Origin of the sequence: Niastella soli (genome assembly GCF_017742245.1) — a bacterium.
GTDB classification, from domain to species: domain Bacteria; phylum Bacteroidota; class Bacteroidia; order Chitinophagales; family Chitinophagaceae; genus Niastella; species Niastella soli.
The window spans coordinates 2769920-2885262 of record NZ_JAGHKO010000001.1 but is presented as its reverse complement, the minus strand read 5'-3'; the positions used below and the strand labels follow the sequence as shown (position 1 = coordinate 2885262).

Here is a 115343-nt window from a genome sequence, read left to right as displayed (position 1 = left end):
GGCATCCATGTAAAATCCATTTACATGCACTGCATGTTGGGGATATTCATCTGGCCTGCCTTCTTTATCGGACGCCCCCATTTGATAGTCCCCGGCAGGTATCTTAACCATACCGGTATAAGAACTCTTTCCACTGGCAACAATAGTGTCCGTTGAAGCCGCTGCAGCAAAACGCGCTGGCAGATTTGACGTGCACGACATGATAGTATCCCCTGCCGGCAAACTGTCTTGCCTGGCGGCCATTTTACCACTGCCTGCCTGTTTACATCCTGCGATGGCTGCCACCATTGTTACGGCACAAATTCCCAACCCTCTTTTTATATTTTTACCTGTTACTATCATTCTACATTAGCTGATTTTGTAAGCAAAGGAAAATCCGGGCTCTCCCGGTGTTGTTGTTCCATAATTTTTTGGATCTTCTGCACCACATCGGGATGCTTGTCTGCCACATTGTTCTTTTCACCCACATCTGTTTGCAGGTCGTATAATTCTATTGGACCGTTTGGCTGGCTGGTCACATTTAATTTCACGCCCTTCCAGTTTCCCATACGCACGGCTTGTTTCCCTCCCTGTTCATGAAACTCCCAATACAGCCAGGGATGCATGGGTGCATTCCGCTGCCCCAGTAATGCCGGTACTATAGAAATCCCATCGATATTTTTGGGTTGCGGGGCTTTTGCCAGATCGGCGAAAGTGGGTAAAAAATCCCAAAAGGCCCCTACATAATCAGAAGTATTGCCTGCCTTTATTTTACCTGGCCACCAGGCGATCATTGGTTCACGCATGCCGCCCTCATACAGGTCTCTTTTTATGCCACGCAATGGTCCATTGCTGTTGAAATTATCAGGATCGTTCCCGCCTTCTCTGTGTGGACCATTATCGCTCGAAAAGATCACCAGGGTATTTTTATCAATGCCATCTTCTTTTAATTTTTGCAATACCTGCCCAACATACACATCCAACCGGCTTACCATAGCAGCGTAAGCAGCACGTGGATAAGCTTGTGGCGCATAGTTCTTACCATTCCATTTTGTTACTGGCACAGGTTGTTCATTTAACAATTTTTTGTATTTCTCAAACAGGCTGTCATCGGGCACCTGCAAGCCTGCATGGGGCAACGTATAAGAGAGAAATAAAAAGAAAGGGTTCCCTTTTTGCTTATCAATAAACTGTAGTGCTTTCTGGTGAATTAGGTCTGCTGAATAGTCTGTAGGGTGTTCAGGCGTGTTGGCGGCAAAATCAACCCGGGTTTCGTTGTCCCATAAATGATCAGGATAATAATCATGGGCCAGTGACTGACAATTATAACCATAGAAGGAATCAAATCCCTGTTTAAGGGGATCGCCGGAAGAAGCTACCGGCCCCAACCCCCATTTTCCAAAATCACCGGTTGCATAACCAGCCTTCTTCAATACTTCAGCAATAGTAACAGCTGAGTCAGGTATGGGCCATTGTCCTTCAGGCTGCACACCTTTGTTACCGCGAATAGGCGTATGCCCCGTATGTTGACCGGTAAGAAATGAGGAACGGGACGGTGCACAAACGGCTGTACCAGCATAAAACTGTGTAAATCGCATTCCTTGTTTGGCCATGGCATCAAGATGCGGTGTTTGTATCAACCTTTGTCCGTAACAACCTAAATCGCCATACCCCAGGTCATCGGCAAGAATAAAAATAATGTTTGGCCTGCCTGCTTTTGTTTGCTGGGCAACGCTTTGCTGGTATTGGAACAATATACACAAACCGGTAAGGGCAATCGTAATAAAGGATTTGTTCATCTTTACTGGCATTTATTGAGCTGTTATACGGCTTATTACTCCACTAAATTAATAGATTTATCAATACAGATCATATTCTGAAAAAGAATACACTGTTGAATAAAAATATCCAAATGCTTCTAAATAACCATTGGATTACTTTATTTTGAAAAAAAAATAACGGGATGGACCATATCGTTGAAAAAATTGCAGAAACGACCCAGTTTTTAAAGGAGAAAGGATTCACCGGTGCTTCCACCGCTATTGTTTTGGGAACCGGGTTGGGGTCTTTTATCGACCGGGTTGAAGTTATTCAGCAAATTTCGTACAATGAGATCCCGCATTTCCCCACCTCTACTGTTGAATCGCACAAAGGCAAACTCATATTAGCCACCCTGGCCAATAAAAAAATATTGGTCATGCAGGGACGCTTTCATTATTATGAAGGTTATAGCATGCAACAGATCACTTTTCCTGTAAGGGTATTTAAAGCATTGGGCGTAGCCAATCTGTTGCTGAGCAATGCATCGGGCGGTATGAACCCTGAGTACAAAAAAGGCGATCTTGTATTGCTTACCGATCATATAAACCTGCAACCAGAAAATCCATTACGCGGAGTGAACGAAGCTGGCCTGGGCCCCCGGTTCCCTGATATGAGCCAGCCTTATGATATCCGCTTAAATAAAGTATTTATAAAAACTGCGCTTGACCTATCGGTTCCGCTTAAACAGGGCATTTATGTGGCTGTACCAGGTCCTAACCTGGAAACAAGGGCTGAATACCGGTTTCTTCGGGTAATAGGCGCTGATATGGTTGGTATGAGTACAGTGCCGGAAGTAATTGTAGCTAATCAAATAGGGCTCTCCTGTGCGGCAGTGAGCGTGATCACCGATGAATGTGACCCCGATAACCTGCAACCGGTAAATATTGACGAAATAATTGCCGTTGCCGCCAAAGCCGACCAAAAGCTGAGCTCCGTATTTAAAAGTGTTGTTGAACAATTATAGCACCTGCTCGTTGTTATGGACCAACGATTGCAAAAAGCTGCAAAGCTCTGAGAACCTGGAAGGCTTGGTAACAAATAATACGGCGCCTAACTCTTTTGTTTTGGCAATATCACCCGGGTTTGAACTGGTTGAGTAAATGATCACCGGGATGTTTTTCAGGTTATCCATTTGCTTTATTTCCTTCAGAAATTGTACGCCGCCCATCCGGGGCATATTGAGATCAACAAAAATATAGTCGGGTAAAATGGTTGCGGTTGATAGTACTTTCAGGGCCTCGTAACCATTGATAGCCGTTATTAATTCAAGGGCTTCATCAACCTTTACCAAAGCTGATTTAAAGATTTCATGATCATCCAAGTCATCATCGACCAAAAACAGAAGTTGATTTTGAAGCATTGATGTAAGTTTCTGAAAATATTAGTTTCAAGGAATAATTCAAGGTAAGTTTTTTTTATAAAATCATCCCGCTGACAAAAACATTTTCTATTATCTTAGACTCTATAACTTCCGGTTATGACCAATTATCCAAAAATTTTCTTATTGCTTGGTAGCCTGTCCCTGCTTTGTGCCTGCTCAAATCGTATGACATTAAATAAACTTAAAGACCAGATCAGTTCCAGGCTGGAAGAACAACCTGGCAATTTTGCTATAGCATTTAAAGACCTGTCGACAGGAGAAACTTTACAGCTCAATGAACAGGACTTTTTTCATGCAGCCAGCACCATGAAAACGCCCGTGATGATTGAAGTATATAAACAGGCCGCTGCAGGCGTCTTTTCGCTGAATGATTCCTTTGTACTTAAAAATGAATTTAAAAGCATTGTTGACAGCAGTGTTTTTAGCCTGAACGCCAAAGACGACAGCGACACTACAATGTACCAGCATTTGGGTGATAAAATATCGTTGTACAACCTGGTCTACGATATGATCATCAGAAGCAGCAACCTGGCCACTAATATGGTGATAGAGCTGGTAAATGCCCGCAACGTTACCCAAACCATGCGGCAACTGGGCGCTAAAAAAATACAGATACTACGGGGTGTGGAAGATTCAAAAGCGTTCGCCAAAGGCTTTAATAATGTTACCACAGCAAATGACCTGCTGGTGATCTATGAAAAAATGGCCAAGGGTGAAATAGTAGACAGCGCTTCCTCCCAGGCTATGATTAAAATTTTATTGAATCAGGAGTTCAATGAGATCATCCCGGCAAAATTACCAAAGGATGTAAAGGTGGCACATAAAACGGGAAATATCTCTCATGTTCTACACGACTCGGGAATTGTGTTCCTGCCCAATGGGAAAAAATATGTGCTGGTAATATTATCGAAAAACCTGCAAAACGAAGACAACGCAAAAAAGGCAATGGCAGAAGTTTCAGAAATGATCTACAAATATGTAAGCAGTCCAAAAGAATCTTAATGTGAGTGCGGTTGTGTTTGTTGTTCTAACCGTTCATTCTCATTGGGGCAATGAATGGTTTCCGACTCCAGTTCAATGGTACTGTGATGAATGTTATGATGCATCAATTCATGTTTGAGGTGTTGTATCACTTTTAATTTTTCATCAAATGGCAAACTATCATTGATGATCACATGGGCCGTGAGTGCATTTTCGGTAGTGCTTAATGGCCAAATATGAATATGGTGCACATTGACGATATGCTTAACCGATAAAATAACACGGCTTATTTCTTCCAGCTCAATGCCCGCCGGTACCGCATCTACCGACATTTTAAAACTATCAGTAAGCAATGACCAGGTGCTGATAAGAATAATGACCATGATGGCCAGCCCAATGGCAGGATCTAACCAATACCAACCAGTATAGGAAATAATAATACCACCAATTACAACACCTACCGATACCAGGGCATCGGCCAGCAGGTGCCAGTAGGCGCCTTTTACATTCAGATCGGTGTCTTTATGTTTGAAAAAAAGAAAAGCAGAAATACCGTTCACGGCAATCCCCAACGCTGCTACCCAGGCAATGCCCTTACCCTCTACAACCGGTGGCGCCTGAAAGCGCATTACAGATTCATACCCCAACGTACCAATAGCTATAAGCAACAATAAGGCATTAAGAAAAGCCGCTAACACAGTTGTTTTCTTGAATCCATAGGTAAACCGAATGGTGGCCTGCCGGTGGGCGAGTTTAAAAGCAATGTAAGAAAGCAGCAAGCTGGCTACGTCTGCCAGGTTATGCCCGGCATCGCTTAACAGCGACATGGATTTATAGGCCAATCCCGCCACTACCTCCACCACTACAAACAATACATTCAGGCCGATCCCAAACTGAAACGCTTTCAGGCTCGCGGTATTAAATGAAACGGCATGTGAGTGTCCGTGGTGGGCATGTGAGTGATCATGTGCCATTATATAAAGGTACGAGAATCAGTAGACAAGGTACAAGTGCTTAACATTCAAGCGCCTGAACTTTAACGGGCTTCCGAATAGCAAGCCTTGGGGCCTTAAACAAAAGCAGGTGGTAGATACCACCCGCGAGTCACATGAGAAAAATTCTATTACCGCAACTTGTTTTATATGATCCAGGGATGAGTTGCGATAGGCTTTAGAAAGAAATCCCCGGAGTTCGTTCATTCAGTAGTCCCCGACAAGTCGGGATGGCTCAGCAATCGCTGACCTCCTGTGCGAATTCTTGCCGCTTTTTGCTACCGTACTGCTTTTGAATAATGCAACGGACGTTTGTGCAGAATATCCATCAACAGTTCAAACAAATCATTTTCCCGGTAATTGTACCTGAACTCTGTTTCTTTTACGTGCAGGTCAAGGGTACCGCTGTTTAAACCTCGGAATTTTATCAACCGCGATTTCAGCATACCCCAGAACAGATCGACTTCATCGATGTGCGATTTGCCACGGGTAACACCTGTTACCGAATCATTAATACGGTACAGGCGAATGCTGTTAAAATCGGCAATGCCATTGTACATGTGAAGGCGGTACTTTTCAACAATATCGCGCTCGCCTTCCGTTTTTCCTTTTAACCAATCGTACATCCACTCCGAATCAATGTTGGCAATTTTATCGGTGTAAATGGTTTCATCGTTTCTAAAAATGCCATAAAACGATTTCTTTGAAGCATCACCATTGCTGGCAAAATCTCCATTTTCCGACGCATGATAAACGGCCGTTCCATTAGTAAATTGAAATGGATTCCTTTCCTCGCAAAACTTTGCGATGTGTGTACGAATTAGTTTGAAGTACGCATTTACCGTAATACGACTAATTCCAGTGATGTTGGCGATCTGTGTGGCTGTCAGATCTTCTGAGAATAATTTAATAAGTTCCCGAACTTTCCGCTCAGAAAGATGGGCACCTTTCAGATATCTGTTTTTCATGGCTGCTAGGTGGTTTGAAGTACGTAACTCTACGTAAATAAGACAATTTTTAGTATACACCCAGTGTTAAAATATTACAAACGGCAGAAAGTATAGGATGTACGATACAACCTACTTATCTTGTAGAATAAGCGGAGAAGTAAAATTATCTTGACGTGAAGGAATTGCTCGTTTTTACGAGAGTAATAGTTGTTTGATTTTTGCCGCCACCTTGTCACTATTTGGTAACACAGCCTGTTCAAGTTGCATATTCATCGGTATCGCCGGAACATTCAATGCACCTAACACAGTTACAGGTGCATCGAGCCATTGAAAACATGTATATGATATTCTACCTGCAAGTGCTTCTGCAAAGGAATTGTTCTGTTGTTCTTCAGTAAGCACCAAACATTTACCATGTTTTTTTACCCTTTCAAAAATGAGCGCTTCATCAAGTGGGTATAACGTACGCAAATCGATAATATCAACCTGCCCCGGGAAATTTTTCGCGGCAGAACGTGCCCAGTACACTCCCATGCCATAAGTTATAACACAGCACGACTCACCGTTAGTAACGTTTACTTCTTTTGCTTCCAGCACCAGGGCCGCCTTACCTAATGGCAATACATAATCTCTCGAAGGCTCAATAGCTTTAGCCTCTTCTGTACCTGGAACTTTGCTCCAGTATAAACCTTTATGTTCAAGCATTACAACCGGATTGGGATCAAGGAAGGCCGCCTTCATCAACCCTTTCATATCTGCGGCATTGGAAGGATATACCACCTTGATGCCTTTGATCGACAACAATGTTGATTCCACACTGCCACTATGATAAGGGCCGCCACCTCCATAGGCCCCGATAGGTACCCGTATTACTGTTGCAACAGGAAATTTACCACAGGTCAAATAACTCGATTTGGAGATCTCCGTCACCAGCTGGTTGAAACCGGGATAGATGTAATCGGCAAATTGCACTTCAACAATTGGCTTTACGCCCACGGCACTCATGCCCACTGTAGATCCAATTATATATGCTTCCTGAATGGCCGTATTGAAAACGCGGGTATCGCTGAATTTATCAGCCAGCGTGGCGGCTTCCCGAAACACACCACCCAGGCGACGGCCTACATCCTGTCCATATAACAAGGCCTCGGGATGATCTTCCATGATTTCCCTGATGGCGAATAAGGCGGCATCAACCATTATGATCTTTTCATTGCCAGCTGGCTGCCGTTGCCCTTTTTCCTCGGTAACAGGTGTTGGCACAAAAACATGATCTGTTACAGTTGCCGGATCTGGTTCAGGCGCCTCTGCGGCTTTTTGAAACTGCTCTGTAACGGCTGCCAGGGCCTCCTTTTCTATGCTCTGTAAATGCTGTGAATCGATGCCAAATTGCAATAAACGCATCCGCAGCTGTGGCAAGGGATCGCTCACTGCATGCTTTTCCAGGTCTTCCTGCGTGCGATAAAACTCCCTGCGCACCCCACTGGTATGGTGGCCTAATAAGGGTACCCGGGCTTGTACCAGATAAGGTGTTCTATGCTGACGTACGTATTGTACTACCCGATGCATGGCATCAAAACTTTCTTCAAAATTGCTCCCATCTATACGAACGCGGTCAAGACCGGGAAAGCCCGCCGCATAATCATAGGCATCCATTACGCGCACTTCTTCGGCGCTGGCGCTGATGCCCCAGTTGTTGTCTTGTACAAGATAGATGATGGGTAGCTTTTTCAGGATGGCGAACTGGAATGCTTCACTTACCTCTCCTTCTGTTACGCTGGCATCGCCCAATGAGCAGATCACCACGGGTAATTCGCCATTGGGGCCTTTTATTAGTTTATTGGAACTTATATCTTCAAGATATTGTAAACCCTGGGCTACCCCGGTGGTTGGAATGACCTGCATACCGGTGGCGCTGCTCTGATGTATAATGGTGGGTTTATCGGCCCCGCGGTAATTGGGGTGTGAATAGTATTCGCGGCCGCCGGTAAAAATATCGTCGCGTTTGGCCAGCAGCTGCAACATTAACTGGTAGGGAGTAAAGCCCAACCCCAGCAGAATGCTCTCATCCCGGTAATACGGGCTTACATAGTCACAGGGGAGTAATTGAAAGGCCGTAGCCAATTGAATGGCCTCATGGCCACGAGACGTTGAATGAACGTATTTACAAATGGCGCGGTTTGCCTCATAGGTATCGGCCATGGCTTTGGCGGTACACATTAGCCGGTAAGCCTTCAATAATGTATCGGTGTGCATCATAGATAACCGACAAAAGTAGTAATAACAAATGTTAGTTTGGACTGAGATAATGGGATTTTTGACTGGGATAATGGGATTTGGGGGATTTACAGGATTATGGAGGGAATATGGCCCCAATTTTCCGAGCCATCCCCTGCACCCTAATCATCCCAGTTCAGACAATAAAAAAGCCCTCCCCGAAGAATCGGGAAAGGCTATTTCCTTGTAATGATGATCTATTTGTTATTTGATCTCTAAACTTAATAAGCTGTCGTCTTCGATAAAGGCTTCCAGCTCGTCACCAACTACGCATTCGCCTACCCCTGCCGGAGTGCCGGTAAAAACAAGGTCGCCGATGTTCACTGAAAAGTAGTTGGAGATATACGCCACTACTTTATCAAAGTTATTGATCATTAAACCTGAATTTCCCTGCTGCACCAGTTCCTTGTTCTTATATAAACAGAAGTTGATGTCTTTTTTGTTTTTGATATTCGTAAGCGGGATCCATTTGCCAATAACGGCCGAGTTATCCCAGGCTTTCGCTTTCTCCCAGGGCAGCCCTTTTTCCTTCAATTCAGCTTGTATATCACGCGCTGTGAAGTCGATGCCAGCTGTTACGGCATCATAATACTTGCTGGCAAAGCGGTCCTGAATGTATTTACCATTCTTTGAAATACGCAATACCAGTTCACATTCGTAATGTAATTCGTTTGTGAACTCGGGGTAATAAAAAGGGGTATGAGCCTGCAGTAATGCACTCTTAGGTTTCATAAACACTATAGGTTCATCCGGAACCTCGTTACCCAGTTCTTTTGCGTGAGCCACATAATTACGGCCTACACAGAAAATTTTCATACTCAACAAAGGGTTTAATTGAGATAATTGTTTTCAAGTTTCATGCGCCTGGAAAAGCCGGGGGTACGTGGTCATAGAGATATTGGAAATCAGATTATTACTCACCACAAATATTGGCATTGCGAAAATAAAGATTCAAATTAACAAATCATAGTGTAAACTCCAATTTATTCGCTTCATTCATAGTTCGTTCTATGCCAATAGTGATAAAATTTTCTACCACCTCCACACATTTCTCAATCTTTCGTTTTACTAAGGGCGATTCCTCGGGCGTCCAGCGGCTTAAAACAAAATCCGCCTGCCCACCTTTGGGGAAATTGTTACCGACACCAAATCGTAATCGGGGGTATTTATCGGTAAGAAGGGTCTCCTCTATGCTCCGCAATCCATTATGACCGGCACTGCTACCCGAAGATCGAAGCCGTATTCTGGAAAGCGGTAATGCAATATCGTCTACTATTACCAATAATTGTTCCAAAGCGACCGATTCTTTTTCCATCCAATACTTTACCGACTTGCCACTCAGGTTCATATAAGTGGTGGGCTTGATAATTGTCAATTTCTTGCCCTTCCATTTCATCTCACAAACGTGTGCCAGTCTTCCTACCCCAAAAAGGCCACCATGTTTTTGGGCAAAAGCGTCCACTACATCAAAACCTATGTTATGACGCGTATACACATAATCTTCTCCAATATTACCTAATCCTATCAACAGGAACTTCATGTGGCAATGATTGAATAATGGGTGGTGGGGTAAGCTATATGCAGAAAAGGCCAAAAATGATCAAAACGGTCTTATGAGTCAAGGGTCAAATCAGGCAATCCGGCAAAATGGACAAACAGGTCAAATGAGTCGCTGTTCTATCAGGTGGTCTGTTCAAGTAAAAAGGTCAAATCAGTCAATGATCCCTTTTTCTCAGTTCTTCATGTGACTCACCTGACCTCTTTATATTTCGACTTAAAAGCCCCGATTTATCGGGGCTTTTTATACATTGATACTTCTTATTTTTTTGCAGCAGGCGCTTTAGCAGCAGCAGGTGCAGCAGCTTTAGGAGCCGCGGCTTTGGTAGCAGCAGCAGGTGCAGCAGCTTCTTCCTGTTTCAACTGACGCGTCATAACAACTGATGCAATAGGAATACGTGGTGAGTTAAGGATCTCGTAATTGGGCTCATTAACATCTTCAACACGAATGTTTCCGTTCAGTTGCAGTTCTGTGATATCTACCTCGATGTTCTCTTTCAGGTGTTGAGGAAGTGATTTCACTTTTAATGATTTCACCTTTGTAATAAGGCGACCACCATCTTTTACCCCTTGAGATGCACCGGTAAATTTAACAGGAATAGTAGCAATAACCGGTCTGTCCTGAACCAGTTCCAGAAAGTCTACGTGTGACAGTTGATCTGTAACCTTGTCAAATTGCAGATCTTTCATGATACACTTGTAGCTTTTTCCGTCTACTTTAATTTCAGCTAACTGGAAATCAGGAGTATATACGATGGGTTTGAAAGCCAGCACAGGCGCTGCGAAAGCAATTTCCTGTGTACCGCCGTAAATTACACCAGGCACCAGTCCCTGAGAGCGAAGTTGTCGGGTGGCTTTTTTCCCGATTTCGGTCCTCAGTTGTCCTTCGATTGTAATTGATTTCATGTTTATGTTTATTTAAAAATTCCAAGATTTAGCTGTTCCTTCTTTGGCTATGAATAAACAGCCCCGTTATACTTCTGTTCTCGTATGCATTGCGAATGGCTACAGCAAATAATTCGGCAACGCTTAAGATCTTCACTTTTGATATCTTCTGTTTCATCGGTATCGTATCGCATACTACCAGTTCTTCCAACACACTGTTCTCAATATTTGAGTATGCATTTCCGCTTAAAACAGGGTGTGTACATAAGGCGCGAACGCTGCGAGCTCCTTTCTCCTTCAACAAACCGGCTGCTTTTGCCAGTGTACCACCAGTATCACAGATATCGTCTATCAACACTATATCCCGGTCGGTAACGTCGCCAATAACCACCATGCTGGCAATTTCGTTGGCCCGTTTACGGTGCTTATCGCATATCACCATTTCAGCATTAAAATAAGATGCTATTTCGCGAATACGGTTGGCACTTCCTACATCGGGGGCCGCAAAGGTAAGGTTTTCCAACTGAAGTTGTTGGATATAAGGAATAAAAATAGCAGAACTGTCGAGATGGTCAACAGGAATGTCGAAATATCCCTGGATCTGGGGGGCATGAAGGTCCATGGTGATCACCCGGTCGGCACCGGCAGCCACTAACATATTGGCAACCAGTTTAGAACCAATGGCCACGCGGGGCTTATCCTTCCTATCCTGCCGCGCGTAGCCATAATAAGGTATTACAGCCACCACCTTATAGGCCGAAGCCCGCCGGGCGGCGTCGATCATTAATAATAATTCTAGTAAGTTCTCAGCTGGGGCAAAAGTGCTTTGCACTAAAAAAACCATGTCACCCCGGATACTTTCCTGGAATACAGGCTGAATTTCCCCATCACTAAACTTTGAGATGGTTATTTTTCCAAGGGTGGCCCCAAACTTTTGGGCTATTTTCTCGGCCAGGTACTGTGACCCTGTGCCGGAAAAGATCTTGACTGACATTTGCATACCGCAATAAAATGTGCGGCGAAGATAATGCGAAGCGTGGGATTTGCCCGATAACCTATGGACAAATTATTTATTTCTCCTTGATAATTAAATAGCAATTCAATGGTAACTGATTAATCGGTGCATCCCCAAAACGTGCGCTTACTTGGTTACTGTCAGCAAAATATTTGAACTCCCGGGCGTCATGGCCACAGTTTTATGGTTCGATCCCTCCTCTTTTGCGATCTTTTTGGGATAGAATGCATAAAAAATAGCTGAACAAATAAAAATAGAGAAGAAAAGGGCGACAAAATACATGCCTATGCAAAAAAGAAAAGGTTGATAACCTCCAATAGCGGCTAAAGTAGTCTTTCTATTCATGGGGATATAGATTAAGTATTTACAAAAGATTTGGATTTCTTTATGAAATAGTGCACAATACTAGTACATAACGCACTTTTTGTGGTTATAGTATTTGTCCGAAAAGTAATAGAAATTTTTGAACTATGCAAGAAACTAAAATTACAATAAAAGAATGGGCTAAAGACGACCGGCCCCGGGAAAAGCTTCTAGGGAAAAATCCAGCTACTTTGAGCGACTCAGAACTACTGGCCATACTCATCGGGAACGGTAATCGACAAAAGAATGCCGTTGAACTGGCAAAAGAGGTCCTTCGACTGGGCAAGAACAACCTAAATGAACTAGGTAGAATTACCATACAAGAAATGATGAGTATCAAAGGAGTAGGTAAAGTGAAGGCCATTACCATCATGGCCGCCCTGGAATTAGGCCGGCGCCGGCAGGCCTCTTTATCGCTCGAAAAACCGATCGTAAAGGGTAGTCGCGACATAGCCAACTACCTGCAAGCCCTGTTACGCGACCTGCCAAACGAGGTTTTTGCCGTGGCCTATTTGAACCAGGGCAACCGGATAAATCATTTTGAAATAATAAGCAGAGGTGGTATAACGGGAACCGTAGCCGATCCCCGTGTAATATTAAAAAAGGCATTGCTGGAGGAAGCGGTGAGCCTGATCCTTTGCCATAATCACCCTTCGGGCAATTTAGAACCGAGCCGGGCCGATCAGGACCTTACCCGGAAATTAAAAGAGGCAGCCAAATTGTTCGACATTGCCCTCTTTGACCATATTATAGTGAGCGAAAATGGCTATTTCAGCTTTGCGGATGCAGGTTTGCTTTAGTTTACGCCTGGGCTGTAGGGCCACCAAAATTCATAGGGATCTGCACGTCTTCCAGGTCCTGGATCTTTCCGTTGGCAGCTTCAAAACGCTGAATATTCTCCGTTAAGGCCTTCATAAAGCGTTTTGCATGCTGAGGCGTTAAGATGATGCGTGACTTTACCTTGCTTTTAGGCGTACCGGGCATTACATTCACAAAATCTATAACAAACTCGGCGTGGGAATGGGTAATGATGGCAAGATTGGCATACTCCCCTTCTGCTACTTCTTCAGATATTTCGATATTAAGCTGGTTTTGCTGCTGGTTTTGATCTTCCATCATAAAAAAGTTTAAGGCTCAAAAGTAAGAAACCGGGCGTAATGGATTGTACTGAATTTTATTTTTCCTGTTATAGGGTTATTAAAAACAAAACCGTCCCGTCTCGGCTGAGCCGAGACGGGACGGTTTGTATGTTAAACAAGGAATATATTAATTTTTATCCCAGAACAATTTGAAATCCACTTTATCTCCACCCATATGACCGGCAGCGGTGGTATAATTGGTACCATTCAACTGCTGCTCGTTACCGGGGTAAGGGAAGCGGGTTGGGAATTTTGAAACCGCGTTTACCACAGGTGTCAGTTTCGGATAGTCGAGCCTTCTTACTTCGGTCCAACCTTCGAACGGACGATTAAATAAAGCGATCCATTTCTGGAACCCGATCTTTTGTTTCCAGCCACCAGCAGCAGGCGCTGTTGTATAGGCTACATCTGCCTGTCCCAGGTAGGTATTGGCTTGAGCGGCTGTTCCACCCCAATAAACAATGGAATTAGCGATAGCGTTGTTATAATGTTGTTCGGCAGTACCGGCTACAGCATAACCACGTTCTAAAGCTTCAGCCCGTAAAAACTCTAATTCTACATAATCCAGGAAGACATAAGGAGAATCAGCAGCATACACCCTTGGACCAGGATGGCTGAAATCCTCATAAGTATTCGACGCACCTACAATGCCACCGGCATATTTACCAGCATCGTTAGCAGTAAAAAATAATGTTTTGCGGGGATCGTTCAATGAGATCAACGGATCCATCAAATCTTTTGCAGCAACATAATCTGAACGGCCACCAGATACAATGTCTGTATAAATAGGACTTTGGTTAGGGCTGTTCTTTTGATATTTGAATATTGCGCTCTGGCTAAATGAAGAAAAAGCTTTTGCATCAGCGGCTTCCACCAATGCTTTTGCGGTTGCATTATCTACATCAGCCAGCATCATACCCATTTTAAATTGCAGGGTATTACCAAATCTTATCCATGCGTCAACAGAACCACCGTAAAGGATATCATCTGCACTTGCAAAAGCGGTAGAAGTGTTTTTTAACTTGCCGAGGTCGTCTGCCAGTCTTTTCAACAGGTCAGCATATACGGTTTTGGCATCGTCATATACCGGGGTCACGTTTTCACCATCCAAAGCTGCTTTGTAAGGGATATCACCAAAGGAATTGATCAGTACACTGTAAGCATATACCTGAGTGATATCAATAATTGCCAGCTGGTTTTGTTTAATGCCTGGATCTAAATAAGCGTCAGCAGAAATAAGCTTTGCACCTTCCGCCAGGTCTTTTAACACATCGCGATAGAATCTCGTCCACCAGGATTGTGGAATAGCACGGGTAGTAAAATTATACTGTGCTTCATCCTGGTAAGTGGCCATAGCCCAGTGATTTACAGTAAACCGGAATACATTTATGTTTACGCTGGTACCGATCAAGCCATCGGCCATATTCCTGGTTGCATTGGAGAACAGCATTGATCCGGGAACAATGGTGGGCTTTTTTGTATCATTATTAAAACGGGAGATATCTTTTGTACATGCCGCTAAAAACAATACCGGCAATGCTAAATATAGGATCTTTCTCATGATTTGTTTCAGTTTTAGAATTTCAATCTAACGTTCATACCAATAGAGCGGGTTGTTGGATAAGCACCGCTTTGCATACCAATCAGGTTACCTGCTGAAACAGTTTCTTCAGGATCAGCGTATGGTAAGTTTTTATGGATGATCCATAAGTTGCGGCCAAATACAGAAACGTCAATTCCTTTAATGGCTTTAACTTTTCCAAAAATGCTTGATGGTAATGAATAGGTAAGATTAGCTTCTCTTAATTTAACATAGCTGGCATCGTAAGTATAAGCAACCTGAGGTTCCTGCGGAGAGTTAGCATCTACAACAACGCGTTTGTTGTTTACTTTTCCATCTGCAGTTACGCCCTGGAATATTACACCACCGCCATCGGCCAAACTGTTACGAACGGGGTTACCCAGATCATTTAAACCAGCAGTTTCTTTATAGATACCGGTACCCTGTGCATAGAACTGATCAAGTGACCAGATGCTGCCACCTTGTTTCATATCAATCAGGAAGCCCAGTGACAGGTTTTTGTATTTAAAAGTATTGTACATACCACCGATCCAGTCAGGGTTAACATTACCGAAGACATTGGTGGTAGTGGAAGTAGCTACATAATATCCATCATCATCAATCAGCCTTTTGCCATCTAACATTTCATAAGTTTTACCCTGAATAGTTCCATATGGCTGACCAACAGAAGCGTTTATGCTTACACCACTCTGGAATGAACCCAGCTGCAGGTTCTTAGCATCCCCATTCAATGAAAGCACCCTGTTACGGTTGCGGGTATAGTTTAAGTTAATAGTCCAGGAGAAGTCTTTTGTACGAACAGGTGTACCGTATACTGACAGTTCAATACCTTTATTCTCTACATCACCCGCATTTATCCATTTCTTGGTATAACCAGAAGCAGCGGATACTTCAGAGTTGATGATCTGGTCGACCGAATTGGTTTTGTAGTAAGTCGCATCAAAACCTAAACGATTTTTGAAGAATGACATTTCCAAACCTATTTCACGGCTTTGAGTACGCTCAGGTTTGATGTTTGGATTGTTCTTGGTATCCTGTACAGAGAACAAGATGGCAGAACCAAACGGTGTCGGCTGATCGTATACATCTTTTATAACGTTGAATGGAGCGTTGTTACCTACTGTTGCATAGTTTACACGCAATTTACCGCTAGACAACCAGGGCACAGTAGTGAGGTGGTGTGAAAACAACCAGCTGCCTGATACCGCATAATAGTTATAAGCATTGCTGAAAACTGGTAAAGTTGAAGCCCGGTCTCTGCGGAAAGTTGCGTCCAGCGTCAGGTAATCCTGGTAGCTCAACGTTGCACCGCCAAAATAACCATCCACGGCAATCGGTTGATAGGTTTCAACTGGCGCTACCGTTCCTTTTGAATTTGAAATGGCATATAATCCGGGAACGATCATTCCACCAGAAGTAGTAGCCAGGCTTGAGTTGGAATTAGTCCTGCGCATATTGGTACCCAACAGGGCCTTGAAATTAAGGTCCTGGGTAAGGTTTTTATCAACATTGGCCATCAGATCGTAGTTCAATTCATTGAATGTACGGTCGAAACGAGTGTAGGAAGATGTACCCTGGCTACCCACGGCAACACGCTCTTCCTGCAATTCTGAATAATTATCAACCGAAACACGACCCAGGAAACTTAACCAATCGGTTGCTCTATAATCAAGAGAAGCATACCCAAATGCACGGCTACGCCAGTCAGTTTCATAGTTCTCATAAACTGTCCAGTAGTAGTTATCTGTATAAATGGGTACCAAACCCGTTAATTCATTAGAAGGGCTTTTCCAGTTCCAGGTAACGTTTTTATGATTCCTGAAATAGGCGTCTTTTTGTTCTTTGATATCGACGTTGGTCTGATACCACTGTCTGAAATTCTGATTTATATTACGACCGCTGTAACCAGTACCATACCGGCCCTTGCCATCTACTCTGGAATAGTTAACAGAAGCGGTGGCCGTTAATTTAGGAGTAATTGCATAAGTAGTACTGAAGTTTACAATATTTTTCCTAAGGCCGCTGTTTGGCAGAATGCCATGTTCTTCGTTTCTGGTATAACCTAATTTAAAGGAACCTTTATCGCTGGCGCCATCAAACATAATGCTTTCGTTGTTCGAAAGGTGTGTTTCATAAAATGAAGATGGGTCATTTTGTGCGGCTACCCATGGACGGGCCTTATGGTAGTTCGGGCCGGCTGCATCAAATGCATCCCATTGATACACCATTAAATTGGGATCAAACTTAACACCGTAAGATGCATCTTCAGTCGTAGGCGTTACATAATCTTTCACGCCATCGCCATTCACATCGAAATATAAAAATCCGTCTTTCTGATAGGCGGCTGAATAACCTGCGCCGTATTGTTTCTGATACTGAGGGAAGGTCGTTCTATCCATTGAGTTAACAGTAATACCTGAGTTCACTGTTAATCCCAATCCTTTTTTAGCTTTTTTGGTAGTGATCATGATCACGCCATTAGCAGCCCGTGATCCATACAGGGCAGTGGCGGCGGCGCCTTTCAACACGTTGATGCTTTCAATGTCATCGGGGTTGATGTCGGCAGCAGCATTACCATAATCATACCCACCGCGACCAGTTACCTGGTTGGTATTGGGCCTGGTGTTCATTGAGTTATCAACCGGAACCCCATCTACCACGAATAACGCCTGGTTATTACCGGTAATTGATTTGGTACCGCGGATCACAATATTGGTAGAGCTACCCATACCGTTACCCTGGTTAATTTGCAAACCTGATACTTTACCAGAAAGAGCACTGAAGGCATTGCCCGTGCGATTCTTGCTAAGCTCCTCACCTGCAACAATTTGCGCAGCATAAGGCAGGGTATTTTTTGTACGTTTGATACCCAGGGCCGTTACCACTACCTCACTCATCGTTTCTGAATTGTTCAATGAGATCGCCATTGTTCCAGAACTGCTGGCTTTTAATTCTGTTCCTTCAAAACCAACGGCAGAAACAACAAATGTGGCATTGGCAGGAGCGCTGATGGAGAAGTTGCCGTTTGCATCCGCGGCTACGGCAGTGTTGGAGCCTTTAATCTTAATGGTGGCAAAGGGGATCGGATCTCCTTTTGAGTCCTTTACCTGGCCGGTGACAGTTTTGGATTGCCCCAGGGCCATAGCAGTGCATAGCACTAACACTGCTAGCAGTGATAGCATTTTTCTCATGTGACTTGTAAGTTTAATTTTGAGGTTCTAAATGTATTGAAAATCCTGATTAATAATCAAAAAAAAGTTAAATCAGGAAGTGTGGTATTAAGAACCAATTTCTGCTAGACAAGAAGGAATTGGAAAATGCTGCAATCGTTTTTGCGAGTAAAAACCCGCTAAAAAGTGATGAAAATCAGTAAAGAAGTAATAAACTGTTCTGTAAAACATTCAAATAATCGGCTTAATACATTACACAAATCAGCTAATTATTTTTTTCAGGCATTACATAGTTTCATTTAAAAGAATTAAAACAGCTCCTCCCCTCTTTTTGGAAAAAACGAGCTGCCCTTCGTACGCAGGCTCCGGCAGTGCGTCGCCAAAGGCTTTGCCGGCGCGAAGCCAAAACCGGCAAAAAGAAAGGGTTGCCCTTTTGGACAACCCTTTTTATCGTTTTTAATCTGCAGATTTATGCTGCGGACTAGTAATCATCTTCAGAGAACATGGTCCTTGAAGTACCTGCGATGGTATATTTATTACCAGGATCGTCAGAAAACTCCATTACCATATATATACTGTCGGTGGTAGTGCCGGAAAGCGCTTTTGACGCTTTAGCCAGAATTTTACCATCGGTAACATTTACAGTACGTCTATAAATGTTGCTTCCATCCTTTAAATCATACGGACTTGCGTAATTCTGCGTTGAAAAAGTCAGGTTGGTCATATCGAACTTCACTTTGCATCTAAACGACGCGTAGTTTTCCATGTCGTCGATTACAATAGAATCCAGATTTGACGAAGTATTCGAAGTGACAATTCTAAACGGATCAGAAACGGGCCCTACTTCCGGTGTTGCGATCACCCACCATTCATTAGAAACCTTTTCGGCATACGTGACACCTTTGTCAGGAAGGTTTCTTTTGTCACAAGCTGAAATGAAAACAATACACATTCCGATTGCTATAATAGCTATGCTTTTCATAATTAATTTTTTAGTGGTTCGGCGAATTATTGCAGTTGCCAGGAACGAGCTTTGTTATAAATGCCTTGTTTGGGCAGATCAAATTTTATACTCATTTTGCCTGTCAGGGATATTGTACCGGCACCATAAACAGGGCCATATCCGGTTGTTTGTTCAGGGATCTCAACAGTTAAACCATCCAGCGTTGTAAATACGCAGGCGATTGTGGTAGGGCCATAGAAGTTATCCATGGTGTACAGTCCTTCGGCAACTTTTTCAACAGTTGCTTCAAAATCGCCCCCTACATATTTATAAGTACCTGAAACATCAACACCCGGCGCCTCATGTCCGCTTAAAACAACCACGGTCCTTGATTTAGTAGCCGCAAAACCATCTTTATTTATAGCAGTATAGGTAACGGTGTACAATCCTGGCACGTTGGTATCCACTTTTCCTGAGGTAGTTACTGAAATGGGCGCTCCTTTTTCTGTAGCCGTTGCACCAGGGTCGGTATAGGTATCGCCTTTAACCAGGGACATATACTTATCGCCTTTCATTGTGATGAGCGCAAAATAAGTAACCTTTGAAGAAGCCACCTGCTCGTCGTTAGCAACAAAATTGTCGTCTTTGTTACAGCCGGTAACTGCAAAAAGCACTATTAATATTGGAATAATATATTTCATTGTTATTTTCATTTATTACTTGAACAAAATTATTTCGCCCACCAAACGGGTGTTGTAAGTGGTACTTCAGCAGGGGTGCTTGTATTTCTTGATCTTTCAACATCAGGGAATACCAGTCTTTTTGGGAACTTACCGCCTGTTACACCATTTTTTGAATACACCAGTTGACCGGGGATATAATTAAGGTCTGTAGAATAAACAGTACTTGATTTGGGATAACCCGTTCTGTTCCTTTCAAAAAATGCTTCCAGCGAATGACTGCCAAAAGGCAGGGAAGCCCATTTTTGAACTATAATGGCTTCTATTTTTTGCTCTAATGTGCCGGCAACCGGATAGGCATATTTTCCACCGGGAGCAACGAATGTGCTACCATCATTCCCAACCGCATCAAACGCAGCCAATACTCCGTCATTGTACAAGGTCTGTGCGTCAACACCGCCAAAATAACGCTCGCGGGCTTCAGCTTGCATAAAATAGGATTCAGCCAAAGAGATAAACTCTACAGGATCTGTAGCACTCTGAACAAATACAGCTGTTGTACCATAGCTGGGATCTGTACTGGTATAGTCGCCCTGGTGCATAGCAGTTGGTGCAGCAACTCCAAAGTAAGCTTCACTACGGGGATCACCATTGGCCGCCAACCAGGAAGTGAAAGTTCTGCTGGCCCGAAGGTTAGTACCCACATTCAACCGTTGAATGTTATAGGCGTAAAAGGGGTTTTGTTTGTCGGGTGTTTCGGTATATCCGGTAACAGCGGCGTTAACATCCAAAAATGCAGCCCCATCGCTGTACAGTTTTTTAATACCTGCTTCCGCCTCAGCTGGTTTGGCATTTACCATCCGCAAATACATTTTTAATTTCAATGTATTGGCAAACTTTTTCCATTTGCTTATATCGCCACCGAAGATCAGGTCATTAGCACCAGGAGGGGTATTGGTTTTTGCTGCAAAGTCTTTACCCAACGCTTCATCGATCTTCTTTAACAGATCAGTATAAATAGTATAGCCATCATCAAAAGCAGGATTTAAATTGGTAGTTCCCAGTGAAGCCTGGCTATAAGGAACTTTATCGTACAGATCTGCCAGCACCTCAACGGTGTAAGCCTTCATAACGGTTGCCATCAGGAAGTAATTCCAGTCGCCACTGGCATTAGATTTATCCAGCACATACTGATAATCATTAATTGCACCGGAATACAGTTCCGTATAAGCACCGTTATAGTCGGTGTTCTGCAAATTATAGGCATCAATTGTTTTATACTGGTTACTGGAGTAAGCCTGGGTATAATATTCTGACCAAATTCCACCCAGAATAGTAAGATCACCGCCAATTCTACCGGCAGATGACATTACAGCCACCGGGAAGACCAGCGAAGGGCTTCCCTGAGACAAGTCAGGCTTACTGGGATCCCTGTTGATATCAAGCTGGCGCTTACAGCTTGAAAAAATGATAACGCTACCTGTTATTATAAAGAGAAACTTTTTCATTGTAAACTTCATTAATTAATGATTTTGGAATTCATTTTAAAAAGTTGCACGCAGTGTAACCCCGTATTGTTTTAAACTGGGGCCTGTTCTAAACTCACCAAATTCACTCTGTAAATCGTTACCATAGTTGGTAACCTCCGGATCGATGTATCTGTTCGATTTTGGAGTCCAGAGCATGAAATTCCTTCCGTATACTGTCAATGACAGATTCTCAGATTTAATCTTTGACGAAATCTCACGAGGTAAACGATAAGTAAGGGTAACGTCTCTCATTTTGAGGAAAGACCTGTCAATGATCCGCTGAGAATATGCCAGCGCTTTGTTAGTAGTAGGATAATAATAATCATCGATATGCGCCTGATCTACCGGCTTGGTATTTTCAGCATATGTTGTCTTACCAGAACCATCAGTTACTTTATACACTGAATTAGGCACAACAAACGGATTACGATCATTATAGGCAGTTGCCAGGGCATTTCCGGTAAACAGTGTCAGGTCGGCTGTACCACTGTAAAACATACCACCTTTGCGATAGTCCAAAGAGAATCCTAATGAAAAATCCTTATAGGTAAAGGTATTTTGCAAACCCATCATAAAATCACGCTGTGAAGTACCATACTCGGCCTTGTCTGGTGCAGCCACAGGAATTCCGGTTACACTATCAACTATGATCTTACCATCAGCAGTGTACATGGGCACTGGAGCCAGGAATACACCCAATGGTTTTCCGGGAATGGCATCAAATTCTGCTTCATATGCAGTTTGCAGTTGCACTTTGTTAGGCCCACCATTCAAATTCTCTACTTTACTGCGGTTGCGGGCAAATGTGTAATTCACAGCCCAGGTAAAGTTTCTGTTTTTGATCGGGGTCGCATCAAATGTTAACTCAATACCTTTATTGCTAACCAACCCCAGGTTTTGTACATAACCGGTATAACCTGTGGAAGGAGCAACCGGAACTGTAAAGATCTGGCCATCTGTACGTTTGTCGTAATAAACTACATCCAACCCAATCCGGTTCTTTAACGCCCTGATCTCAGCACCGAACTCAGCCTCATTGGTAATAACGGGCTTAAGGTTCAGGTTATGGATGGTGTTATCAAGTGAATATCCAGCCACGCCATTGAAAGGGAAGGTAACATCACCAAAGCCCAGATCAACTTTACCGGGAGTTAGTGTATTATAAACCAGGTAAACCGGTGCATCAGAACCTGTTTTACCATAAGCTGCTCTGAATTTCAACAATGATATAGGCGTTGTTTCCAGATGCAGGGTTTGTGAAGCAACCCATGAAACGTTAGCACCGGGATAGAAGAAACTGTTATTGTTGACGGGCAATGTAGAAGACCAGTCGTTTCTGGCATTAAGCGTTAAAAATAACTGGTTCCGGTAACCCACAGTAGCCTGTGCATAAGCACCAATCAGTCGTTTACTGGTTGTTGAATTGGTAGCAGTGGGCGGGTTGTTTGAATTGCTCAAATTATAGAAACCGGGAATAGTAAGACCTTCAATTTTAGCAGATACTTCTCTTGATTGTGATTGGTTGTAGGCTGTACCGGCAATTGCTTCCAGGTTAAAGTCATTGTTCAGGTCTTTATTGAATTTCAGGTTAAACATTCCGTTGATAGACCCATCATAATTACTTAACTCCTGGTATGAACCAATGTCTGCCTGTCTTTTTGACCCTTCCACATTGGCGCCATCGTTCCAGCTACCAGCTGAAGGTGCATTTACCGCATTGTGAATGCCGGTACGGGAGTTGGAAAAGTCACCCCCAAAAATAAATTCAGCAGCTAACCAGTCAGTAAATTTATATCCCAGGTTCACGTTACCGAAGATCCGGTCAGCATTTTGTTTACTTCCATTTTCGTTTAAACCATAGTATGGGTTCTCGGCATATGGAGTAAAATAGTTATCTACATTAAAGAACTTGTTCTTGTAGTTTTTAAAATCCTCGATCGGAATATCAACCGGAATTTGTAAAACATCTTCAAATAAAGAAGATCCAACCCCAGAAACCGAGTTGGTAGCCACTGCATTCATACGTCTGTTAACATAGTTGATAGACGTATTAAGGGTGAATTTATTATAGGTTGAATTGCTGCGGAATGACAGCGTGTGACGCTCGAGGTAGTCAGCTTTTGTAGGAATGATACCATCGCTGAATACATTACCATAAGAGAAATAGAACTTGTTAGTCTCATTTCCACCAGATAATGATACCGTGTTATTTGATTCATTACCCCAATCATAAAAGTCCTTGATATTATCGTGGTATGAATAAGGCTTTAAAAGCTGCGAATTGTCTACAATAGAACCCCATAAGCGGGTTTTTCCATCAAGACGTGGACCCCAGCTTCCGTTTTCAGACAAAATGAATGTACCGTCCCAACCCTGACCAAAATCTTTTTGGAAGTCGGGGGTTTTGCCAACCTGGCTTACGTTATAAGTGCTGGTAACGTCAACTTTCAATTTTCCAGCCTTACCTTTTTTAGTGGTGATCATGATAGCACCGTTCTTTGCCTGAGAGCCATATAAGGCAGAAGCGGCTGTACCCTTAAGTACTGTTATACTTTCAATATCATTGGGGTTCACATAGTTCAATCCGTTACCATAGTCGTATTTTCCATCGCCACCAGAAGCCTGTCTGGCATCCGACAAAGGCACACCATCAATAACATATAACGGTTGGTTATTACCGCCTGAAATAACTCCATAACCGCGCAAAACCACCTTGGTAGAAGAACCAGGCGTTCCGCTTACAGTAGAGATATCTGCACCAGCGATCTTTCCCTGTAATCCATCCAAAGCCCCTAACGGCGCCGAACGGTTGATATTCTCTGATCCAAAAGTGGAGGTAGAATAACCAACTTTGGCTTTGCTTTTAACCTGTCCTAAAGCGGTTACAACCACTTCTTTCAAGTTATCTTTTTCCGTTAAGGATACCGTAATGTTTGTTTGAGAGCCTGCAGAAACCTCATAATCCTGGTAGCCTGCACCAGATACTACCAGTTTGGCTCCTGCATCGGGAATGTTGATTGTGAATTTGCCATCTTTATCGGCGGCAACACCAGAAGAAGTTCCTTTAACTTTTACAGAGGCGAATGGAATCGGGTTTCCCTGCGCATCTTTAATTACTCCGGTCACAGTGTGGGTTTGACCAAAGCTTATGGCAACGCAAGCAAGAAGCATCGCTGCCAACGATACAATTTTTCTCATGAGACTTGTAGATTTTTTAAAATAAATAAACCTGAAAAACTAAAGACTGAAAACTTTTTTTAATTCATTCGTTAATAAAATAGTTTTTATCTAACCGGTAGACAAAACGATTTCTTCAAATGCTGCAAACTAGCAGCATAGATAATTTCGCTTCAAGAAAACTTTGTGATGTGACGATCGTGCTTCAACCCGCATCCGTGTTGAGTTACATGCAGCCACCCTCGGTATTTCTAAACTTCACCAGTTAGCAATAGATCTAAAAAAAACGTGAACAGTTTCTGTTATGTCATGAAAACTTAACAGAATCCTAATTAACAAGGCGGCAAATTTATATGATTTGGGATTATGTATAACCGAATTTAATTACCGCTTTAATTGAATTTTAATTTTATTGTTAACGGTCCTGATACAAACAGGCAAACTAATTGTTCATCGCCTTGTTAAAATAACTTGCAGTTTGGTATCAAATCTGTTGTACGCTTCGGTTCCCGATTTCATTGCCGCCTCTTCTTTTGTTGATGGAAATAGTGATTGCGCCACAGAAAAAGAAAAAAGACAACTTATTTTTTTAGGCGGTTGCATTGCAGACCGGTTCGTTAACCGGTAATTAACATTTACTATGTAGCGAAATACCTTATCAAATAGCGGTGGGATGGAAAAATTATATAATACGGTATTTTCAAAAGCGTATAGGCGACTATTGTAGCTATCCGTTTCTACATATTGAGCCCGCGCACTAAAGAAAAATGGTTTGAATGCAGGCTTAACATGCACATCGGTGTAAAAAAGAAAACCCGTTTCGGGTTGTTTTTTGTTACGGGTAACCCAAACAGTTTCTACCCGGCTTCGCAATTCAACCGTTTTATTTAATCGATAACTAATATGAGTGCGCCAGTTTAACCGGGTTACTGGTACTACCGGCGAAATACCCGGTAAGGGATCGACCTCATTCATCGATTTTGTTTCCTGCCTGAAGCGGGTGTATATTTCTACGTATTTGCTGGGCGTATAAGCAAGCTGCACCAAATATTCATGACCACCAGATGGCGCATTCACCTGGTATTTTAACCAGGGAAACCTGAAAACATCCATATATACATCCAGCTTCCAGCCAACAACCGGTCTGATGGACAACCCGGCATAACACCCCTTTTCATTAACCGGCAAACTGTTTTCGGTAAAAGCATTGCTAAAAAGCGATTGATACCGGGGACCAATGTTGCGATACACGATTGCCAGATCTACTTTAGGGTCCAGGCTGGCTAACAAACCATGTATCATGGCGCGGTTCAATAATTTATCAACCGCCACCTCGCCATACACGTGCATATTATGGAAAGTATAACTATAATCGAAACTATAATTACTCCAGTACTGTCCATTAATGGCAAACTGATCATACACCGCCACACCCGGTTGCAGGGGTTTCGATAAATGATATTGAACAGCATTTATCCCAACATGCGACTTGTTATTTGCCAGTTTCAGGGCCGCTCCCGTAGTCAGGCATTGCACATTATTTCGGTCATTCAGTTCGGCCAGTGTTCGATGATACCCGGTTGTTATTATAGAAGAAATATATTCAAGCGAATTCAAAAAGCTGTCCGATACCAGGTTGGTATTTAATTTTCTGATTGAGCCGAATGCAGTAAACTGCATTTGATTCTTTTGTAAGGTGACGCCAACGCCTCGGTGAAAATTGTATTCCCCGGCGGAATTATAAGGTTGCAAGGGGGCGCCCTGCCGTTTTATCCCCAATACATCAGCGCTTTTTTTAAATGCCATACCCTGCCATTGAATTAACCCCTGCCCTAACTCCACAGTAAAATCACCAAGAGCCAGCGATTGAATACGCCCCAGGTTGCGGGCAAATAAATGGAAAGAATAAAAATCGAAGCCGTTTTTTTGGGTGCCTTTAAAAAATTGCTCGCCAGCATCTTTATCACCGGTCATACCCAATTGCAACAGGTTTTTATATTTGTATTTATACCGGGTCATTACGGCCACTGCACTTCCCAGATAGCTGTCGGTGGCTTTTAGGGCGTCACTGGAAGTATTTACGGTTTTTGCTACCCGTAATAAAAGGGTTTGCTCACCATGCCGGAGCCGTTCGCCCAGCTTTTCAATAATGCTTTTTTGATCACTTATGGTAACATAGGGCAATAACCGCTTTATAGTGCCCACATCCCAGGCGGGTACAGCCTGTAGTTCGTTCACGTGCAATAAGGGGCCCAATAAATTTCGGTATAGTAAAAAATTGCTGATCTGCAGGTCGGTCAACAGGCGCAGATTTTCCAGGTCAATTTCAGTGGCGGTATTTAAATCCAGTGGGTGCTTTTGTAAATACTCCAGTTGCTGCCATTGGCTGTCATCTTCAGTCATCCCTTCTTCGCGCTCGGCCTGCATTTCGAGCTGTTGTTCATTCAGGGGTATAGCTGGCTTCTCCTGTGCAGCCACCACTAGTCCCTGTGTAACCAACCATATGACAAACGACCATTTCACGGTTCCCTTTTTTGCTTTCCATAAAATAGCAACAACAATCCCGGTGAAAGTCCCAGTTGAGGATGGTAGCGCACGCAAACATCGGCGCGGCAATGCTTCCATTGCCAGCCTATACCGGCATAAGGGGAAGTAGTGGCGGTGGTAATACCCGCGCGTACAAATAACCTGTCGGGCGACAACACATATTGCAAACCCGCCTGCACATTTACCGGCTGGTTCTCCTCTTTAGTAAGCTCTGCACTCAGGAATAATTGTTTCGATACTTCATAACCGGCGCCAAACTGATAAACCGCCGCCAGCTTCTCATCCCGGTGATTGCGAAAGTGCCCACCCACCGGATTTACCAGATGAAATCCGGTGATCAGGGTTGAACTGATCTGCCACTGGCTGCCGATTTCAAATCCAATGGCCGCATCATTGCCATAACCGGCAATGTGCATCATATTATAATTGCACTGGATGCCCAGGCTTACCCGCCCCAGATCTTTGCCATAGGCACACCCTATTTGGCTTTCATTAAAATCGCTAAACCCACTGTATTGCATGACCATGCCCACACCACCCCGCTGAACGGGCATGGCCGCGGTAGCCATATACAGAGATAATGGCTTTAACCCATATTTTTGTTCGGCATAAACTCCTGCACTTGTGCTCGTAATTGTACCCAACGCAGCCTGATTGGCCAAAAAGGAAAAAGACTGGGTAAACTGATGACTGTACGCGCCCAGCCCAGTATATAAGGTACCAGGAGAGTAATGTATTGACTGACCAAAGGCCAGGCAAGGGATAAGAGATAATGGCAATAACAGGTTTCTCAAAACAGTAAGCTTTTCAGAATCAGGCAATAAACATATATAAATTTTACTGATATAACAAATCTTTGTTCAGGTTAGGGCAACTTACCGCAGTACTTTACCTTTGCGCCATGAAAATTTTAGACGGGCAGCTTGTATCGCAGGCAACAAAGGACGAATTGAAATTAAAAGTGGCTCAATTGGTAGCAGAAGGTAAAAAAGTACCGCATTTGGCCGCCGTATTGGTTGGAAACAACGGAGCCAGTGAAACATATGTAGGTTCAAAAGTAAGGACCTGTGAAGAGATCGGATTTCATTCTACCCTTATTCGCCTTGAAGACACCATCACCGAATTCAAATTGCTGGAAACAATTGAACAACTGAACAACAATCCCGATGTGGATGGTATTCTGGTACAATTGCCATTGCCTAAACATATTTCTGATGAAAAAGTGATCAACGCTATTGATCCTGCAAAGGATGTGGACGGTTTTCATCCTGTTAGTGTGGGAAAAATGGTACAGGGGCTCCCTACATTTATTCCTGCCACCCCGCATGGCATTATGCTGATGCTGGAACATTATAAAATAGATACCAAGGGCAAACATGCTGTAGTTATAGGCCGCAGTAATATTGTAGGCCGTCCTATGAGCATACTGCTCAGTGCCAATACCAACCCTGGTAATTGCACCGTAACCATTTGCCATTCGGCAACTAAAAATTTAAAGGAGCTGTGTCTGCAAGCTGATATTATAGTAGCAGCCTTAGGCAAGCCAGAATTTGTAACGGCTGATATGGTGAAGGATGGCGCTATTGTAATTGACGTAGGCATTACCCGTGTTGAAGATGCTACCAAAAAAAGAGGTTATTCCTTAAAAGGCGATGTGCAGTTCGCTTCTGTTTCACCCAAAAGCTCCTGGATCACGCCGGTGCCTGGTGGCGTTGGCCCAATGACCATTGCCGCATTGATGAAAAATACTTATAAAGCCTGCATAGATAAGAACTAAAACATAATGTGCAATGAGCCATTGTGCCCGGGCATACTGGCTCATTGCACCATTATTATCCCGAACTTTGTGTTAATGACAAAAGCTACAATAGATACGATTCAATATCCTGTAATGGAAGCCTTCTATACCCTGCAAGGCGAAGGTTACCATCAGGGAAAAGCTGCTTATTTCGTTCGTCTGGGCGGATGCGACGTGGGTTGCGTGTGGTGCGATGTAAAAGATAGCTGGGAAGCCGGAAAACATCCGTTGCAATCTATAGATGATATTGTTGCGGCGGCCAGTGTATTCCCCGGCCGCATGGCGGTAGTTACGGGAGGCGAACCATTGATGCATAACCTCGATGCACTGACCAGTGCCCTGCATACCGCCGGCTTTGTAACCAATATTGAAACTTCCGGTGCCTGGCCCGTTAGCGGCTCATGGGATTGGATCTGTTTATCGCCTAAAAAATTCAAAGCCCCCCTTCCTGAAATATTACCACTGGCCAACGAACTGAAAGTGGTGATCTATAACAAAAGTGATTTTGAATGGGCCGAAAAATATGCCGCCCTGGTTTCTCCTTCCTGTAAACTATTCCTACAACCCGAATGGAGTAAAACGGCCCTTGTAACTCCACTTATCATTGACTATATCAAAGATCATCCCCGGTGGGAGTTCTCACTTCAATTACACAAATACATTCATGTGCCTTAATGGCATTTATAACGCTTTCTTATAAACTTTTTCAACAAAAACCTCGTCTAATAAGGGGTGGATTTTTATCTTTAATTCGCAACATTGGTATGATTTTGAGGGAGGTTGACCAGTTGATCAGGAAGGCCCACCTACGCCAAGGCTTCGGCGGGCAAGGCAAGTTGATAGAGTTGGCGGGTTGATAAGGGAGGCAGGAAGTCGTAAGTTTACCAGGTAAACGAGTTGATGAGCGACCGAAGTGAGCATTGCGTTTCGAGCCGGTGGCCTGGCACAGAGTTATGTATCGAGCCGATGAATTAGTGGGGCGAGCTGCCAATCGGCGCAGAGCAGGTTAGTGGTGAATGATTGCCCACTGCCGATTGCCGGTTCACGAGTTTCATTGCCCATTGTCCATTGCCTATTGCCCATTCCCGTCTGCCGTTTGCCGTTTCACGTTTCACGATAAAAGCATCAGATGATAAAAAAGATTATTGCAATATCCATGCTGGTTGGGCTTTTTTGCTCAGCCCGGGCACAATACGATCCTGATAAAGTAAGTAAAAAGGCAAAAGCTCTTTTTGAAAAGGCCTATGGCATTGCCATGAATGGCGATTATGCAGAAAGTATAAAAACCCTGCAGGACGCTATTAAAATAGAGCCCCGGTTCCTGGAAGCTTACTTATCAATAGCTGGTATGTATTTTGAACAAAAGAACTATCCTCGCGCCCTCGAAAATTACGAGAAAGCAAAGGGTATAGATAGCATTTGGTTTAAAGAATACAACCTTCCTTACTCCATTAACCTGGCCGGTGTGGGCGAATTTAAGAAAGCCTTACAGGCGATCGATGAATTTCTGTCGGTACCTAACATCAATGCACAAAGCAGGAAAGCAGCTGATTACCGCCGTAAAACCTATCAGTTTGCAGTCGATTACAGCAATCAGCACCCCGCAGGCAGTTACCGGTTTACGCCACAGAATATGGGCGACAGCATCAACAGTGTGCACCTTGAATATTTTCCCACGATCACTATCGATGACAAGGATTTTATTTTTACCCGCCGGGTAAATGGCAATGAAGAGTTTTTTGAATCTCATTTTGAGAACGGTCATTGGACAAAAGCGGTCCTTTTACCTGGTGATATCAACAGCAATCTGAATGAGGGCGCTTCTAATATTTCGCAGGATGGTCAATGGCTTACATTCACGGGTTGTAATTTTCCCTATGGATATGGCAGTTGCGATCTGTATATTTCATATTTAACGCCCCAGGGTTGGAGCAAACCCGAGAACATGGGCAACCGGATAAATACCGAGTCATGGGAATCGGCGCCCAGCCTGTCACCCGACAAACGCGATCTGTACTTCTCCAGCGGCCGCCCTGGTGGCTATGGCGGTCAGGACCTGTATGTATCTCACCAGTTGCCCAATGGCCGCTGGAGTGATCCCGAGAACCTGGGACCCGAGATAAATACCATCGGCGATGAGATCGCGCCCTTTATTCATGCCGATAACCAAAGCCTTTATTTTACATCTACCGGCCACCTGGGTTATGGCGGCAGCGACTTGTTCATGGCCAAAAAACAGGGCAAGGGCTGGGGCAAACCCGTTAACCTTGGCTACCCCATCAATACCATTGAGAACGAAGGCAGCCTGGTAATAGCCGCCGATGGTAAAACAGCTTATTATACCAGCGATCGCACAGATACCCGAGGCGGCCTCGATCTGTATTCTTTTGAATTACGTGAAGATGTTCGCCCGGCCAGAACGCTTTGGGTAAAAGGAAAGGTGTTCGACAAAAAAACATTGAAAGGGCTGCCATCCGGGGTTGAACTAACCGACCTGAGCACCCGCGAGGTTATAAGCAGGGTGCAAACAGATGCTACCGGCAATTACCTCATCACCCTGCCAGTGGGAAAAGATTATGCGTTCAACGTAAAACGCCGGGGTTATCTGTTCTTCTCAGAAAATTTCCCGCTGAGCCAGAAAACGCCAGACAGTACCTACAAGATCGATATTCCATTGCAACCCATCGAGGCCAATGCCAGCGTGGTGTTAAAGAATATCTTTTTTGAATCGGGTAAGTTTGATCTGAAACCTGAATCCACTATTGAACTGGATAATATATTCCAGCTAATGAAAGAAAATCCAACGCTTAAAATACAGATCAGCGGGCATACTGATAATGTTGGTAAAGCCACAGACAACATGACGTTGTCAAATAACCGCGCACAAGCCGTGGTGAAATACCTGATAAGCAAAGGCATTGAGCAAACACGCCTCACGTTTAAAGGATACGGCGCTACCCAGCCCGTGGCCGACAATACAACCGATGAAGGCCGGGCCCTGAATAGAAGGACCGAAATGCAGGTAATTAGCCAATAACAATTGACATAAACAAAAAAGCCTCAGTACTTACATATATTGTACTGAGGCTTTTTTATTACTGCATCACGTTCAAAGCGGAGTATTATTTTTGGCTTTTATACTGCTATGACAAACGAATTGCTCTACCAGCTGGCATTAACACAGGTGCCTCAAATTGGCTGTGTACATGCCAAATTGCTCATTGAACATTTTCACACCGCAGAAGGTATATTCAAAGCAAGTATTTCCCAACTGGAAAAAGCCGAAGGCATTGGAACAGTGCGCGCCCAACAAATTAAAAAGTTCCGTGAATTTGCCATGCTGGAAAAAGAGATCGCCTTCATAGAGAAATACAAAATAAAACCCTTATTCCTAACCCATCCCGAATACCCGCAACGGCTGTTACATTGTTACGATCCCCCCACCCTGCTGTTTTATCGCGGTCATGCCAACCTAAATGCATCGCGCATAGTAGCTGTTATTGGTACCCGTATAAATTCGGCATATGGTAAAGAACTCACCCAGGAATTGGTACAAACACTTACTCAGCACAATGTGGTTGTAATAAGTGGTCTGGCATTTGGCATTGATGCCATTGCCCATAAAGCAGCCCTTCAGTATAATTTACCTACAGTTGGTGTACTGGCGCATGGCCTCGATAGCTTATACCCCGCAGAACATACCCAACTGGCAAAAGAAATGGTACAACAGGGAGGTGGTCTGATCACCGAATTTTACAGCGACATTACCGCTGAAAAACATCATTTCCCAATCAGGAACCGAATTGTTGCCGGCATGAGCGATTGCGTGGTGGTAATTGAAACAGGTTTAAAGGGCGGCAGCATGATCACCGCCGACCTGGCCAATGGTTATAATCGCGATGTATTTGCCTACCCCGGCAGGGTAACCGATGCCAAAAGTGCAGGTTGCAACGCCCTTATTAAGCACAATAAGGCAATTTTACTCACCGATCCACAAGATTTGGCAGCAATTCTTGGCTGGAATGAACCCGAACGCAAAAATTATCGGCCTCAAAAAGAACTCTTTGTTAACTTAAATGCTGAAGAACAAACCCTTGTAGACATGTTAAGCGAAAAAAAACCGGTGCACATCGACGAACTGAATCTCCGCTGCGGACTAAGCACAAGCTCGCTCATTACAGCCGTACTCAGCCTCGAAATGCAAAATATTGTTCAGGCCCTTCCGGGTAACAGGTATCAGTTGATGTAGGTCAAAATTTACTATCCACTGATAGTCAATAAGATGCCTAAATCTCTCCCAAAATCAGGGGCTCGCCCCTACCTACATGGGTGTTAACGAACAGAATAATAGCAGCTTTATTGCCGGGTTATTGTAGCGGGATGCTCTGAAGGTTGTCTGAGGATTGCCTGGGGATGCTCTGAGATAGTACTACTCCCAGACAACTTCCAGACAACTTCCAGACAACTCCCAGACAACTTCCAGACAACTTCCAGACAACTTCCAGACAACTTCCAGACAACTCAGCCCGGGTCTCCTCCCCATTCGGCGCCACGCAGGATGGGAAAACCGGTATCCCGTAAGCCAAACCAGCCTTCGAAGGCGTGCTGCGGCCGGCGGGCCAGTTTTCCCAGGCGTGCTTTGGCGGGCAGGCAAGCGCTCTTATATGGTTCATTCCTCCTATTTAAAAAACTGGTGCTTAAAATCCCAGCTATTGCCTGCAAACCATTGACTTCTACTACTGCCAACTGCCTGCTTTTTCGTACCTTTGACGTCCCTGTCAAATTGGCTCGCTACTAAACTGTAGCATTCTTTTTGAACCAGGTGTACCTTTGTAATAATTCAAAATAATTAACCGCTATATCATGTTAGGTTTTCTTTCAAAAATGTTCGGGGGAAGCAAGTCGGAAAAGGACATAAATATAATTCGTCCGATTGTAGACCAGATCAATAAACACTTTGCCGCTTACCAGTCGCTGTCTAACGATCAATTGCGTAACAAAACCCAGGAATTCAGAAGCCGGATCAAAGCGCACCTGGAAAAAATCGATAGTGAAATAGCCAGTTTAAATAAACAGGCAGAAGAACTGCCTTTTAGCGATATCGTTGGAAAAGACGCCATTTACCAACAGGTAGACGCCCTTATCAAGGACCGCGACAAACAAATTGAGGAAATTCTGAAAGAAATTCACCCGGAAGCATTCGCTGTAGTGAAAGAAACAGCCCGCCGTTTCAAAGAAAATCCTGAAATGGTGTCTACTGCAACCGACCTCGATCGCGAAATGAGTGTAAGAAAAGAATATATTACTATACAGGGTAATAACTCTATATTCAAAAACAGCTGGAATGCCGGTGGCAATACCATCACCTGGAACATGGTACACTATGATGTACAGTTAATTGGTGGTACAGTATTACATCAGGGTAAAATTTCAGAAATGGCAACCGGTGAAGGTAAAACCCTGGTTTCTACCCTGCCCGCTTATCTGAATGCCCTGTCTGGTGAAGGTGTACACATTGTAACCGTGAACGACTACCTGGCAAAACGTGACTCTGAGTGGAACGGAACTATTTTCGAATGGCTGGGTCTTACCGTTGATTGCATCGACAAACACCAGCCCAACAGTCCCGAAAGAAGAAAAGCATACCAGGCCGATATCACCTACGGTACCAACAACGAATTTGGTTTCGATTATCTGCGCGATAACATGGTGCATACCCCAGAGGAAATGGTGCAACGTAAACACCATTATGCCATGGTGGATGAGGTGGATAGCGTATTGATCGATGATGCACGTACGCCATTGATCATTTCTGGTCCCGTGCCTCGCGGCGAAGACCAGCAGTACCACATTTTACGCGACCGCGTAAAGAACCTGTTTGATATGCAAAAACAGGTGGTGAACAAGAACCTGATCGATGCAAAAAAAATGTTTGAAGGCGGTGATGACGATCCGAAATCAGGTGGTTTGGCATTGATGCGCGCCTTTCGTGGTTTGCCTAAATACAGCGCCCTTATCAAATTCCTGAGCGAACCCGGTACAAGAGTAAAACTGCAAAAAGCCGAGAACTACTACCTGGCCGATCAGCAGAAACAAATGCCGGTGGTGGATGAAGACCTGTTCTTCCACATAGATGAAAAAAACAACTCTGTTGATTTAACCGATAAAGGTATTCAAGCCATCACCCGTGCCGGTGAAGATCCTGAGTTCTTCGTGCTGCCCGATATTGGCTTCCACCTGGCTGAAATTGACAAGAGTGAGTTTGCTCCAGAAGAAAAATTACAACGCAAAGAAGCAGTACTTAACGAATATACCATCAAAGCCGACCGTATTCACACCGTTCAACAATTGCTGAAAGCATATACGTTGTTTGATAAAGATGTGGAGTATGTGGTTATGGATGGTCAGGTAAAGATCGTAGATGAGCAAACCGGTCGTATTCTCGATGGCCGCCGTTACAGCGATGGTTTACACCAGGCCATTGAAGCCAAGGAAAATGTGAAGATCGAAGCGGCTACTCAAACCTATGCTACCATTACCTTACAGAATTACTTCCGTATGTATCACAAACTGGCTGGTATGACGGGTACTGCGGTAACCGAAGCCGGTGAGTTCTGGGATATTTACAAACTGGATGTAGTAACCGTTCCAACAAACGTTACAGCCATCCGTAAAGATCAGGAAGACCTCGTATACAAAACAAAACGTGAAAAATACAAAGCAGTAATTGAAGAAATAGAAAAACTGCGTGCTGCAGGCCGGCCTGTACTGGTTGGTACTACTAACGTGGAAGTGAGTGAATTGCTGAGTAAAATGATGCAGGGTAAAAAGATCCCGCACAACGTATTGAACGCCAAACAGCACGCCCGTGAAGCACAGGTAGTAGCTGAAGCCGGTTTGGCTGGCGCCGTTACCATTGCTACCAACATGGCTGGTCGTGGTACCGATATTAAACTGGGACCCGGCGTTAAAGAAGCAGGTGGATTGGCCATCATTGGTACAGAACGCCACGAAAGCCGCCGCGTTGACCGCCAGTTACGTGGTCGTGCCGGCCGTCAGGGTGACCCCGGTACCACTCAATTCTATGTATCGCTTGAAGATGACCTGATGCGTTTGTTTGGTAGTGAGCGTATCGCCAGCATCATGGACCGTTTTGGTTATAAAGAAGGCGAAGTGATACAGCACAGCATGATCACCAAGAGCATTGAGCGTGCGCAAAAGAAAGTGGAAGAAAACAACTTTGGTATTCGTAAACGCCTGCTTGAGTACGACGACGTAATGAACAAGCAACGTAACGTAGTATACAAAAAACGTAACCACGCATTGTTTGGCGATCGTTTGGCACTTGACCTTGATAATGCCTTCTATATTGTTGCCGAAGGTCTGGTGAACTCATTCCAGGAACAAAGCGACTACGAAGGGTTTAAACTGGCTGCCATCGTAAACTTTGGCATCGACAGCGCTATCACCCAGGAAGAATTTGAAAAAGGTAAAGCCAACGATCTGGCTGAGAAATTATACCAGGAATCTATTGGCCGTTATCAGCATAAAACTGAAGAACTGCAAAAACAGGCGGTACCGGTATTCCAGAATATCCGTACCACGCAAGGCAACCATATCGAGAATGTGGTAGTTCCATTTACTGATAACAAAAAAGGATTACAGGTGCTGGCCGGTCTTAACAAAACGCTTGAAACACATGGCCGTGAGTTGATAAGCGCATTGGAAAGACAGATCACACTGGCCGTTATAGATGATGCCTGGAAAGAGCACCTGCGTGCAATGGATGACCTGAAACAAAGCGTGCAAACAGCTTACCTGGAACAAAAAGATCCGCTGGTTATTTATAAGATCTCTGCTTACGATCAGTTCAAACAAATGGACAGTGATGTAAACAAAGACATCATCAGCTTCTTATGCCATGCAGGTATACCTGTTGAACAACAAGGCCCTCCTCAAATACGCGAAGGCCATGAACAAAAGACCGACATGAGCCGGATGCGCGCCAATAAAGAAGAAATAGATGCCCGTGGTGAAGATTATGCAGCCAATGAAAATGACCAGTTCAGCGATGAACCCATTAAGCATGAACCGATTCGTGTAGGTCCAAAAGTTGGCCGTAACGATCCTTGTCCTTGTGGAAGTGGCAAGAAGTTCAAGAACTGCCATGGCGCAGGATTATAACAGCGATCATTCGATCATATTAAATAAAAAAGCCCTGACGGTACCGTCAGGGCTTTTTTATTTAAAGGAACAGCTTGCAAATACCCGCAACCGTTACTATTTTGGCGCCATGATTAAAAACAAAACCCCTATGAAACCGGCAATAACTTTCGTTGCTGTTTTTATGTGCATCGTATCCATATTACCCAGCTGCGGTAATACCCATATTGATGATGAATTAAAGAAAGATGGAATAAAAGCATTAGGAAAGATCATTGACGGCTCAGGCAAATCCGGCAAGTACAGCGAACATTTCGATATAACGGTAGAATACCAGGATGAAAACGGAACCGACCTCACGGTGAGCAAATCGATAACCCGTGACGAATTCAAAAGTTTTTCAAAAGACCAAAAGGTACTGCTGGTGTATTCAAAAAAGAACCCAAGCATCATAAAGATCTTAGCCACACCGGAGGAAGTGCTGGAATATACTGGTTTAAAAGAAAGAGACATGGCCATAGCAGATCTTAATGCCCTGGCGACCACGAAAAAAGAAAACGTCGCTTCATTACTCAATACCGTTAACTACGGATGGGAAAAAAGTAAAGATTCAGCCTGGATCAATGAAAGAAAAAATCAGTACGTAAGTGTGTTTCCCGAACTAAAAATGGTTGTATTTGTAAGTGGTCCTGATGAATACAAGCGATTTCAAGACCTGGCGAAACAAGCAGGTTTGCATGAAACAGCACCGTTAGTGGAAGGGGAAACGGTGAAAAAAAGTTACGAGAACGATAGTTTATATATAGGATTGAACATGACCCGCGATGTTGAGAAACGCGATATCGGCAATGAATATGTTCCAATAGTAACTGAACACGAAGTATTCCTGAGCGTTATTACCTTTCGTAAAAAAGGACCGGCAATTACAAAAAAACATTAATTACTTTATCAATAGGGTTGCTTTTAATGTAGCAACCCTATTGATAAATAACTAACCTATAAATACCCCTCTCCTGCAAAAAAACTATGGCAACCAAACGAAAAATATTCTTCTTTATCCCCTTTGCCATTGTGATTTGCTATCTTCTTTACTCCTGGATCATTATTTTTCTTGAGGACATTTCTCCGCACTTTACCAATGACCTGGGCGTAATTCTTTTTGTTCCTGTTGTGTACTTCCTGTTTAAAGATAAAACCTTTGTAAAGCCTTTATTAACCCTGGGCATCTATTTATTGCTGGCAGCATGTAAGCTCGCCAATATTTTGCCTTATACAAACCTATACAAGGTTAGACTGGGAATTTTTGGATTAAAAATCCCCTTCCCGGATATGATCGGGACCGCATTCTTGATACTCCTGCTATATAGTGTATTAAATTATGGGAACCTGATTGAAATTTATCCCGACTATGAGGAAGCAAAAGGCAAACTATAGACAACGCCAGCAGCCGCATTAAGAGTTCGGTTAACCCGCAAACCCCGCTGTAGTATCCTTTTACATAGTATAAATAACCTATCCCGCAAAAAACCGCTACTACTTTGTGGTAAAATTCCAGTTAAGGGCCATCAACTTCCAGCTAAACGGTGTATTTTAGTTTCTCAAAAGCACAGCGCTGTATGAAAGCAGATAAGGCAAGCCAAACAGCACAATACATGGCTTTATTCCGGGCACTTGAGACCACACAACCTGCGAATAAACGGCTTTTTAAAGATCCGTATGCGGTATCGTTTTTAGATGGTAAACTAAACTGGGTTGCCCGCCTCTCCTTTCTTTCCTTTGTTCGCAATTATGTTCAAAACACCATTCACAATAAAATACCCGGCGCTTTAACCTCAGGTATTGCCCGCACCCGGTATATCGACGATCTGTTACAACAAACCGTTCAACATAACATACAACAGGTAATCATCTTAGGCGCTGGTTTCGATACCCGTGCCCTTCGCCTTGATTATTTATCAACCATCCCGGTTATTGAAATAGACCACCCCAACACTGCCCGTAAAAAAACAACCATCCTTAAAAAAACACTGGGCCAACTTCCAAACCATATCCATTACTGGCAATTAGACTTTAATAAAGAAAGCCTGCAAGAGCTGGCAGTTAGGGAAAAGCTGGATTTTTCCATTCCTACTACCATCATTTGGGAAGGTGTAACCAATTATCTCGATGCACAGGCGATCAATAATACGTTCGCTTTTGCCAGTCAGTTTGCTACCAATTCTTACATTATCTTTACCTATGTACATCAACAGGTACTGGACGCGCCTGAAAGCTTTTTTGGCGCCGAAAAACTGTTGCAAGACCTGGATGCCATTGAAGAACGCTGGACATTCGGTTTTGATCCTGAACAATTATCCGCCTACCTGCAACAATATAATTTCGTACTACTTGAAGACTCCGGAGCATCTAATTACCGCGATAAGTACTTGCCCAATCGCCCTGAAAAGGGATATGAATTTTATAGAGTAGCATTTGCCTATAAGTCTTAAAATTTATTTTACATATGGAGTCGCCATCGAACTGGAAACACTTGCGTGATATTCTTTTAATGCCATTCACGGTAACCTTTATTGTTCCTTACCTGCTATATGATAGCAAGGACGATACACTCATTCCGCATACCTTAACCCTCAAATTGATCGGCTGGTCTATAGCTGTGGTAGGCTCAGCACTTTTTGTATATACTGTTTTTCTTTTTAAAATGATCGGAAAGGGAACGCTGGCGCCCTGGGAACCTACCAAAAAACTGATTGTGGAAGGCCCCTATCGTTATTGCCGCAATCCCATGATCACCGGCGTGTTCTTTATGATAACCGGTGAAGGGCTTATGTTGTATTCTACCACCATTCTCGCCTGGGCAGTAGCCTTCTTTATCATCAATACCCTGTATTTTATTTTTGTAGAAGAACGCAGCATGATGCAACGCTTTGGCAGCGATTACCTGAAGTATAAGAAACATGTACCGCGCTGGTTACCAAGGCTAAGGCCGTTTAAATTGTTGAATTCATGAGGAGAGGGCAATGGGGAATAGGCAATGGGGAATACAATTCGTAAATCGGCAGAAGGCAAACGGCCATCCTACCTCCTATCCCTATCAACGTGTCAACCTCCCCCGATATTCCTTCCTGATCAACTGGTCAACGTGTCAACATATCAACGAGTCAACTCCTTAATCTCCACTTTCCTAAAATCAATGGGCTGTCCTTCGCTTTGCAGGGCAATAAATCCGGAGGAAAGGATCTTACCATCCTGTTTGATCTTTGGGTCATAATTTTCAACTACTCCGCCACCGATCTGAGGTTTGGAATATTGCATTACGGTATCACCATTAATAATATGAGTGATCAAGGAATCGCCAAGAACGATCAATTCGGCACGCACCCACTGGTCGCCATCGTAGGTTTTGGAAGTTGAATTGATGCAATGCCGGGTATCCAGCACCCCATTATAAACAATATTGGTACCGGGCGAACACATATTGCCTGTAGGTCGGGGCTTGCCATCGCCCAATCCACCCAACAATTGAAATTCTATAGATATGGGCCAGTTCTGTTCTTTGGGCATGGTATGCGGGTCCTGCGAATGGAACATGATACCGCTGTTGAGCAAAGTATACGAAGGTGCATCCTTTTTCCATTCACCGGTGAACCGGTACTCGACTACCAGGTGGTAATATGAAAAGGGAGTTTTATAATACAGATGACCAAACTGATCGTTATATGCATCATATTTGTCATAACGCACTTTGATCATTCCATCTTCTACGCGGAAGGTATTGGCAAAGTTATCCCCCACTTCATGATGGTTGATCTTTACTACCCAGTCGTTGAGATCGCGGCCATTAAATAGTGATACCCAGCCCGCTTTGCCAGCTTTCACTTTAGTGGTGCTATGGCAGGCAGCAATAGTTATTACTGCAAAACAAACAATGCAGCAGCGTATGTATGATCCTGTTCGCATAAAGGATAGAGTTTCTTTATACGGAAGTTACAGGATTATCGTGAAAGGTGAAACCTATTTGCCGTTTACCGAGGCACGAAAATGTATTCCCCATTGCCTATTTCCCATTGCCTTTTCCCGTTTGCCGTCTGCCGTCTGCCGTTTGCCGTCTGCCGTTTGCCGTCTGCCGTCTGCCGTTAATGATTGATCGTAGCAGTAGGCACTATGTTCTTAACAGGTTTTATTGTTCTCAGATAGGCGAAAATGGCTTTGAGGTCATCATCGCTGGCCTTGCTATATTCCTGCCAGGGCATGGGTGGTAATAATGGGCGGGTATTATCAAGCCCTTTGTATTTCCCTTCTCTTATAGCTTTTATGAACTGTTGCTCAGTCCAGGCACCGGTACCAGTTGAATCGGGGGTAAGATTGGCCGAATAAGAAATACCCCAGGGGCCTACATAATTGGTCAGTATTGGGTTGAATAAGATCCAGTTTTTTGCTGTTCCGGCATCAAATTTAGCCACGGGCATTTCAGCCGGGTGGCCCGATAACAACCTGTCTTCATCAAATTCCGGTCCATGTGGTCCCATTTTCTTGGGTGTATGACAATCATTACATCCCATAATGCTCACCAGGTAAGCGCCTCTTTTTGCCATACTATCGGGGGAAACTATTGCTGTGGTGGCTGCAGCAACATGTTCTTCGGCCACGGGTGCATTGCAGAAAACCAGCAATACAGTTGTGATAACCGATATACATAGCAATACCAACATTTTTTTCATATACAAGCTTTAGGGTTAAATAGATGTGTATGCCTGAATATACTTCATATTAATACTGTATTAAATATAGAAAAGTTGATCCTCGTTGGTATTTATGTTTTTTGATTAATATCAAAGTGGAAATAAAAAAGGAGTGCCCTGACTGCAGGACACTCCTTTTTTATTATGAACTAACAATAACTACTTCAACTCATACTTATACTTATAGCGCTCATACAACTGTTTTTGTTTATTGTCAAGGCTTACTTCACGGCCCTGAATAAAAGCATGTAAAATGATGCTGGTACGCATATCGAGGATATCGCCTTCACTGATCAAAATGTTGGCATCTTTACCTGTTTCCAGCGAACCAGCTTTATCATCAACACCCAGTATTTTGGCGCTGTTCAGCGTAATAGCCTGCAACGCCTGCTCTTTTGTTAACCCATAGGAAGCGGCCGTACCGGCATTAAAGGCCAGGTTACGGTACCGGCTTTCTTCATGTTCATCGTTGAGCGCAAACAGTACGCCTGCTTTTTGCAACATAGCCGGGGTTTTAAAAGGCTGGTCGATATCATCATCTTCAGTTGTTGGTAACGCATGTTCATCAGACAGCACCACCGCAATATTGTATTGCTTCAACAGGTCAGCGATCTGAAAACTTTCACTGGCGCCAACAAGCACCACATCAAAACCAAACTCTTTTACAAAATCTATAGCGATCAGCATTTGTTTTACCTGGTCGGCATGAACAAACAGCTTTTGGGTTTTATTGAACAACCCTTTCAACGCTTCATATTTCAGGTTGGTTTCCTTGTGCGTAGGTTCTTGCAAATAACCCTTTGCCTGCCGGAACAGGGTCTTGATATCATCTATCTTTTTCAACGCGTCCTTGGTAGGGTCTGTTTGTGGTTGCTGTATGCCTGCAAAAATAGCAAACCGGTTGGGGCGGCTGATAAAAGTAGGCATGTTCAGGTGAATGGCGTTATCCATTTTGTAGGCAGCATCCTCCCAGTTCCAGGCATCCAGTTGTACAACGGTAGAAGAACCGCTGATAGTACCACCCTGTGGGGTAACACCGGCCAGCAAGATACCATTTGCCTTTAAGGTATTGATGATCTTTGAATCGGTATTGTACGCTACAATAGAGCGAATACTGTTATTATAGTCACCCAGTTCGCTAAAGTCATTGGAACCACGTACGCCATTGCCGATCTCTTTCAGACCAAGATCGGTGATGGGCAATACCAGTCCGGGATATACCTGTTTACCTTTTGCATCCACGATCTTTGCATCGGCAGGTGCAGTAATATTGGCGCCTACCTGAACGATCTTTCCATTATCTACCTCAATGGTGCCGTTTTCAATAACCTGGCCGTTACCAACGTGTATGGTACCGTTAGTAATATACAATTTACCGGCATAGGGTTTGGCCGGATATACATCTTCCTGGGCTTTTACCGCTGTCAGCAATGCCAGGCAGTGTATGAATATGATTAATTTTTTCATTGTAAAACTGTTTAGTTAGTGAGGCAAACGATAGTCGTTCCCTCGCACTGAGCGAACGATTGCTCCCGGCTCAGCCGGGACCGATTCACGTCTAATTGGTGTTGGCATCATTTTCATCCACGTCAACGGTGATCAATCCATCGTGGTGGCTATGATCGCCGCAGCTCAGGATAACCTGGAAGCTGGGAGTTGCCGGTTGCACCGGACTGCCGCTTCTTTTTTCACCAAGCATCTTTTGCACCAGGCGGTTTCTTTCGGTAGCGATCTTTTTACGTAATTCCAGGTCGCGTGCACGATCGAAATAAACAATACCATCTACGATGGTTTTTTCGGCCTTTGCATAAATGCTCAGCGGGTTATCGCTCCAAACTACCAGGTCCGCATCTTTACCTACTTTTAAACTACCCACTTTTTCATCAACATGCAGTGCTTTGGCAGGGTTCAGGGTTACCATCTTGAATGCATCCTCTTCTGCCACCCCCCCGTATTTTACGGTTTTGGCGGCTTCCTGGTTCAGGCGGCGCGCCATTTCTGCATCATCTGAATTGATACATACGTTCAGGCCCACTCGCTGCATCAGCGCAGCATTGTAGGGTATAGCATCCTGTACTTCGGTTTTATACGCCCACCAGTCGCTGAAAGTAGAAGCATTGGCGCCATGCGTTTTCATTTTATCGGCCACTTTATAGCCTTCCAGGATATGCGTAAAGGTGTTTACCCGGAAATTGAATTTCTCGGCCACCCGCATAGTTGAAGTGATCTCACTTTGTACATAGGAGTGGCAGGTAATAAAGCGCTTTTTATTCATGATCTCAACAAGCGCTTCCAGCTCCAGGTCGCGGCGTACAGGGGCAGCAACCGGAGTAACAGCAGCTCCTTTCTTTTTAGACACCGCAACAGGTTCCGACTCTTTACAACCTTTTTCATATTCGCAGGCGCGGGTGAAAGCATCCATCAGCACTTCTTCAACCCCCATACGCGTATCTGGGAAACGGTTGTTGCTTTGCGAAGTAGTGCGTTTCACATTCTCACCCAATGCAAATTTGATAAAAGGATCAGCCCCTTTGAATTTCAGGTCTTCGTCATTGGCACCCCAGCGTAGTTTTATCAACTGGGTTTGTCCGCCAATGGTATTGGCCGAGCCATGTAAAATATGGGCGGAAGTAACACCACCACTTAACAGGCGATAGATACTAACATCCTCGGGGTTCAGGTTATCGCCAATACGCACTTCAGAGGTTACCGATTGCGCGCCTTCATTTATAGAAGAAGCGGCAATGTGCGAGTGTTCATCGATAATACCCGGAGTTACAAATTTACCGGTGGCATCAATTATTTTAGCGCCTGGTTCCGACAGGTTCTTACCTATCTGGGCTATTTTACCGTTCTTTATTAACAGATCAGTATTTTCCAGCTTACCCTCTTTTTCATTGGTCCAAACCGTAGCATTTTTAATTAAGATGGTTTCAGCTTGTGGCAGCGAGTCCCAGCCATAACCATCGAACGGATATACCACTTTGCCCAATGTTCCCAGCGGTTTTTTCTTGCTGGTATCAGGGGCTGGCGTACCTGCTTTTGCAAAACTGGCCGACCACAATACGGTATTGCCTTCTGCATCTACCCCATTTCCATTCCATTGGTCACCATTTACTGTACCACCTAACCGAATAGCAGCAGCGCGGGGCTTTTTCTCTGTTGCAAAACTGATGTTCACCAGTTTGCCATCATAACTGAATTTTGCTTTGATGGTATCTTTGGCAAGAATACTGGCATCGCTATTGCTTTTAACATCCAGCGTATAGCTGTTGTTACCACCGGCCGATCTTACCTGTAAAGTGTATTGTCCGGCAATGGACGACCAGTTCTCCTCCTTTACATTGTATTTTTCACCCTGCACCCAGTTTTGCAGGATCACCGTTTTTTCTTTGAACACCTCTCCCGTTGTAATTAAAAAGCTGGCCACTTTACCAGCATCGAGGCTTCCCACTTTATCATACACTCCCAATGTAGTAGCCGGTGTTTTGGTAAGGGCTTCAAGGGCTTTATTTTCGCTGAGGCCATATTCAATGGCTTTGCGCAAATTGGTAAGGAATTGTTTGGTATCTTTTAATTCAGCAGCTGTTAAACAGAAAACAACACCCGCTTTTTCCAAAGCAGCGGCATTACCCGGCGCCAGTTCCCAGTGTTTCATATCACCCAGGGAAACAAAGCGGGCTTCATTGGGATCTTCCACATCCATGGCCTGTGGAAAATTCATCGACACGATATAAGTTGCTTTGGTGGCAACAATATCTTTTATACGCTGGTATTCATTACCACCGCCTTTGATGATGTATTGAACGCCAAATTCATCACCAACACGATCGGCGCGCAGGTCGTTCCATTTGTCACCCGCATCGAAGATCTGTGGTAATGATTGAATATCGTTCCATGCTTTCAGCGATAAGTTTACTCCTTCTGCTGCCGGATTGCTTTTATACCACTGTGCATCGAGGTAAGTCTGGCGCAGCAAGGCAATAGAGCCCATCATAGAAAAAGGATAGTTTTGGGTAGAGGTACCCTTGCTGAATGAGTAATGGGCAGCAGCTTTTTCTTTCAGCATAACCAGGTTCTCTTTTTCACTGGCAAGAGTTACCAGCGCACCGGTGCCGCGGGCAATCCCATCTTTTTGATGGATCAGTGCAGTACCAAAACCAATTTCGCGTAAAGGCTTTGCTTTGGCGTCATCGGTATTAAACAATTTGGCGGCATCGATCTCACTTCTGATGGCCTGGTTCCAGCCAAATACGCCCTTGGTATTAGACGTTATCTGACCTGGGCCCCGAAAATCGAAGGGGGCAGTCTGCCGTTGCTGAACGGGAATGCCATAATCGCTGTAAATGTCAATAAACGAAGGGTAAATGTATTTACCACTGCAATCGATCACCACGGCATCTTTTGGAATGGTTACCGAGTTACCTACGGATACTATTTTACCCTCCCGAATGACCAGCGTGGCATTGGAGAGCGTTGTTTGAACATCCTTAACAATGGTGGCATTGGTGAAGGCGAAACATTTTACTTTGGGATCTGCAATTCCATTTACAGGAAAGGTTACCTGTGCCCTGGCTGTTGAATGCATTATGAACATCAGGCCCAACAGGAAAAAGAGCTTTCCTGGAGGAAAGAAACAGTACTTTCTCATGTGCTTTTGGTTTATTATTAAATTCGGGAACAAGGATCGAATTTAGTTAAATGAACTAATTTAGTCCGATTAAAAAGTTTTTAACCGGTCAATACGCTACATGAACATCGCTCAATATATCGATCATACGCTGCTAAAACCCGCAACTACCATACATGAGCTTAAAAATCTATGTGAAGAGGCGGTTCAGCATAACTTTTATGCAGTATGCATACCACCACCCCTGGTAAAAAACGCCCGGGGAATTTTGGCTAATAGTGGGGTAAAAACAGCTACGGTCATTGGTTTTCCTTTTGGATATTCAGTTGCCCGCGCCAAGCTGGCCGAGGCCCAGCAAGCCATTCAGGACGGGGCCGATGAATTGGATGTGGTAATTAACTTAATAGCGCTAAAAAGCAAAGCCTGGCAATACCTGGAGCTGGAAATGGAAGCCATTGTGGAGGAAGCCCATGCCCAGAACAGGCTGGTAAAAGTGATCATTGAAAGCGGTATTTTGACGGATGAAGAGATCATTAAATGTTGTGAAATATATGCCAAAACCGGGGTGGATTTCCTAAAAACCAGCACCGGATATGCCGAAAAAGGCGCCACCCTGGAGGCGGTGCAACTGATGCGGGCACACCTGCCGTCTAATATTAAAATAAAGGCTTCGGGCGGTATTCGCAGCTACGAGCAGGCAGAACAATATATTAAAGCCGGGGCCAACCGGTTGGGAACCAGCTCAGGAGTAGCGATTGTAACCGGCGCGCCTCAAAATGGCACTTCGGGATATTAGAAGTTTGTTACAGGTTCCAGATTGCAGGTTGCTGGGGAAAAAATTTGGAGCGTTTGACTATCCGCAGCATGATCGAAATTCAAAAACCTGGAACCTGAAACTTGTAACCTGGAACCTGGCAAGCTATCTTTGGCGAAGATTTTGCATTTATATCGATAGAAGCTGCATAAAACCCGTAGCGTCAATTTGATATCAGCTTTATTTATGCGGCTTTAAAAATATATTTTAGATGAAATACATTATCAGTTGTGTATTATTGATCCTGTCCCACACATTATTTGCCCAAACAGATAGCAATGCCGTTGTGGTGCATAAAGACCCGCGGATCGATATGCTGGAAAAAAAGCAGATCCAGATCAATGAATTAACCACCCGCGACGCCCGCAGCCATGTGCAGGGATTCCGCATACTGGTTATCAGCACCAACGACCGCAATCAAGCCACCAATGCAAAGGTTAAAATATACCAGCAATTTCCGGAACTGAGGGCCTATCTTCAGTGGCAGCCTCCTTATATGAAATTAAAAGTGGGCGATTTTAAAAACCGCGAAGAGGCAGAGCCCTATCTGTCAAATATTCAGCGCTTATTTCCATCTGGCGTGTATATCATCCGCGATGTAATTGAGGTGAACCCTGACAAGTCGGGCACGTTGTAGCAGGGTTTTCCGGACTTTCCGACTATCTTTGTGGCCATGAGCAGCTTACAAAAGAAGATCCAAAGCCTGGCAAAAACATACTCTGCTGAGTTTATAAATATTCGCCATCATTTGCATGCACATCCTGAATTAAGTTACCAGGAATTCGAAACTTCTCGTTTCATTCAAAATAAATTAACCGAATTTGGTATTCCCTTTACCGTTATGGCTGAGACTGGTGTGGTAGGCTTGATAAAAGGGAAGAACCCGGAGAAGAAAGTGATCGCGCTGCGGGCCGATATGGACGCCCTTCCAATAACTGAACAAAATGATGTTCCTTATAAATCAACAAATGAAGGGGTGATGCATGCCTGCGGGCACGATGTGCATACCACCTGCCTGCTTGGCGCTGCAAAAATATTACAGGAGCTAAAAGACGAATGGGAAGGCACCGTAAAACTGATCTTTCAGCCTGGTGAAGAAAGAAACCCCGGTGGTGCCAGTATCCTTATTAAAGAAGGCGTGCTGGAGAATCCCAAACCACAAGCCATCTTCGGATTACATGTACATCCCCAACTGGAAATAGGTAAACTGAGTTTTCGCGGCGGCCAGGTAATGGCCAGCGCCGATGAAATATACATCACCATTAAAGGTAAGGGCGGTCATGCAGCGGCACCGCATTTAACTGTTGATACTATTCTGGTGGCTTCTCAGCTTATTGTTAGTCTGCAACAAATTATCAGCCGTAACAGAAACCCGTTATCGCCTTCCGTATTATCCATCTGTTCTATACAAGGAGGTCATACCACCAATGTTATTCCAAGCGAAGTAAAACTGATGGGCACCTTCAGGGCGCTGGATGAAGAATGGCGCTTCAAGGCACATGACCTCATTCGCAAACTCGCTACCGAACTGGTACACAGCATGGGCGCAGAAATTGATCTTCACATAGATGTAGGATACCCTACTGTTTATAATAATGAGCAATTGAACAACATTGCCCGCTCACTGGCGGAGCAATACATGGGCACAGAAAAGGTAGAGACAACTGAAGTACGCATGGGCGCTGAAGATTTTGGGTATTACACCAGGCATATTCCCGGTTGTTTTTACCGGTTAGGAGTCATGAATGAAGCTAAAGGAATTACTTCAGGTGTGCATACGCCCACTTTCAATATTGATGAAAGCGCTATTGAAACCGGCATGGGCATGATGGCCTTGTTGGGCAGTAGTACAACGTTTTAAAGAAATACCGGCAGTGTTACGTACTTAACGCAATACTGCCGGTATTTTTATTCTGCATAGCTATACCCGTGTCCTTAATTAACGAACATCTCGAACCTCGAAAATAAAGCAGCAGGTTTGTCAGCGGACAAATCATAATCAACTTCTTTTATTGCCTGCTTCTCTACCTTCATACTCACCTTGTTATTTTCAAGAGCGGTTTTCTCCCGGCTATTGCCAGCAATTAATAGAAGTGATACAATAGCTATCGCCAACAGTAAGTGTTGCATAAAATTACTTTAAGGCATTAATATTTTTACCCGACAGCTCAATAGAAGAATTGTTATCAGACTCCATTGTCAGCTTGCTGATCGTTGCTGAATTATCAGCAAGCCTTGAATCTGTTAATTGCAAATTGAGATCATGAAAAACGGCACGTCTGTTCAGATCAATTCTGGAGCTTTCGCTGTAGATATTTAACTGATTAAAATATGCAGAATTATTCTCAGGGTACAGAAAACAGTTTTTCAGGCTGATAGTATAAGATGGAGCCAAGGTAGAATCACTGGTTCCACATATCCTAAAAGTACTATACCCCCCTTTTAGCTGTACAGAAGCAGGCAGGTAGATATTCACCAGACCATTATTCCTGGTTCCCTTTTCTATTTCATATTCGGTAAATCTTGAATCATTGACAAACAGCGTATCATTTGCCACGTGGCATTTTATAAAACGGGCAATATCCTTTTGTATTTCCAGCTTAAACGTTTCGGAAGGTTTTATAGCACAATTACCCAAACCCTTTAGTGAAATAAACCGGGCAGCAGGTACCTGTAAAATGGTCATGGGAGTAAATTGTTCTCTTTTAAAAGCAGTGAATTCACCGCGTTTATATTTGGCATATACCATCATTTGAACAACTGTTGTTAATATAATGATAGTAAGGAAAATGCCTAATAATAATTTATTGCTTGTTTTCATTATCAGTTCTTGATTGTATTAAGCAAAATGTTGTTTCTTGAATTTTTCGAACCGGGGTTTTAACTCATCAGGGTCCATACCCAATAAAAACATCGTACGAAAAACCTGCGGCAGGTCTTTTTCAACGAAGTCATTTTTACGGTAGGTCTGTGCATTTTTTATTGCAGTGGGCGAAACAAAATACCCAATACCCCGTTGGTTATGAATGATCTCCTGTTGTTGCAGAAAATCATACGTACGCATTACCGTATTGGGATTCACTTCCAACTGCACCGCCAGTTCCCGAACGGAAGGGATGCGCTCCTCCACCTTCCATTCTTTTAGCAGTATTTTCTCGCACACATAATCGGCAATTTGTAAGTATATAGCTTGCGATTCTCTGAATTGCATATCATTTTAATTTTAGCGTTAAACTTCTTTTTCTTTCAACCTGAAATAAGCAACCACCCACAAACAAGGCGCAAGCGCATACTTGGTAAGAAAAAGCAATATCGAACTAAACCATTCCGGTAGGAGGATCATAACATCTCCCTGGCCGGTATTCCAAATTTTATAAACTCTGAATGGCTCAAAAAAGCTGCCGTCTGGCATAAACGAACCCAGCACTTTATGCACAAAGAAAACCAGGACTAAAAAAACAATCAATCCGGAAACCAGTGTCTTTATATACTGAAACTTTACAAAATATAACGAACCCAACAAAAAGATAGATTGTACTGCAAAAAAGATAAGCAGGATGTAAAAAAGAAATTCCTTGGCAGAGTCATCTGGTATAAATACATTTAAAAGCTCCTGTGGCGGTCTTGGGGCCCTATGATGCTGTTCCAGCCAGTTACTCATAACCCCGTTAGCCACTTTAAGCATAATGACATCAAAAGCATAAAACACAATGGTATAACTGATAAAAAACAGGATTACGCCAAAAACAATCGCAGTCAGTAATTTTTCCAGCGCCGAGGCCGGCGTCAATAAAAAATGAATCCCTTTAGGGCCTTCGGAAAGATCATTGAAGATGGTACTGGCAAATAAACAACCAGTAAGGAACAAACCTGCATAGTAGGTAACTATTTGAATTCGTAACCCCATTGGGTTTTCGGGGTTAACGATCATTAAAAACGAACACCACAATACCAATAACCCGCCAATGGCAGCCAGCGATAACAGGTATCTTCTTTTATTTTCATTCCAGTGTTTGCCGAGATACAGGAACCAACGTTTCAAATCAAAAACAGCATTCATAGCATTAGTTTAAGCGTTAAAAACAGATTGAATAGCATTGCCATTAAGCACAATGGCCTTGTACAGTAATTCCAGATCGAGCTTGCTTTCACCCCCCTGCATATTGCGGGTTATAACAGCGCTGCCCCGTAAAGAAGGTTCACGAAACAACGCCTGCTTTATTTCTTCACTATCATATGATACATGAAACGATAACCTGTTTGTAATGTTATCAACTGTTTGGTCGAACAGAATGCGGCCTTCATCGATGATAGTAACTCGGTCAATCAGGCTTTCCAGGTCTTTTACCTGGTGCGTGCTTATGACGATGCACTTGTTTTCATCCAGACAGCCTGCAATTACTTTACGGAATTGGCTTTTACTCATGATATCCAAACCATTGGTTGGCTCATCCATCAATAACACAGAGGTATTACAGGCCAGTCCAAAACTGATCAACACCTTTTTCTTTTGGCCATAACTCATTTGCTGCATGGTGTTGGAGCGGGGTATGTCGAATTCGGTAATATAACGGTTGAATTGGTCTTCGTTGAATTTGGGGTAAAAAGGGGCATGGTATTTTACCAAATGCTCAATGGGCATATCGGGTAAATGGAACTCTTCTGGTACCATGAAAATATCCTGTAAAAAAGCAGGTTGCCGTTTGCCGGGAGTAAAGCCAAGTACGGTTATGGTACCTTCCTGCGGGAATAGCAAACCTGCTATGTTTCTCAACAGGGTCGATTTGCCGGTGCCGTTCTTTCCAAGTAATCCATAAATGTGGCCGGGTTCCAGTTTAAGGCTCAGGCCGGTAAAGATCTTTTTACGTCGATACCCAAAATGAAGGTTTTGGACTTGTATCATGTTTGGCGTTTTAGTGTACTAGTTTAATAGTACACACAAACATAGGGGCCTTTTTCCGGATTTCCAACTCCGTTAGTAAAAAAAAGGACGAACCAGGGAATGGCGATTACGGCCTATAAATGAAAAACGCCTGATAATCAGACGTTTTTCATTTATAGAAATTAATTCGCTATGTGAAATTACTTTGCTTCTTTTGCAGATCATTGCCCCAATGCAGCCTGATATTTATCAACAATATCCGTCTTTTTTACCTTCAAATCATTGTATGCATAATTGGTAGGCTTGCAATCCCGGCCGCAATAAACAGGGATGGACGTTCCGCTGGTTACAATGTCCTTCATTTTAGCCTGGTCTTGTGTATTTATCGGTTCGCCTAAGTTATTCAGGTAAACGAGCGTTTCATAAGCGTTTATAGCCATCAGTTGGTTGGGTGAATACAACAAGCTTCGGATGATATCATACTCCTTCATCTTTATCAGTTCAACAAAACCATCAGGTGCTACTTTATTATTGTAAGTACTTCTCTGCAAATAAGTATGTTGAAAGATCAGCGATTTTACGTAGTCGTTTGAAGCGTTGGGAACAAATTGGTAAGCCGGGTATTTTTTCGCCATTGCATCGAATACCGGTTGGTAAAGCGTATCAACCTTTAGGCTGTCACAATTAGTACACTCCTTTACTGGAAAATCAATTACAGGCAGGATTTTATCCTTTAAATACAGAAAATCAAAAAAGGGAACAGGCTGGCCATTCGCGCATTCCCTTTTTAACGGGCTTTCAATTACAATTTTCTTATAGAAGATATTGTCATCAATTACTGAAAACAAAATAGAAATGGCAAGGTATCCTTTAGCCGGATAGAATTTATATTCCCGGAATCCGATCAATCCCGCATTCAATGAACTGGTTAGAATAAGATCATTCTTTTTTGCAGTCTGGGCAAATACTTTATCGGATGTAATTGTATTGAATAATTCATTTGTGGAACGGATATATTTTTGATCGTACTTAATATTGCTATTACTTACGTTAACCGGTTTAATGGAATCACAAAACGCTCTTATTACTTTAATAACCCCCTCCACCCTTTTTACATTATCTGGATAAAACCGGCTATTACCGCCCGATGCAGTTTGTGAAAATATCAATGGGCTGTATACCATGGTAATTAATAAAACATTGGTTCTTAAAGTCTTGCCGCATTTCATACCCAATTGTTTCGGTATGCATCGCAATTTTTATACCTCATACACGGAATCAACTATTCAAGTATTTAATTGAAGTATATTTTTTGTGTATTTTGTCCGCAAATATGAACAAACACAAATTAATCCCATCCCTGAACGGATTAAGGGCCATAAGCATTTTACTGGTAATTTTTGGCCACTACGGAATTTTAAACGATACGCTTCGCAAATTTTATCCTCTTCAGATACTTGAAAACGGATCATTGGGAGTGAATGTTTTTTTTGCAATTAGTGGTTTTCTAATAACCACGCTTCTAATTGAAGAAGAAAAGAAAACCGGAACGATTTCCCTGAAAAGCTTTTATAAGAGAAGAACACTAAGAATATTTCCAGCATACTATTTTATGCTGTTGGTCTATTTCATTCTTCAAAGATATAATTTGATTTTTTTATCAGGTAATTCCTGGTTAACAGCATTAACTTACACAAAATATTTTAATCATTCCCTGGATATCTATTCAGAGCATTTATGGTCATTGTCCGTTGAGGAACATTTTTATTTGTGCTGGCCATTTATATTCTATTATTTTCCTTCCAGGAAAACATTTGTTTTGCTCTTTTTTATTATTCTGGTTCCTTTTTTAAGAATTTTTGGGAACGTTCGCGGGATCCCATACTTCGAAATAGATTCCATAACTATTTTCCAAAGAGCCGACTCATTATTGCTTGGCTGCCTGCTGGCTCTACACTACGATAAATTTTGCTTATTTTTTAATAAGCTTTTCAAATCAATTAAATTTCCACTACTGTTTATTTTCCTGATGCTCACCCTGATTCAATATTTAGCTGTAGCGCTTCAGCTTACTAAATGGCACTTTTATTTTACCGTTCCGCTTTTAGGACCGTCTGGCACAATAACCATTCTGTTAATATTAATGCTCATCGTTTACTCTATAAATTGTACCGGCTGGTGGTATACATTTTTAAATAGCCGGATCATGGATTATATCGGACGGCTTTCTTATAGCCTTTACCTGTGGCAGCAAATAATAATATTTGGGTCTTTAAAATTTGTTCCAGAAAGGCCCTATTCCCTCCTGGTAATTTTTCTGGTAGCAAATGTTTCATACTATTTCATAGAAAGGCCTTTCCTCGCTTTGAAAAATAAATACAATAATCCCCCCCTTCAGAAATCTTTACAGGAATGTCCGGCACAATAAGAGAAATTGCGTTACAATTTGATAAAATTAGCAGAATGAGTATTTTGTACGCTTAAATCGTACCCAAATATTGTTTCAAATGAAATCCATTACGCTTCCCTTAACCGTATTGATCTGTTTTGTAGTTTCCTGCGGTAATCATTCAACCCCGATCTCAAACAGCAAAAAAGAAGCAACCACGCCGGCCGCCCAGGCAAACACGGCCATGGAAACCAATCAGGCTGGCCAGGATACCACCCAATGGATTGATAACTTCAGAACTTTCAGGGATGCCGTATACCAAAAAAATAAAGAAAAAGTAAAACAGTTCATTGATTTTCCAATAATGAACGGCAATAACAATATCTGGTACCTGGTTTATGGAGGTGTTGATGAAAAGGTCAATTCCTTATCAGATTCCGTAAAGCCTTTTACTGAAAAAGATTTTGATCAATACTTCGAGTCCTTATTTCCCAAACGATTTATTAATTGCCTGTTGAAAATTAAATCGGAAGAGCTTTTTAAAAAAGGCGAAGTGCAAACCAAAGAAATAAAGGATGGCAACACCACCTACGTCCTGTCTGCAACTTTCGACAAATCGGAAAATACATTATCCCTTAACTTAAATTCAACTGCTCCGTATAAAACAGACGATGGAGAAATAGATAAGTCAGAATTCAGTGAAATTTATTTGTTCACTGTTTTAAGTAATGGGAAACTCAAATTTGTACGGGTAGAAATGGCCGGGTAAGAGATGTTTGGCAGGTTTATAAACTGCCAAACATATTTTCAAATAGCAAGATGTAAGACTATTAATAATGTCCGCCAACAGACACACTATTACAGCCCTCATTGAGCGCAATTGGCTCAGAAAATACATATTGTGAGGCCTGGTTACCTATTACAAGGTCGTTACAACCCACACTATAATCGTGGTAATAAGCCGTATTGGATGGCCAGACGGTAACATCATAATCGCCTGCAATCACAAATTGCTCACCCGAACCTGAGGGTGGAATTTGAATGTAATAGGAAATAGTATTATCGTTAGTATTAGTAATTTGAACATACACCCAATCCGGCGCGCTGCTTTGAACCTGGAGCATAAAACCAGTGTTTTGTAGTGTAACGCCGGATGTACTTTTGGGCGCCGGCATAAAGGAACAGATCAAAATACATACGGATGCCACTTTAATAAATTTCATTGTCGCTGTTAATGCTTTCATCTTCTTTTTTAATTTTTATTAATGAATGAAATAGCAAAACCTTCAGTACTGCATGCCCAGTACCAGCAACCTTTCACGAACCTTATAGTAAGTTTTTAAAACAGTGTTGTAAGAAGCGACCTTTAAACCCTTATGGTCAGAAATCTAATATAATGTAATAAATGTGTGCGGAACAGTTTATTTTGTCCCCGTGCAGTTTACTTCAATAAACTTGCTGATCCAGGCTGAAAATGTGCAAAATTCCCGATCTGATTCCCTGCTGCCTATGAATACAAAGGTACCCATTACCTTCATACGATAACTTCAACATGTGACGGGCTTCGGAAACAGATGGGACGGTCTTCGAAAAACGGTGGGACGAATGGATATTTTTCCTCGGAAACTTCAATTTAGGTGTGACGGTCCGGGGAAAACGGTGGGACGAATGGTCGAAAACCAGGGACGGTTTTTATTTTCTTCTCTTTGCCTATACTGATCCTTCACTCTTCCTATACTGATCCTTCACTTTGGGTCCTCGGGCGCCGAGAAGACAAATTGGTATCAAAGTGAAGGAATTGCGGCGCCAAAGGCTTCCGTATACCTGCTTTTTATCCTACAACAAGTATTTCTGGTAAGAAAACGGAAATACTTACAACTGTTTATTCGCTATTTTAAAAAACCAGAAACTATCCAGAAACCTACTAACCACCTAAAATCATACATATTACACATTAGTCTTTGAACATATACTTACCGCCCCCCTGTCACGTAACCCGTTTTCCCGTAAATTGCGCGCCAATTGTTCTTTAAGTAAGTTTCTATGAATCACCCGCATGAGGGCTTTCTCATCATAACTAATTGATGATTAGTCAATCATGGTAACTACCAGTCCCATCCCGACCTGTCGGGATACCTGGAGAGACAAATTAAAAAATAACTGATGAAAAAAGAATTGCGAAAGGAATCCGCACTAGAGTACCATGCCAAGGGACGTCCTGGCAAAATCGAAGTGATCCCTACCAAAGAAGCCAAAACCCAGCGCGATCTGTCACTTGCCTACTCACCCGGAGTCGCTGAACCCTGTTTGGAAATTCATGCAAATCCCGAGTCTGTTTATAAATACACCGCCAAAGGGAACCTCGTAGCCGTTATCAGTAACGGAACCGCCGTTCTTGGTTTGGGCGATATTGGTCCTGAAGCTGGTAAACCTGTAATGGAAGGTAAGGGTGTGCTTTTCAAAATATTCGCCGACATCGATGTATTCGATATCGAGATCAATGAAAAAGACCCTGAGAAATTCGTTCAAATTGTTAAAGCACTTGAACCCACTTTTGGTGGCATCAACCTCGAAGATATTAAAGCCCCCGAGTGCTTTTATATTGAGCAGGAGCTGAAGAAGCAAATGAAAATTCCGGTGATGCACGATGACCAGCACGGTACCGCCATCATCAGCGCTGCAGCATTGCTGAATGCCGTGGAATTACAAAAGAAAAAAATAGAGAAATGTAAGTTCGTGGTAAATGGCGCCGGCGCGGCTGCTATTGCCTGTATTAAATTATATGAATCATTGGGTGCTTTACGCGAAAACATCCTGGTATTCGATAGTAAAGGTTTGATCCATGAAAGCCGTACCGACCTGGATGTACTGAAAAAAGAATTCATTTCAAAAGGTAAGAACGTTACCCTGGAACAATCACTCGAAGGCGCCGATGTATTTATTGGTCTTAGTAAAGGCAATGTATTAAGCCAGGAGATGGTAAAAAGCATGGCCAAAAACCCGATCGTGCTGGCTATGGCCAATCCCGATCCCGAGATCACTTACGAAAACTGCCTTGCTGCCCGAAAAGACGTTATCATGGGTACCGGCCGCAGCGATTATCCTAATCAGGTGAACAACGTACTGGGCTTCCCCTTTATCTTCCGCGGGGCACTGGATGTTCGTGCCACACAGATCAACGAAGCCATGAAACTGGCTGCGGTTAAAGCCCTGGCCGAACTCGCCAAAACGCCCGTTCCTGATATTGTGAACATTGCCTATAACGAAAAGAATTTATCGTTTGGCCCTGCCTATATTATTCCCAAACCACTTGATCCCCGGTTATTGAGCACCGTAGCCCCTGCCGTTGCCAAAGCCGCTATTGAAAGTGGTGTAGCGCAAAAAACGATCACCGACTGGGAAACCTATGCTATTGAGCTGGATAAACGTTTGGGTCTTGATAACCAGTTGATGCGTGTACTGGGCGCGAAAGCCCGCCGCAATCCCAAACGCCTGGTATTTGCCGAAGCGGATAACATTAAAATATTAAAATCGGCCCAGATCGCTTATGATGAGCGCATTGCATACCCCATTTTATTAGGTGATGAGAGAACTATCAGACAGATGGCCCTGGATAACAGCATTGATATCGATGATATGCCCATCATTGACCCGCGTAATGATGAGTATGAAGAAAAACGCAAACAATTCGGCGAGCTCTTCTTCAAAAAACGCCAGCGTAAAGGAGTGAACCAGTACGAAGCCACCAAGATGATGAAAGACCGTACCTATTTTGGGTGCATGATGGTGGAAAATGGCGATGCCGATGCGGTGATCTCTGGTTTAACCCGCAACTATGCCGATGCTATTCGCCCGGCACTGCAGGTGATAGGGATGGAAGAAGGCGTGAAAAAGATCGCCGGTATGTATATGCTGTTAACTAAAAGAGGTCCGCTGTTCCTGGCCGATACGACAGTGAACCTGAACCCAACGGCGGAAGAACTGGCCGATATTACCCTGCTGGCCGCCAAAGAGGTACGCAGCTTTAACTTAGTGCCCCGTATTGCCATGCTGAGCTACTCCAACTTTGGCAGCAGCGATACACCTGAAGCCAAACTGGTGGCCCGGGCAAAAGATATCGTAAAGCAAAAAGATCCTACTATCATCATAGATGGTGAAATGCAGCCTAACATCGCCTTTAACCAGGAGATCCTGCGCGATAACTATCCATTCAGCGAGCTGGTTGACCAGGAAGTGAACACCCTCATTTTCCCCAACCTGGCGGCAGGTAATATTGCCTATAACCTGATGAAAGAGATTGGCGGCGCCGATGCGGTTGGCCCTATTTTATTAGGTTTGAAAAAACCGGTGCATGTGTTACAGCTGGGAAGTTCAGTGCGCAGCATCACCAATATGGCCCTGATCGCTGTGATCGACGCTCAACTAAAATGCGAAAATTCAAACCAGGAATCGGCTAAAAAGCCAGCCTGGTGGAAGAAGAAATAATCCCCCTAAGGGGTGAAGAACAAAAAAAGGTGGGTCTCTTTTAAAAAGAGACCCACCTTTTTCAAATGCAGCCTGGCCGCGAATTGTTTTCCGTCTGCCGTTTGCCGTTTGCCGTTTTCCGTCTACCGTTTGCCGTCTGCCTTGCCCATCCGAAGCTTTAGCGTAGGGGGGCCGACAACAAAAACCCCCTCTTTTGAGTTTTGGAGGTTTCGCCGTACTTTTACATTATTGATTATCAATCATGACTTTATTTACAGAATTTGGCCGTTACCTGTTGATGATAAAAGGCATGTTTTCGAAACCAGAAAACATGAAGATGTATTGGAAAGAGCTGATGCACCAGTGCAATGAAATTGGGATCGGCTCCTTAGGCATTGTAGTCATCATTTCAGCATTCATGGGGGCGGTATCTGCATTACAAACAGCATATCAGCTGGTTAGCCCTGTAATTCCGATGAGTACTGTAGCCCAAATTGTGCGGGATACGGTAATTCTGGAGTTTGCCCCTACCCTGGTATGTATTGTACTGGCAGGTGTGGTAGGCAGTAAAATTGCCAGTGAACTGGGAAATATGCGGGTGAGCGAACAGATAGATGCCCTTGAAATTATGGGTATCAACACCAAAGCGTATTTGGTGTTACCTAAAATTCTGGCTGCCGTGATCGTGATCCCCCTGCTGGTAGTAGTTTCAGCCGCATTGGGTATATATGGCGGACAACTGGCCTCTACAACAGCAGGTATTTTGTCGCCTCAACAATATGAAACAGGGTTGCTGCAATACTTTCAGCCTTATAATGTATTCTTCGCCCTGGTAAAAGCCTACACTTTTGCATTCCTCATTTCCAGCATACCAGCCTATTATGGATATCATGTTGAAGGCGGTGCCCTGGAAATTGGCAGATCGAGCACGAAGGCCGTGGTGGTTAGCTGTGTGAGCATTTTAGGGGCCGATTATGTGCTGGCCGCATTATTGTTGCACTAATTGTTTGAACACACACTGTTTTCGGCAGCGAAACAGTCGGAATTTTGGTCAAAATAATAGAACTAATACAACTTTAATAAGTTATAGCTGTTAAGAACTCCGGCTAACCGGATAAAGTACAGCAATCCATAGCCATGAATTCATAAACCATGATCGAAGTAAAAAACATAAAAAAGGGATTTGGTGAGAGGACCGTATTGAACGGTGTCAGCGTTACCATGCAAGCGGGTAAATGTAACCTCATAATTGGGGCCAGTGGTAGTGGTAAAACGGTTTTTATGAAATGCATGGTTGGTTTGCTGATACCTGATGAGGGCGAGATCTGCTACAATGATAAAGATTTCAATAAGCTTAATACGGAAGAGAAAAAAGAGATCCGCCAACAGATCGGGATGCTGTTCCAGGGTTCAGCCCTGTTCGACAGTTTAACGGTTGAGCAAAACGTTATGTTCCCCCTTAATATGTTCACCAAGGACACCTATGCCAAGAAATTAAAACGGGTGAACGAGGTGCTGGAAAGAGTAAAACTGAAAGATGTAAATAAAAAATTCCCAGCCGAGCTGAGTGGTGGGATGAAAAAACGGGTGGGTATTGCCCGCGCGATTGTATTAAATCCAAAATACCTTTTTGTTGACGAACCCAACTCCGGGCTCGATCCGCAAACCTCCCTTGTTATTGATAAACTGGTTAAAGAGATCACTACCGAATACGACATCACTACGGTTGTAAACACCCACGATATGAACAGCGTAATGGAAATTGGCGATCATATCATTTTCATGTACCAGGGTAAAAAAGAATGGGAGGGCAGCAATAAAGAGATCATTTTTAACAAGAATGAACGCCTGAACGAATTCATTTTTGCCTCCGACTTCCTTAAAGACGCCAAGGATATGCGTATGCTGGAACAAACCGGTAAGATCAACGAAGACCGGGACATGGACAAGCTTATTAAAGGGAAATAGCCCATTCTTACTACTTCAATAGTCAATATTATTTCCGGGAACGTTGCCGAAAAGCGGACCGAACGTACAAGTGTGCGACGCAAGGAACGCTTAATAGAAATTTAATGGCTGGGCCCACTTTTCTTGTTACTAATTAGCAAATCAGCGTATTGGCTTATTAGCAAATTCCCCTATTATCCCCTATTTTTGCACACCCGATAAATGTCGGGCATCTAAATTTCCGCTGATGAGTATTTTAGTAAACAAACAATCAAAGATCCTGGTGCAGGGCTTCACCGGCACAGAAGGTACCTTTCATGCTACTCAAATGATAGAATATGGTACCAATGTAGTGGGTGGCGTTACACCAAACAAAGGAGGCACATTGCATTTGGACAGGCCGGTATTTAATACCGTAGCGGAAGCAGTTAAGGAAACCGGGGCTAATGTGTCTATCATATTTGTACCGCCGGCTTTTGCATCCGATGCGATAATGGAGGCTGCCAATGCCGGTATTGAACTGGTAGTATGCATCACCGAGGGTATTCCTGTGCAGGATATGGTGAAAGCCAAATTATACCTGCAAGGCACTAAAACCCGCCTTATTGGACCCAACTGTCCTGGCGTTATTACCGCTGGAGAATGCAAAGTAGGTATCATGCCTGGTTTCGTTTTCAAAAAAGGTAAGATCGGTATCGTATCAAAATCTGGCACCCTCACTTACGAAGCGTCTGACCAGGTTGCTAAAGCTGGTTTAGGTGTTTCTACAGCTGTTGGTATCGGTGGCGACCCCATCATTGGCACTACTACCCGCGAAGCATTGGAAATGTTTATGAACGATCCGGAAACTGACGCAGTAGTAATGATCGGTGAAATTGGTGGTGGCATGGAAGCTGAAGCTGCCCGCTGGTATAAAGAAAATGGTAAAAAACCTGTTGTTGGTTTTATTGCCGGTCAAACAGCTCCTCCCGGACGCCGTATGGGCCACGCTGGCGCTATTGTTGGCGGTGCTGATGATACAGCCGCTGCTAAAATGAAGATCATGGAAGAATGTGGTATCACCGTAGTATCGAGCCCTGCTGATATTGGCGCTACCATCGCGAAGATCATTAAGAAGTAAGCCACCGCGCTTGAACATATACAACCTTGCAGATCTGCCTTGCTGTAACAGCTGGCAGGATCTGCAAGGTTTTTTATTTCCGGTTAACGATAGTTACGTACATAGTCAGCCAGCTCCTCTTTGCTTTTGCTGAAAGTAAAAACATTGTACACTACAAAATAATTCTTGGGGTCTGTTGTTTTACCATACATATACTTGGCTATTTGAAGCTTACTGGCTTCAAATGAAAACACAGAAAGCAATGCCTTGGCCTGGTTTGAGGTAAAAAAGTTTTGATCAATACCAGCTTTGGCAATGGCCATACGCGAATCATCGAAGCTTTCCCGCCGTACCGTTTCAATAAACGAGTTAAAGGTATTATCGGGCATGGGTCGCGGTGGGTTATTGTAATTCCCCTGATGTGGCCAGTTATTCCCTTGCTGATTGTCCCAATTATTGCCGGGCTGATTGTTCCAGTTGTTACCTGGTTGATTGTTTGGAGGGGGCGGAGGTGGAGGCACATTAGGTAAAGAAGGATTTCTCCAGATCATTTGACCATTCCCCAGATACTGGTTATCCGTTACTGATTGTTCATCTATCAATACCCGGCCAAACCGGTTTATGATAATGTCAACATAAAACTGTGGTTTCACCATTACGGGCTGGTTGTAAATAAGTATACGCTTTATGGCCGTGAAACCACCACCTTTTTTACCGGTGAATAATACGACCTGGTGATTGCCCGGTCTAAGGCCCTGGATATTCAGATTAAAGCCACAACCTACGTACTGCTGACCATCAACCTCAAACTGAATATCTTCGGCACTTAAATTGGTTATACTTAAGTAAGTATTACCATTGCTGGTGTTATTGCTATTGTTATTCTTAACACCACTCATCATCTGGGCGCGTGATGTAAAGGCTACAACAATTGAAAAAATCAGGATACACGTTTTTCTCATACTGGATGTTTTGTACTAATAAAGTGCTTGATTTACCTAAAACGAAATATCTGGTATTTGCGTTGCACAATTACAAGGCATAACCACTTATATTTAATATTACCATATATAAAATAACATCAATAGGTTAGCAGTTATTGCCAACCTGTGAACGGGACCACTTTAACAAATTGTAATATGCATTTTATTGGCAACTTGCATCGATTTATTGAAGTAGGAAGTCAACTGTCGGAAGTCGATTGTAAACTACAACGTTTGACCCTTGACTTCAGTATTCATTAACTTGTATAAAATTTGGTGAATGATAATTAAGAAGATTTTATCGTTAGTATGTACGGCCCTTATTTTTTTAACAACCAATGCCCAACAGAAGATGAGAACATACGACAAAGAGTGGAAACAGATTGACAGCCTTATTGAGCAAGGCGGATTAACCGAATCGGCCCTTACCGCTGTGAATAAAATTTATTCGCAGGCAAAAAAAGAGGGGAACGATGCCCAGTTAGTAAAAGCACTATTATACCGGGCCGAATTACAACAGTTGAAAGAAGAAGATGCCACTAAGAAAAGCATACACCAGTTGGAAACAGAAATTGCCGATGCAAAAGAGCCTGTTAAAGCGGTGTTGCAAAGCATAACTGCAAAAAGTTACTGGGACTGGCTTCAACAACACCGCTGGCAATTATACCGGCGCACCAATACGGTTGATTTTAAAAAAGAGGACCTGGCCACCTGGACCATCGACGACTTTAATAAAAAGATCAGTGAATTATACCTGGCCTCCATCAGCAACGAAAAATTATTACAGCAAACAAAGCTGGAGCCTTTTGATCCCATCATTACAAAGGGTAACGTACGGTATTTACGCCCTACCCTGTTCGATTTACTGGCACACCGCGCACTGGATTATTTTAAAAATGATGAACGCGATGTTACCAAACCTGCCTACGCTTTTGAAATTGATGATGCCGTTGCATTTGAGGATGCTAAAAAATTCATGAAGCATACCTTCACTACCCGCGACAGCGCTTCCCTGCAGTTTAAAGCCCTGCAACTATACCAGCACCTGCTGCAATTTCACGCAGCAGATGCCAAACCCGATGCCTGGCTGGATGTGGATATTGACAGATTACAATATGTGCATGAACATGCAACCATTGAAAACAAAGAAACGCTTTATGTAAAGGCACTTGAACAAATAGGCACCCAGTACGGCTTAATACCTGCGGCCACACAGGCCTGGTATTTACTGGCCCTGTGGCATTATGGCCAGGCCGAAAAATATGATCCGTTGAAGGGAGAGCTTTACCGCGACGAATACAATAAAGCGATAAGTATTTGTGATAAAGTAATTGCCCAGAAAGACAGCAGCGAAGGAAAAGCAAACTGCAATAACCTGCGGCAGGAAATACTGGCTCGTCAATTGAATTTGCAAGCCGAAAAGGTAAATGTGCCCGGTCAACCTTTTCGCACCCTTATTTCTTACCGGAATTTTACCACCATAAATTTCAAGGTGGTAAAAATGGACCCCAAAACACGTGAACAGATTGGAACAAACAGCTGGGATGATGAGTACTGGAAAAAACTGCTGGCCTTATCTGCCGTTCAAAGATTCAGACAAACTTTGCCCGATACCAAAGACTACCAGAAACATTCAGCAGAAATAAAAGTAGACGCTTTGCCTATAGGTGAATATGCACTTATCGCCAGCGTAAACGATCAATTTAACCTGACTGAAAACCTGCTGGCAGTACAATATTTCTATGTTTCCAACATTGCCTACATCAACAAAGACAACGATTATTTTATTTTAAACCGGGAATCCGGCCAGCCACTTGCAAGTGCTAAAGTACAGGTTTGGTACCGCTCCTATGATTATAACAAACGCAAATACACTACCGGCAAAGGACAAAATGGTGTTACCGATGAACATGGGTATATAAAGCTTGAACCCTCCCAAAACAATAATGAACATAATTTCAAGCTGGAAATAACTCATGGTAATGACCATTTGTACCTGGAGGATTACATTTATAATTATACTTATAATGGCAGCCTTGAAAAAGAGGAGGAAAGGAATACTAAGTCGGCTTTCCTGTTTACCGACCGTTCTATTTACCGGCCCGGACAAACCATCTACTTTAAGGGCATAGTGATCAACACCAATAGTAAGACAAAAGAAAACACCGTTGTTCCCAATTTTTCGACCAGTATTACTTTATCGGATGCCAATGGGCAGCAAATAGATACCATACCTGTTACTACCAATGAATATGGGTCTTATTCGGGTAAGTTTACCATCCCTACCGGTTTACTGAATGGGCAGTTCAGGATCGCGGATCTGAATGCTCAGGGAAATCAATATGTTTCGGTTGAAGAATACAAACGACCCAAGTTCCTGGTGGAGGTAAACAAACCAACCGGTACCTATCGTTTAAATGAAAACATAACCGTGAATGGGATTGCCAAAGCTTATGCCGGCAACACCATCGACGGCGCTACCGTTAAATACCGTGTAGTACGCAGGACCAATATGCCTTTTTGGTTTTATGGCGGTTACAGCAAAATGATCTGGCCACCCCGTGGCGAGGAAAATATGGAGATAGCACACGGCGAAATAACCACCGATGCCAAAGGAGAATTCAAGCTCACTTTTAAGGCATTGCCTGATAACGCTATTGCCAAGAGCAGTCAACCCACCTTCGATTACGAAGTAACAGTTGATGTTACCGATGTAGCCGGCGAAACAAGAAGCGGCAATACCAGCGTATCGGTGGCTTACCAGGCTTTGAAATTAAACCTGGACCTTCCAAAGAAAATTCATGCCGACAGCCTGAACAAGATCCGTCTTACCAGTACCAACCTGAACAACCTGTTTGAAAAAGCAACGGTTACGGTTTCTGTTCACAAACTGAAAATGCCGGAGCGCCTATTCAGAGAGCGTCTTTGGCACCAACCCGATCAGTATGTACTAACACAAGATGAATTCTACAGCCTGTTCCCTTATGATGTATATAAAGATGAAAATGATCCCGCTAAATGGGCAAAGGAACAAAAGGTGGCAGAAAAAACCGACACCACCTCTAACACCCAGCCATTTATCCTCGATCATTCGTCCATAACCCCCGGCTGGTATGCTGTGGAAGCCATTACCAAAGACAAGTATGGCGAGGAAGTAAAAGACATCCGGTATGTACAGGTATACAACCAGGCAATTGTTAGTCCGTTGGCATCTGGCGGTATTGAAACGGGTAACACGTCAGTGGAACCCGGCGAAAAAGTCACCTACCAGGTAAGCACTACCCTGGATGATGTGTTTATCATTCATCAGGTGAATAAGAAAGACAATGTTACAAACAGCAGCTATTTCACCCTGAATAAGAACAGCCGTTCATTTGAGATGCCGGTAACGGAAAATGAAAGAGGTGGTTTTGGCATCCAGATAGCCTTTGTAAAACACAACCGGTTTTATTCAGATGACCAAACATTCCTTGTTCCTTACACCAACAAAGAGTTAACTATTGGATATGAAACATTCCGCGATAAGACACTGCCCGGCAGCGAAGAAAAATGGAAAGTAAAAATAAGCGGTTATAAAGGCGATAAAGTAGCCGCTGAAATGCTGACCGCCATGTACGATGCCTCGCTTGACCAGTTTAAACCACAGGCCTGGGATAAACCTTCCCTGTATGCCAGTTATAATTCAGGACGTCGCTGGGAAAGCAACACCTGTTTTACAACGGTACAATCATTGGAGAATAACAAGTTTGTGCAGCTCGCTGAATTTGTTTCCAAAAATTATGATGCGTTAATGGACCTGCCCGAACACCTGGTTTTTGCATTTAAGAGTAGTCGTGACGATGTAAGGATGAAGAAAGAATCGGCTAAAATAGCAGCAGCGCCACAAATGGCCGCAGCCAGACCTGGAGTACCTGTGGAGCAGAACAAAATTATTGAAGGCGAGGCGGCTGGCTATAATAATTTATCGTTTGATTCAGCTTCCGCGGTGCCTGTAGAAGATCAGGCCGCAGTAAACAATGCACCCGGCGCCACCGTTCAGGTTCGCACCAACCTCAACGAAACAGCGTTCTTCTTCCCCGACCTGCATACCGATGCCAATGGCAATATTGAATTCTCTTTCACTATGCCTGAAGCGGTAACGCAATGGAAATGGATGAGCCTGGCGCACACCAAAGAGCTGGCATTTGGTATGGATACCAAAACCATTGTTACGCAAAAAGACCTGATGGTGCAACCCAATGCGCCCCGCTTTTTGCGCGAAGGAGATCATATGAACTTCAGTGGTAAAATTGCCAACCTTACTGATAAAGAAATAACCGGTCAGGTACAATTACAATTGATCGATGCCACTACCAACCAATCGGTTGATGGCTGGTTCCACAATGTAATGCCCAACCAGTATTTCACCGTACCGGCTAAACAATCTGTTCCGGTAAGTTTCAATATTGAGATACCATTTCAGTATAACAAACCCGTAACCTATCGCCTTATTGCCCAGGCTGGCAACATGAGCGATGGCGAAGAGGCTACACTCCCGGTAGTGAGCAACCGCATGCTAGTTACAGAAAGCCTCCCGCTGCCCGTTCGGGGCAATGGCACTAAAAGCTTTACGTTTGACAAGCTGGTGAAAAGTGGCAGCAGCGAAACCCTGAACAACCATTCGCTTACCGTAGAGTTTACCACCAACCCCGCCTGGTACGCAGTACAGGCACTGCCTTATTTGATGGAATATCCCTACGATTGTGCTGAACAAACATTCAACCGGTATTATGCCAATGCGCTGGCTACCAGTATTGCCAATGCATCTCCAAAGGTTAAAGAGATCTTTGAACGTTGGAAAACTACCGACACCACAGCCCTGATGAGCAACCTGCAAAAAAATGCGGAACTGAAATCGGTGCTGTTGGAAGAAACCCCCTGGGTAATGCAGGCAAAAAATGAAGCACAACAAAAAAAGAATATCGCCCTGCTGTTCGACCTGGTGCGGATGAGCAACGAGGAAACCAAAGCCATTGCCAAATTACATGAACTGCAAAGTTCAAACGGTGGTTTTGTATGGTTCAAAGGCGGCCCCGATGATCGCTACATGACCCAGTACATTATGACTGGTGTAGGCCATCTCAAAAAACTGAAGGTGAACACCAGCAACGATCTGCTGGATGACATGGTGAAGAAAGCCCTTCCATATTTGGATGAGCGCATCAAGGAAGATTATGAGTACATGCTGAAACACAATAAAGGAAAAGAAGATAGTGAATACATCAGCACGCTGCATATTCAGTATTTATACATGCGCAGCTTTTTCCCTGAAACAGGTGTACCCGGCGGCGTATTCAAAGCCTATAACTATTTCCGGAAGCAATCACAAAAATTCTGGGTAAAACAAAGCCGCTACATGCAGGGCATGATCGCCTTGTCGTTGTTCCGTACCGGCGATGTACAAACCGCTAACAACATTGTAAAATCAATAAAAGAAAATGCCATTCACAATGAGGAAATGGGCATGTACTGGAAAGAATTCACTGGCGGTTATTACTGGTATCAATCACCTATCGAAATTCAATCATTACTGATTGAAACCTTTAGTGAAGTAACCAAGGATATGGCAGCTGTGAACGATATGAAATTATGGCTGTTGAAACAAAAGCAAACCCAAAACTGGAGAACCACCAGGGCCACGGCCGATGCCTGCTATGCCTTACTATTACAAGGCAGCGACTTGCTCACCAATACACCCGATGTAACCATTGACCTGGGTAATACAGCGGTACTCAGTAAAGACCAGCAACAGGAAGCCGGTACCGGTTATTTTAAAAAGGTGTTTGATGAAAGCCAGGTAAAACCAGAGATGGGGAATATCAAGGTAACAGTATCATCTACAAACGCCGATAACAAAGCCGCTGCCTGGGGCGCCGTTTACTGGCAGTATTTTGAGAACCTCGACAAAATAACGCCTTCAGCCACGCCATTACAATTGACCAAAAAATTGTTCATTGAAAAGAACACCGATCACGGACCTGTTTTACAACCCGTGAACGAGGGTCAGACCCTGAAAGTTGGCGACAAAGTGAAAGTGCGTATTGAACTGCGGGTTGACCGCGCCATGGAATATGTGCACATGAAAGATATGCGGGCCGCTTGTATGGAACCAGTGAACGTGATCAGCCAGTTTAAATGGCAGGGCGGACTGGGTTATTATGAAACAACCAAAGATGCCAGCACCAATTTCTTTTTTGGCCAGCTTCCCAAAGGCACTTATGTTTTTGAATACCCCTTGTTTGTTACCCATACCGGTACATTCAGCAATGGTATAACAACAATTCAATGTATGTATGCTCCTGAATTTACCAGCCATAGCGAAGGCGTTCGGGTGAATGTAGAATAAATTGCATACATGACCTGATCATAAAAGGTGAGCCCACTCATAAAGAATGGCTCACCTTTTTTTATTTTTGCACCATGCATGTTGATTTTATACTTATAGGACAAGGCATTTGCGGCACCTTCCTTAGCTGGGAATTGCAAAAAGCGGGCTATTCTTTTTTGGTGATCGATGACAACAACCCTGGCACGGCATCTAAAGTAGCTGCAGGCATTATTAATCCGGTTACCGGGCGGCGAATTGTAAAAACCTGGATGATTGATGACGTGATGCCCTTTGCCTGGCAGCAGTATACCAGTCTGGGACAACAATTGGCAGTAACAGCTATCGAACAAAAAGATATAGTAGATTTTTTTCCTACGCCGCAAATGAAGCTGGCCTATGAAAAACGATATGCAGAAGATACACAATACCTTTCTATACAAAATGATCCCAACGCCTGGACCAACAACTTCAACTACGATTTTGGTTATGGCACCATTACACCCTGCTATCTGGTAAACCTGCCGGTATTGTTACCCGCCTACCGCCAGCTGTTGTTAAATGATAACCGGTTGCTGCAGGAGAAATTCGATCACACCCAACTGCAGATCCTTGCAGACACTGTACATTATAAAGGCATTACGGCCCAACGCATTATTTTTTGCGATGGCATTGCCTCCTTTAACAATCCCTGGTTTAGTAACCTGCCCTTTGCTCCTAATAAGGGCGAAATGTTGCTGGTAGAGGCGACTGACATGCCAACGCAACACATCTTTAAAAAAGGGATCAACTGGGTGCCCTGGAAGGAGAATATCTTTTGGGTTGGCTCTTCCTATGAATGGGAATTTACCAGCGATCAACCAACCGCTAACTTCCGCGAAAAAACCCTCGCGGCCCTGCAACAATGGATAAAACGACCCGTGCGATTACTGGAACATACCGCATCGGTTCGACCGGCCACCATTGAACGACGTCCATTTATCGGGTTCCACCCCAATGAGCCCGCCATTGGCATATTCAACGGTATGGGCACTAAAGGTTGCTCCTTAGCGCCGTTTTTTGCCCCGCAGCTGGTGCAATACCTGTCGGACCAAACGCCCTTACAACCCGAAGCCGATATACAGCGATTTAAACGGGTTTTATCGAAATAATTTAAATTTACCCGGCCGCCTAAAGGCCGGTGACCTGTTTTGAATATATTTTAAAAACCACAAATCAATAACAGTGGGCGAGGAATCAAACGACCTGTACGTAATACCAGCGAAGTTTCGCAAGATCGAGAATTTACATATCTTATTCTGGCTGGTGAAAGACCTTTGCTGGTGCCTGTTATTTAAACCGCTGGGTATTATTATGATCTTCCCTACCCTCCTCGTTGCCATCTGGATAGCCTGGCGTAACCGGCATATCGTAGCAGAACTGACCCACAATTTGGCTATCGCCTTGTGGATAGTGGCCAACTCCATGTGGATGATCTCTGAGTTTTATAATATCGATGAGAAAGTAAGACCTTATTGCATTATTCCGTTCTCACTGGGAATTTTGATCCTGTTATATTATTACCTGGTCTATTCTCCCTTACAAAGAAAGAAGGTTAGAACCAAAGTGTCCTGAAGATCAGGAATGTTTATACGGGATATGACCGCGCGATACCTTCCAGATGTATCCATCAATAAGGTAATGTGTGATCTGTGGAAGCGCCAGCAAGGGTATCAATAAAGCCAGCGCTTCTTTTGATGGCTGAAAAGAAAAGATATAAAAGAGGGAGAAAGCTGTTTTATGTTCTTTCCAGATCCATGCATCCCAAAAACCTTCTTCCACATAGGCCAGTATAACCATACTAAATAAGAATAACACTACTCCATACCGGGAAAAGAATTTGGCAATCAGCTTACTGTATCCACCGCCAACAGCAGATTCGGTTTTCTTTTTACCATAAACCCATATCAAAGCCATATAAGGTACACCATGCGAAACCACATTCAGCAGGGTGAAGGCCATATCGCCGTTATAATACACAATGCCAAAATACCACGATAAAAAAGTACCGGCAATTACCAGATTGCGGGGCACATTCACATATTTCTCCTTTACAATAAATACCGTTTCCTTTACCAGATAGGCCGCCATTATAAGTACATACAACCCACTGGCAATAACCAATAAGGGTTGTGACCGGAAGTATACAAAATCGCCCTCAACAAACCAGTTAAAATTGCGTGGCGCGTTCAAATGCCAATATAGCAAGGGATATATGGTGGCGGTATAAATAGTGACCTGATCAATACGGTAATACCATTTATTAAATGTTTCCTTACGGGAGTAGATCCGCATGAACCCATATTGCTGACGCACAAAATGAAATACAGCCAGGTAAGCCAGCACCTGCCAGAAAAGCATATCATTGATGGCATATAGCATTACCCCCACTATAAAACCAATAACAGGAATACCGATAAGAATATTCTTTTGCTTTCCAAACGTGTCTTTATCAAAATAGGTGCGGTAAAGGGTACTATACACATGAGCGACATCGATGCATACGATCAAAACGATCCACCAGAAAACAGGAATACCTTGTCCTTTTTTAAACAAACCAGGCAACAGAAATACGATCAATAAAGAAACAAATGGGGGCAACAGTATAAACAGGCCGTCGAGCGGCAGTGAATAGATCCAGGGTTGTTGTTTCTTTGTATTAAGCATTATTGAAACGATTGAATAACGGATTTTGCTGCCTGTATACCCTGGTAAAACCCTTCTTCAAAAATAGAGATACCCGCCAGATCGGTATGTGCAAAAAATATCCTGTTGTTAACAGGTTGCGCCACTTGCTGCCGTTCCGGGTTATGAATACAATTTAATTTTGGCTGTATCATGGCATGCCCCCAAACCATTACATCGAGGTGCTGCACTGCGTCCCGGATATTACCATGCACTTTCTGCAGATCCTTTATAATCATTTGCACCCAATCGGCATGTTGCAATGCCAGTGCCTTTTTACGTTCAGTAGTTGCATCACTTTTTGTTAATGGCAGATAGTAGGTTAATACTTTTTGCGGTATATGCTGTTCTAATAACTGATGAGTAGCCTCAACATAACCCAGCGACTCGCTATCATATATAACATTGTCCCAGCACAATTCTTCACCCCGCCGCTCTTGCAAAGGGCCTACCGTAAGGTTAGCCACCATCCAGGGTGAATAGGAAAAATGTTCATGAATAGCAGCAAGCCTGTTATTATTCTTTATCAACCGTTGGGCTATAAACTGTGGTGCTGCAATGATGCACTTACGGGCAGCTATTTTTTTCAACCGTTTGGCATTCACATCGAAGTATATTACGTCAACGCCTGTGTTTGTTTCTGCTACATTCACTACCAGGCTGTTTACTTTAACCTGGCTGGTAAAGTTCTTTTGTAACTGTTGCGCCAGCCAGGCATTGCCTTGTGGCCAGGTGAGCACATCCTGATGCTCAGCGTTGGCTGCTTTTCCCTTTCGACCCGCAAAATAATGGATACCTGCCCAGGCAGAAGCCTCCTCATACCGGGTGCCAAAATCATCCCGCGTACAATAATTACAATACCAGTGCAGGTAACCGGAAGTATAGCCGTTCTGTTGTAACCAGGCTCTCATGGAAATACGGTCCAACTGCCTGTATTGTATATCGGTTGAAGAATGTAAAACCGGAATGGCGAAAGCATCTTTGCCATCACTTCCTTTTGCCTGCCGGAAGATTTCCATCTGTTCAAAAAAACGTTTGAACTGTTGCTGTTCCTCAACTGGCAAACCCGCATGCGGTACCAACCCATTCTGCCAGGTACCATTGATGTACAGGCGCTCTTCCGGTGCAAAACAAATGTAATATTCGTTGTATACAGGCAAGCCCTGTTCATTGTAACCGGTGATCACATTACTTTCCTGCAAAAAAGCCAGGTATTCGGTAAGATCGTTGTTGGGAACCGGAATATAATGCGCCCCCCAGGGATAGGCACAAATATTATTATGACCACTGGCAGCATTACCACCGGCATGCTTTTCCAGATCGAGCAACACAAAATCGCTGATCCCATTCTTTTGCAACCACCGCCCAGCCGATAACCCGCTGATACCGCCACCCGCAATTACTACATCGGTGGTACCGGCCAATTCAACCGGCCCCTGTAAACCACCGTCGCGCAATAAATGCCCTATTGATGCCGATGCACCCACAATTTCACCCGGGATTTTTTTAGTTGACGGTCCCCCACAAGCCGGCAGCAGTAAACTGCCACCTGCGAGTGTAGACAAACTTTGTATAAATTGGCGACGATGCATATTATTCAAGATAAGCGTTCCATTCCTCCTCAAAATAATTCACCAGTACCTGGTTGTTCAATTTATTTACGGCTAAAGGTTGTGTTGTTCGCATATCCTGCGGAAAAACAAACATCTGTTGTGCAGTAGCCGGGTTCAGGAACCTCAATCCGGGCAGGTAATTGGCTGGTATTTTATACGAGTTATTCTTAAAGGCAAGAATATAGCCCCATTCCCCAAACGAAGGTACCAGGTTATGATACGGCGCTGTATGAAACCCAACGGATCGAATGGTTTCATCGATACACCAGAATGATTTGGGCGCCACATAAGGTGAAGTAGACTGAATAACAGCCACTCCACCATCGGCCAACGCCTGGTATAACAGCCGGTAAAATGAATTGGAGTATAATTTACCGATAGAGAAGTTAGAAGGATCAGGAAAGTCAATGACAATAAAATCGAACTTGTTTGTATTGCTTTTCAAAAAGAGAAATGCATCCTCACTCAACACTTTTACTTTGGCATTATTCAACGAACCTTTGTTCAATTGGGTAAGGAGATGGTTCGTTGAAAACAATTGCGTCATTTTTTTATCAAGATCAACCAGGGTAATTGATGTAATGGAAGGATATTTTAAGATCTCCCGAACGGCCAGTCCATCCCCACCACCAAGAACCAATACCTTTTGGGGTTGTTGAACGGCCTGCAAACCGGGATGTATCAAAGCTTCGTGATAGCGATATTCATCTGCCGAGCTGAACTGCAGGTTGCCATTGAGGAACAACCGCATCTCCCGTTTGTTTTTTGTAAGTACAATACGCTGGTAAGGGGAGGAAGTAGCAAATATTACGTGATCGTTATAAGTAAGCGTTTCGGAATAATTCATGATGCGCTCTGAAAACACAAATGCCACCAGCTCTATTAATAATAACAAAATGGCCATTCCTTTTATAACCCCAGCCCGGCGAACCTCCTTCCCAAATTGTATGGCAAGGAATAATCCCACGCCTATATTTAAGATGCCGAAAAACAGTGATGTGCGGATCAACCCCAACTGTGGTACCAGTAACAAAGGAAAAATGAGTGCTGCAAGCAGGGCACCAATGTAATCAAAAGTAAATACCCGCGATACCAGTTCTTTAAACTCCACTTTGTCCTGCAGTATGCGCATAAGTAAGGGTATCTCCAGCCCAACCAGCGTACCGGTAAAAAACACCAGGGCATATAATACCAATCTGAAAGAGGAAGCTATTGGGAATAAAATAAATAAGAGGGGGGCACTGAATCCGCCGATCATCCCCACCAGTAATTCTATTTGAATAAACCAACGCAACAGATTCTTATTAAAATAACGGGAAAGAAAAGCGCCTACCCCCATGGAAAACAGGTATACCCCAATGATGGTAGAAAACTGGGTAACAGAATCACCCAGGAGGTAACTCGCCAGGGTACCGGCCACCAGTTCATATATTAAACCACAGGTAGCAATGACAAACACGGCCAGTAACAACAACAATTGCATAATAATGAAGCTGGATTAATGGATCGCAGAAGCAATAATGATAGCAATAGACAACATAAAGAAACCGGCCACAATAGCCAATGCCATATTTTGTTTTTCAACTACTTCCTTCCATAGGTTATGTTTAGGAGTTATTACTTCAACAATAACAAACGCGATCACCAATATGGCGATCCCTAAGAAGCTGTACAGGGCGGAATTGATAATTGGATTTACCACTAAAAGTTGCATTGCAATTGGTTTTGGTATTAAAAGAAAGCATTTTATTTATGATAAAGGCCAGGCCCACCGGCCTTCCATTGTTGCTGACCACCGGATGAAAATACCCGATAGCCCGACATATTGGAAAACACCATGCCCCCCGCCAACAACAGCACCCAGATAAAGAACCATTTCATTTTTTTGTATTCTTCTATCATTGTTGTTATTTATTATGTAAATGGACTGTTTTGCCAACGCACACTTTCCAAATAAGCACCTCTGAAAAATATACCGACCACTGGCAGCAAAGCGAAAATGACGAACATAAAGAAGTTGCGCCACATGGGTACATCATAAGTTACCCGCAGGGAGAATGAGTCTACTGTTGCATCACCCCTTGCCGGTTGTATCTCCAAAAAATAATTACCAGCCGGTATCGAGTGAAGAATGGCATCATCCTGATCACTGCCTTCGCTCCAGGATTCGCCATCTTCATAGCCACTATATTTTTCCACGCCTTTCTCTATGGAATATTCGGTTCCGTTATCAGCGTTTACGAGTGTAATACCCACCTCGAACCAGTTATTTCTTACAGGAGCTGAGATATCAAACTCCAGGTTCGACCGCCATTTATCCAGTTTGAATTTTTGCGTAACCAACATGGGGAGGTTGGTGCTATCAGGTAACGTAATGAAATTATCATACACTACTTGATTGCGGTTAAACGCCATGGTAATAAAGAACAGTAATAAAAAAAGCGCAAGGATGCCCAGCATGCTTCTTTTTAAGACAGTGGAACCCACATTGCCGGCAGACTGCACCGCACCTACACCAATAGTATAGGGTAACGAAATACCCGGAAACGCTGTGCGTAATTCCTTTCCTGAAAGGTGTGTGCCGTGATACCAGGAAATACCCTCACTGTGCATTTCCCGCACCCATATTTCTGGTGGATAAATATATTCTACGCAGTGGGTTTGGTCATTATCAAATATCTTTTCAGGGAATTCGCCCTGCGCGTATACCAATGAATACCGGTATCTGTTATAGGGTCTGAATATTTTTCCGGAAAAATAAAAATCAATGTCTTTGGCTTTGAAAAGAACTGGCGCATCCGCTGTTTCTTTTAAAAAGATCCAGTGCCCGTTGAATTCCGATAAAAAGGCATATCCCTGCACCGGGCTGAACAACGTATACTCCCGCCAACTATAGCCTTCTTCATCCTCTTTTTCGGCAAAACCAACCAGGCGGTATTCAACTCCCCTGATGGTGCCGGTTGACTGCAAAGGAATTACGGGTTGCCGGTCTGACTTCATCGTAACACGTAATAAATCGCTGTCCCCGTTTTTAATTTCATAACAGGCGCCACAGGCATCGCAGGAATATGACCGGGTAAACGGCCAGCTATACAGCCTGTTGGTTGCGCTACATTTTTTACAGGCAATTTCTTTGGTTACCGTATCTATTGACTGGTTACGCAGTTGTTGGAACCTGAAATCAGCGAAGGACTGGTAGTGTATACGGAAGCTACTATAATCAGTATTCTTTTTGCTACCGATCAATGCAATCCGGTCACCATCTTCATTAGCCAGTTCCAGGCTGTTGAACACCCCATCTTCATCAAACAACCAGGCCTCGCCCTCTATTTTTATTATTTTGCAGAAACCTTCCCGCTCGAGTAAGTATTTTTTGTTATTATTTAGTTCAATGGAGTCTGATCCGTATTCCATACGTGCAACCATGGCAAAAGAAACAGCTATTTCCAGCGCTATCTTTTCATACACCGCAAACTGGCCATAGCCTTCCACCAGCATCATAATATCGCCATCGTCTAGTAACATTGTCCAGTTATTGAAAAGGGCATCTTCATAAAAACATTGTACCCGGCCAATGATCTCAAAGGACTTTCTTTTCCATACACCCCGGGTACCGATCTGAATGGGAGAACTGGTATCGTTGGTTATCAGTAAATTGATCCGTTCATTTAAAGCACCAGCTGCTTTTTTAAGCGGAGCAAAACAATGCGAACATACAATTACATTGGTTGGGGCATTTTTGGCGTTTATTGCTCGCTGACACTCAGGACAGGTAAATATGCCGGTTATACTCATGGTTGGGTATCAACGTTTTATTTGTTGACAGGCAATAACTTCAGCATCAAAGAATCTGATTAATTCTTCATATATCTGTTGACCTGTCTGGTCGTTATTTTGTTGGTAGTTGGATAAATAGATATCCATATTAATGCGGTCGTATTCAGGCCAGCTGTGCAATGAAATATGCGATTCACTGAGACAGATCACTGCGGTATACCCAGCCGGGTCAAAATCATGGAAAACTTCGCCCAGCTTATTCAATCCATATTTATTTATCTGGCTATGTAATAGCTGTTGTATGTACGAAGACCTTTCAAGCAATTCCTTTTTTGGGGATGAAAATTCAGCAATAATGTGTAAACCAGGTTGGTAATTCATAGCGGATAGTTCCGGTGGTTAAAACTATATATAATTTAGTAGCCCGCAAAACCAAAATGTTACCGGCAACGGTAAACAAAAAAATGCCGAACGCAGCAATCACACTGCATCCGGCATAAAACACTAAATACTCATCGTAGGCTAAAAGAGGTAGAATAGTGCGTTAGGCAGCCATTTTATTGAAGTTTAGCATATCAATCGGGTCCTGGCGTAATAAGGAGCTCATCGCTGCGTATAACTCCGGCATATCATGCCGCATACGAACAGGATTTTCAAAAAAAACCTCCACACTCACGGCCCAGAATTCGTGGTAATTGGTACCTGCATAATCGCCCAATAAATTCCGGGCGCCGTGTTGCATGCTCTCGAAAATAGGGCGGGCCACTTTAGAAAAATTCTTGAACTCCTTTTTAAAATGCTTGTCTTCCTCCGTTTGGGAAATGAAATTTACATAGGCCAACGCATGCCCCATTTCATGTAAACCCATATTCCAGCTTGGCGTAAGTCCCTTAACGCCTTTAATAAATTTGTCCCACGACAAATAAATACCGCTGTGATCAACATGTCCTTCAAATGGGCGCGAATAAAAACCGTAATGATAATCGTCTTTCAGTACATAGATGTCCCTGAAAAAATTAAACAGGTACTTGTCCAGTTTGAATGTTAATTGAACAGCCACGGCACTAATGAGAATGGGCATTTCAGCACGTTCTTCCACTTCTATATAATGGAATTTTTTTGCTTTTTTGAACAGGTAAGCTCTGAAGAGGAATTTGTGCTGGTCATCTACGCTTAGTCGGTTGTAATATTTCAGGTGTTGGGCAACAATGGCATGATAAAAGGTTTCCTGTGCCAGAAACAACTTATACTGTCTCTTTTCGTACAGGTAATTGTACCATTTTATTACGGGGCTTTGCAATACAATGATGCCGAAGACCACCAGAAAAATGATCAAAATCTCCATAAGGGCTCTATTTTTCGTAATTGACTTGACGGGATCAGATCAACGAACAGTGGTTTTCAAATAGAGAAGATGGATCAGAGTACGGCTTTCAGGGATCCTTGGGGAGATATGGCAATTACAATAAAGGGGTATGATCGTTCGAGAGTTCTATCAGGCTACAATGTATAAAGAAAATTTTAAAAAAGAAAGAGCCTGCCTGTAAAATTATTGTTCTATTAGTACTCGCTGTAATTATCGTTAACCGGTTCCAGAAAAATTCCCTGTTTTAATAGGTCCTGGTTCAGCAATTTGCATATAGCATCGTATAATTCAGGCAGTTGTATTTTAAATGAGGAAGGTCGTTCGAAAAAATTTTCCACACAAACCGCCCAGAATTCCTGGTAATTGGTGGCAGCGTAACTTCCCAGCAGGTTCATTTCCCCTGCCTGCATGCGGTTGAACACTTCCCGGCCGGTGTTAGTGAATGCTTTAAACCATCGGTACTGAAACCCTTCATCTTCCCCCGCATGTTCATGTTCAGGAAAATTTACATAGGCCAGTGCATGCGCCATTTCATGTAATCCAACATTATCACCATCGGAATAGTTCGCATATGAGTTCAAAAAATTATTCCACGACAGGTAAATACCATCCTCGCTCACATGGCCCTGGAAAGGCACATTGAACAAACCATAGTGATAATCCCGTTTCATGATATAGATCTTGTGAAAGTGGTCCATAAGAAAATGCTGTAAACCAAAAGTAAGCTGCACGGCGGCAGCACTGATGAGGAGCGACATATGGTCCTCTTCCTCCATTTCAACAAACTCAAAATGTTTGGTAGCCCTGAAAATAAGGGTCCTTTTCAAAAAGCGGTCCCGCAGGGCCGCATCTAAATTCCGGTAATAGGGAATGTATTGCTGCAAGATTGCATCATACGCATTGTGTTTGTTATCGTACTGTTCTTTTACTTTTTGGGCCAGGTACCAGTTACGCAGATAATGGGCAAAAGAAGAGCCGCCTATAATCACTACAATCAGCAAAAAAATAATTCCGGATGTCATTACTTGATATTGGTAATTCCGGCAGAAAAATAGTAAAAAATACCCAACATTGGGTAGTAGGCTGACAGGTATTAAAATGACCTTCTGTTAAAGTTCATAAGAGAAATTACGTTTTTTATCTATATTTTGCCTGAATTTGAAAATCAACCGTTACGAAATTGATTTCCCCCTTTTGGGAAGCAGGAAAGCAGTCGTTTTGAATTACCTTTGCCACCCGCCCCAAATCGCGGGGGTATAACTAAGCTTATCAGATTATTTAAATATTATAGGAATGTATAGAACTCATACCTGTGGAGAATTACGGATGACACATCAGGGGCAACAGGTAACGCTTGCCGGCTGGGTGCAAACCATTAGAAAGTTTGGTAGTATCACGTTTATCGACCTGAGAGACCGTTATGGCATTACCCAGCTGTTACTGGGTGAAGAATTGAACAGTCAGCTCGATCAGCAGCCCTTGGGTCGCGAATTTGTAATACAGGCCATAGGTGTGGTAAATGAACGCAGCAATAAGAACCCCAACATTCCTACCGGCGATATTGAGATCAAAATAACTTCTTTTACCATTCTTAATAAATCAGCCACGCCGCCCTTCACCATTCAGGATGATACCGATGGCGGCGATGACCTGCGCATGAAATTCCGTTATCTCGACCTGCGCCGGAACCTGGTAAAAAAGAACCTGGAATTACGGTATTCCGTTAACCGGGCCGCCCGCAATTACCTCCATGATAACCATTTCATGGATATCGAAACCCCCTTTCTTATTAAATCAACCCCCGAAGGAGCCCGCGACTTTGTGGTTCCTTCCCGCATGAACCCTGGTCAGTTTTATGCTTTACCGCAATCACCACAAACTTTTAAACAATTGTTGATGGTGAGTGGCTACGACCGGTATTACCAGGTTGTAAAATGTTTCCGCGATGAGGACCTGCGCGCTGACCGTCAGCCAGAGTTCACCCAGATTGACTGTGAAATGAGCTTTGTAGAGCAGGAAGATATCCTGAACATGTTCGAAGGCATGATCAAACACATCTTCAAAGCAGTAAAAGGTCTTGAAATCACCGAAAAAGTGCAGCGCATGACCTGGGAAAATGCCATGTGGCAATATGGAAACGACAAACCCGACATTCGTTTCGGCATGCAGTTGCTCAATATAAAATCAGCCTTCAACAAAGATGGCAAACTGCCAGCCGCAGGTGAATTAATTGCCGGTGCCGATTTTAAAGTGTTCAATGACGCAGAAACCGTAGTGGCCATAGCTGTACCTGGCTGCGCCGAATACACCCGCAAACAAACAGATGAGCTTACCGAATGGGTTAAACGCCCGCAAATTGGTATGCAGGGTCTGGTATTCATTAAATGTAATGCCGACGGCACCTATAAAAGCAGTGTTGATAAATTTTTTACAGAAGATAAACTGAAGGCTATTGCCAATGCAGCAGGCGCCAAAGCCGGCGACCTCGTGCTCATCCTGGCAGGAGCGGAAGAAAGGACCCGCAAAGCCATCAGCGAACTGCGCCTCGAAATGGGTGAACGCCTGGGCATGCGCAAAAAAGATGAATTTAAATTACTGTGGGTACTCGACTTCCCGCTGTTTGAATACGCAGAAGACGAAAATCGCTGGGTAGCGCGTCACCACCCGTTCACGTCACCCAAACCTGATCAAATTGACTTAATGATCAAAAACAGCCCTGTTATTGAAAATGCGGCTGAATACCTGAAACACCCATACGCTAACATCAAAGCCAATGCATATGACATGGTGTTGAATGGTAACGAAATTGGTGGTGGTTCCATCCGGATCTTCCAGCGCGACCTGCAGGAAAAAATGTTCGCTGCATTAGGAATGAGCCAGGAAGAAGCCATGCACAAATTTGGCTTCCTGCTCGGCGCTTTTGAATATGGCGCGCCCCCACATGGTGGTATTGCTTTTGGGTTCGACCGGTTGTGCGCTATTATGGGCGGCAGCGAAAGCATTCGCGATTTTATTGCCTTCCCCAAAAACAACAGTGGCCGCGACGTTATGCTCGATGCCCCTAGCGCCATCGATCAAAAACAATTCGATGAATTACAAATAAAGTTGAATTTGCAATAACCTTTTTTTGAAGTATTTTAAGGCCTCCCGCATAAACGGGGGGCCTTAAAAATTTATGGGGATGAAAGGACTCACTACGCTCTGGAAAGCATTTCGTACCATTTGCATCGTACAATTAATACTGGTAGCCTTTAAAGCAATGTTGTCATTGCGCGTGCTATTTTCCCAGGCCAATGCACTGGTTGGTATTATTAATATCATCGCATATGCCCTGGTGTTCATTTTTGTTTACCATGGCCTCTCCATGCTGAACTACAATTATCCCGATGTGCCGCTTTCACCCAAACAAAAGCGTTGGTTCAATATCTTATTCCTCATTAACTTTATATTGATCGCCTTTCTGTTTGCCCAGATCGTAAACAACTGGTGGATGATACAATTTGTATTTGATATGGGCACTTTTAATGCAAGCAAAGCTGCCTGGCTATATGGCACCGCCCTGTTCTCGATCTCATGGTTTATTTTCATCATACATTTTGTCTTTTTGACCGGTATGTATAAGTTACGGCGGCTTATCTACGAAAACACCGTCAATACCTGGTATAACGAGTTTGACCAAAAGCCATAATTCGTTATATTTAATTATGCGACGACTCCTTTTCCTAAGCCTGATCTTCCTGGTTATTGCCTGTAAAAAAGAAAACAACGACAATAGCAACGCAGAAAAAACAGCCATTGATGTTTCGTACGGTAATGATGCAAAGCAAAAAATGGATGTTTATCTGCCCGCCAACCGCGATACCGTCAATACAAAATTATTAATACTGATACACGGGGGCGCCTGGATTGAAGGCGACAAATCAGATTTTATCATCGACGATATAAAAAAGCTGTTGCCTGGTTATGCGCTGGCCAACGTGAACTATCGGTTATCGAACAACGGACAAAATACATTCCCCGCTCAGGAAGAGGACATCAGTGCCGCAGTAGCATTTTTATTGAATAAACAGATCGAATACAAATTCTCTAAAAAAATAGTTTTATTAGGCGCCAGCGCAGGCGCACACCTGGCCTTGTTACAGGGATACAAACATGCAGATCTTATCACTCCCAGGGCCATCATTTCCTACTTTGGCCCTACTGACCTGGCTTATTTGTACAATCATCCTGGCAATCCATTGGTAGCCTCCATGCTGGCCGGCATCATTGGTGCCACTCCTTTACAAAATGCAGCCATCTATGCTACCAGCAGCCCCATAAATTATGTATCCGGAAAATCACCCCCTACGCTGCTGTTGCAAGGGGATGCAGATCCGCTGGTACCGGTTGCTCAGGCCAATATGTTAAAGGATAAGCTTGTTGCCTTCGGCGTAAACAATCAACTGGTCATTTATCCGGGCGAACAACATGGCTTTACTCCAGCGAAAATGCTCGACTCCTATACCCGGATCGTTGCTTTTCTACAGGCGAATGTTCCCTGATCCGTCATCCATCAGGCAAAATTTTCCTAACTTGAGGGGCTATTCTTCTTCCCATAACTATGGAAGCAACACCATTAGCAGAACGGTTACGCCCGAATACGTTGGATAAGCTGGCAGGACAGGAACACCTTACCGGTAAAGGAAGCATTTTGCGTACAGCAATTGACCAGGGCAAAGTGCCCTCCATGATCTTATGGGGACCGCCTGGCACAGGCAAAACTACCATTGCCAACATCATTGCCCACACCTTACAGGTACCTTTTTATATCCTCAGCGCTATTAGCGCGGGGGTAAAAGAAGTGCGCGAAGTAATTGCTGAAGCAAAAGAAAAAGAACGGGCCATCTTATTTATCGACGAAATACACCGTTTTAATAAAGGACAACAGGATGCGCTGCTGGGCGCCGTGGAAAAAGGGATTGTTACCCTCATTGGCGCAACCACTGAAAATCCTTCGTTTGAAGTGAACAGCGCCTTGCTCAGCCGCTGTCAGGTATATGTGCTTAAACCATTGCAGGAAGAAAGTCTGGTGAAATTATTGCAGCAGGCCATAGTAAAAGATGTACAACTGCAAAAAAAGCACATCGAGCTTCAGGAAACAACCGCCCTCATTACCATTTCCGGTGGTGATGCCCGAAAATTATTGAACCTGCTGGAGTTGGTTGCAGATACCCTGGGCGATACTGCTGTTATTACCGATAAGGCAGTAATGGAAATTGCGCAGCAACGAATTGCCTTGTACGATAAAAGCGGGGAACAGCATTATGATATCATCTCTGCTTTTATTAAAAGTATGCGTGGCAGCGATCCAAATGGAGCCGTTTACTGGTTGGCCCGGATGATTGAAGGCGGAGAAGATGTAAAATTCATTGCCCGCCGCATGCTTATACTGGCCAGTGAAGATATTGGCAATGCCAATCCTACCGCTTTAGTAATGGCCAATGCCACTTTTGAGGCCGTTGACAAAATAGGTTATCCTGAGGCCCGGATAATTTTATCGCAATGCGCTATTTACCTGGCATCTTCGCCCAAAAGCAATGCCTCTTATGTGGCCATCAACGATGCACTGGTAGCTGTTCGCCAACACGGCGATCTGCCGGTACCACTACACATTCGCAATGCGCCTACCGGTCTCATGAAAAAACTCGACTACGGCAAAGGCTATAAATACTCACATGAGTATGAAGGGAATTTTTCAACCCAGGAATATTTGCCACCACCGCTTACCGGTCGCACATTTTACACGCCTGGTAAAAATGCCCGTGAAGAAGAGCTAAGAAAATACCTCAAGAACCTGTGGAAAGAAAAGTATGGGTACTAGTACATAATACTGTAACCTACTTGCACTACCCTATTATATTATATAACACAAGCCACAATCTATTATCACTTGAACGAGCTAACATTTATACACAAACCATTTACCGAACTTACACCCCACGAGCTGTATGCCATTTTGCAATTACGCAGTGAGGTATTTGTTGTGGAACAGAATTGTGTTTTTTTGGATGCGGATGATAAAGATCAGGTATCTATACACGTAATGTGTTGGCAAAATGAGCTATTGGCTGGTTATACGCGCTTAGTGCCTGCAGGTATTGCCTATGACGAACCTTCTATTGGACGTGTTGTAACTTCGCCGAAAGTTAGACATGCAGGCATAGGAAAATTACTAATGAATTATTCCATTCGTACAACATACGACACATGGGGTAAAACTACGATTACCATAGGAGCGCAATTTTACCTTCGTAATTTCTACACTTCATTAGGTTTTGAACAATGTAGCGACATCTATCTTGAAGATGGTATTCAGCACATTAAGATGTTTTTAGCAGTTACCAGTTGAAAATATTAGATCGAAACACTTATTTAGATATTTTTTTAAACGCTGCACACAAAAAACAAACAATTCTGCGTTTATTGTATGTGTGACTGGTGTTTAGTATTTTAGCACCAGATATTTTTCCCAGACCGTCTGAAAACTAAATCTGATATTCTCATGAAACAAATTGTACACTCTTTACGGAGGTGTAGCTTGTTACTATTGGTGAGTGCAGGTACTTGCATTTCTTCCTTTGGGCAGTACACTGAAAGCTCCTCCGTATTTGAAGCAGGTATTAGCATTGGGCCCACAAACCTTTTGAGTGACCTCGGAGGTAATGCAGGTAGGGGTACCAAATTTGTAAAAGACAACAACTTTCCGGCTACTAAATTGATCTTTGGTGCTTACCTGAGCTATCAACCAAATGAATGGCTGGGTTTCAGATTGGCATTGAACAGAGGTACGCTGGTAGGTGACGACGCCCTCATCAAAGGGAAAGGTGGTCTTGAAGAAGCCCGTAAATACCGTAACTCCGACGTTCGTTCGCGCATTACTGAAGGTATGCTCGTAGCAGAATTTTATCCTACCGTTTTCCTCGAAGACGATCCATCTGATGTAGTAGGAAGAATTAGACCTTATGGTGTAGCTGGTATTGGTTTATTCCATTTTAAACCACAAGGAACTGACCCTTTAACGCATGAATGGGTTGACTTGCAACCGCTGCATACAGAAGGACAGGGTTTTGCTGAATATCCTGGCCGTAAAGATTATAAACTCACTGCATTTCAATATACTTTAGGCGCAGGTGCTAAATATTTCTTCAGCGAGAAAGTAAACCTCAGTCTCGAATTATTACACAGAACTACCAATACTGATTATATCGACGACGTAAGTACTACTTACATTGATGGACGTACGTTTTATAAATACATGTCGAACGCACAAGCTTTGTTGGCAGAAAGAATGGCTAACAAGAGTGGGAACAATGGAGCTACCACACCATACACAGCAGGTATGAAAAGAGGTACCTCTACTAATAATGATGCTTATTTTTCAATTAACCTGAAATTAGGCTTCAGATTAGGCCGTGGTGGCAGCGATTATAGTTCAACCCGTTGTCCGGTTAGATTCTAATAGTTACATTTTCCGTATTCAGCATATTTGTTGATCCGTACCCTTTTTGAAAACTTTTGGCCCGCTTCCGGCGGGTAGCCCAATAGAACCCATGAACACGACCGTAGGAAAAAATTTTACTATCCGTACTATACCTGTACTGCTTTCAATAGCAATATTGTTTGCAGGTACCGGTAGCTCCTTCGGTAGTCCATTATCAATACCCACCTATTCAAACGATACCATACTGGTACAAAAACAAGTTACCAGTAAAAAGCACAGGATCAAGTTGTTTCAAAACGACGATCAAAGCGCTCTGTTCTTTAGTGTGCGTGGATTAGAGGGGAAAATATACCAGCTCTTTATATTTGACCTTACTGGTAAACTGGTTACACAGGCAAATATTAAAAGCAAGCAAACGACTGTTATTGACAACATTGAAAAAGGCAATTACCTGTTCGAAGTGTTTAGCGATGATGTGCGAATCGAAAACGGACAGGTGACAATAAAATAAATCAGTTGCTGTTACAGGCAACTACGGAAGCTCTTTGCTACCACAACTTATAAACCAATAAGCTGCAGGGAAATTAGTAAAATCCATATATCCGGTTGAGTCAAAACCTGATCCGTTCCCTATTTTTTAAGTACCCTGAAACACAAAGATTTTATTAATCACTCCCTGCACCTGCTTATTGGATTTTAAAAATTCTTCTGGTTAGTTCCAGTATCCTTAGTAGCCGGCGATGAACAATTGCCGGCTATTTGTATTTTATACCTGTTCCAACAAAACAAAAACGCCTAACACGGTGCCATTGGTTTCGTGTTAGGCGTTTAATATGTCTGCCGGAATATATTAATGCAGGAAAATAGTAGCAGCATCCTGCCAACTATTTATACGGTCATAACCGGTTACATCTTTATTATGCACCGCTGTAAACAGGTGTTTCCTTCCATTGAAGTGCTGCAGGTGACGCACATGGTCATCTATCATATGATCGCCAAACACCATGCGCTTTTCACCACACAATACCAGCTGCTTCCAGGTAAAGAATGGGAAATGCTCCATTAACCAATCCAACTTGTCTTTCAATGAATTGGGAAACTCGGTAGCAGCCGACACTATAAATATTTCATACTGCTTATTCATTTCCTTTAACACCTCCACACTATCTTTCATCACAGGCAGGTCCCTGAAAAATCCGGGCTCATATAAGCGCTCACGTACAAGTTTCTGATGCTGTTCAGGAAATCCCAGTAACCACGATCCTTTCATCTTACTCATCTCGACCGGCAATCCATATGCTTTCTCATACCAGGTCATCATAGCTCCCATCGGATCGGCTATTACCTCATCCATATCGATAATTACTCTTTCCATAGTAAAGTCATTTTTGAAAACCCGTTCGCCTGTTATCACCTGGCTAGCTATTCTTCAGTTCTTCTTTTAGAAACTTAGCGGTGTGGCTTGCTTTAACTTTCAACAGGTCTTCAGGTGTGCCTTCAAACAGTATTTGTCCGCCGCCATCGCCACCTTCAGGCCCCAGGTCAATAATATGATCGGCCACTTTAATAACATCCATATTATGCTCTATCACCAGCACGGTATTGCCGCGATCAACCAGCTTATTCAATACATCCAGCAGATGCTGAATATCTTCAAAATGCAATCCGGTGGTAGGTTCATCTAATATATAAAACGTTTTACCGGTATCTTTTTTTCCTAACTCGGTCGCCAGTTTAACCCGCTGAGCCTCTCCCCCGCTTAAAGTGACCGCGCTTTGTCCAAGAGTTATGTATCCCAGCCCTACTTCTTGCAACACTTTTATTTTACGGTACAGGTAAGGCACATTCTGAAAAAATTCAACGGCATCATCAACCGTCATATCCAGTACATCACTGATGCTTTTCCCCTTATACCTGATCTCCAGTGTTTCGCGGTTATACCGTTTACCCTGGCATTTTTCGCAGTGCACATATACATCGGGCAGGAAATTCATTTCTATTACACGCATACCACCACCTTCACAAACATCACAACGGCCGCTTTTTACATTAAAGGAAAAGCGACCGGCATTATAACCCCGGATCTTGGCCTCAGGAACTGATGCAAACAAGGTCCTTATATCTGTGAAGAAGCCACAATAGGTAGCCGGGTTGCTGCGTGGTGTGCGGCCAATTGGGCTCTGGTCAATTTCAATTACTTTATCTATATGCTCAAGCCCCTTGATATTTTTATATTCAAGCGGCGTCATTTTTGAGTTATAAGCATGTTTGCTGAGAATAGGATACAGCGTCTCAATGATGAGCGTTGATTTTCCACTGCCGCTTACACCGGTTGCGACGATCAATTTACCGAGCGGAAATTTGGCTGTCACCTTTTGCAGGTTATTGCCATTGGCGCCAATTAATTCAAGCACTTTCCCATTGCCCTTTCTCCGCTCTTTAGGCACTGCTATTTCTCGTTTCCCGTTCAGGTAAGCAGAAGTAAGGGTATCCAGTTTCAACAAAGCATAAGGTTCTCCCTGCGCTACAACCCTTCCTCCATGAAACCCGGCTTTGGGACCAATATCAACCAGGTGATCCGCTGCCATCATAATATCCTTATCATGCTCAACCACCAGTACACTATTGCCGATATTACGAAGATTTTTCAGCGCTTCTATCAGACGCATATTATCGCGCTGGTGCAAACCAATGCTTGGTTCATCCAATATATAGGTAATGCCCTGTAATTGGGAGCCGATCTGTGTTGCCAAACGAATACGTTGCGACTCGCCGCCACTAAGCGTACGCGATGAGCGATTAAGCGTAAGATAATTCAACCCTACATCGAGCAGGAACTGTAAACGCTCACGTATTTCTTTCAATACATCTTTTGCAATAACATTCTGCTTGTTCGACAGTCTTTTTTCAATTCCCTTGAACCACAAAATTAATTTATCGAGGTTCAGCTCGCTTAGCTCTGAGATATTTTTTTCATCTACCTTAAACCACAGGCTTTCTTTTTTAAGCCGGGCACCATTACAGGTAGTACAGGTTTTTAATTCCATGAACTGTTCAGTCCATTGACGTATGGCATCACTTGAGCTGGCAGCAAACCATCTTTTTAGTTGCGGTACTACTCCCTCAAATTCTTCTGTGTATAATTTCGCATCGGGACCAATGGTATCAAAATCCAGGTGTTCTTCTTCCGATCCGTTCTCGTTACCATACAATATCAGATTCAATGCTTTTTTCGGCATTTCTTTCAATGGAACATCCAGACTGAACTTGTGTTTTTTTGCCAGCCTTTGTACCTGGCTGAAAACATAGTTATCCCTTTCTTCACCCAGTGGTGCAATACCACCGTCATTAATACTTAAAGAAGTATCGGGCATAACAGCGTCCATGCTTATCTGGTATACATTGCCCAATCCTTTACAGGTAGGGCAAGCGCCATATGGACTATTAAAAGAGAAGCTGTTTGGCGAAGGTTCTTCGTAACTGATGCCGGTATCTTCACACATCAGTTGCCGGCTATATTGAACCAGCAATTCTGCAGGGGTTTTGCTTTTTCCATTGGTGGCTGCATCGTGTACTAACAGGAACATTAGCTCTTTACCCATTTGCAGGGTCTTCTGTACACTTTGGCTCAACCGAACTTTCATATCATCAGTTACCGCCATGCGATCGATCACCACTTCTATATCATGTATCTTATACCGGTCAACCTGCATTTTGGGAGCAAGGTCTTTAACTTCACCATCTACACGTACTTTCAGGTAACCTTTTTTGCGAATATCTTCAAACAACTCGCGGTAGTGGCCTTTACGGCCACGCACCAATGGCGACAATAATGTTATCTTTTTTCCCTTAAATTTTTTGTAAATATTATCAACGATCTCTTCCTCACTGAACTTGACCATTTTTTTCCCCGTGTTGTAGCTGTACGCTTCCCCAACACGAGCATACAATAAACGGAGAAAATCATATACTTCTGTAATGGTACCAACAGTTGAACGCGGATTCTTATTCGTTGTCTTTTGTTCAATGGAAATGACTGGAGAAAGACCCGTGATCTTATCAACATCAGGACGTTCCATATCGCCAATGAATTGCCGGGCATAAGCGCCAAAGCTTTCCATGTAACGACGTTGGCCTTCTGCATAAATAGTATCAAATGCCAGTGATGATTTACCACTACCACTAATACCTGTTATTACAACCAGCTTATTTTTAGGAATACTAATGTCAATATTCTTAAGATTGTGAACCCGCGCTCCAAAAACATGTATCGCTTCATCTGTTTCAACACCGGTTATTTGCTCATCTTTTGATTGTAAAGGTTTTTTAACTTTCACATCTGCCATAAAATAAGTTCGCCTTTTATATTTGTGCCGGAATTTACATCACCCGCGCGATATTACTAAATAAATTGTCAATGTTATACAACAAAAAAACAGTAGGAAAGTTGATAAACCTTTAAGATATTTGCGCCTCATTTTCAAGTAAATAGCTTATAATCAATATTATGGTATATAATTTGAAAGCTGTGTACTGTAAAAATCAAGTCTTTACTAAAACAATATAATATGAGATCAATCCAAAAGACCCTTACAAGTATTGCAGCGGTGGCTATAATTTTAGCCGGCTGTAAGAGCATGAACAAAACCACAAAAGGAGCTATTATCGGAACTGCAGGCGGTGGCGCCATAGGTGCTGTAATTGGTAAAGTTGCTGGTAATACCGCAATGGGAGCTGTAATTGGTGCTGCTGTAGGTGGCGCAACCGGCGCTGTTATCGGTCACAAAATGGACAAACAAGCAAAAGAAATTGAGAACAAAGTACCAGGTGTTAAAGTTGATCGCGTTGGAGAAGGTATCAATGTTGAATTCAGCGAAAAAATATTGTTCGGTTTCAACCAATCTACTTTGAACTCAACCGCTTCATCAAATCTTGATAAACTGGCGCTTGTTTTAAAAGAGTATCCTGATACTGATATTGAGATCCAGGGACATACTGACAGCAAAGGAGCAGATGATTATAACATGACGTTATCTGAAAAAAGAGCTTCTTCAGTTGCTACTTATTTGAAAAGCAAAGGTGTTGCTTCCAGCCGTATCAGAACAAAAGGTTATGGCGAAACTGCACCTGTTGCCTCAAACGACACAGAAGATGGCCGTGCACAGAACCGTCGTGTTAACTTCCTGATCACTGCAAACGCAAAAATGAAAGAAGACGCGAAGAAAGAAGCAGCTAAACAATAAGCTATTCTGTCTAACCGTTAGTACATTTTTAAAATAACCTTCAACTCTATTAGAAACATGAAAACAAAAGTACTGTTATTCGCACTGACCACTACCGTATTTGCATTAGGCGCTAAAGCTCAAGATAAGACTACCTTTGGTGTACGTGCTGGCGTTAACTTCCAAAACATCAATGGCGATGACGGAGCTGGTCATGATTATGACTACAAAATGAAAACTGGTTTTAACATTGGTGTAAATGCTGAAATTCCTCTTGCACCTCAGTTTTATGTACAACCCGGTTTGTTGTTCAGCACAAAAGGTGCTAAACAGGAAGTAGCAAACACAGATGATATTAAATTAAACCTTTCTTATCTTGAAGTGCCCATTAACCTGTTGTTCAAACCTGAATTAGGTGCTGGCAAACTGTTACTGGGTTTTGGTCCTTACGTTGGTATTGCTGTAGGTGGAAAAGTTAAACAAGGCAGTAACGATGTAGACATTGAATTTGAAAATGATGTAAAATCAACTAACCTGAAACCAACTCTTAAACGTGTGGATTTCGGTGGTAATTTGCTGGCTGGTTATGAGTTAAGCAGCAAATTATCTTTCCAGTTAAATGCTCAATTAGGTATGAGCAACCTGGAGCCAAAAGTTGATGGCAAAAAACCTGAAGCTAAAACTAAAAATACCGGTTTCGGTTTTTCAGTTGGATACCGCTTCTAATTAATGTATAAAGTATAACAGATACATTATAACTAAAAGGCTGTCTCATTTTGAGGCAGCTTTTTTATTATATGAATTTTTCCAATTTACATAAAAACCCTTATGCAATTTTAATGTACCTGTTACGTTAATTACCGAGTTTTTTTAGGACACATTATTAAAAAATTCATGTTCTTATTCTCACTAGTAAAAACCACATCAACTATTTTATGAAATCAAATGTACTCTTGATCGCACTGTTTACTACCGTATTTGCAATTGGCGCTAAAGCACAAAGTACCACCTTTGGTGCACGGGCTGGTTTTGGTCTTCAGAACATCAATGGACAATATGACGATGACCATAAATACGATAACAAGATGAAATTTGGCATTAACCTGGGCTTCAACGCAGAAATTCCTGTTACAGAAGAAGTTTATATACAACCAGGATTGTTGTTCGCTACCAAAGGAGCAAAAGATAAAACTTACCGGAAAGCAAAAATAAGTTTGTCTTATCTCGAAATACCCATTAACCTCCTGTTCAAACCCGAATTGGGCGATGGCAAATTATTACTGGGTTTTGGTCCATACCTCGCCTTTGCAGTAGGTGGTTCTTATACAAACGCCAATGGCGATAAAGCTCAATTTAAATTTGCGCACAAAGTAACTCAGAGTGAATACGCGGGAAGTGCTTATGTAAGACGCATGGACTTTGGTGTTAACTTCCTGGCAGGTTATGAACTCAGCAGCAAATTGTCATTCCAACTCAATGCAGGCCTGGGTCTGGCCAATATTGCTACAAAGGTGGAAGGTTTCAACAATAGTGGAAAAACTAAAAACACCGGCTTTGGTATATCTGCAGGGTATCGCTTTAAATAATTGAGTATAATCATACATAATAAAAAAGCTGTCTCATTATGAGTCAGCTTTTTTTATTTTATCTACACTAAAAGACCACACTTAACCATGAAATCAAAAGTTTTTGCACTTGTTCTTGCCACTACGATTTTTGCGTTCAACACCAATGCGCAGGTGTCTTTTGGCCTGAGAGCTGGCATAAACCTGCAAACGCTCGATGCCAAATACGGTAATGGCGATAAGATTAAGTATGACCTCAGAACAGGCTTCCATGTTGGTGTTATTGCTGAAATACATGCTGTGTCTGATCTCCATGTTCAAACCGGTATATTGTTCAGTACGAAAGGAACTCAACAGGAATTCAATATATATACACGGAAGGAATTTAAATTAGGCCTCTCTTATCTTGAAATACCCATTAATGTGTTATATAAGCCATCCATAGGGCCTGGTAAGTTGTTATTGGGTGCGGGACCTTATGTAGCTTATGCAATAGGTGGTAATGTAAAAAGCAGGGATAGTGTTGGTAAAGTCAGATTTGAAAAAGAAACTACAGGTTTTAATTCAACAATGTCCAACTGGGAGGTAACTTATTATGCCCGCCGGTTGGACGTAGGTGTCAACTTGTTATTCGGTTATGAATTTACAAAGAAAATATCAGTACAACTGAACGCTCAATTAGGCCTGAGAGATATAAATTCAAAAATCAAATCTGAGGTTGGCTTAAATGCAAATACAATAAGATCACAAGCTAAAAATACCGGCTTCGGAATTTCAGTGGGCTATAAATTCTAAAGACGCGCTTGAAAAAGAAATTTGACATTTTGAATTCCGTCATTATCTTTGCACCAGTTCTTTACACATCGCTTATCAAGAAAGGCTGAGGGAAATGGCCCAATGAAGCCTTGACAACCTGCATGCTGGTTTGAAAAAACCGCTGTAAGGTGCCAACTCCATCCTGCGGAAGGCGGGACAGATAAGTCAGATAAAAGCTTCTACAATACTGAATTTCAACATATTGAAAGCTCTTCTGACTTACGGAAGAGCTTTTTTGTTTTTATTAAGGTCCTGAGCGTAGTCAAAGGATCGAAGGACCACTCCTACAGATTGAGCGTTCTGAACGCAGTCGAAGAATCGAGATCTGTACATAATTAACAAATCATCTCCTCCTGTAAGAACTCCTCTTGATAAGTGCTGCCGCGAACAACTGTCTAAACAAATTAATCAAACGCTGCAATCCATGGTATGTACCTGGTACAAACTGCAGCAAAAAAAATGTTTATCATGCAAGCGACAACACAACTCATTCACAGCATTCCTGTTGATCCATTGACCGGCGCCGTTTCTGTACCTATTTATCAAACATCCACCTTTGTACAGGAAGCTCCTGGGGTTAACAAAGGTTATGATTATGCACGAACCAATAACCCCACCAGGGCTACATTGGAAAGCCTCATCGCACAATTGGAAGGCGGACAGGTAGGTATTGCTTTCTCAAGCGGACTGGCCGCTATTGATGCCGTAGCCAAGTTATTACGTCCCGGCGATGAAATTGTAGCCGTTGATGATATTTACGGTGGTGCATACCGGTTATTTACCCAGGTGTATCAGCAATTTGGTGTTACCATTAATTTCGTTGATACTACTGATCCTGAAAAAGTATTCAACGCCATCACCCCCAATACCAAACTCATTTGGCTGGAAACACCAACCAATCCCACATTAAAGATCAGTGACATTGAAGCCATTGCACAAATCGCGAAAGCCAACCACTGTTTACTTTGCGTGGATAACACTTTTGCTTCACCCGCCTTACAACAACCTCTTTTGCTGGGAGCTGATATTGTAGTGCACTCTGCCACCAAATACCTGGGCGGTCATAGCGATCTTATAGCTGGTTTGGTAGTTACCAAAGAAAAAGAACTGGGTGATAAATTGAAGTTCTATCAAAACGCCTGCGGGGCCATTCTCGCCCCCTTCGATAGCTGGCTGGTGATCCGCGGTATTGAAACATTACACCTGCGGGTTCAACAACACTGTCGCAGCGCACAGGAAGTAGCGGAGTTCCTGCAACAACATCCGGCAGTTGATAAAGTATATTATCCCGGGTTGAAAGATCATCCCAACCATGCCATTGCCCAAAAACAAAGCAAGGGGTTTGGCGGTATTGTTTCTTTTACACTTAAACAGGATAGTGCCGATGCCGCTACCGCGTTTGTTACCAGCACCCAATTATTCAAACTGGCCGAAAGCCTGGGCGGTATCAAAAGCCTGGTTAGCCACCCCGCCAGCATGACCCATAAAACCATTCCAGCCGAAAAACGCCGCGCCGCTGGCGTTACTGATAGCCTGATCCGTTTAAGTATTGGGTTGGAAGATGCAGGCGACCTGCTGCAAGACCTGCAACAGGCCCTGGAAAAAACAAAAACCATTGTTAAGACCACTGCCAGTAAAGCAGTTCCCTGTTAAAGGAAAAGGAAAGTATAGCCATTGTTAAACAATTTATTAAACACAAAGCCATGTCTGAACAAACAACCCGGGAATCTGTTAAAACATATAAAGATATTGATCGCAGTATCCTGAAACCTATACCCAACCCTACCGACCAGGCATACGAGATCAAGATCAAAATTCCCGAGTTCACTTTCCTGGGCGTAAAAGAGCAACCCGACTTCGCCGTCATTTACTGTACATTTTACCCAGGAAAAAAAATTATAGAATTAAAGTCATTGAAGCATTACGTTTTCCAGTTACGCAACATTGTAGTATCATATGAAAGACTGATCAACATTATATATGATGATCTGGTGGCTGTGTATGAGCCTTCCCGTTTGCGACTGGTAATGGTTTGCAACCCACGCGGCGGCATCAGTTCAAAACTGACAATCGATTCTGACTGGAAAATACGTGGTGGTAAAGAACAGTTCAACGACTGGCAAATTGTCGAAGACGAATGGTCAGTGGAAATGTAAACAATAGCAACAAAACAGTAACTACATTATTATAAAATAAAAATTGCAAATTAGTCATCATATGGACGCACACAAGTCACTCACAATTGGTTTATTTGGTTTTGGTGTAGTAGGTGAAGGTTTGTACAAAGTATTGCAACAAACCCCTTCACTGAAGGCCTCTATAAAAAAGGTCTGTATAAAGAACCCCGGAAAAAAACGCAATGCCCCCGACTCATTATTCACCACCGATAAAGATGAACTGCTGAATGATCCTGAGATCAATGTGATCGTGGAAGTGATCAATGAATCTGAGCCTGCCTTTGAAATCGTTTCTACCGCATTAAAGAATGGCAAAGATGTAGTGAGCGCCAGCAAGAAAATGATCGCTGAGCATTTACCCGAATTGCTTGGTCTGCAAAAAACAACCGAACGCTCGTTCCTGTACGAAGCGGCTGCCTGCGCTTCTATTCCTGTTATCCGCAACCTGGAAGAATATTATGACAACGACCTGTTACACTCAATAAAAGCCATTGTTAACGGTTCTACCAACTTCATTCTTACTAAAATGTTTGAAGACAAGTTGGATTTTCAGCAGGCCTTGTTACTGGCGCAACAATTAGGTTTTGCAGAATCTGATCCTACCCTTGATGTGGAAGGTTTTGATGCTGCCAATAAATGGAATTTCCTGCTTACCCATGCATACGGAATAGTTATACCACCAGATGCCCTGGTGTTTAACGGTATTCAGAACATTCAGGCTGGCGACGCCTCTGTAGCTTCTGAAAAACATTACGATATTAAACTGGTGGCCCAGGCTAAAAAACTGGAAAATGGTAAAGTAGCGGCGTTTGTATTACCCCAGTTCATTAAACACGAAGACCACCTCGCTTTTGTAAAGAATGAATACAATGGGGTGGTTATAGAGAGTGGATTTTCCGATAAACAATTCTTTTATGGCAAAGGCGCGGGAAGCTTTCCTACGGCCTCAGCTGTATTAAGCGATCTGTCGGCCCTGCGTTATCAATACAAATACGAATACAAGAAATTGTATCATCATAAACCCAATGAGCTTACCAACGACTTTTATGTGCGCGTGTACGTAAGCTTCGATGACTGGAAATACATTCCCAAAGAAAAGTTTGAATGGATAGAGGAATGGCATGCAGAGACCGATCGCAAATACCTGGTTGGGGTATTGCATTTCAACGAACTGGTGCAAAACAGCTGGTGGCGCGAAAATAAAACGTCGCTGATCCTGGCACCAGAAGCGGTGATCGAAGATGTGGAAGTACGTAAATTAAAAAAGAAGAGCCTCGAACTGGCTGGAATTATATAATTAAGTGAACCTGTAAAAGCAAAGAGGGTGTTTTTGTAAAAACACCCTCTTTGCTTTTGAACTTTATGAAGTAAGAAGTAAGAAGTAGGAGATATGAAATTCGCGAGCTTCTTACTTCCTACCTTACTTACATCCTTTAATATTTCTTTAGCAAAGCTTCTTTCAACGCCTCGTAATCTGGCGCTATCAATGTACTTTGCTTAGTGAGTGTAAGCTGGTCCTGTATGGCAGCAGGCACGGGCACCGCTTCGCCAATAACCGGCTCCACTACATCATAAAACTTTACAGGATGAGCTGTTTCCAGGAACATCCCTTTATCATCAGCATGTTGTTGTAAATAACGTTGTAAAGCCAGGTAGCCTACAGCACCATGCGGATCAGCCAGGTATTTATATTGCTGATATACCTCTTTTAACACGGCCCTTGTTTCATCATCTGAAATACTATATCCCGTTAACACTTTACGCAAATCACCCAGTTTATGATGAAACAGTTCCAGTATACGTACAAAATTGCTGGGATTGCCCACATCCATGGCATTGGAAATGGTAGCAATGGCTTTTTTCGGTTGATAATCGCCATTAGCCAAATAAGCTGGCACAACCGCATTGGCGTTACAGGCCGCTATAAAATGCTGTACAGGCAATCCTGAACAATAGGCTAACAAACCAGCACAGATATTTCCAAAATTCCCACTGGGCACTGAGATCACCGGTGGGTTCTTTTTATCGGCCCACTGTTTCCAGGCCAATACGTAATAGAACTGTTGCGGCAACCAGCGCGCCACATTGATGGAGTTAGCCGAAGTAAGAAAGATCTTTTTTGTAAGCGCCTCATCAACAAAAGCCTGTTTCACCATTTGCTGGCAATCATCAAATGTACCCGTCACTTCCAGCGCATGTATATTCTTACCTAAAGTGGTCAATTGTTTTTCCTGCACGGAACTCACTTTACCAGATGGGTACAGGATCACCACTTCAACCCCGGGCACATCATAAAAACCATGCGCCACTGCCCCGCCGGTATCGCCCGATGTAGCTACCAGCACCACTACCTTTTCGCTGCGTTCATGGGCAAAATGACCCAGGCAACGGCTCATAAAACGGGCGCCCACATCTTTAAAGGCCAGTGTAGGCCCGTGAAAAAGCTCCAGTGAAGATACACGGTCATTCACCTGCACCAGGGGTATCGGAAAATTGATGGTCTCTTTTACAATGCCTTGCAAAGCAGCATCGGATATAGTTCCGGCTACATAAGGTTGAATAAGACGAAAGGCGATCTCTTCGTTGCTATACTGCTCTATATTATCAAAAAATGCCTTTTCGTGAACCGGAATGGTATGAGGAAAATACAATCCCTTATCAGGCGCCTGTCCTTTTATGGTAGCTTCCTTAAAATCTACGTCGGGAGATTGTTTATTTAAACTGTAATATTTCATTAGAAATGCTTAAATCATTGAATAGTGAATTATGAATACCAAACAGGCAATTGTAAGTTGTCAGTTGTCAGTGGTGAGCAGGTTTCCGATTTTTCAGACGGCTGCACTTTCGCGAGCCCACTCACAACTCACCATTCACCACTCACTCTATCAACCCTGTCAACCCTATTTACTAGTTAGCTTGTTAACTGATCAACGGGTCAACCTACTTCTCACTAACAACCTTAGCCCCTTCATAATTGATCATGGTCACATAAGTCTTAAACTCGATCCCTAATCTGGTATACACATCTATCATTACGTCCTCAACGCCTTTGGCAACGTATTCTTCCTTGCTCAACATAAATATAGATGGGCCAGAACCGGAAATCCCTCCACCTAATGCACCGGCCTCTTTGCTTTTCTTTTTCACCTCATCAAAACCAGGGATCAGGATACTACGCACTGGCTCAATGATCACATCTTCGAGCGAGCGGCCAATAAGGTCATAATCATTCTTCAAAAACCCAGCCACCAAACCGGCAATATTGCCCCATTGTTTGATAGCTGCCTTTAACTGCACTTCCTTGCGCAATATTTGACGGGCATCGGAAGTACGCACTTCAATCTGCGGATGCACAACCGTTACATACATGGGCGGCGCGGTCAATTGAACAATATTCAATGGAAATATTGATTGAATAAGCGTTACACCACCATAAATGCAGGGCGCAATATTATCGGCATGTTTAACACCAGATGCCACTTTTTCACCGTTCATGGCAAATCGAACCAGGTCTTCCTTGGAGAACGGGTTACCCAATAAATAATTGGCTCCTACTACAGCGCCTGCAGAACTGGCCGCGCTGGACCCCAATCCACTTCCGGGTTTTATTCGTTTATCAATGATCACTTCAAAACCTACTTTCTCACTATATTCTTCCATTAAAGCCAGCAGGGAAGCGCCGGCTACGTTTTTCTCCGGTTCTACCGGCAGATCATAACCGTCGGCATGTGATATAACAATACCTGGTTCCTTCCGTAACCGCATGGTCATTACATCCTGTGGTTGTTGCAATGCCATCCCCAACACATCAAACCCACAAACCAGATTAGCCACTGTTGCCGGTGCAAAAACCTGAACGCCCTTTAATTCATTTGCCATTGTAATTCGTTTAACTAGTTTGATTCGTTAGGACCTGTCTATATTAATGTGCGGCACGGATTATATCTGCAAATACACCTGATGCAGTTACTTCAGCTCCGGCGCCGGCACCTTTCACCACCAACGGTTGATCGGGATAGCGGTTGGTATAGAACAATACCACGTTATCCTTGCCGTACAGGTGGTAAAAATCAGACTGTGAATCCACATGCTGCAACCCTACGGATGCTTTTCCGCCTTCATATTTCGCTACAAACTTCAGTTTCTTGCCTGCCGCTGCTGCCTGCTGGTATATTTCTTTAAAATGCTTTTCCTGCTTTTCCATTTCCTTGTAAAAATCATCCACGCTGCCTACCATACACGAAGCGGGCATAAAGCTGGTATTGGAAATATCTTCCATTTCAAGATGCTCCCCTGCTTCACGGGCCAGTATCATGATCTTACGCATTACATCGGTCCCACTCAGATCCAAACGCGGATCGGGTTCAGTATAGCCTTCATCCTGTGCCTGTTTTACCACCTCGGCAAAGCTGCGGGTACCATCATAATTATTGAATACAAAATTCAGGGTACCGCTTAACACTGCTTCAATACGGGTAACCACATCGCCGCTGCGCATCAGGTCATTCAGGGTACCAATCACCGGTAAACCAGCTCCCACATTTGTTTCAAAAAGGAAGAAAGCATTGTATTCTCGCGCCAGATCTTTCAGCTTTTTATAATACTGGTAGGCTGATGAACAGGCTACTTTATTACAAGCTACTACCGAAATGCTTTTGGCAAGCAGTTGATCATACACCTGTGCTACATGTTCATTCGCAGTAACATCCACAAAAACCGAATTACGCAGGTTTTTGGAACGAACGGTTTCAACAAATTTACCTAGGTCGCTGGTCTCTCCCTGCTGAAGCTGTTCGCGCCAGCCATCCAGTTCAATACCCTCATCGCTGAAAACCATTTTCTTGCTGTTGGCCATACCCACTATGCGTACCTGCAATCGCAGGTTTTGTTGCAGGTATTGCTGCTGTTGTTTTAACTGGGCCAGCAGTTTACCACCCACATTACCAGTACCGGCAACGAAAAGGTTTATTTGTTTATAGGTAGTTTCAAAAAAATCTTCGTGTAATACGTTGATGGCTTTTTTAACGTCTGCTGCTGCTATCACGGCTGAAATATTTCTTTCTGATGAACCTTGTGCTATGGCGCGTATATTCACCCCGTTACGACCAATTGCACCAAACATTTTTCCACTTATCCCGGGGTGGCTTTTCATATTGTCACCTACAAGGGCTACAATGGCCAGCCCGGTTTCAACCCGCAAAGGTTCAACCCGGCCAGTCTCAATTTCGTAGGCAAAGGTTTTATCTACTGCCTGTTTGGCTTTATCAACCAGGGCTTCGTCAATACCCACACAAATAGAATGTTCAGAAGACCCCTGGGTGATCAGGATCACATTAATAAAGTCATTGGCCAGTGATTCAAACAACCGGCGTGAGAAACCAGGTATCCCTATCATACCGCTTCCTTCCAGACTCAGCAATGCGATCTTATTGATGCTGGAAATACCGCGGATGTTGTTTCCATTTTTATGCGTTTCATTCTCAATCACAGTCCCATGATCTTCTGGTGCAAAGGTGTTTTTGATCCACACCGGAATGTTCTTACTCATTACGGGCTGAATGGTAGGCGGATATATTACTTTGGCACCAAAGTGCGACAGCTCCATAGCTTCCTGGTAAGAGATGTGTGGCAGTATTCTGGCGTTGGGCACCAGCCGTGGATCAGCGGTCATCATACCACTCACATCAGTCCATATTTCCAGGGTTTGCGCACTAACAGCACCGGCAATAATGGCTGCGGTATAATCGCTGCCACCCCGGCCTAAAGTAGTGGTATTGCCATTGGCATCGGCCGCTACAAAACCCGGCACTATAAATAAACGGGAAGCAGAAACCGAAAAAAAGTTATTACAGAGTGCATTAGTAAGTGCAAAATCTACCACCGCACTTCCATAGTGAGAATCAGTGCGGATCAGTTCGCGTGAGTCGACCCAGGTATTTTCTACGCCCTGTGCCTGTATACGGGCGGCAATAATTTTTGAGGAAAGCAATTCGCCAAAACTTACAATGCGGTCTTTGGTGCGGGCGCTCAGTTCACCCAGTAAGAATACCCCGTTACAAATATCTTCTATTTCATTACAGCGTTGCTTTACCCAGCTTAATACACTGCTTTGCTGGGTTACCGGTATCAGCGCTTTCACCGCTTCCAAATGGCGCTGCTCTATTTTCTGTAACAGCTCTTTATAACCTTCATCTCCAGCAGCAGCCAAACCACCGCTTTGCAATAATACATCGGTCACACCACCTAAGGCCGATACAACAACAATCGTTTTACTTTGTGGCATACGTACCAAAGCCTGTTGAACAATGCTGCTGACCTTATTCATATTCTCGGCATTTGCTACAGAAGTACCGCCGAATTTTAAAACCTGCATAACCTGAAATTAAATTGATTTGTAATTAGTTGAAATAACCCGATGCTTTCTTGATCCTGATCTCTTTCCGAGAACTTGAAGGTAGATGAAACCCCAGTGGTAATATGGAAATGTACAACCCTTAACGGGTTGTTGTAATAGTAGTAGTCGTAGCTGTGGAAGCTACCGTGCTGGAGGAAAGAATGATATGTTGAAAAAGTACCACTATTGATTTTGATATGCTAAAGGTAACACGAAAAGTCTATAACATTTGTTAGTTTTTAATCTTTTTTGGCTGTAACCTCATTCCAACAAGGAATTTCCGGAATTATTGAAATCAATTCAACAAATCAGTGCTTTTATTAATTTTTTTCTTGTACTTTCAATACCCGATTTTTGTTGCTGCTTACCATATTTTTGCATTTTGCATTAATGCCATAAACTTGATATTACATGGATCACCAGTCATCACGAGGACTGCAGCAGTTTAAGAATTATGTAGGCGTAAAGTTTCAGCTCTACAACAGTCTGTTCACCTCGCTCCCGTTTCATCGAATTGAGAAAACCGGTATTCTGCTTTCTTTATTATTAAACAATTGTGAAGAGGGATATAAGAAGAAGCAAAGCCCTATGCAGATCATTGATGAATTCTTTGAGAAGCATACTTCCTACACCAAGGAGCAGGATAAACACGACCTGTTGTTCCGCTTTATTCAATACGTTGAGCGGCAGGTAGTTTTGTTCGATGCACTGGAAGATGCCTCCTTTAAGGAGATCAATGATTTTAACGGCATTGGAACGCTGAAGTACCTGGCTGCTGATGTTATTCAGGAAAACAAACAGGAAGAGCTGGCTAAAAAATTAGAAGACTTCTCCATCCGGTTGGTGCTTACCGCCCACCCTACCCAGTTCTATCCCGGACCTGTATTGGGCATTATTCATGACCTGTCGAAAGCACTGGCAGAAAATAATACCAGCCAGATAAACATGTACCTGCAACAACTGGGTAAAACACCTTTCTTCAAAAAGGAAAAACCAACGCCTTTTGATGAGGCCGTTAGCCTTATCTGGTACCTGGAAAATGTATTCTACAACGCAGCAGGCCGTATTCTCACTTACCTGAATTCCCAGTTCCCCAAAATGCTGCCGGACACCAATCCGTTGATCACGATGGGCTTCTGGCCTGGCGGTGACCGCGATGGCAACCCCTTCGTTACAGTTGATACCACCCTGAAAGTGGCAGATTCCCTGCGCGGCAGCATTATAAAATGTTATTACCTTGAAGTGCGTAAGCTGAAAAGACGCCTTACCTTCAAAGGGGTTGATGCTATTCTGGCTGATCTGGAAAAACAGTTATACGAAAACATTTTCATCCCCGGCCAGCGCACCTTCCTTAGCAAACAGGGCATACTGGATGCATTACAAAAAATAAGAGAAATATTGATCTACCAGCATAATGGATTGTTCCAGCACCTGGTAGATAATCTCATAAATAAAGTACATGTATTTGGACTGCATTTTGCTTCGCTCGATATTCGGCAAGACAGCAGTGTTCATAGTAAAGTACTGGAAGCTATAGCAGCCAAAACAGATATCCTTCCCAAGAACTACTCCGAACTTTCTGAAGAAGAAAAGAAGAAGCTTTTATATAAGGCCAGCGGTGATATTGGCGGTCATGTATTTGAAGATGGCATTGAAAAAGACACCCTGCTTTCGATCAAAGCCATTAAAGAAATACAACAATACAATGGGATTGAAGGGTGCAGCCGCTACATCATCAGCCAGTGCAACAGCGCACTGAACCTGCTGGAAGTGTACGGACTGTTCAAATTGTGCGGTTGGAAAAATGAAGACCTGACCATAGATATAGTACCCCTGTTCGAAACCATCAACGACCTGCAGGAAGCAGCCGAGATTATGGGGGAATTGTATGAAAACGAAACCTACCGTAAACACCTGCAAAAACGGAACAACCGCCAAACCATTATGCTCGGTTTCTCCGATGGCACAAAAGACGGCGGTTACCTGATGGCTAACTGGAGCATTTATAAAGCCAAAGAAAAACTCACCAGTATCTCTGCCAAATATGGCATAGCGGTGGTGTTCTTCGATGGTCGTGGTGGTCCTCCGGCACGTGGCGGTGGTAAAACCCATAAGTTCTATGCTTCTCTGGGCAAGAACATCAGCAACAAGGAAATTCAGCTTACTATACAGGGACAAACTGTTAGCTCCAACTTCGGCACCATCGACTCTGCCCAATATAATATTGAGCAATTGTTGAACGCTGGTATCTCAAACGATGTATTTGCCGATAAGGACAAAACGTTATCGAAGGAAGAAGAAGAAATACTGAACGAACTGGCTGAGGAAGGTTTAAGATCATATAATGAATTAAAGAACAATCCAGACTTCTTAAATTACCTGGCGCATGTAAGTCCACTGAAGTTTTACAGCCAGACAAACATCGGCAGCCGGCCTGCCAAACGCGGTTCTTCTTCAAAGCTGTCGCTGAAAGACCTGCGGGCCATCCCGTTCGTAGGGGCGTGGAGCCAGTTAAAACAAAACGTAACCGGCTATTATGGCGTAGGCACTGCTTTACAAGCCATGGAGAAGAAAGGCAAATTAAACGATATTAAGAAGATCTACCACCATTCCCTGTCCTTCAAAACACTGATGGACAATTGTGAAATGGCGATGAAAAAATGCTTCTTCCCATTAACAGAATACCTGGCGCAGGATCCCCGGTACGGCGAGATCTGGAACCTGATCTATAAAGAATACGAATTAACACAACGGTATATCTTCCTGTTATCGGGCAAAAGCGAATTAATGGCTGATTATCCGGTTGAGCAGTTATCGGTGCAAATGCGCGAGCGCATTGTATTGCCGCTTACCACCATCCAGCAATACGCCATGGCGCGGATTCGCGAAATGGAAGAACAAAACGCCCAACCCCAGCATAAAGAAATATTCGAGAAGCTGGTTATTCGCAGCTCATTCGGGATCATTAATGCGGGAAGAAATTCGGCATAGCGATCACTCACAACTGACAACTCACTCAAAAAATAAACGCACCCGGCGAAACGGGTGCGTTTTTCTGATAACTAAAACAACGGTAATGAAAAAAAGCATTAAATACTATTTCATTGTATTACCGCACAGCATTTAGTTAGTTTTGGCTACAGGTTAAATAACACTATGGTTGTTAATTAAGCTATCGTATATCAATATCCGCTGTTCAATCTCACACATTTCCTGCCTGGTACATTCGCATTACCATTGATCTTGCAATACAAACCAATTATGTCGGTGGGGATAAAAAGCAACTCGTTAATGTATTATAATATATATCATATATTATATTTCCCACAATCCAATTCAAGAAACCACTAAAAGCGGCAATTACAGCATATGATTATAGTCAAAAATACCAATTTTTGACCGCAAGACATGAATTTATGTACATATAAAATTTATATTAATACAATTATTAATCAGCCTCGCTTCCTTTAACACTTTCTCTATTTTAATAAACCCCATTGCTTTTAAATAATCTCAACCAAAGACCAAATAAGGAGATAACAGGGACCTGACAAGGATAAAATCCCTGCCAGGTCCCTGTTAGGTCCTTGTGAGGTCCCTGTTAGGTCCCTGTGAAGTCCCTGTTAGACCCCTGTCAGGTCCCTGTGAGATTCAACAGTTTTAGGAGCCAGGCAATAAAAAAGGGTATTTCCTTATCGGAAATACCCTATATATGGAAGCTCGTTAGTCTTGGTTTTTAGAAATGCCAGGTAGCTGCTAACAAGAACGTACCTGTGCTTTTTACCCCCTCATTGGGATTCTTTATAAAAATGGGGTCTTTTGAACTATCTAATCTGAATTCGGGAATGATAGTAAGATTGTCAATGTGAATATTACCCGATAAAGTAGTTGCAAATACACTGGTTCCTCCACCGGCAGCAGCAGAGAACCCTGAAACTGCATTTTTATCATCGAAATATTCACCACGCAGGGTTAATCCGAACGTTTTAGAAGGGTCGGCATTTAAATAGACGGCCGATCCCCACCAGCTGTCGCCACTGCTTTTGCCATCGGGTTTAACAGACTGCACAGTCCCATTATAACCAACACTGAACTTATCGCTCAGCGTGCCGATAACTACCAGATCTACCTGGTTAACCATGTTTTCGCCCATATCTTTACCTCCCTGGTAATTGAGGTATGCTTTCAACTTACCATCGGCCATAGTAGAGCTTATCTGAGCAATTGCCATTTTCTTGGCAAAACTGGCAGTTACATTGTCGGTAGGATTCGCCACCCCGGCCATGAAACCCCAGTTACCGGCAGTATATTCAGCCTTTAAGCCGGTATGAAAGAAGGGACCGAACGAAAACATGTACGACATGCTGTAATTGCGATTCAAATAGGCATCCACCACTTCGTAACCAATGTGTGTAGCCCATTTACCCATAGTGAACTTTAATTTATCTGAAGCAGCCACCGAAACGTAGGCCTGCTTGATGGCAGTTCCCAAACCACTTCCTTTTTCGTTGTAAGAAAATTCTTCTGCCCTTCTGCCAAAACCCAGATCTAACACCCCCGTAACTTTCCCAGTGGTATATTCAGCCTTTACCGATGCCATACCTAATTCAAAAGAATTTTGCGAATTGGTAAAGCTGGTATAATTATTCAAGTAGCCTGAGTCTTTGGCATTATGAAAATTATAACGATAATATGCATCAACGGAACCAGTAATATTCAGTGAACTTTTCTTCGTAGAATCTTGCGCTTCAACATAAGAACCCAGGGCCATGCTAAAAATGGCCAATGAAGAAATTTTTCTTAACATTGCAGTTAGATTTTAAGTGTTAATGAAAAGGGTACGGTGGTAGGAACCGGGCTTGTGTCAGAAGCCCGATCTTATTGAATACTGTACCTTTTTCTTTTAGAACTCAACTGTTTTTTCTACCAGTTTTCCATTCTCACCATTAACCAGCAAAGTTCCTTGCAAATATTTTTCATTGTGTTGGGTTTCATCCAGACCCAGCTCTTCTTCTTCTTCAGTAACACGCATAGGAAGAACGAAATTGATGAATTTGAATATAGCGAAAGAAACGCCGAAGCTGTATACAACCACTATGGCCATCGCTTTAAATTGAGTAAAGAAGAATGAAGCATTGCCATAGAACCAGCCCTGAGGACCATCTTTGATCCCGTGCGCCAGCTGGTTGGCAAATACACCGGTAAGCAACATACCTACCATACCGCCAATACCGTGACAGGGAAATACATCGAGCGCGTCATCGAGCGTAGATTTTTGTTTGATACCAACTGCTATGTTAGAGATTAAAGCGCCAACAACACCTATAATGATACTTTGAGGGATACCTACAAAACCAGCGGCAGGTGTAATAGCCACCAAACCTACCACAGCTCCGATACAGAAACCAAGCACTGAAGGCTTTTTACCTTTTACTACATCAAAGAACATCCAGGCTAAACCAGCAGCAGCAGCGGCAGTATTAGTTGTACCAAAGGCATTTACTGCAAGACCAGAGGCGCCTACAGCAGAACCGGCATTAAAACCAAACCAGCCAAACCACAATAAACCTGTACCGATCAGTACGTAAGGCACGTTGGCAGCCGGGGTTTCCTTATGAGCCATATGCGTTTTTCTGCGCTTCAATACCAGGGCACCGGCAAGGGCTGCACAACCTGCAGTTATGTGTACTACAGTACCACCAGCAAAATCCCATGCACCCATTTTTGCCAGGAACCCATTTGGATGCCATGACCAGTGGGCCACCGGAGCGTAAACCAGTAAACTAAACAATACAATAAACAATATATAGGAGGTAAACCGTATACGTTCAGCCACTGCACCTACTACCAGACCTGGAGTAATGATGGCGAACATCAGTTGAAACAAGGCAAACAAACCGAGAGGGATAGTAGGAGCAAGCGACCAGGCGGCGCCAGATTTTACTCCTTTAAAAAACAGGTAAGTGGAAGGATCACCAATAAATCCACCAATTGAATCACCAAAGCTCAAACTAAAACCAACAGTGATCCAAAGCACGCCAACTACACCAGCGGCAACCACACTCTTGATCATGGTGGAGATTACGTTTTTGCGGTGCACCATACCGCCATAGAAGAAAGCCAGGCCAGGGGTCATTAAAAACACCAAGGCCGTTGAAACCAGCACCCATGCAATGTCTGCGGCACTATACTGTGTTTCTTGAGCGCCCGGAACATGATCCGCTTCAGGTGTAATAAACATGGCAGCCAGGGCAACAACTACCAATACCAGGAACGGCATTACATTTTTAAATGACAGTTTCATTGTTTTCCGTTGTTTAGTTTAGAAAATGATATTATTAAAATAATGCATCTAATAATATTACACCGAAAATATTCATTTTTTAACAGACAACCTTATCAAATCATTACATTTTATTATTTATAATACATATCTTACTTATCCTATATCCCGGTCGTAACTCCTTGCTGGCCCAATCTTTAAATAAAGCATCGTTTTGAAAATAAAAACACCATCCTTTTTGGATGGTGTTTAAAAATCGACTGTCTTTTGCTATAAATTGTAAAAATTGAGTCTAAATCAATTAATAATGAAAAATTAACCGGCCTAATACCCAGAAAATGACACTCACTGTTTCAATTTTAACCATATATAAATTTTTTATATTTATACTTACAAAAAAAGCCCCGGTGACATCACCGGGGCTCTGAAAAAAATGACTTTTTTGCTTATATCGCTAACACTATATTTTGATCTTTGCTCTCCAGGTAAGAAACACCTTCATTCAGAAATTCGTCTACTTTACGAGCGCACTCCCGGCCCTCGCTGATAGCCCAAACTACCAGACTTTGACCCCGGCGCATATCACCTGCTACAAACACTTTATTAATGCTTGTTTTGTATTCCTTTTCAGTAGCCCGAACGTTACCACGGCTATCCAGGTCAACGCCCAATTCGCCTAATAGGCCTTCATGCTGGGGATGTACAAAACCCATTGCCAGCAATGCCAGCTCGCAAGGCAGCTCCCGCTCCGAACCTGGCTTTTCAACAAACTGCGCTGGTTTGCCATCCTCCGTTACCTGCCATTCCAGGTCAACCACTTTTAAGGCTTTCAGGTTACCCTTTTTATCGCCAACAAATTCTTTGGTGGCAATAGCCCAGTGACGGTTGGCTCCTTCCTCATGCGAAGAAGAAGTTTTTAAGATCATGGGAAAACTTGGCCAGGGCATAAACTCGTTGCGACCTTCAGGTGGTTTAGGCAACAGTTCAAACTGGGTAACCGATTTTGCTTTATGGCGGTTGCTGGTACCAACACAGTCGCTACCAGTATCACCACCACCAATTACAACTACATTCTTATTGGTTGCTAATAGGTTCTCACTGAAAATATTGCTTTCGATATTAGCATCTGCCAATGGATCGAGGCCTGCATTGCGCTTGTTCTGCTGTTTCAGGAACTGCATGGCATAATAAACGCCTTTCAGTTCACGGCCCGGGATCTTCAGATCACGGGGAACGGTTGAACCACCAGCCAGTACAATAGCATGGTATTCACGCAACAGGTCGTTGATGCGTACGTTCACTCCCACATTGGCATGGCAGCGGAAGGTCACACCTTCTTCTTCCATGAGCTTTATCCTTCTGTCAATTACCCATTTTTCCAGTTTAAAATCAGGTATACCGTACCGTAACAAACCGCCTGGTTTATCATCGCGCTCAAATACGGTTACCGAGTGACCTGCATAGTTCAACTGCGCAGCGGCAGCCAAACCAGCCGGACCAGATCCAATTACAGCCACTTTTTTACCGGTACGAACGTGCGGTTTGCGGGGTTTTACAAATCCTTTATCAAAAGCTATTTCTATAATGTGCTTTTCAATTTCTTCAATTGTGATAGCGGGTTGGTTAATGCCCAGTACACAGGCGCTTTCGCACGGGGCAGGGCAGATACGACCGGTAAACTCAGGAAAGTTATTGGTGGAAGTAAGAATATCATAAGCTTCCTGCCAGCTCTTGCGATATACCGCATCATTAAACTCTGGTATCACATTACCCAGCGGGCATCCGCTGTGGCAAAAAGGAACTCCACAATTCATACAACGAGCAGATTGCTGGTTCAGCTTTTCATCGCTGTAGCGTTCAACAAATTCATTGTAATCTTTTAACCTTTCCTCTACTGGTTTCTTACCTGGCAATTCCCTGGTAAATTCTAAAAAACCCGTTGGCTTACCCATTTTATTAGTTCTAGTTTAAGGTGAGATCTAAATTATTTGAACCGATGAATTTTGAATATTGAATGTTGAAGTCAATACATGTTCAGTATTCGACATTCAACATTCAATATTTACTATTTCTTTTTAGCGCCTTGCTTTACTTTGCTTTTTTCCTGCAGCGCTTTCTTGTAATCTTTCGGGAACACTTTAATAAAGTTTTTCAACTGGTTCTCAAAATCATCCAATACAAAGCGTGCTACGGCACTACCAGTATAGGCGTAATGGCGGGTGATCATATCGTTCAGCGCCTGTGCATCTTCTGCATCCAGTGGATCGAGATCAACCATTTCTTTATTGCATAGTGTAGCGAATTGTTGTTTCACATCGTACACATATGCTATACCACCGCTCATACCAGCAGCAAAGTTGCGGCCCGTGGCACCCAGGATCACTATGCGGCCACCGGTCATGTATTCACAACCGTGATCGCCCACTCCCTCTACTACTACTTCAGCACCTGAGTTACGAACACCAAAACGCTCACCGGCTTTACCTCTGATGTATGCTTCACCAGATGTGGCACCATAGAAGGCTACGTTACCTATGATGATATTTTCTTCGGGTACATAGCTGGCCTGTTTTGGCGGATATACGATCAGCTTGGCGCCGCTCAATCCTTTACCAAAATAGTCATTGGCATCACCTTCCAGCTCAAGGGTTATCCCTTTTGCATTGAAAGCACCAAAGCTTTGTCCGGCAGTACCTGTGAAATTGAAGTGAATGGTATCATCAGGCAATCCTTCACCTTTATATTTTTTAGAGATCTCATTCGATAAGATCGTACCAATCGTCCTGTCAGTATTCTTAAGCGGGAAAGAAGCAGAAATGCGTTCCTGTTTGTCAAGCGCTGGTTGAGCAGCCTTTAACAATTTCCAGTCTAATACTTCAGCAATACCATGGTCTTGTTCTTCCTGTTTGTATAAGCCTGTGTACAAACCAGTAGGTTCTTTATATAATACAGGGCTCAGATCCAATTTGCTGGTTTTCCAGTGATTGATGCCTTCGCGCATTTCGAGGCAATCAACCTGGCCTACCATTTCATTAATGGTGCGGAAGCCCAGTTCAGCCATGATCTCACGCAGGTCCTGTACCAGGAACTGGAAGAAGTTCACTACGTGATCTGCGTTACCTGAAAAGCGTTTGCGTAATTCAGGATCTTGTGTTGCCACACCAACCGGACAGGTATTCAGGTGGCATTTACGCATCATGATACAACCTTCAACCACCAGGGCGGCTGTAGCCACACCCCACTCTTCTGCTCCCAGTAAAGTAGCGATGGCTATATCACGACCGGTTTTCATTTGGCCATCGGCCTGTACAGTAACACGGCTGCGTAATTTATTTTTTACCAGTGTTTGATGGGTTTCGGCCAAACCTAACTCCCATGGCAAACCGGCATGTTTTATAGAACTGATGGGTGAAGCTCCGGTACCACCATCAAAGCCAGAGATCAATACTACATCGGCTTTGGCTTTGGCCACACCGGCTGCAATAGTACCTACACCTGCTTTTGATACCAGCTTTACGTTAATACGGGCGGCGCGGTTACTGTTCTTCAGGTCGAAGATCAGTTGTGCCAGGTCCTCGATAGAATAAATATCGTGGTGTGGTGGCGGAGAAATTAAACCTACACCTGGTGTTGAGTGACGGGTTTTACCGATCCAGTCATCTACTTTATGACCTGGTAACTGGCCACCTTCACCGGGTTTTGCACCCTGTGCCATTTTGATCTGCAGCTCATCTGCTTCAGTCAGATAATAGCTGGTTACACCAAAACGGGCACTTGCAACCTGTTTAATGGCGCTGCGCATGCTGTCGCCGTTAGGCAATGGCGTATAACGAACTTCGTCTTCACCACCCTCACCGGTATTACTCTTCGCTCCAATCCGGTTCATGGCAATAGCCAGTGTTGTGTGCGCTTCCCATGAAATAGAACCAAAACTCATAGCACCGGTAGCAAAGCGTTTCAAAATGCTTTCAGCCGATTCCACTTCATCGATTGAGACGGCGGGTCTGTTCACCTTGAACTGGAACATACTGCGCAAGGTGGCAGCTTTCTCGCTTTGATCGTTTACCGCTTTTGCATATTTCTTATACGTATTGTAATCGTTCATCCGGGTTGCATATTGCAACAGATGGATGGTAGTTGGGTTGAACAGGTGGAACTCTCCTTTACGTTTCCACTGGTAAATACCGCCTACAGGTAAACGATCAACCGGAATGTCTTTACGGCTGAATGCAAACCAATGCTTGGCCAGTGCTTCCTTAGCCAGCTCATCGAGGCCAATACCTTCAATGCGGCTGACAGCGCCAGTGAAACATTTTTCTACGAGGTCTTTATTTAAACCAAGTATTTCAAATATCTGCGCGCCCTGGTATGATTGCAGGGTAGAGATCCCCATTTTAGAGAATACTTTCAACAAACCGTCGCAAACCGCTTTGATATAGTTCTTACGCAGCTGGTCCCAGGTAAGTTCAGTTTGCAGCGTATTGTTCACTTTCATGTTGCGGATGGTTGCCAGCGCCAGATATGGGTTGATGGCGGTAGCTCCAAAGCCGAGCAAACAGGCAAAGTGGTGTACTTCCCATACGTCACCAGCTTCAACCACAATACCTACTTTACCGCGCAATCCTTTGCGGATAAGATAGTGGTGCACGGCGGCAGTAGCCAGTAAGGAAGGAATAGCAGCGTGATCAGAATCTACCGCGCGGTCGCACAGGATCAACACTTCAAATCCATCATGTACCGCATCTTCTGCATAACGGCAAAGCCTGTCTAAACCTTTCTTCAGTGAACCGGGTTTACCATCAGCTCTGAAATAAGTTTGCAGGGTCTTAGCCTGGAAGATACCGGTATCGATACTGCGCAGCTTTTCCAGTTCGGTGCTGGTAAGTATCGGATGTTTCAATGCCACCGTATGGCAATGTTTGGGATCTTCTAATAATAAGTTGTCGTTATTTCCAACAAAAGTAGCCAGGCTCATAACCATTCTTTCGCGAATGGGGTCAATGGGCGGATTGGTTACCTGTGCGAATAATTGTTTGAAGTATGAAGAGATGTGCTGTGGTTGATCGCTCAATACAGCCAGAGGCGTATCGGTACCCATTGAACCGATCGGCTCTTTGCCATCAACGGCCATGGGAGTGATGAGATCGTCGATATCTTCTGTGGAATAGCCTAATGCTTTTTGATATTTCAGCACAGAAGCATCTGACAGGTGGGTGAATGCAACACGGGGTTCATCCAGTTCTTCCAAACGGATCTTGTATTGATTCAACCAGTCGCCATAAGGCTTGCGTGAGCAGATATCATTTTTCAGTTCTTCATCACTGATGATGCGGCCCTGTTCCATATCAACCACGAACATTTTACCTGGTTGCAGGCGGCCTTTTTCAATAATAATAGCAGGATCAACAGGTAATGCACCTGTTTCAGATGCCATGATCACGCGATCATCGTTGGTAACACAATATCTGGAAGGACGCAGACCGTTTCTGTCGAGGGTTGCGCCGATGATCTTTCCATCGGTGAAGGAAATTGAAGCGGGACCATCCCAGGGCTCCATGATAGAAGCGTGGAATTCATAGAACGCTTTCTTCAATGGATCCATTTGGTCGTTGCCATCCCATGCTTCGGGGATCAGCATCATCATAACGTGTGGTAATGGACGACCGGTCAATGCCAGCAGCTCGATCATGTTATCCAAACAGGCAGAATCACTCTGACCTTCGGAAACGATCGGCAGCAATATTTCCATTTCTTCATTGGTGAAGAAGGGAGATGTAAAGCCGTGTTCACTGGTCTTTAACCAGTTCAGGTTACCCTGAAGCGTATTGATCTCCCCGTTATGGGCCATGAAACGAAAAGGTTGGGCCAGTTTCCAGCTTGGGAAGGTGTTGGTAGCAAAGCGGGAGTGAACAAGACCAAAGGCAGAAACCATTCTCTTATTGCTAAGATCGTTGAAATAACCACGAACCTGATTACTGGTTAACTGTCCTTTGTAAATAACTGTTTTGTAAGAAAGCGATGCAATGTAAAAACCGATCGCATCTTTCTTAACCGTGTTGTTTATGGTATGGCTGGCGTAGTTGCGCAGCACAAATAATTTGCGTTCAAAGTCAATGGGGTTATTGATGTGGTCGGGGCAGGCGATAAATACCTGTTCCATTTCAGGCTCCACACTCAATGCCGAAGGACCAATCCCATCGGGATTTACGGGTACCTTTCGGTAAACCAGAATTTCCAGCCCTAATTTTTCTGCAGCGCGATTGAAAATATCGCGACACTCTTCACGTAAACGGATCTCGCGGGGGAAGAATATTACCCCAACACCGTAGCGGCCAAAGGCAGGCAGATGTACGCCCAGCTTTAAGCACTCATCAAAAAAGAACTCATGGGGATTTTGGATCATAATACCGGCACCATCGCCCGTATTATTTTCACAACCACAGGCACCCCGATGCTCCATATTTTCCAATATGGTTAATGCATCACTGATGTTCTGGTGGCTTTTGTGCCCCTTAATGTTTGCTACGAATCCAATGCCGCAGGCATCACGCTCAAAGGAAGGATGGTATAAACCCAGGTTACTTGCCATGAAAATGCATAGTTTTTTGAAAAAAATTCAATTAAAAGTCAGTTTCTCTTTAAATCGTTTAATTATATAGCAAGCAAGCGATTGAAATTACGAA

90 protein-coding genes and 1 riboswitch (1 of these 91 cut by a window edge) are annotated in these 115343 nt (G+C 43.3%); of the genes, 39 read left to right on the top strand and 51 right to left on the bottom strand.

The window, feature by feature from the left end; all coding sequences use genetic code 11:
- Together J7I42_RS11850 and J7I42_RS11845 are read right to left on the bottom strand one after the other, a co-directional pair.
- Positions 1–342: the 5' end (the start) of a formylglycine-generating enzyme family protein gene (locus J7I42_RS11850; protein ID WP_209138993.1), read on the bottom strand. It extends 810 nt beyond the left edge of the window; 342 of the gene's 1152 nt are visible here — the first part of the coding sequence; it begins with the start codon at positions 340–342; its stop codon lies beyond the left edge, outside the window.
- The gene (locus tag J7I42_RS11845; RefSeq protein WP_209138992.1) at positions 339–1778 is read right to left on the bottom strand and encodes an arylsulfatase; all 1440 of its coding nucleotides are present in this window, start codon (positions 1776–1778) and stop codon (positions 339–341) included. Before J7I42_RS11845 ends, J7I42_RS11850 begins: the two co-directional genes overlap by 4 nt.
- 164 nt (positions 1779–1942) lie before the next feature.
- Between J7I42_RS11845 and J7I42_RS11840 the strand changes: the two genes are divergently transcribed.
- Complete coding sequence (locus tag J7I42_RS11840; RefSeq protein WP_209138991.1) at positions 1943–2764, top strand: purine-nucleoside phosphorylase; 822 nt, start codon at positions 1943–1945, stop codon at positions 2762–2764.
- Here J7I42_RS11840 and J7I42_RS11835 read toward each other — a convergent pair.
- Positions 2759–3160, bottom strand: coding sequence for a response regulator (locus tag J7I42_RS11835; RefSeq protein WP_209138990.1), 402 nt, complete (start codon positions 3158–3160; stop codon positions 2759–2761). The genes J7I42_RS11840 and J7I42_RS11835 overlap by 6 nt on opposite strands.
- Positions 3161–3346: 186 nt before the next feature.
- On the opposite strand from J7I42_RS11835, the gene J7I42_RS11830 reads away from it, so the two are divergent.
- The gene (locus tag J7I42_RS11830) at positions 3347–4183 is read left to right on the top strand and encodes a serine hydrolase (RefSeq protein ID WP_209138989.1); all 837 of its coding nucleotides are present in this window, start codon (positions 3347–3349) and stop codon (positions 4181–4183) included.
- On the opposite strand, the gene J7I42_RS11825 is transcribed toward J7I42_RS11830, so the two are convergent.
- The 8 genes from J7I42_RS11825 to J7I42_RS11790 all read right to left on the bottom strand — a co-directional run bounded on the left by J7I42_RS11825 (position 4180) and on the right by J7I42_RS11790 (position 12183).
- On the bottom strand, positions 4180–5136 hold the full coding sequence (locus J7I42_RS11825; RefSeq protein ID WP_209138988.1) for a cation diffusion facilitator family transporter: 957 nt from the start codon (positions 5134–5136) through the stop codon (positions 4180–4182). The genes J7I42_RS11830 and J7I42_RS11825 overlap by 4 nt on opposite strands.
- A 296-nt stretch (positions 5137–5432) precedes the next feature.
- Positions 5433–6122, bottom strand: coding sequence for a hypothetical protein (locus J7I42_RS11820; RefSeq protein WP_209138987.1), 690 nt, complete (start codon positions 6120–6122; stop codon positions 5433–5435).
- A gap of 174 nt (positions 6123–6296) precedes the next feature.
- Positions 6297–8363, bottom strand: a complete 2067-nt coding sequence (locus tag J7I42_RS11815) for an alpha-ketoacid dehydrogenase subunit alpha/beta (protein ID WP_209138986.1) — start codon at positions 8361–8363, stop codon at positions 6297–6299.
- 222 nt (positions 8364–8585) lie between these two features.
- Positions 8586–9197, bottom strand: coding sequence for a fumarylacetoacetate hydrolase family protein (locus tag J7I42_RS11810; RefSeq protein WP_209138985.1), 612 nt, complete (start codon positions 9195–9197; stop codon positions 8586–8588).
- 148 nt (positions 9198–9345) lie between these two features.
- Entirely contained in the window at positions 9346–9921 is a 576-nt protein-coding gene (gene pth, locus J7I42_RS11805) for an aminoacyl-tRNA hydrolase (protein WP_209138984.1), read from the bottom strand.
- 278 nt (positions 9922–10199) lie between these two features.
- A complete protein-coding gene (locus J7I42_RS11800) occupies positions 10200–10844 on the bottom strand; it encodes a 50S ribosomal protein L25 (protein WP_209138983.1) in 645 nt (214 codons plus the stop codon).
- 28 nt (positions 10845–10872) lie between these two features.
- A complete protein-coding gene (locus J7I42_RS11795; RefSeq protein WP_236065414.1) occupies positions 10873–11823 on the bottom strand; it encodes a ribose-phosphate pyrophosphokinase in 951 nt (316 codons plus the stop codon).
- Positions 11824–11964: 141 nt separating this feature from the next.
- Positions 11965–12183 (bottom strand): hypothetical protein, encoded by a 219-nt coding sequence (locus J7I42_RS11790; RefSeq protein ID WP_209138982.1) that lies wholly within the window; start codon positions 12181–12183, stop codon positions 11965–11967.
- 125 nt (positions 12184–12308) lie between these two features.
- Here J7I42_RS11790 and radC point away from each other — a divergent pair, with 125 nt between their 5' ends.
- Positions 12309–13001, top strand: coding sequence for a RadC family protein (gene radC, locus J7I42_RS11785; RefSeq protein WP_209138981.1), 693 nt, complete (start codon positions 12309–12311; stop codon positions 12999–13001).
- Position 13002: 1 nt separating this feature from the next.
- Here the strand turns inward: radC and J7I42_RS11780 are convergent, their stop codons facing one another.
- The 9 genes from J7I42_RS11780 to J7I42_RS11740 form a co-directional block, all read right to left on the bottom strand.
- Positions 13003–13320: a DUF3467 domain-containing protein gene (locus J7I42_RS11780; protein WP_014216490.1), complete on the bottom strand. Its 318-nt coding sequence runs from the start codon at positions 13318–13320 to the stop codon at positions 13003–13005.
- 147 nt (positions 13321–13467) lie between these two features.
- Positions 13468–14901 (bottom strand): SusD/RagB family nutrient-binding outer membrane lipoprotein, encoded by a 1434-nt coding sequence (locus tag J7I42_RS11775; protein ID WP_209138980.1) that lies wholly within the window; start codon positions 14899–14901, stop codon positions 13468–13470.
- Positions 14902–14915: 14 nt separating this feature from the next.
- A complete protein-coding gene (locus J7I42_RS11770; protein WP_209138979.1) occupies positions 14916–18113 on the bottom strand; it encodes a SusC/RagA family TonB-linked outer membrane protein in 3198 nt (1065 codons plus the stop codon).
- A gap of 460 nt (positions 18114–18573) precedes the next feature.
- Entirely contained in the window at positions 18574–19074 is a 501-nt protein-coding gene (locus J7I42_RS11765) for a lipid-binding protein (protein ID WP_209138978.1), read from the bottom strand.
- Between the two features lie 26 nt (positions 19075–19100).
- Positions 19101–19736, bottom strand: a complete 636-nt coding sequence (locus J7I42_RS11760; RefSeq protein ID WP_209138977.1) for a DUF5011 domain-containing protein — start codon at positions 19734–19736, stop codon at positions 19101–19103.
- A gap of 29 nt (positions 19737–19765) precedes the next feature.
- Positions 19766–21223: a SusD/RagB family nutrient-binding outer membrane lipoprotein gene (locus J7I42_RS11755; RefSeq protein ID WP_209138976.1), complete on the bottom strand. Its 1458-nt coding sequence runs from the start codon at positions 21221–21223 to the stop codon at positions 19766–19768.
- Between the two features lie 36 nt (positions 21224–21259).
- Complete coding sequence (locus tag J7I42_RS11750) at positions 21260–24442, bottom strand: SusC/RagA family TonB-linked outer membrane protein (protein WP_209138975.1); 3183 nt, start codon at positions 24440–24442, stop codon at positions 21260–21262.
- Positions 24443–24871: 429 nt separating this feature from the next.
- Positions 24872–26944 (bottom strand): ComEA family DNA-binding protein, encoded by a 2073-nt coding sequence (locus J7I42_RS11745; protein ID WP_209138974.1) that lies wholly within the window; start codon positions 26942–26944, stop codon positions 24872–24874.
- Complete coding sequence (locus J7I42_RS11740; RefSeq protein ID WP_209138973.1) at positions 26941–27762, bottom strand: hypothetical protein; 822 nt, start codon at positions 27760–27762, stop codon at positions 26941–26943. The genes J7I42_RS11745 and J7I42_RS11740 overlap by 4 nt, the downstream gene beginning before the upstream one ends.
- A 107-nt stretch (positions 27763–27869) precedes the next feature.
- On the opposite strand from J7I42_RS11740, the gene folD reads away from it, so the two are divergent.
- The 4 genes from folD to dprA all read left to right on the top strand — a co-directional run bounded on the left by folD (position 27870) and on the right by dprA (position 33015).
- On the top strand, positions 27870–28745 hold the full coding sequence (gene folD / locus J7I42_RS11735; RefSeq protein WP_209138972.1) for a bifunctional methylenetetrahydrofolate dehydrogenase/methenyltetrahydrofolate cyclohydrolase FolD: 876 nt from the start codon (positions 27870–27872) through the stop codon (positions 28743–28745).
- Positions 28746–28820: 75 nt separating this feature from the next.
- On the top strand, positions 28821–29441 hold the full coding sequence (locus J7I42_RS11730; RefSeq protein ID WP_209138971.1) for a 7-carboxy-7-deazaguanine synthase QueE: 621 nt from the start codon (positions 28821–28823) through the stop codon (positions 29439–29441).
- A 454-nt stretch (positions 29442–29895) separates the two neighbouring features.
- On the top strand, positions 29896–31803 hold the full coding sequence (locus tag J7I42_RS11725) for an OmpA family protein (protein WP_209138970.1): 1908 nt from the start codon (positions 29896–29898) through the stop codon (positions 31801–31803).
- Between the two features lie 108 nt (positions 31804–31911).
- Positions 31912–33015, top strand: a complete 1104-nt coding sequence (gene dprA, locus J7I42_RS11720; RefSeq protein ID WP_209138969.1) for a DNA-processing protein DprA — start codon at positions 31912–31914, stop codon at positions 33013–33015.
- Positions 33016–33287: 272 nt separating this feature from the next.
- Here the strand turns inward: dprA and J7I42_RS11715 are convergent, their stop codons facing one another.
- On the bottom strand, positions 33288–33512 hold the full coding sequence (locus tag J7I42_RS11715; RefSeq protein WP_209138968.1) for a hypothetical protein: 225 nt from the start codon (positions 33510–33512) through the stop codon (positions 33288–33290).
- Between the two features lie 117 nt (positions 33513–33629).
- Between J7I42_RS11715 and secA the strand changes: the two genes are divergently transcribed.
- The 5 genes from secA (at position 33630) to J7I42_RS11690 (ending at position 39939) form a co-directional block, all read left to right on the top strand.
- A complete protein-coding gene (gene secA, locus J7I42_RS11710) occupies positions 33630–36950 on the top strand; it encodes a preprotein translocase subunit SecA (protein ID WP_209138967.1) in 3321 nt (1106 codons plus the stop codon).
- Positions 36951–37080: 130 nt separating this feature from the next.
- The gene (locus J7I42_RS11705; RefSeq protein WP_209138966.1) at positions 37081–37869 is read left to right on the top strand and encodes a hypothetical protein; all 789 of its coding nucleotides are present in this window, start codon (positions 37081–37083) and stop codon (positions 37867–37869) included.
- Positions 37870–37955: 86 nt separating this feature from the next.
- Complete coding sequence (locus tag J7I42_RS11700; RefSeq protein ID WP_209138965.1) at positions 37956–38363, top strand: hypothetical protein; 408 nt, start codon at positions 37956–37958, stop codon at positions 38361–38363.
- A gap of 182 nt (positions 38364–38545) precedes the next feature.
- Complete coding sequence (locus J7I42_RS11695; protein ID WP_209138964.1) at positions 38546–39418, top strand: class I SAM-dependent methyltransferase; 873 nt, start codon at positions 38546–38548, stop codon at positions 39416–39418.
- Positions 39419–39432: 14 nt separating this feature from the next.
- On the top strand, positions 39433–39939 hold the full coding sequence (locus J7I42_RS11690; protein ID WP_209138963.1) for a methyltransferase family protein: 507 nt from the start codon (positions 39433–39435) through the stop codon (positions 39937–39939).
- Positions 39940–40082: 143 nt separating this feature from the next.
- On the opposite strand, the gene J7I42_RS11685 is transcribed toward J7I42_RS11690, so the two are convergent.
- From J7I42_RS11685 to J7I42_RS11670, 4 genes are all read right to left on the bottom strand, one after another.
- Positions 40083–40889: a 3-keto-disaccharide hydrolase gene (locus J7I42_RS11685; RefSeq protein WP_209138962.1), complete on the bottom strand. Its 807-nt coding sequence runs from the start codon at positions 40887–40889 to the stop codon at positions 40083–40085.
- 176 nt (positions 40890–41065) lie between these two features.
- Entirely contained in the window at positions 41066–41650 is a 585-nt protein-coding gene (locus J7I42_RS11680; protein WP_209138961.1) for a c-type cytochrome, read from the bottom strand.
- 180 nt (positions 41651–41830) lie between these two features.
- Entirely contained in the window at positions 41831–43138 is a 1308-nt protein-coding gene (locus J7I42_RS11675) for an amidohydrolase family protein (protein ID WP_209138960.1), read from the bottom strand.
- Between the two features lie 91 nt (positions 43139–43229).
- Entirely contained in the window at positions 43230–46322 is a 3093-nt protein-coding gene (locus J7I42_RS11670; protein WP_209138959.1) for an amidohydrolase family protein, read from the bottom strand.
- Positions 46323–46422: 100 nt separating this feature from the next.
- Between J7I42_RS11670 and deoC the strand changes: the two genes are divergently transcribed.
- The 3 genes from deoC to J7I42_RS11655 all read left to right on the top strand — a co-directional run bounded on the left by deoC (position 46423) and on the right by J7I42_RS11655 (position 48976).
- Positions 46423–47097, top strand: coding sequence for a deoxyribose-phosphate aldolase (gene deoC / locus J7I42_RS11665; protein ID WP_209138958.1), 675 nt, complete (start codon positions 46423–46425; stop codon positions 47095–47097).
- A 229-nt stretch (positions 47098–47326) separates the two neighbouring features.
- A complete protein-coding gene (locus tag J7I42_RS11660; RefSeq protein ID WP_209138957.1) occupies positions 47327–47752 on the top strand; it encodes a hypothetical protein in 426 nt (141 codons plus the stop codon).
- Positions 47753–47788: 36 nt separating this feature from the next.
- Positions 47789–48976, top strand: coding sequence for a M20 metallopeptidase family protein (locus J7I42_RS11655; RefSeq protein ID WP_209138956.1), 1188 nt, complete (start codon positions 47789–47791; stop codon positions 48974–48976).
- Positions 48977–49050: 74 nt separating this feature from the next.
- On the opposite strand, the gene J7I42_RS11650 is transcribed toward J7I42_RS11655, so the two are convergent.
- From J7I42_RS11650 to J7I42_RS11625, 6 genes are all read right to left on the bottom strand, one after another.
- Positions 49051–49245, bottom strand: coding sequence for a hypothetical protein (locus J7I42_RS11650; protein WP_209138955.1), 195 nt, complete (start codon positions 49243–49245; stop codon positions 49051–49053).
- Between the two features lie 4 nt (positions 49246–49249).
- Positions 49250–49936 carry a hypothetical protein gene (locus J7I42_RS11645; protein ID WP_209138954.1) on the bottom strand — a complete coding sequence of 229 codons (687 nt, stop codon included), beginning with the start codon at positions 49934–49936 and terminating at the stop codon, positions 49250–49252.
- 18 nt (positions 49937–49954) lie between these two features.
- A complete protein-coding gene (locus J7I42_RS11640; RefSeq protein ID WP_209138953.1) occupies positions 49955–50326 on the bottom strand; it encodes a GntR family transcriptional regulator in 372 nt (123 codons plus the stop codon).
- Positions 50327–50344: 18 nt separating this feature from the next.
- Positions 50345–51175: a hypothetical protein gene (locus tag J7I42_RS11635; RefSeq protein WP_209138952.1), complete on the bottom strand. Its 831-nt coding sequence runs from the start codon at positions 51173–51175 to the stop codon at positions 50345–50347.
- Between the two features lie 9 nt (positions 51176–51184).
- Positions 51185–52018 carry an ABC transporter ATP-binding protein gene (locus J7I42_RS11630; RefSeq protein WP_209138951.1) on the bottom strand — a complete coding sequence of 278 codons (834 nt, stop codon included), beginning with the start codon at positions 52016–52018 and terminating at the stop codon, positions 51185–51187.
- Positions 52019–52218: 200 nt separating this feature from the next.
- Entirely contained in the window at positions 52219–53226 is a 1008-nt protein-coding gene (locus J7I42_RS11625) for a hypothetical protein (RefSeq protein ID WP_209138950.1), read from the bottom strand.
- Between the two features lie 104 nt (positions 53227–53330).
- Between J7I42_RS11625 and J7I42_RS11620 the strand changes: the two genes are divergently transcribed.
- Positions 53331–54425 carry an acyltransferase family protein gene (locus J7I42_RS11620; protein WP_209138949.1) on the top strand — a complete coding sequence of 365 codons (1095 nt, stop codon included), beginning with the start codon at positions 53331–53333 and terminating at the stop codon, positions 54423–54425.
- A 79-nt stretch (positions 54426–54504) separates the two neighbouring features.
- Complete coding sequence (locus J7I42_RS11615; RefSeq protein WP_209138948.1) at positions 54505–55155, top strand: hypothetical protein; 651 nt, start codon at positions 54505–54507, stop codon at positions 55153–55155.
- A gap of 61 nt (positions 55156–55216) precedes the next feature.
- On the opposite strand, the gene J7I42_RS11610 is transcribed toward J7I42_RS11615, so the two are convergent.
- The gene (locus J7I42_RS11610; protein WP_209138947.1) at positions 55217–55609 is read right to left on the bottom strand and encodes a hypothetical protein; all 393 of its coding nucleotides are present in this window, start codon (positions 55607–55609) and stop codon (positions 55217–55219) included.
- A 940-nt stretch (positions 55610–56549) separates the two neighbouring features.
- On the opposite strand from J7I42_RS11610, the gene J7I42_RS35555 reads away from it, so the two are divergent.
- The 4 genes from J7I42_RS35555 to sucD all read left to right on the top strand — a co-directional run bounded on the left by J7I42_RS35555 (position 56550) and on the right by sucD (position 61917).
- A complete protein-coding gene (locus J7I42_RS35555; RefSeq protein ID WP_209138946.1) occupies positions 56550–58871 on the top strand; it encodes an NADP-dependent malic enzyme in 2322 nt (773 codons plus the stop codon).
- 241 nt (positions 58872–59112) lie between these two features.
- Positions 59113–59853, top strand: coding sequence for an MlaE family ABC transporter permease (locus J7I42_RS11600; protein WP_014216455.1), 741 nt, complete (start codon positions 59113–59115; stop codon positions 59851–59853).
- Positions 59854–60002: 149 nt separating this feature from the next.
- Positions 60003–60818 carry an ABC transporter ATP-binding protein gene (locus tag J7I42_RS11595; RefSeq protein ID WP_209138945.1) on the top strand — a complete coding sequence of 272 codons (816 nt, stop codon included), beginning with the start codon at positions 60003–60005 and terminating at the stop codon, positions 60816–60818.
- 226 nt (positions 60819–61044) lie between these two features.
- Positions 61045–61917, top strand: a complete 873-nt coding sequence (sucD, locus tag J7I42_RS11590) for a succinate--CoA ligase subunit alpha (RefSeq protein WP_209138944.1) — start codon at positions 61045–61047, stop codon at positions 61915–61917.
- Between the two features lie 83 nt (positions 61918–62000).
- Here sucD and J7I42_RS11585 read toward each other — a convergent pair whose 3' ends face one another.
- Positions 62001–62858, bottom strand: coding sequence for a DUF4476 domain-containing protein (locus tag J7I42_RS11585; RefSeq protein WP_209138943.1), 858 nt, complete (start codon positions 62856–62858; stop codon positions 62001–62003).
- Positions 62859–63159: 301 nt separating this feature from the next.
- Between J7I42_RS11585 and J7I42_RS11580 the strand changes: the two genes are divergently transcribed.
- From J7I42_RS11580 to J7I42_RS11570, 3 genes are all read left to right on the top strand, one after another.
- Positions 63160–69264 (top strand): alpha-2-macroglobulin family protein, encoded by a 6105-nt coding sequence (locus J7I42_RS11580; RefSeq protein WP_209138942.1) that lies wholly within the window; start codon positions 63160–63162, stop codon positions 69262–69264.
- 74 nt (positions 69265–69338) lie between these two features.
- Positions 69339–70394, top strand: coding sequence for an NAD(P)/FAD-dependent oxidoreductase (locus J7I42_RS11575; RefSeq protein ID WP_209138941.1), 1056 nt, complete (start codon positions 69339–69341; stop codon positions 70392–70394).
- Between the two features lie 73 nt (positions 70395–70467).
- Positions 70468–70857 carry a hypothetical protein gene (locus J7I42_RS11570; protein WP_209138940.1) on the top strand — a complete coding sequence of 130 codons (390 nt, stop codon included), beginning with the start codon at positions 70468–70470 and terminating at the stop codon, positions 70855–70857.
- A 3-nt stretch (positions 70858–70860) separates the two neighbouring features.
- Here the strand turns inward: J7I42_RS11570 and J7I42_RS11565 are convergent, their stop codons facing one another.
- The 9 genes from J7I42_RS11565 to J7I42_RS11525 form a co-directional block, all read right to left on the bottom strand.
- Positions 70861–71949, bottom strand: coding sequence for a hypothetical protein (locus J7I42_RS11565; protein WP_209138939.1), 1089 nt, complete (start codon positions 71947–71949; stop codon positions 70861–70863).
- A complete protein-coding gene (locus J7I42_RS11560; RefSeq protein ID WP_209138938.1) occupies positions 71949–73559 on the bottom strand; it encodes an NAD(P)-binding protein in 1611 nt (536 codons plus the stop codon). Before J7I42_RS11560 ends, J7I42_RS11565 begins: the two co-directional genes overlap by 1 nt.
- Position 73560: 1 nt before the next feature.
- Positions 73561–75063 (bottom strand): polyamine aminopropyltransferase, encoded by a 1503-nt coding sequence (locus tag J7I42_RS11555; RefSeq protein WP_209138937.1) that lies wholly within the window; start codon positions 75061–75063, stop codon positions 73561–73563.
- A gap of 15 nt (positions 75064–75078) precedes the next feature.
- The gene (locus J7I42_RS11550) at positions 75079–75294 is read right to left on the bottom strand and encodes a DUF350 domain-containing protein (RefSeq protein ID WP_209138936.1); all 216 of its coding nucleotides are present in this window, start codon (positions 75292–75294) and stop codon (positions 75079–75081) included.
- A 32-nt stretch (positions 75295–75326) separates the two neighbouring features.
- Positions 75327–75482: a hypothetical protein gene (locus J7I42_RS11545; protein WP_209138935.1), complete on the bottom strand. Its 156-nt coding sequence runs from the start codon at positions 75480–75482 to the stop codon at positions 75327–75329.
- Between the two features lie 12 nt (positions 75483–75494).
- Positions 75495–77375 (bottom strand): DUF4178 domain-containing protein, encoded by a 1881-nt coding sequence (locus J7I42_RS11540; protein ID WP_209138934.1) that lies wholly within the window; start codon positions 77373–77375, stop codon positions 75495–75497.
- A gap of 9 nt (positions 77376–77384) precedes the next feature.
- Complete coding sequence (locus tag J7I42_RS11535) at positions 77385–77738, bottom strand: S-adenosylmethionine decarboxylase family protein (RefSeq protein ID WP_209138933.1); 354 nt, start codon at positions 77736–77738, stop codon at positions 77385–77387.
- Between the two features lie 163 nt (positions 77739–77901).
- Positions 77902–78702: a zinc-dependent peptidase gene (locus J7I42_RS11530; RefSeq protein ID WP_209138932.1), complete on the bottom strand. Its 801-nt coding sequence runs from the start codon at positions 78700–78702 to the stop codon at positions 77902–77904.
- A 215-nt stretch (positions 78703–78917) separates the two neighbouring features.
- Positions 78918–79745 (bottom strand): zinc-dependent peptidase, encoded by an 828-nt coding sequence (locus J7I42_RS11525; protein WP_209138931.1) that lies wholly within the window; start codon positions 79743–79745, stop codon positions 78918–78920.
- Positions 79746–80016: 271 nt separating this feature from the next.
- Between J7I42_RS11525 and aspS the strand changes: the two genes are divergently transcribed.
- The 7 genes from aspS (at position 80017) to J7I42_RS11490 (ending at position 86714) form a co-directional block, all read left to right on the top strand.
- Positions 80017–81843, top strand: a complete 1827-nt coding sequence (gene aspS / locus J7I42_RS11520; protein ID WP_209138930.1) for an aspartate--tRNA ligase — start codon at positions 80017–80019, stop codon at positions 81841–81843.
- 61 nt (positions 81844–81904) lie between these two features.
- Positions 81905–82411, top strand: coding sequence for a hypothetical protein (locus tag J7I42_RS11515; protein ID WP_209138929.1), 507 nt, complete (start codon positions 81905–81907; stop codon positions 82409–82411).
- A gap of 16 nt (positions 82412–82427) precedes the next feature.
- Positions 82428–83264, top strand: coding sequence for an alpha/beta hydrolase (locus J7I42_RS11510; RefSeq protein WP_209138928.1), 837 nt, complete (start codon positions 82428–82430; stop codon positions 83262–83264).
- Between the two features lie 59 nt (positions 83265–83323).
- The gene (locus J7I42_RS11505) at positions 83324–84583 is read left to right on the top strand and encodes a replication-associated recombination protein A (protein WP_209138927.1); all 1260 of its coding nucleotides are present in this window, start codon (positions 83324–83326) and stop codon (positions 84581–84583) included.
- A gap of 69 nt (positions 84584–84652) precedes the next feature.
- Complete coding sequence (locus J7I42_RS11500; protein WP_209138926.1) at positions 84653–85111, top strand: GNAT family N-acetyltransferase; 459 nt, start codon at positions 84653–84655, stop codon at positions 85109–85111.
- A 153-nt stretch (positions 85112–85264) separates the two neighbouring features.
- Complete coding sequence (locus tag J7I42_RS11495; RefSeq protein ID WP_209138925.1) at positions 85265–86221, top strand: outer membrane beta-barrel protein; 957 nt, start codon at positions 85265–85267, stop codon at positions 86219–86221.
- A 91-nt stretch (positions 86222–86312) separates the two neighbouring features.
- Complete coding sequence (locus J7I42_RS11490; RefSeq protein ID WP_209138924.1) at positions 86313–86714, top strand: T9SS type A sorting domain-containing protein; 402 nt, start codon at positions 86313–86315, stop codon at positions 86712–86714.
- A 339-nt stretch (positions 86715–87053) separates the two neighbouring features.
- Here the strand turns inward: J7I42_RS11490 and J7I42_RS11485 are convergent, their stop codons facing one another.
- Together J7I42_RS11485 and uvrA are read right to left on the bottom strand one after the other, a co-directional pair.
- Entirely contained in the window at positions 87054–87578 is a 525-nt protein-coding gene (locus J7I42_RS11485; RefSeq protein WP_209138923.1) for a 5' nucleotidase, NT5C type, read from the bottom strand.
- Between the two features lie 43 nt (positions 87579–87621).
- Positions 87622–90549 (bottom strand): excinuclease ABC subunit UvrA, encoded by a 2928-nt coding sequence (uvrA, locus tag J7I42_RS11480; RefSeq protein WP_209138922.1) that lies wholly within the window; start codon positions 90547–90549, stop codon positions 87622–87624.
- Between the two features lie 222 nt (positions 90550–90771).
- Between uvrA and J7I42_RS11475 the strand changes: the two genes are divergently transcribed.
- The 7 genes from J7I42_RS11475 to J7I42_RS11445 all read left to right on the top strand — a co-directional run bounded on the left by J7I42_RS11475 (position 90772) and on the right by J7I42_RS11445 (position 97280).
- Positions 90772–91446, top strand: a complete 675-nt coding sequence (locus J7I42_RS11475) for an OmpA family protein (protein ID WP_209138921.1) — start codon at positions 90772–90774, stop codon at positions 91444–91446.
- 57 nt (positions 91447–91503) lie between these two features.
- Positions 91504–92151, top strand: a complete 648-nt coding sequence (locus J7I42_RS11470) for a porin family protein (protein WP_209138920.1) — start codon at positions 91504–91506, stop codon at positions 92149–92151.
- Positions 92152–92360: 209 nt separating this feature from the next.
- Positions 92361–93011, top strand: a complete 651-nt coding sequence (locus J7I42_RS11465) for a porin family protein (RefSeq protein ID WP_209138919.1) — start codon at positions 92361–92363, stop codon at positions 93009–93011.
- Between the two features lie 87 nt (positions 93012–93098).
- The gene (locus J7I42_RS11460; protein WP_209138918.1) at positions 93099–93785 is read left to right on the top strand and encodes a porin family protein; all 687 of its coding nucleotides are present in this window, start codon (positions 93099–93101) and stop codon (positions 93783–93785) included.
- Positions 93786–93854: 69 nt separating this feature from the next.
- Positions 93855–93973: riboswitch (SAM riboswitch) on the top strand.
- A gap of 262 nt (positions 93974–94235) precedes the next feature.
- Positions 94236–95459 (top strand): cystathionine gamma-synthase, encoded by a 1224-nt coding sequence (locus tag J7I42_RS11455; protein WP_262898106.1) that lies wholly within the window; start codon positions 94236–94238, stop codon positions 95457–95459.
- Between the two features lie 50 nt (positions 95460–95509).
- Positions 95510–95962 carry a preQ(1) synthase gene (queF, locus tag J7I42_RS11450; protein ID WP_209138916.1) on the top strand — a complete coding sequence of 151 codons (453 nt, stop codon included), beginning with the start codon at positions 95510–95512 and terminating at the stop codon, positions 95960–95962.
- A 61-nt stretch (positions 95963–96023) separates the two neighbouring features.
- Complete coding sequence (locus J7I42_RS11445) at positions 96024–97280, top strand: homoserine dehydrogenase (RefSeq protein ID WP_209138915.1); 1257 nt, start codon at positions 96024–96026, stop codon at positions 97278–97280.
- A 136-nt stretch (positions 97281–97416) separates the two neighbouring features.
- Here the strand turns inward: J7I42_RS11445 and thrC are convergent, their stop codons facing one another.
- The 3 genes from thrC to thrA form a co-directional block, all read right to left on the bottom strand.
- Positions 97417–98718, bottom strand: coding sequence for a threonine synthase (gene thrC, locus J7I42_RS11440; protein WP_209138914.1), 1302 nt, complete (start codon positions 98716–98718; stop codon positions 97417–97419).
- A 205-nt stretch (positions 98719–98923) separates the two neighbouring features.
- On the bottom strand, positions 98924–99862 hold the full coding sequence (locus J7I42_RS11435; protein WP_209138913.1) for a homoserine kinase: 939 nt from the start codon (positions 99860–99862) through the stop codon (positions 98924–98926).
- Between the two features lie 43 nt (positions 99863–99905).
- The gene (thrA, locus tag J7I42_RS11430; RefSeq protein WP_209138912.1) at positions 99906–102356 is read right to left on the bottom strand and encodes a bifunctional aspartate kinase/homoserine dehydrogenase I; all 2451 of its coding nucleotides are present in this window, start codon (positions 102354–102356) and stop codon (positions 99906–99908) included.
- Between the two features lie 432 nt (positions 102357–102788).
- Here thrA and J7I42_RS11425 point away from each other — a divergent pair, with 432 nt between their 5' ends.
- The gene (locus J7I42_RS11425) at positions 102789–105368 is read left to right on the top strand and encodes a phosphoenolpyruvate carboxylase (protein ID WP_209138911.1); all 2580 of its coding nucleotides are present in this window, start codon (positions 102789–102791) and stop codon (positions 105366–105368) included.
- A gap of 745 nt (positions 105369–106113) precedes the next feature.
- Here the strand turns inward: J7I42_RS11425 and J7I42_RS11420 are convergent.
- The 4 genes from J7I42_RS11420 to gltB all read right to left on the bottom strand — a co-directional run bounded on the left by J7I42_RS11420 (position 106114) and on the right by gltB (position 115249).
- A complete protein-coding gene (locus tag J7I42_RS11420) occupies positions 106114–107184 on the bottom strand; it encodes a porin (protein WP_209138910.1) in 1071 nt (356 codons plus the stop codon).
- Positions 107185–107280: 96 nt separating this feature from the next.
- Positions 107281–108681 (bottom strand): ammonium transporter, encoded by a 1401-nt coding sequence (locus J7I42_RS11415; protein ID WP_209138909.1) that lies wholly within the window; start codon positions 108679–108681, stop codon positions 107281–107283.
- 425 nt (positions 108682–109106) lie between these two features.
- A complete protein-coding gene (locus J7I42_RS11410) occupies positions 109107–110612 on the bottom strand; it encodes a glutamate synthase subunit beta (RefSeq protein WP_209138908.1) in 1506 nt (501 codons plus the stop codon).
- Positions 110613–110725: 113 nt separating this feature from the next.
- Positions 110726–115249, bottom strand: coding sequence for a glutamate synthase large subunit (gene gltB / locus J7I42_RS11405; RefSeq protein WP_209138907.1), 4524 nt, complete (start codon positions 115247–115249; stop codon positions 110726–110728).
- Between the last annotated feature and the right edge of the window lie 94 nt (positions 115250–115343).

Excerpts from the sequence above, each read along its gene's own strand:
- J7I42_RS11525 (WP_209138931.1), bottom strand. The coding sequence starts at position 79,745 with ATGACATCCGGAATTATTTTTTTGCTGATTGTAGTGATTATAGGCGGC.
- J7I42_RS11810 (WP_209138985.1), bottom strand. The coding sequence starts at position 9,197 with ATGAAAATTTTCTGTGTAGGCCGTAATTATGTGGCTCACGCAAAAGAA.
- J7I42_RS35555 (WP_209138946.1), top strand. The coding sequence starts at position 56,550 with ATGAAAAAAGAATTGCGAAAGGAATCCGCACTAGAGTACCATGCCAAG.
- J7I42_RS11535 (WP_209138933.1), bottom strand. The coding sequence starts at position 77,738 with ATGAATTACCAACCTGGTTTACACATTATTGCTGAATTTTCATCCCCA.
- sucD (WP_209138944.1), top strand. The coding sequence starts at position 61,045 with ATGAGTATTTTAGTAAACAAACAATCAAAGATCCTGGTGCAGGGCTTC.
- J7I42_RS11790 (WP_209138982.1), bottom strand. The coding sequence starts at position 12,183 with ATGAATAGAAAGACTACTTTAGCCGCTATTGGAGGTTATCAACCTTTT.
- J7I42_RS11455 (WP_262898106.1), top strand. The coding sequence starts at position 94,236 with ATGTACCTGGTACAAACTGCAGCAAAAAAAATGTTTATCATGCAAGCG.
- radC (WP_209138981.1), top strand. The coding sequence starts at position 12,309 with ATGCAAGAAACTAAAATTACAATAAAAGAATGGGCTAAAGACGACCGG.
- J7I42_RS11510 (WP_209138928.1), top strand. The coding sequence starts at position 82,428 with ATGCGACGACTCCTTTTCCTAAGCCTGATCTTCCTGGTTATTGCCTGT.
- J7I42_RS11625 (WP_209138950.1), bottom strand. The coding sequence starts at position 53,226 with ATGAAATGCGGCAAGACTTTAAGAACCAATGTTTTATTAATTACCATG.
- J7I42_RS11485 (WP_209138923.1), bottom strand. The coding sequence starts at position 87,578 with ATGGAAAGAGTAATTATCGATATGGATGAGGTAATAGCCGATCCGATG.
- J7I42_RS11610 (WP_209138947.1), bottom strand. The coding sequence starts at position 55,609 with ATGAAATTTATTAAAGTGGCATCCGTATGTATTTTGATCTGTTCCTTT.
- J7I42_RS11795 (WP_236065414.1), bottom strand. The coding sequence starts at position 11,823 with ATGCAAATGTCAGTCAAGATCTTTTCCGGCACAGGGTCACAGTACCTG.
- J7I42_RS11585 (WP_209138943.1), bottom strand. The coding sequence starts at position 62,858 with ATGAGAAAAACGTGTATCCTGATTTTTTCAATTGTTGTAGCCTTTACA.
- thrA (WP_209138912.1), bottom strand. The coding sequence starts at position 102,356 with ATGCAGGTTTTAAAATTCGGCGGTACTTCTGTAGCAAATGCCGAGAAT.
- J7I42_RS11560 (WP_209138938.1), bottom strand. The coding sequence starts at position 73,559 with ATGCATCGTCGCCAATTTATACAAAGTTTGTCTACACTCGCAGGTGGC.
- queF (WP_209138916.1), top strand. The coding sequence starts at position 95,510 with ATGTCTGAACAAACAACCCGGGAATCTGTTAAAACATATAAAGATATT.
- J7I42_RS11660 (WP_209138957.1), top strand. The coding sequence starts at position 47,327 with ATGAAATACATTATCAGTTGTGTATTATTGATCCTGTCCCACACATTA.
- aspS (WP_209138930.1), top strand. The coding sequence starts at position 80,017 with ATGTATAGAACTCATACCTGTGGAGAATTACGGATGACACATCAGGGG.
- J7I42_RS11515 (WP_209138929.1), top strand. The coding sequence starts at position 81,905 with ATGAAAGGACTCACTACGCTCTGGAAAGCATTTCGTACCATTTGCATC.
- J7I42_RS11505 (WP_209138927.1), top strand. The coding sequence starts at position 83,324 with ATGGAAGCAACACCATTAGCAGAACGGTTACGCCCGAATACGTTGGAT.
- J7I42_RS11635 (WP_209138952.1), bottom strand. The coding sequence starts at position 51,175 with ATGAATGCTGTTTTTGATTTGAAACGTTGGTTCCTGTATCTCGGCAAA.
- J7I42_RS11685 (WP_209138962.1), bottom strand. The coding sequence starts at position 40,889 with ATGCGAACAGGATCATACATACGCTGCTGCATTGTTTGTTTTGCAGTA.
- deoC (WP_209138958.1), top strand. The coding sequence starts at position 46,423 with ATGAACATCGCTCAATATATCGATCATACGCTGCTAAAACCCGCAACT.
- J7I42_RS11470 (WP_209138920.1), top strand. The coding sequence starts at position 91,504 with ATGAAAACAAAAGTACTGTTATTCGCACTGACCACTACCGTATTTGCA.
- J7I42_RS11675 (WP_209138960.1), bottom strand. The coding sequence starts at position 43,138 with ATGAAAAAATTAATCATATTCATACACTGCCTGGCATTGCTGACAGCG.
- J7I42_RS11700 (WP_209138965.1), top strand. The coding sequence starts at position 37,956 with ATGGCAACCAAACGAAAAATATTCTTCTTTATCCCCTTTGCCATTGTG.
- folD (WP_209138972.1), top strand. The coding sequence starts at position 27,870 with ATGAAAATTTTAGACGGGCAGCTTGTATCGCAGGCAACAAAGGACGAA.
- J7I42_RS11830 (WP_209138989.1), top strand. The coding sequence starts at position 3,347 with ATGACATTAAATAAACTTAAAGACCAGATCAGTTCCAGGCTGGAAGAA.
- J7I42_RS11760 (WP_209138977.1), bottom strand. The coding sequence starts at position 19,736 with ATGAAATATATTATTCCAATATTAATAGTGCTTTTTGCAGTTACCGGC.
- J7I42_RS11705 (WP_209138966.1), top strand. The coding sequence starts at position 37,081 with ATGAAACCGGCAATAACTTTCGTTGCTGTTTTTATGTGCATCGTATCC.
- J7I42_RS11650 (WP_209138955.1), bottom strand. The coding sequence starts at position 49,245 with ATGCAACACTTACTGTTGGCGATAGCTATTGTATCACTTCTATTAATT.
- J7I42_RS11775 (WP_209138980.1), bottom strand. The coding sequence starts at position 14,901 with ATGAGAAAGATCCTATATTTAGCATTGCCGGTATTGTTTTTAGCGGCA.
- J7I42_RS11820 (WP_209138987.1), bottom strand. The coding sequence starts at position 6,122 with ATGAAAAACAGATATCTGAAAGGTGCCCATCTTTCTGAGCGGAAAGTT.
- J7I42_RS11565 (WP_209138939.1), bottom strand. The coding sequence starts at position 71,949 with ATGCTTAATACAAAGAAACAACAACCCTGGATCTATTCACTGCCGCTC.
- J7I42_RS11580 (WP_209138942.1), top strand. The coding sequence starts at position 63,160 with ATGATAATTAAGAAGATTTTATCGTTAGTATGTACGGCCCTTATTTTT.
- J7I42_RS11600 (WP_014216455.1), top strand. The coding sequence starts at position 59,113 with ATGACTTTATTTACAGAATTTGGCCGTTACCTGTTGATGATAAAAGGC.
- J7I42_RS11655 (WP_209138956.1), top strand. The coding sequence starts at position 47,789 with ATGAGCAGCTTACAAAAGAAGATCCAAAGCCTGGCAAAAACATACTCT.
- J7I42_RS11640 (WP_209138953.1), bottom strand. The coding sequence starts at position 50,326 with ATGCAATTCAGAGAATCGCAAGCTATATACTTACAAATTGCCGATTAT.
- J7I42_RS11495 (WP_209138925.1), top strand. The coding sequence starts at position 85,265 with ATGAAACAAATTGTACACTCTTTACGGAGGTGTAGCTTGTTACTATTG.
- secA (WP_209138967.1), top strand. The coding sequence starts at position 33,630 with ATGTTAGGTTTTCTTTCAAAAATGTTCGGGGGAAGCAAGTCGGAAAAG.
- J7I42_RS11490 (WP_209138924.1), top strand. The coding sequence starts at position 86,313 with ATGAACACGACCGTAGGAAAAAATTTTACTATCCGTACTATACCTGTA.
- J7I42_RS11435 (WP_209138913.1), bottom strand. The coding sequence starts at position 99,862 with ATGGCAAATGAATTAAAGGGCGTTCAGGTTTTTGCACCGGCAACAGTG.
- J7I42_RS11840 (WP_209138991.1), top strand. The coding sequence starts at position 1,943 with ATGGACCATATCGTTGAAAAAATTGCAGAAACGACCCAGTTTTTAAAG.
- uvrA (WP_209138922.1), bottom strand. The coding sequence starts at position 90,549 with ATGGCAGATGTGAAAGTTAAAAAACCTTTACAATCAAAAGATGAGCAA.
- J7I42_RS11730 (WP_209138971.1), top strand. The coding sequence starts at position 28,821 with ATGACAAAAGCTACAATAGATACGATTCAATATCCTGTAATGGAAGCC.
- J7I42_RS11835 (WP_209138990.1), bottom strand. The coding sequence starts at position 3,160 with ATGCTTCAAAATCAACTTCTGTTTTTGGTCGATGATGACTTGGATGAT.
- J7I42_RS11680 (WP_209138961.1), bottom strand. The coding sequence starts at position 41,650 with ATGAAAAAAATGTTGGTATTGCTATGTATATCGGTTATCACAACTGTA.
- dprA (WP_209138969.1), top strand. The coding sequence starts at position 31,912 with ATGACAAACGAATTGCTCTACCAGCTGGCATTAACACAGGTGCCTCAA.
- J7I42_RS11645 (WP_209138954.1), bottom strand. The coding sequence starts at position 49,936 with ATGAAAACAAGCAATAAATTATTATTAGGCATTTTCCTTACTATCATT.
- J7I42_RS11550 (WP_209138936.1), bottom strand. The coding sequence starts at position 75,294 with ATGCAACTTTTAGTGGTAAATCCAATTATCAATTCCGCCCTGTACAGC.
- J7I42_RS11670 (WP_209138959.1), bottom strand. The coding sequence starts at position 46,322 with ATGAGAAAGTACTGTTTCTTTCCTCCAGGAAAGCTCTTTTTCCTGTTG.
- J7I42_RS11690 (WP_209138963.1), top strand. The coding sequence starts at position 39,433 with ATGGAGTCGCCATCGAACTGGAAACACTTGCGTGATATTCTTTTAATG.
- J7I42_RS11630 (WP_209138951.1), bottom strand. The coding sequence starts at position 52,018 with ATGATACAAGTCCAAAACCTTCATTTTGGGTATCGACGTAAAAAGATC.
- gltB (WP_209138907.1), bottom strand. The coding sequence starts at position 115,249 with ATGGCAAGTAACCTGGGTTTATACCATCCTTCCTTTGAGCGTGATGCC.
- J7I42_RS11845 (WP_209138992.1), bottom strand. The coding sequence starts at position 1,778 with ATGAACAAATCCTTTATTACGATTGCCCTTACCGGTTTGTGTATATTG.
- J7I42_RS11620 (WP_209138949.1), top strand. The coding sequence starts at position 53,331 with ATGAACAAACACAAATTAATCCCATCCCTGAACGGATTAAGGGCCATA.
- J7I42_RS11410 (WP_209138908.1), bottom strand. The coding sequence starts at position 110,612 with ATGGGTAAGCCAACGGGTTTTTTAGAATTTACCAGGGAATTGCCAGGT.
- J7I42_RS11780 (WP_014216490.1), bottom strand. The coding sequence starts at position 13,320 with ATGATGGAAGATCAAAACCAGCAGCAAAACCAGCTTAATATCGAAATA.
- J7I42_RS11615 (WP_209138948.1), top strand. The coding sequence starts at position 54,505 with ATGAAATCCATTACGCTTCCCTTAACCGTATTGATCTGTTTTGTAGTT.
- J7I42_RS11475 (WP_209138921.1), top strand. The coding sequence starts at position 90,772 with ATGAGATCAATCCAAAAGACCCTTACAAGTATTGCAGCGGTGGCTATA.
- J7I42_RS11825 (WP_209138988.1), bottom strand. The coding sequence starts at position 5,136 with ATGGCACATGATCACTCACATGCCCACCACGGACACTCACATGCCGTT.
- J7I42_RS11540 (WP_209138934.1), bottom strand. The coding sequence starts at position 77,375 with ATGAGTATAACCGGCATATTTACCTGTCCTGAGTGTCAGCGAGCAATA.
- J7I42_RS11770 (WP_209138979.1), bottom strand. The coding sequence starts at position 18,113 with ATGAGAAAAATGCTATCACTGCTAGCAGTGTTAGTGCTATGCACTGCT.
- J7I42_RS11545 (WP_209138935.1), bottom strand. The coding sequence starts at position 75,482 with ATGATAGAAGAATACAAAAAAATGAAATGGTTCTTTATCTGGGTGCTG.
- J7I42_RS11695 (WP_209138964.1), top strand. The coding sequence starts at position 38,546 with ATGAAAGCAGATAAGGCAAGCCAAACAGCACAATACATGGCTTTATTC.
- J7I42_RS11800 (WP_209138983.1), bottom strand. The coding sequence starts at position 10,844 with ATGAAATCAATTACAATCGAAGGACAACTGAGGACCGAAATCGGGAAA.
- J7I42_RS11460 (WP_209138918.1), top strand. The coding sequence starts at position 93,099 with ATGAAATCAAAAGTTTTTGCACTTGTTCTTGCCACTACGATTTTTGCG.
- J7I42_RS11575 (WP_209138941.1), top strand. The coding sequence starts at position 69,339 with ATGCATGTTGATTTTATACTTATAGGACAAGGCATTTGCGGCACCTTC.
- J7I42_RS11750 (WP_209138975.1), bottom strand. The coding sequence starts at position 24,442 with ATGAGAAAAATTGTATCGTTGGCAGCGATGCTTCTTGCTTGCGTTGCC.
- J7I42_RS11445 (WP_209138915.1), top strand. The coding sequence starts at position 96,024 with ATGGACGCACACAAGTCACTCACAATTGGTTTATTTGGTTTTGGTGTA.
- J7I42_RS11765 (WP_209138978.1), bottom strand. The coding sequence starts at position 19,074 with ATGAAAAGCATAGCTATTATAGCAATCGGAATGTGTATTGTTTTCATT.
- J7I42_RS11415 (WP_209138909.1), bottom strand. The coding sequence starts at position 108,681 with ATGAAACTGTCATTTAAAAATGTAATGCCGTTCCTGGTATTGGTAGTT.
- J7I42_RS11555 (WP_209138937.1), bottom strand. The coding sequence starts at position 75,063 with ATGCAATTGTTGTTGTTACTGGCCGTGTTTGTCATTGCTACCTGTGGT.
- J7I42_RS11530 (WP_209138932.1), bottom strand. The coding sequence starts at position 78,702 with ATGGAGATTTTGATCATTTTTCTGGTGGTCTTCGGCATCATTGTATTG.
- J7I42_RS11425 (WP_209138911.1), top strand. The coding sequence starts at position 102,789 with ATGGATCACCAGTCATCACGAGGACTGCAGCAGTTTAAGAATTATGTA.
- J7I42_RS11420 (WP_209138910.1), bottom strand. The coding sequence starts at position 107,184 with ATGTTAAGAAAAATTTCTTCATTGGCCATTTTTAGCATGGCCCTGGGT.
- J7I42_RS11595 (WP_209138945.1), top strand. The coding sequence starts at position 60,003 with ATGATCGAAGTAAAAAACATAAAAAAGGGATTTGGTGAGAGGACCGTA.
- thrC (WP_209138914.1), bottom strand. The coding sequence starts at position 98,718 with ATGAAATATTACAGTTTAAATAAACAATCTCCCGACGTAGATTTTAAG.
- J7I42_RS11725 (WP_209138970.1), top strand. The coding sequence starts at position 29,896 with ATGATAAAAAAGATTATTGCAATATCCATGCTGGTTGGGCTTTTTTGC.
- J7I42_RS11815 (WP_209138986.1), bottom strand. The coding sequence starts at position 8,363 with ATGATGCACACCGATACATTATTGAAGGCTTACCGGCTAATGTGTACC.
- pth (WP_209138984.1), bottom strand. The coding sequence starts at position 9,921 with ATGAAGTTCCTGTTGATAGGATTAGGTAATATTGGAGAAGATTATGTG.
- J7I42_RS11755 (WP_209138976.1), bottom strand. The coding sequence starts at position 21,223 with ATGAAAAAGTTTCTCTTTATAATAACAGGTAGCGTTATCATTTTTTCA.
- J7I42_RS11465 (WP_209138919.1), top strand. The coding sequence starts at position 92,361 with ATGAAATCAAATGTACTCTTGATCGCACTGTTTACTACCGTATTTGCA.